A 115,343-nucleotide genomic window follows, 5' to 3' on the forward strand; every position below is an offset into this window, starting at 1 on the left:
GCGGTGATCCGCTTCGACGGACCGGACGGGCCCGACTCCCCGCCCCCGCCCTGGGCCACCCTCGACCTGCTCACCGACGCGATCCACGCCGCCGCGGCCCGCGTCGCGGTCGACGTCCCGCCCGCTGGGGATGAGCCGGCGCGCACCCTGCGGTGGGGCACACAGCTCGACGTCCAGCCGATCGGCGCGTTTGGCAACGGCGAGGACCTCACGGAACAGGCCGTGGCCTCCTACGTCGCCAAGTACGCGACCAAGGCCGCCGAAATCTCCGGGGCTGCCGACGCTCCCGTCCACTGCCGCAAATGCCGGGGTAGTGGTCGCTCGGCGGTGTACGACCGCGGCGGTTCAGCGCTCAGTGACTGTGCTGGCTGCCATGGCACCGGCCTGGGTGAAGACCTCGCCCGACTGGAGGTCTCCGACCATGCCCGGCGCCTGATGGCAGCGTGCTTCGCCCTCCAGCCGCTCTACCCGGAACGCAACCTGGCGCGCTGGGCTCACATGCTCGGCTTCCGCGGCCACTTCTCGACCAAGTCCCGCCGCTACTCGACCACCCTCGGCGCCCTCCGGCAGGTCCGTGCCGACTACCGCGCTGCCCAGCAACGCGCCGCGCTCGGCCTGCCCGACCCCGACGACCACCCGGAGGCAACCACTCTCGTGCTCGCCCACTGGACCTACGCCGGCCACGGCTACACCCCCGGCGAATCCTGGTTCGCAGCCAACATCCGCCGGGACATCCAACAGAACCGCGAGACCGCACGCGAGGAACTACCCGCCCTGCTCGATCTGGAAGGAGCCGCCACATGACCACCGCAGCGCCGGAACTGCTCAAGGTGCCGGAGGTCATGGCACAGCTCAAGGTCGGTCGCTCCAAGGTCTACGACCTGATCCGTACGCATCGCCTGGTCTCGATCAAGATTGACGGATGCCGCCGGATCCCGGCTGACGCCGTGCGGGACTTCATCAACGGTCGTCTCGGAGAGGCTGCCTGATGGCCAAGAGGCGCCCCAATGGCGGGGGCACGATCTCAAAGCGGGCTGACGGCCGCTACATGGGCCGCGCGTACGTCACCGACACGGACGGCAACCGCGTCCGCAAGACCGTCTACGGCGCCACGTGGGACGAGGCCAACGAGAAGCTCGGCAAGCTCCAGGACCAGGAGCGCCACGGCGTCCCCGTACCTTCGCGTACCTGGTCGCTCGGTGAGTGGTTGGCCTACTGGCTGGAGCACATCGTTGAGCCGGACTCCGAGCACAACACGTACGTCAAGTACGAGTCCAAGGTCAGGCTGTATCTGGTGCCGCATCTCGGCAAGAAGCCACTGATCAAGCTGACTCCTGCTCAGGTACGCGCCTTCATGGCCACGCTGAAGCGGGAGAAGGTACCGGCGCCCACGCGCTTCGAGGTGCTCCGTGTGCTCCGGAATGCCCTCAATCGGGCCATCCGCGAGGAGCTGCTGACGCGCAACGTCGCGCTCCTGGTCGACATGCCCAAGGTCAGCAAGGACAAGGGACGGGCCTGGAGCGCTCGTGAGGCGATTGCCTTCCTGCGATCCACCCGCGCTCACCGCTTCTACGCGGCCTGCGTCCTGGTCCTCGTCCTCGGGCTCCGTAGAAGTGAGGTACTGGGCCTGCGCTGGCAGGACATCGACTTTGAGGGTCGGCAGTTCACACCGACCAAACAGGTGCAGCGCGAGAAGGGGAAGGGCTTGATCCTCAAGGATCTCAAGACGGAGTCCTCAACGGCCGTGCTGCCTCTTCCGGAGTTCTGCGCCCGTGCCCTGGAAGAGCGCCGGACACTGCAAGATCTAGAGCGGCAGATCGTCGGTGACGCCTGGCAGCAGGAGCCGGACCATGACGTGATCTTCTCGTCGGAACGCGGCGGGCTGACGGACCCGGTGGGCTTCTCCCGAGCCTTCAACGCCCTCGTGAAGCGGGCCGGCGTGCGTCGGATCACGGTCCGGCTCGCTCGGCACACCTGCGGGACCCTGCTCGCCTTCCTGAAGGTGCATCCCAAGGTCGCGCAGACGATCCTTCGGCACAGCCAGATCAGCATGACCATGGACGTCTACACGCACGTGGTCGGCTCCGACCAACGGGAAGCAACCGCGATGCTCGCCGAGCTGCTGGAAGATCCGCTCATCGGCTGATCGCTGCCGTTGGTGTCAACCGGTGGTGTCAAAAGGCCCCCAGCCTGATCGACTGGGGGCCTTCTCGCATGTGGGGCTAACAGGATTTGAACCTGTGGCCTCATCCTTATCAGGGATGCGCTCTAACCAACTGAGCTATAGCCCCGCCGCGCTCTGCGGTGTATGTCCCGCGCGCTGACCTCTGAAGATTAGCGCACGACGGGGCCAGTCCCAAAATCGGTATCCGGGGCCCGCCCCGGCCTGCCCGGACCGTCCGAGAACGCACGCGCCGATCACACGGGAAAGCACCCACCACGTGCGCGAGAGCGCACCCCGACCGGGATGCGCTCTCGCCGTGGAGCAGTGGAGCAGTGGAGCCGTGGAGCCGTGGAGCCGTGAAGCCGTGAAGCCGTGAGGCCCTGATGGAGCCGTGGTGACAACGTTTACTCGTCCTCGGCGAGCGTGAGCTCGATACCGCCGACGAAGCCCGCGGAGAGGTTGTAGATGAACGCCCCCAGGGTGGCGAGCGCGGTGGCGAGCACGACGTCGATGACGGCGATGATCGACGTGAAGATGAGGACGCGCGGCAGCGACAGGAACGACTGCAGGTCGAAACCGTTGGACTCGTTCGAGCCGGTCGCCTCGGAGATCGTGCCGCCCACGGTGGAGAAGACGCCCATGGCGTCCATGACCATCCACAGCACCGCGGCCGCGACGATCGTGCAGATCCCGAGCGCGATGGAGAGCAGGAAGCTGACCTTCATCACCGACCACGGGTCGGCCTTGGCCACGCGCAGCCGGGCCTTGCGCGTACGGGGCGTGGTGCGCGCCCCGGTGCGCGGCCTGCGGACGGCGCCGGCGGCGGGCGCCGTGTGCGCCGCGTACGCCTGCGGCGGGTGGTACGGCTGGGCGGCCTGCTGCGGCTGCCGCTCGCCCGGGAGGGGCGAACCCGGCGCCGGCGGCACCGCCGTGCCAGAAGATGCCGCCGGGCCCGGAGGCACCGGCGAGCCTGGGGCCGCACCGGCCGCGTACTGCGGCGTCTGTGGGCCTCGGGTGTCCGTCACAGTTCCCCCCTGGGATCCATGAGAGTCATGGGAGTCAGTCGCCTCCGTGGCGGAGCCACGGCCGCCGTCCGTTTCCGTATCGGTCGAACCGGCGCCCGTGGCTCCGCTCACGATGACTCACTCCTCGCGCTACTCGTCCGAGGACGGCTCGCCCTCGTCCGTGCCGGCGACCGTCTCGACCTCGTCCGAGTCGTCGACCACCCCGTCGACTTCCTCGGCCTCGCGACCGGCCTCGGCGTTACGTGCGATACCGACGACGGCATCGCGCTTGCCCAGGTTGATCAGTTGAACGCCCATGGTGTCACGGCCCGTCTCCCTGACCTCGTTGACTCGCGTGCGAATCACACCGCCGGACAGTGTGATGGCGAGGATCTCGTCCGTCTCCTCGACCACCAGCGCGCCGACGAGCGAACCGCGGTCCTCGACGATCTTGGCGGCCTTGATACCGAGGCCACCGCGACCCTGGACGCGGTATTCGTCGACAGCGGTCCGCTTCGCGTACCCACCGTCTGTGGCAGTGAACACGAACGTACCGGGTCGAACAACATTCATCGAGAGCAACTGGTCGCCCTCGCGGAAGCTCATCCCCTTGACGCCCGAGGTGGCACGGCCCATGGGGCGCAGCGCGTCGTCCGTCGCGGTGAACCTGATCGATTGGGCCTTCTTGCTGATCAGAAGCAGATCGTCGTCTGCCGAAACCAGCTCGGCTCCGATCAGTTCGTCGTCGGAACCGTCCTCCGTCTCGCGGAGATTGATCGCGATGACGCCGCCGGAACGCGGTGAATCGTAATCCTTCAGGGATGTCTTCTTCACCAGCCCGCCCTTGGTGGCGAGGACCAGGTAAGGCACCGCTTCGTAGTCGCGGATCGCGAGGATCTCGGCGATCGCCTCGTCCGGCTGGAAGGCCAGCAGGTTCGCGACGTGCTGGCCGCGCGCCTCCCGCCCGGCGTCGGGAAGCTCGTACGCCTTCGCCCGGTAGACGCGGCCCTTGTTCGTGAAGAACAGCAGCCAGTGGTGCGTCGTCGACACGAAGAAGTGGTCGACGATGTCGTCTTCCTTGAGCTTCGTCCCGCGTACGCCCTTGCCGCCGCGCTTCTGCGAGCGGTAGTCCTCGGCCTTGGTGCGCTTGATGTAGCCACCGCGCGTGATGGTGACGACGATGTCCTCCTCGGCGATCAGGTCCTCCATGGACATGTCGCCGTCGAAGGGCACCAGCTTGGAGCGGCGGTCGTCACCGAACTTGTCGACGATCGCGGTGAGTTCCTCGCTGATGATGGCGCGCTGCCGCTCGGGCGAGGCCAGGATCGCGTTGTACTCGCGGATCTTCGCCTGCAGCTCGTCGTGCTCGGCGACGATCTTCTGGCGCTCCAGGGCGGCGAGCCGGCGCAGCTGCATCTCGAGGATGGCGTTGGCCTGGATCTCGTCGATCTCCAGGAGGCCCATCAGGCCCTCGCGCGCGATCTCGACGGTGTCGCTGCGCCGGATCAGCGCGATGACCTCGTCGATGGCGTCCAGGGCCTTCAGGAGGCCGCGCAGGATGTGCGCGCGCTCCTCGGCCTTGCGCAGCCGGAACCGCGTACGCCGGACGATGACCTCGATCTGGTGCGTCACCCAGTGCCGGATGAACGCGTCGAGCGACAGGGTGCGCGGCACTCCGTCCACCAGCGCCAGCATGTTGGCGCCGAAGTTCGTCTGCAGGTCGGTGTGCTTGTACAGGTTGTTCAGGACGACCTTGGCGACCGCGTCCCGCTTCAGGACGATGACCAGGCGCTGGCCCGTACGCGACGAGGTCTCGTCCCGGACGTCGGCGATGCCGCCGATCTTGCCGTCCTTCACCAGGTCGGCGATCTTCTGGGCCAGGTTGTCGGGGTTGACCTGGTAGGGGAGCTCGGTGACCACCAGGCACTGGCGGTTCTGGATCTCCTCGACCTCGACGACCGCGCGCATCGTGATGGAGCCACGGCCCGTGCGGTACGCCTCCTCGATGCCCTTGCGGCCCACCACGAGGGCGCCGGAGGGGAAGTCGGGGCCCTTGATGCGCTCGATCAGCGCGTCCAGCAGGTCCTCGTGCGAGGCCTCGGGGTTCTCCAGGTACCACTGGGCGCCGGAGGCGACCTCGCGCAGGTTGTGCGGCGGGATGTTGGTGGCCATACCGACCGCGATGCCCGCCGAGCCGTTGATCAGCAGGTTCGGGAAGCGGGCGGGGAGGACGGTCGGCTCCTGGGAGCGGCCGTCGTAGTTGTCCGTGAAGTCGACGGTGTCCTCGTCGATGTCGCGGACCATCTCCATGGACAGCGGCATCATCTTGCACTCGGTGTACCGCATGGCGGCGGCCGGGTCGTTGCCCGGGGAACCGAAGTTGCCGTTCGAGTCCACCAGCGGCATCCGCATCGACCACGGCTGCGCGAGGCGGACCAGCGCGTCGTAGATCGAGGAGTCGCCGTGCGGGTGGTAGTTGCCCATGACGTCGCCGACGACGCGGGCGCACTTGTAGAAGCCCTTCTCGGGCCGGTAGCCGCCGTCGTACATGGCGTACAGGACGCGGCGGTGGACGGGCTTGAGACCGTCCCGTACGTCGGGCAGCGCACGCGACACGATGACGGACATCGCGTAGTCCAGGTACGAGCGCTGCATCTCGGTTTCGAGCCCGACGGGCTCGACCCGCAGCGTGGTCTCGCCCTCTTCCAGGGGAATGCCCCCGGGGATGCCCGGACCGGTGGGGGAAATGGGTGTCTCGTCGGTCATTGCTGGTGCAGATCCTTTCTGACGCGGTCAGCTGAGACCGACTCAGATGTCGAGGAAGCGGACGTCCTTGGCGTTGCGCTGGATGAACGCGCGGCGTGCTTCGACGTCCTCGCCCATCAGGACCGAGAAGAGGTCGTCGGCCTGGGCGGCGTCGTCGAGGGTGACCTGACCGAGGACGCGGTGCTCCTGGTCCATGGTCGTGATGCGCAGTTCCTCGGCGTTCATCTCACCGAGACCCTTGAAGCGCTGGATCGAGTCCTCCCTGACGCGCTTGCCGGCCTGCCGGCCGAGCTCGATCAGGGCGTCGCGCTCGCGGTCCGAGTACGCGTACTCGAAGTCGTCGCGACCCCACTTGATCTTGTAGAGCGGCGGACGGGACAGGAAGACGTGCCCGGCCTCGACCAGCGGCCGCATGAAGCGGAACAGGAACGTCAGCAGCAGGGTGTTGATGTGCTGGCCGTCGACGTCGGCGTCCGCCATCAGGATGATCTTGTGATAGCGGAGCTTCGCGATGTCGAAGTCCTCGTGGACCCCGGTGCCGAAGGCCGAGATCAGCGCCTGGATCTCCTGGTTCTGCAGGATCTTGTCGATCCGCGCCTTCTCGACGTTGAGGATCTTGCCTCGGATCGGGAGGATCGCCTGGTACTGGGGGTTGCGGCCGGACTTGGCCGAACCGCCGGCGGAGTCACCCTCGACGATGAAGATCTCGCACTTGGTGGGGTCGTTCGACTGGCAGTCGCTCAGCTTGCCCGGCAGCGAAGCCGTCTCCAGGAGCCCCTTGCGGCGCGTGAGGTCGCGGGCCTTGCGGGCCGCCACGCGCGCGGTGGCCGCCTGGATGGACTTGCGGATGATGTCCGCGGCCTCGTTCGGGTTGCGGTCCAGCCAGTCGCTGATGTGCTCGTGCACGACCTTCTGTACGAAGGTCTTCGCCTCGGTGTTGCCCAGCTTGGTCTTCGTCTGGCCTTCGAACTGCGGCTCGCCCAGCTTGATCGAGATGATCGCCGTCAGACCCTCGCGGATGTCGTCGCCCGTGAGGTTGTCGTCCTTCTCGCGCAGCAGCTTCTTGTCGCGCGCGTACCGGTTGATGAGACCGGTGAGCGCCGCACGGAAGCCCTCCTCGTGCGTACCGCCCTCGTGGGTGTGGATGGTGTTGGCGAAGGAGTACACGCCCTCGCTGTAGCCGCCGTTCCACTGCATCGCGACTTCGAGGGAGAGCATGCGCTCCTTGTCCTCGGCCTCGATGTCGATCACCGTGGGGTGGATGACCTCGCCCTTGCGGGAGTTGAGGTACGTCACGAAGTCGACGATGCCGCCCTCGTAGTGGTACGTGACGGACTTGACCTCCACGGGCTCGTCCGCACCGGCCTCGTCGGCGCCCACCGTGGCCTTCGCCGAGTCGCGCTCATCAGTGAGTTTGATGGTCAAACCCTTGTTGAGGAACGCCATCTCCTGGAAGCGCCGCGAGAGCGTCTCGAAGGAGTAGTCCGTGGTCTCGAAGATGTCCCCGTCGGCCCAGAAGGTGACCGACGTGCCGGTCTCCTCCGTGGCCTCGTGCTCGGCCAGCGGGGCCGTCGGGACGCCCAGCTTGTAGTCCTGCGTCCAGCGGCGTCCTTCGGTCCTGATCTCGACGGCCACCTTGGTGGACAGCGCGTTCACGACGGAGACGCCCACACCGTGCAGACCACCGGAGACCGCGTAACCGCCGCCGCCGAACTTGCCGCCCGCGTGCAGCACGGTCAGGACGACCTCGACGGCGGGCTTGCCCTCGGAGGGGACGATGCCCACCGGGATGCCGCGGCCGTTGTCGACGACGCGGACGCCGCCGTCGGGGAGGATCGTGACGTCGATCGTGTCCGCGTGGCCGGCCAGCGCCTCGTCGACGGAGTTGTCGACCACCTCGTACACGAGGTGGTGCAGTCCGCGCTCGCCGGTGGACCCGATGTACATACCGGGTCGCTTGCGGACGGCGTCCAGACCTTCGAGGACGGTGATGGCGCTGGCGTCGTACGAGGCCGTGACCTCGCCGTTCGAGGAATGGGACCCGCTTTTCGCGGCCGCGTCGGTGGACGGGATGTTCTCGTTGGGGTTGCCGGAATCGGCCACGAAGCGCCCTTTCTGGCACAGCACAAGCCAAGCTCCGGGGCCCCTCGGGGGAGGGTGTCCGGAGCGGCTGCGGCGTGTTACGTCGGTAAGCCTTTGTCAGCGTTGCTCGGTGTGTCCCACAAGTGGGGCGGGATTAGCTTCCAGTCTACCGGTAGCGCCGACAGTGATGGGGGTTTGCCGGTACCTGAGTCCGCATGTGCCGCCCTGAACCGGTCTCCACCGACTCCCCATATGCGGACCCGGGCTCAAAGAGGCGCAGAGCGGCACTCAGCGCTTCCGGGTGTCAACCCCGCGCTACGGACGGCATACCGCCCGGTCTGGCTCACCCGTAGGTGTCACCGGGACCCGTGCTGCCGGGGGCGCGCAAGGGGCCGTAGCGGTGGGCGGGACCCCCGGGGCCCAGCACCTTGATCAGCCTCACCGTGCCGTGCCCGAGGTCCTCGTTCAGGCGTGCGACCAGCTGCGGAGCGAGCAGCCGCAGGTTGGTCGCCCAGGCCGTCGAGTCGCACCGGACGATCAGGACCCGCTCGTCCTCGTCGTACTTCTCCGGTACGCAGTGCTTGGCCACGTCGTCCCCGACGATCTGCGGCCAGCGGCTCATGACCCCGCCGACGGCGGCCGGGGCCTCCCAGCCGCGCTCGGTGATGAGCCGGTTGATGGCGGACCCGAGCGCCATCGGATCGCGGCCGTCGGCGTGCGCGCCGGAGCGAAAGCCTCCACGGCGCGCCTGCTTCTTGTCCCGCACCGCGTCCCCACGCGCGCGTGCCTGCTCCTTCGCCGCGCGCAGGGCCACGCGCGCGAGGTCGACACCGGACGGTTCGGGGGCCTCCTTGGGCCTGTCCCCGGGCCCAGGTGTGTTCTCGCTCATACGCGCTCCACCGCGCCCTCGGACACGGCGTACCGCGTCCCCGTCAGTACTCCCGGCACGTCGTCGTCGACCGCTGCCGTCACCAGGACCTGCTCGCCGGGGGCGACCAGTTCGGCGAGGCGTTCGCGGCGACGGGTGTCCAGCTCGGCGAACACGTCGTCGAGGACCAGCACCGGTTCGTTGCCCTCGGCCCGCAGCAGGTCGTACGAGGCGAGGCGCAGCGACAGCGCGTACGACCAGGACTCGCCGTGTGACGCGTATCCCTTCGCGGGCAGCTGGCCAAGTTTGAGCAGTAGTTCGTCCCGGTGGGGGCCCACGAGGGTGACCCCCCGTTCGATCTCCTGCTTGCGGCTCTCCACCAGGGCCGTCGTCAGCTGTTCGTACAGCTCCTCGCGCGCGTGCCCGGTGATCCCGGGCGAGGAGGGCTTGTACTCCAGGGCCACCGGGCCACCGCCGGGCGCGAGCTGGTCGTACGCCTTGTCGGTGAGCGGCTGGAGCGTGGCGATCAGATCGAGCCGCTGGGCGAGCAGCTCGGCGCCCACGCGCGCGAGGTGCTCGTCCCACACGTCGAGTGTGGAGAGGTCCATCGTGCGGCCGCCGTGGCGGCGGGCCAGCGCGGCCGACTTCAGGAGGGTGTTGCGCTGCTTCAGGACCCGGTCGTAGTCCGAGCGCACGCCCGCCATCCGCGGAGAGCGCGCGGTGATCAGCTCGTCGAGGAACCGCCGGCGCTCACCGGGGTCGCCCTTGATCAGGGCCAGGTCCTCGGGCGCGAACAGCACGGTCCGTACGATGCCCAGCACGTCACGGGGTCTGACCTGCGAGGATCTGTTGATGCGGGCGCGGTTCGCCCTGCCGGGGTTCAGTTCTAGTTCCACGAGCTGCTGGCGGTCGCCCTGGCGGACGTTGGCCCGGATGATCGCCCGTTCGGCGCCCATCCGCACGAGAGGCGCGTCGGACGAGACCCGGTGGCTGCCGAGGGTGGCGAGGTAGCCGACCGCCTCGACGAGGTTGGTCTTGCCCTGTCCGTTGGGCCCCACGAACGCGGTGACGCCCGGGTCGAGCGGAACCTCGACCCGGGCGTACGAACGGAAGTCGGCCAGCGACAGATGCGTGACGTGCATGGTCGTTCGCCGACCTCCCCCAGAGCTGTGGATCCGCGGAGCGGACCTGTGGACTGCTTCTTCTCCCGAACCGGGTCCGGAATCCTCCGGACCGCTCCGGGTTACTTCTTCTCTACGGCGTGGCCGCCGAACTGGTTGCGCAGTGCCGCGATCATCTTCATCTGCGGCGAGTCGTCCTGCCGGGACGCGAACCGGGCGAACAGCGACGCGGTGATCGCGGGCAGCGGGACCGCGTTGTCGATGGCCGCCTCGACGGTCCAGCGGCCCTCGCCGGAGTCCTGCGCGAAGCCGCGCAGCCGCTCCAGGTGCTCGTCCTCGTCCAGCGCGTTGACCGCCAGGTCGAGCAGCCAGGACCGGATCACGGTGCCCTCCTGCCAGGAGCGGAAGACCTCGCGCACATCGGTGACGGAGTCGACCGCCTGAAGCAGCTCCCAGCCCTCGGCGTAGGCCTGCATCATGGCGTACTCGATGCCGTTGTGGACCATCTTGGAGAAGTGCCCGGCGCCGACCTTCCCGGCGTGCACGAACCCGGCGTCGCCCTCCGGCTTGAGGGCGTCGAAAATCGGCTGCACCTTGGCGATGTGCTCGGCGTCGCCGCCGACCATCAGCGCATAGCCGTTCTGCAGGCCCCACACGCCCCCTGAGACGCCGGCGTCGACGAAGCCGATGCCCTTGGCCGCCAGCTCCTCGGAGTGCTTCTCGTCGTCCGTCCAGCGCGAGTTGCCGCCGTCCACGACCACGTCACCGGGCTCCAGCAGCTCGCCGAGCTCATCCACGGTGGACTGCGTCGCGGCACCGGCCGGGACCATCACCCACACCACACGCGGCGCTTCGAGCTTGCCCACAAGCTCCTCAAGGCTGTGGACATCGGCGAGATCCGCGTTGCGGTCGTATCCGATGACGGTGTGGCCTGCGCGGCGAATGCGCTCGCGCATGTTGCCGCCCATCTTGCCGAGGCCGACGAGACCGAGCTCCATCAGGTTGTTCCTTCACTAGCGATGTGGCAGGAGGGCACTTTCGTACCTGCGCCCGAGCCTAAACCCGGACTCTCCTGCACATCTGTGGGCATAGCCGCTCAGACGTATGCCCTCACCTGCGGCTCTTCGTCAGCCGCTGAGCCGCACCGGCATGATCAGGTACTTGTAGGCCTCGTCCGCCTCGGCGTCCAGCGCGGGCCTGCCGCTGAGGAGCGCCGGCTTGGTGGACGTCGTGAAGGAGAGCTGCGCGACGGGTGAGTCGATGGCGCTCAGTCCGTCGAGCAGGAACGTCGGGTTGAAGGCGATCGAGACGTCGTCGCCCTCCAGCTGGGCGTCGACCCTCTCCACAGCCTGTGCGTCGTCGCTGGAGCCGGCCTCCAGGATGAGCACGCCCTGCTCGAAGCTCAGCCGCACCGGGGTGTTGCGCTCGGCGACCAGGGCCACACGCTTGACGGCCTCCACGAAGGGGGCGGTCTCGATGACGGCGATCGAGTTGAACTCCGTCGGGAACAGCGAGCGGTACTTCGGGAGGTCGCCCTCCAGCAGACGCGTGGTCGTACGCCGGCCCGCTCCCTCGAAGCCGATCAGGCCCTCACCGGCTCCGGAGCCGGACAGCGCCAGGATCACGCTGTCGCCGCTCGTGAGCGCCTTGGCGGTGTCCAGGAGCGTCTTGGCGGGCACCAGGGCGACCGCGGACGCCTCCGGGTTCTCCGGCTTCCACAGGAACTCACGGACCGCGAAGCGGTAGCGGTCGGTGGAGGCGAGGGTGACCGTGTCGCCCTCGATCTCGATGCGCACACCGGTGAGCACCGGCAGCGTGTCGTCGCGGCCCGCCGCGATGGCCACCTGGGCGGCGGCCGAGGCGAAGACCTCACCGGGGACGGTGCCGGTCGCGGACGGCATCTGCGGCAGCGCCGGGTACTCCTCCACAGGCAGTGTGTGGAGGGTGAAGCGGGAGGAGCCGCAGACCACCGTCGCCCGTACACCGTCTGTGGAAATCTCCACCGGCCGGTTGGGGAGGGCGCGGCAGATGTCGGCGAGCAGGCGGCCGGAGACGAGCACCGTGCCTTCCTCGTCGATCTCGGCGTCCACGGAGACGCGTGCCGAGACCTCGTAGTCGAAGCTGGAGAGGCTCAGCGCGCCCTCCTCGGCCTTGAGAAGGAGGCCGGCGAGCACAGGCGCCGGTGGACGGGCCGGGAGGCTGCGTGCCGCCCAGGCCACTGCCTCCGCGAGTACGTCGCGTTCCACCCGGATCTTCACCGTTGCCGCCTCCGTCTGTTGCCGGCGCTCTCGCCCTGCTTGGCCTTGGTCGTCTGACTCGGCGTCGCTCAGCCCACCGATGGGCCGGTCGCCGGGGACCAGTCTGACGCACCGCACTGACAGTCGGTGCCTCTCGGGGTCAAGTCGTTCCGAGCGGCGGTCGGGGCTCCGAGCGAGAGTTGTGCACAGCCCAGACTTCGAAACGGTTCTCTGACTCTCTCTAGTTGTCAGTAGTAGTAGGGGCTGTGGATACCGTGGATAACCCCGTTTCCGCAGGTCAGAACCGCTTTTTTGTCCACTGACCCTGTGGGTGGAGGCGGTGGATAACACGCCTCTTCTGTGGACGGCGAAAAGTTCTGCACACTCCGTGCACAGGCAGGGGGTACTTCTCCCCAGCGCCGTCCCCAGCTTTACCCACGTTCCCCACAGCCCAACCCGGCACCTTCGTGTGACGCCTTTCACTCGACCCGGTGAGAACGCGCGTCGTGTTGCCGAACAGTGGACAGCGATGTGGAGAAGCTGACGATCACTGGGGACAACTGCCCCTAGCCTGTGGGTCGCCGGTGGACAACCTCCCGCACAGCCTGTGGATCTTTTCTTTGTCCACAGCCTGTGGAGATCTTTTGTCCACGGATCCACAGGCGACTGAGCTGGGCTGATTCTCTTTCAGCAGCCGCCCCTGTGGACACGATCTGGACAACTTCGCAGTCCCCAGGGTGTGGACACAAGAAAGTCCCCGAATCTGTGGAGGGCGGCCGTAACCCGGCGCGTATTCGAACAGCTGATGGCTGTCGGGTAACGGCGGACGGGCTCCCGAAGGGCTCCGGAAGGGCTCCGGAAGGGCTCGGGCGGGGTCCTGGAGGGGGCCTGGAGGGGTCGGACGTAGCTCCTGAGGGGTCCGAGAGGCGTCCGGGAGGGGGGGCCGAGGGCCTGAAAGGGGTGCCGGAACGGCGAAGGCGCCCTCGGGAACGAGTCCCGGGGCGCCCTCAGCGACGTACCGCCGTGCGTGTCAGCCGTTCTTGATGCGGTTCGTGAGTTCGGTGACCTGGTTGTAGATCGAGCGGCGTTCCGCCATCAGCGCGCGGATCTTGCGGTCGGCGTGCATGACGGTCGTGTGGTCGCGGCCGCCGAACTGCGCGCCGATCTTCGGCAGGGAGAGGTCCGTGAGTTCGCGGCAGAGGTACATGGCGATCTGGCGGGCCGTCACCAGCACCCGGCTGCGGGAGGAACCGCACAGATCTTCCACCGTGAGGCCGAAGTAGTCGGCGGTGGCCGCCATGATGGCCGGCGCGGTGATTTCCGGGGACGAGTCCTCGCCGCCGGGGATCAGGTCCTTGAGGACGATCTCGGTGAGACCGAGGTCGACCGGCTGCCGGTTGAGCGACGCGAACGCCGTCACCCGGATCAGCGCGCCCTCCAGCTCGCGGATGTTGCGCGAGATGCGGGACGCGATGAACTCCAGCACCTCCGGCGGGGCGTTGAGCTGCTCCTGTACCGCCTTCTTACGGAGGATGGCGATACGGGTCTCCAGCTCGGGCGGCTGGACATCGGTGATCAGACCCCACTCGAAGCGGTTCCGCAGCCGGTCCTCCAGCGTCACCAGCTGCTTGGGCGGCCGGTCGCTGGAGAGCACGATCTGCTTGTTCGCGTTGTGGAGCGTGTTGAAGGTGTGGAAGAACTCCTCCTGCGTCGACTCCTTGTCCGCCAGGAACTGGATGTCGTCGACGAGCAGGATGTCCATCTCGCGGTACCGCTTGCGGAAGCTGTCGCCCTTGCCGTCGCGGATGGAGTTGATGAACTCGTTCGTGAACTCCTCGGAGCTGACGTACCGCACCCGCGTGCCCGGGTAGAGGCTGCGCGCGTAGTGCCCGATCGCGTGCAGCAGGTGCGTCTTGCCGAGGCCGGACTCCCCGTAGATGAAGAGCGGGTTGTACGCCTTGGCCGGCGCCTCGGCGACGGCGACCGCGGCCGCGTGCGCGAAACGGTTCGAGGCGCCGATCACGAAGGTGTCGAAGAGGTACTTCGGATTCAGGCGTGCGGTGGGCTCGCCGGGGCCCGTCGCGGGCGCCGGCTGCGCGGCCAGCGGGCCCGGCGCCCCGCTGGAGGCGGGCAGCGACGAGCCCACGGGGCCGCCGCGGTGGACATGGCCCATACCGGACGGGGACGGCGGCTCGGACCGGTCACGGCGGTCCTGACGCTCGTAGTCCGAGCGCGGCTGGTCGTAGTCGGGCCGCTGCTGCTCGTAGTCGGACCGCTGGTCGTACGGCGAGCGGCCCGGCTGCTGCCGGTAGTCCCGCGGCGGGGACGCGTAGGGGTCGCGGTCCGGGAAGCCGAGCCGCTGCTGCTGCCATCCGTAGTCGTCCTGCGGAGGCCGCGGCCAGGCGCCGGGTCCGGGGCGCTGGTAGTCGGGGTACGCGGGGCGCGCCGTCGGGAGCTGGTCCTCGTGGGAGGGCTGCTGCTGATCGGGGCGGCCCTGCTGGTGGTCGTCCATGCGGCCGTCCATGCGGTCGTCCGCGCGATGGCGGCCGTATCCGCGGTAGCCGTCGCGGTCCTGCGAGGGAGGGCGCTCGGGCTCCTCGTACCGCTGCTGCGACTGCTGGACGGGCGGCGACGACGGTGCGGGGGACTCCCCGACGGAGTCGTCGACGGTGATCGCGATACGGATCGGCCGACCGCACTCGCGGCTCAGCGTCTCGCTGACGATCGGCGCCAGGCGCCCTTCGAGGACGCCCTTCGCGAACTCGTTCGGGACGGCGAGCAGTGCGGTGTCCGCCACCAGCGCCAGCGGCTGACAGCGCTTGATCCAGTGCTCGTCCTTCGTCTCGACACCCTGGCCGCGGCCCTCCCCGAGAAGTTGCTCCAATACTCGTGGCCACACTGCGGCAAGATCGGCAGGTACGTCAGCCACAGGGCACGCTCTCTCACGGGTCCCACGAACGTGTGATTCCTGGGACGGGTTGGGTTGGAACTCGGTGAACGGGGTGGACGAAGCCGCTGGAGCGGCCGGAACGAATGAGATGGAGCGGAGAGAAGGGAACGAACCGGAGTCCGGCCACGGTAGTCAGGGCGACCCATGCGGTTCAAGTTGTTGTCCCCAGCCTGTGGACAGTGTCTCCCGGGCAGCGCCGGTTTGACCGGATGGCGTAGCCGCGCGTACCGTGACCAGGTCGAGTTGTCGATGGCTGCTGCCGCCTGCCTCCGATGGGCACAGATCGCGAAGAGTGATCGGGAAGCGGTGCACTCGGGCGTAATGCGAGCTACTCGTTGGCGCACGGTGACAGCCAGGACGGCACTCCGCCGCCACCGATTCTTTCTGGAGCCCCCGAGTGAGCAAGCGCACCTTCCAGCCGAACAACCGCCGTCGCGCCAAGACCCACGGCTTCCGCCTGCGGATGCGTACCCGTGCCGGCCGCGCGATTCTCGCGAACCGCCGTGGCAAGGGTCGCAGCAGCCTGTCCGCCTGATTACCTAAACAGGTCATGACGTGCTGCCTACCGAGCATCGGCTGAGGCGGCGCGAGGACTTCGCGACCGCGGTACGCCGAGGACGCCGGGCCGGACGCCCGCTCCTCGTCGTCCACCTTCGTAGCGGTGCAACAGACCCGCACGTGCCTGGGGAGAGCACTCCCCCGACGCGTGCGGGTTTCGTTGTCAGCAAAGCCGTGGGCGGAGCCGTCGTACGCAACAAGGTGAAGCGTCGGCTTCGCCATCTGATGCGTACGCGAGTGGCTCGGCTGACCCCCGGTAGCCTGGTAGTCGTACGAGCGCTGCCCGGTGCGGGCGACGCCGACCATGCCCAGCTGGCCCGAGACCTGGACGCCGCCCTGGAGCGGCTGATGGGAGGGGGCGCGCGATGAAGTACCCGCTGCTGGCTCTCATCAAGATGTACCAGTGGACCATCAGCCCGTTGCTCGGGCCGGTGTGCAAGTACTACCCGTCGTGTTCCCACTACGGGTACCAAGCCATCGACCGGCACGGTGCGATCAAGGGAACGGCACTCACCGCCTGGCGCATCCTGCGGTGCAATCCGTGGTCGCTGGGCGGTGTGGACCATGTCCCGCCGCGCAAGCGTCCGCGGTGGCACGAGATGCCGCGCAACGCCTGGCGTGCACGCAAGGGCGGGAACTCCGCCGCCGAACCGGCCACCGAGGGGCACGGTATGTCCAACCATCCCTCAAGCCCGGCCGCCGAGACCCCGTCCCATGCTCAAGGAGCCTGATTAGTGGACACGATTGCCAGTATTTTCAGCTTCATCACGACACCCGTTTCCTGGGTCATCGTCCAGTTCCACTCGGTGTACGGCGCCATCTTCGGCCCGGACACGGGCTGGGCCTGGGGCTTGTCCATCGTGTCCCTGGTGATCCTGATCCGTATCTGCCTGATCCCGCTCTTCGTGAAGCAGATCAAGGCGACGCGGGCGATGCAGACGCTGCAGCCCGAGATGAAGAAGATCCAGGAGCGCTACAAGAACGACAAGCAGCGCCAGTCCGAAGAGATGATGAAGCTGTACAAGGAGACGGGTACCAACCCGCTCTCCTCGTGCCTTCCCATCCTGGCGCAGTCGCCGTTCTTCTTCGCTCTCTACCACGTGCTGAACAGCATCGCGTCGAACGACACCATCGGCGTGATCAACAACCGGCTGCTGGAGAGCGCGCAGAAGGCCCACATCTTCGGCGCCCCGCTGGCCTCGAAGTTCACGGACAGCAGCGCCAAGGTCCAGGAACTGGGCTCCACGATCACCGACGTGCGCGTCGTCACGGCGATCATGATCGTCCTGATGTCGTTCTCGCAGTTCTACACGCAGCGTCAGCTGATGACGAAGAACGTCGACACCACGGTGAAGACGCCGTTCATGCAGCAGCAGAAGATGCTGATGTACGTCTTCCCGATCATGTTCGCCGTCTTCGGCATCAACTTCCCCGTCGGTGTCCTCGTCTACTGGCTGACCACCAACGTGTGGACCATGGGCCAGCAGATGTACGTCATCCGCAACAACCCGACGCCGGGTTCCAAGGCCCAGGCCTCGTACCTGGAGCGGCTGACCAAGCACATCACTCAGCACGGCAAGACCCGCGGACGCGGTCAGAAGGCCATCGTCAAGGCCATCGTCGCCAAGGGCCGTGACCGCAACGAGTTCGAGCGCAAGTTCATCAACGGTCTGAGCAAGGCGGGCCTGGCGGCCCAGGCCGACGGCAACGTGGTGAAGAGCGAGGCCTCGACCCTGGTCGAGACCGAGGACGGCACCCCGGCGACGAGCGCGGCTCCCAAGCGCCAGCAGCCCAAGCGGCAGAGCAAGTCCCAGCGGCAGGCGGGCACGGTCCAGGGTGGTGCCAAGGCCGCGGGCGAGTCCGAGCCGAAGACCTCCCTCAGCAAGTCCGACGAACCGCAGGACGCCAAGCCCGGCCCCAAGCCGGCAGGCGGCAAGCCCGCGTCCGGCGGCACCCGCAGCAAGGCCCAGTCCGGACAGCGCAAGGGTCCGCAGCGGCCCAAGTCCCCGTCCAAGAAGTAAGCAAGAAGGAGTCCATCCCGTGACGGAAGGCACCACCGCCGCTGCCCCTGAGGGTGGCGACACCCTGACCCGCCTGGAGCAGGAGGGCGAGATCGCGGCCGACTACCTCGAGGGTCTGCTGGACATCGCCGACCTCGACGGCGACATCGACATGGATGTCGAGGCCGACCGTGCGGCCGTCTCGATCATCAGCGATTCCAACAGCCGCGACCTGCAGAAGCTGGTCGGCCGTGACGGCGAGGTGCTGGAGGCACTCCAGGAGCTCACCCGCCTGGCCGTGCACCGGGAGACCGGAGACCGCAGCCGGCTGATGCTGGACATCGCGGGCTATCGCGCCAAGAAGCGTGAGGAGCTCTCCGAGCTGGGCGCGAAAACTGCGGCCGAGGTCAGGAGCTCCGGCGAGCCGGTGAAGATGAATCCGATGACGCCCTTCGAGCGCAAGGTGGTGCACGACGCCGTCAAGGCGGCCGGCCTGCGCAGCGAGTCCGAGGGCGAGGAGCCGCAGCGCTTCGTCGTCGTGCTCCCCGCCTGATCAAGCACGTCGTACTTCCGGCCCCGTCTGTGTCCGCAGGCGGGGCCGAATTTTGTCAGCCCGGTGTTTGTCGATAGTTCCTGATAGTCCTGGTAGTCAGCGCGCAGTGCGCTCAAGCGGTACGGAAGGACGGTTCCCCGTGACGGAGGCAGCGGAGCTCCCCCCTGCGCCCGAGCAGGCTCGGGCGGTATTCGGTGATCGCTTCGCGGACGCGGTTCGTTTCGCGGAGTTGCTGGCCGACGTGGGAGTTCAGCGCGGTCTGATCGGTCCTCGTGAAGTGCCTCGTCTGTGGGAGCGGCATCTGTTGAACTGCGCCGTGCTCTCGGAAGTGGTTCCGGAGGGCGTGACCGTGTGCGACGTCGGGTCCGGGGCCGGTCTGCCCGGCATCCCCCTGGCCCTTGTCCGCACGGACCTCAAGATCACGCTGCTTGAGCCGCTGCTGCGGCGCACGAACTTCCTCAACGAGGTCGTCGAGCTGCTCGGGCTCGACCATGTCACCGTCGTCCGTGGGCGCGCCGAGGAGGTCCTCGGCAAGCTGCCTCCGGTCCATGTGGTGACGGCCCGGGCCGTGGCTCCTCTGGACCGCCTCGCGGCCTGGGGAGTCCCGCTCCTGCGTCCGTACGGAGAGATGCTGCTCCTCAAGGGCGACACCGCGGAGGAAGAGGTCAAGAACGCGGGAGCCGCCCTGAGCAAGCTCGGAGCCGTTGACACTTCGGTGCTGCACGTGGGCGAGGGCGTGGTGGAACCCCTGGCCACGGTGGTGCGTGTGGAGGTCGGGGAGAGCCCCGGGGGTGTGCGGTTCGCGGCCAAACGAGCGAAGGCAGCGCGGACGGGGAGGACCAGGAGGCGCCGCTGACCACGGCCCGGCGGAGGCGCCGGAGGACGGGTGTACATCGCCGGATGGTGCGTGTACGTCGTCGGGGCGGAGCCATGGTGACTGATCCGTCCTGACGACGAGACGTACTCCACACAAGCTGCCGAACCTATGCATGCCGGAGTGTCGCGCGAGGGCGGCCCCGCGCGCTGTGCATCGTGTTTCACGTGAAACGTCGCTCATTGCTGCACGGCATCATCGGTCGCGGCCGCGCCGCAGCCGAACCCCGCGACCGTAACCCGCTGGGATCCCTGGGATCCTTTGGGAAAAGAGCCTCTCCTGGCCGAAGCACGCCCCCCGAAGAGGGCACGGAGTTGTCCACAGAGGTGGATTTCTCCACAGAAGCACGGGCCTCGCTGGTTCACGACCCCGATGGCATGGGAGGCTCTGTTCATTGCGAGCCTGAAGTCGAGGAGAGTGAATCCTTGCGGTCCGACGCCAACATCGCGGGACCGATGACCGATCCGGTCCCCGGTCCCCGAACCGAGTCGATCGGGGACGATGTTTCACGTGAAACACCGCCCCCGATGGACGACACTCCCATCGGTCGTGCTGCCCAACTTGCTGTGGAGGCTCTAGGTCGAGCCGGTGAGGGCCTGCCACGGCCCGAGCAGACCCGCGTCATGGTGGTCGCCAACCAGAAGGGCGGGGTCGGAAAGACCACGACCACGGTCAACCTTGCTGCCTCTCTCGCGCTGCACGGTGGCCGGGTCCTGGTGATCGACCTGGACCCCCAGGGCAATGCGTCCACCGCGCTGGGGATCGACCATCACGCCGAAGTTCCGTCCATCTATGACGTGCTGATCGACAGCAGGCCACTCTCCGAGGTTGTTCAGCCGGTTCCAGATGTCGAAGGCCTTTTCTGCGCGCCTGCCACCATCGATCTCGCCGGTGCGGAGATCGAGCTGGTGTCCCTGGTGGCACGTGAGAGTCGACTGGAACGGGCGATCCTGGCGTACGAGCAGCCGCTCGACTACATCCTGATTGACTGCCCGCCTTCCCTGGGACTGCTGACGGTCAACGCGCTCGTCGCGGGCGCCGAGGTCCTCATCCCGATCCAGTGCGAGTACTACGCACTGGAGGGTCTGGGCCAGCTGCTGCGCAACGTCGACCTGGTACGGGGGCACCTCAACCCCAACCTGCACGTGTCGACGATCCTGCTCACCATGTACGACGGCAGGACGCGCCTCGCATCCCAGGTCGCCGACGAGGTGCGCAGCCACTTCGGCGAAGAGGTACTGCGAACGAGCATCCCGCGCTCGGTCCGTATCTCCGAAGCCCCCAGCTATGGGCAGACGGTGCTGACCTACGACCCGGGATCGAGCGGCGCCCTTTCCTATCTTGAGGCGGCGCGTGAGATCGCACTGCGCGGAGCCGGCGTGGCCTACGACGCGCAGCATGCCCACATGGGCGCACACAGTGAACAGAGCATGGTGGAGGGGATCCAGTGAGCGAGCGACGGAGGGGGTTGGGCCGTGGTCTCGGCGCACTGATCCCGGCTGCCCCGACAGGGGAGAAGGCAGTACCACCGGCGATGGGCGGAGCATCCACATCGCCGGGAGCCGTACCGGTGCTGACCGCCGAGCGCGGGGTGGCGGCGGCCAAGGTCGCCTCGCTCCCGCCGGCCCAGGTTTCGCATGAGCCGGAAGAGCCGTCGGTGAGCGTCTTCGGGGAGGCTCCGGCGGCACCTGTGGGTGCGTACTTCGCCGAGCTGCCCCTCGACTCCATCACGCCGAACCCGCGTCAGCCCCGAGACGTGTTCGACGACGACGCGCTCGCTGAACTCGTCACCTCCATCAAGGAGGTCGGGCTTCTCCAGCCGGTCGTCGTACGGCAGGCGGGACCGGCGCGCTATGAGCTCATCATGGGCGAGCGGCGCTGGAGGGCCTGCCGTGAGGCGGGGCTGGAGGCCATCCCGGCGATCGTGCGAGCCACGGACGACGAGAAGCTTCTCCTGGACGCTCTGCTGGAGAACCTCCACCGGGCGCAGCTGAATCCGCTGGAAGAGGCTGCCGCCTACGACCAGTTGCTCCAGGACTTCAACTGCACGCACGACCAGCTGGCCGACCGCATCGGGCGGTCACGTCCTCAGGTCTCCAACACGCTGCGTCTGCTGAAGCTCTCGCCGTCGGTTCAGCGTCGTGTGGCCGCCGGAGTTCTTTCCGCCGGACACGCGCGGGCTCTGCTCTCCGTCGCGGACTCGGAGGAGCAGGACCGTCTGGCCCATCGCATCGTGGCCGAAGGGCTCTCGGTACGGGCCGTGGAAGAGATCGTCACCCTCATGGGTTCGCGGCCGCAGTCGACGCCTCGCGCCAAGGGACCGAGGGCCGGTTCTCTGCTCTCTCCGGCGCTCAACGATCTCGCGGGTCGTCTCTCAGATCGCTTCGAGACCCGGGTGAAGGTCGACCTCGGTCAGAAGAAGGGCAAGATCACCGTCGAGTTCGCCTCGGTGGAGGACCTGGAGCGGATCCTCGGCTCGCTCGCTCCGGGTGAGGGACCGGTTCTGCAGAAGAGTCTCGTGGACGACGACTCCGAGGACCCGGAGTCCTGAGTCTCGATGGCCGGTCGGTTGCGACCGGCCCGGCAGTGGAGCGGGCTGTGTCCGGTGTGTACCGGAACACGGCCCGCTCTTTGCTTTCTGTCGGTATCGATGGAATCGCATCGTGGATACGATGCATTCGGGTATGGCGCATTCACCTGGCAGTACCTTCTGTGGGGAGGCGGAGGCCATGCGAACGGTGAGCCGCACAGGACTGGTGAGCGCGGGCCTGGGGCTGGGCGCGGTCGGCGGGTTCGTCGGCAGCCTGCTCAGGGAACGGAGCGCTCTGACAGCCGCTCGCGATGCCGCGGGCGAGGGAAGCGAGGAACTGCCTTCATGGGGCGCCGGCTCGTACCGCTCACGCTGGACAACCTTCAGGACCTTCCCAAGCGCTGTCGCGCGTGTGTCTTCTGGGAGTTGGACCCAGTCAGCGGCCAGGCCGCGGTAAAGGCAGGCACTCCCGATCTGGAGAAGGAGGCGTGGATCTCCGCTGTTCTGCTGGAGTGGGGATCCTGCGGCCGGGTCGTCTACGTGGACGACGCACCGGTGGGCTTCGTGATGTACGCACCGCCCGCCTATGTGCCGCGCTCGACGGCATTTCCCACGAGCCCGGTCTCGCCCGACGCGATCCAGTTGATGACGGCCTTCATCCTGCCGGAGTTCCAGGGGCAGGGGCTCGGGCGTGTGATGGTCCAGACGGTTGCCAAGGATCTACTGCGGCGAGGCTTCAAAGCCATCGAGGCCTTTGGGGACGCCCGGTGGAAGGAGCCCGCCTGTGTCCTTCCTGCCGACCATTTGCTGGCCGTGGGCTTCAAGACCGTCCGACCGCACCCGACGTACCCGCGTCTGCGTCTGGAGCTGCGGACGACGCTCTCCTGGAAGGAAGACGTGGAGTTGGCGCTCGACCGGTTGCTGGGGGCCGTACAGAAGGAACCAGCCCTGCGCCCGCTGTAGAGCGGACCGCGTGCGGAGCGGACTGTGCTGAACAAACAGAGGGGCCGACCCGCTTGGGTCGGCCCCTCCATGTTTCACGTGAAACATCGTCGCCCGCGAGCGACGGCTTGCTGCATTACTCGGAGATGAAGTCCTCAAGGTCCCGCACGATCGCGGCCTTCGGCTTGGCACCCACGATGGTCTTGGCGACCTCGCCACCCTGGTAGACGTTCAGGGTCGGGATGGACATGACGCCGTACTTGGCGGCCGTACCCGGGTTCTCGTCGATGTTGAGCTTGACGATCTCGATCTTGTCGCCGTACTCGGCGGCGATCGCCTCGAGGGACGGCGCGATCTGGCGGCACGGACCGCACCAAGCGGCCCAGAAGTCCACCAGTACGGGCTTGTCGCTCTTCAGGACGTCCTGCTCGAAAGAGTCGTCTGTCACGTGCTTCAGGGTGCCGGCCACGGCGGGCTCCTTAACTGGTTGGTGCGGTGGGGCGGATGGGGGGTCAGACAGTGGTCTTCTCGGGCTCCGCAGGCTCGCCGTCCGCGAGAGCGGCGAGGAAGCGCTCGGCGTCGAGAGCCGCGGAGCAGCCGGTGCCGGCCGCGGTGATCGCCTGGCGGTAGGTGTGGTCGACGACGTCGCCGGCGGCGAAGACACCCGTCAGGTTCGTGCGCGTCGAGGGCGCCTCGACCTCCAGGTAACCCTCCCCGTCCAGGTCGAGCTGGCCCTTGAAGAGCTCCGTGCGCGGGTCATGGCCGATCGCGATGAACAGGCCGGTGACAGGCAGCTCGGAGATCTCGCCGGTCTTCAGGTTGCGCAGCTTCAGGCTGGCGAGCTTCTGGTCGCCCTGAATCTCCGCGACCTCGCTGTCCCAGACGAACTTGATCTTCGGGTCGGCGAAGGCGCGCTCCTGCATCGCCTTGGAAGCGCGCAGTGTCTCGCGCCGGTGGACGATGGTCACGGACTTGGCGAACCGGGAGAGGAAGGTCGCCTCCTCCATGGCGGTGTCGCCGCCGCCGATCACGGCGATGTCCTGGTCCTTGAAGAAGAAGCCGTCACAGGTCGCGCACCAGGAGACGCCGCGTCCGGAGAGGGCGTCCTCCTTCGGCAGGCCCAGCTTGCGGTGCTGCGAGCCGGTGGTGACGATGACAGCCCGCGCACGGTGGACGGTGCCCGCGGTGTCCGTGACGGTCTTGATCTCACCGCTGAGGTCGACCGAGACGATGTCGTCCGGGATCAGCTCGGCACCGAAGCGCTCAGCCTGCGCCCGCATGTTGTCCATGAGCTCGGGGCCCATGATTCCGTCCTGGAAGCCGGGGAAGTTCTCCACCTCGGTCGTGTTCATAAGGGCACCACCCGCGGTGACGGCGCCCTCGAAGACCAGCGGCTTGAGTGACGCGCGCGCGGTATAGAGCGCCGCCGTGTAGCCGGCGGGGCCGGAGCCGATGATGATCACGTTACGGACGTCGGTCACGGCTTGATTCCTCGTCTCTGGGGACTGCTACGTACGACCGGGGGAGCTTCTCTCGGAACTCTCACCCCACCCAACGGATCCTAAGGGGCGTGCATTCCCACTGTGTCCGGGCACACGAAGACGAGTCGCCGCAGGGGGAGGCCATGGCCGGAGCGAAGTGGGCCGAGGGCGGTCCGTGGGGCAGCCGAGCAGGCTCAGCCGCGCGGGTAGGTGTGCTCCAGCAGGACCTTGCCGGCAGAGGCCGACGGCTTGTCGACACAGGCGGAGTCGACGACGTACGCGGTGACCTGACTCAGGTCGGTGGCGGCCGGGAGCACCACGAGATAGGCGTCCGCGTCCTTGTAGGAGCCTTGCTTGGAAGCGATGGGGATCGCATCGCGGCCGATCCCCTGCATGACGCAGCTGGGCACCGATTCCGTGGGAGTTTTCAAGATGCCCGGTCCATCGCTGGACGCGGTGCCCTGGGGGCGGGAGCTGCGAGGACCGCTGTCCTTCTCCTCCTCCGCCTTGGCGAGGAGGTCCGCGACCTGGCTCTCCAGCTTCTCCCCGGCGAAGGTGTTCGCGGAGTCGCTCTGCTGCGGGGAGGCCGACGTCGGGTCGTTGCTCGAGCTGTCGCCCCCCATCGACTGGATGAGCAGGCCTCCGAGGCCCAGCGCGGCGGCCGTGAACACAGCGCCCAGGACGACGGTGCCGCGACGCCCGCGGCGCGGGCGGTTCGTACGACCCGGTCCGGTGGCGGCACGCGGGCGTCCCGCGGGGCGACCCGTGACGGTCGATGTTTCACGTGAAACATGTCGGCCGTCGCTCTCGCTGTCGGCCGGTGGGTGGGACGCGTGCGCGGGCGACAGGGTCTCCGTACCCGAGGTGCCGGGCGCCGTGGCGTTCAGCAGGGCCTCGGCTGCGAGGGCGGCGTCGATACGTCCCGCGACATCGTCGGGCATGCGCAGTGGACCCGGCAGCGTACCGAGCAGTCCGCGGATCTCCTCCAGCGAGTCGTGCACGTCGGCGCAGAGCGGGCAGTCGTCCAGGTGGCGTCGTACGTCGGCGGAACGGGACGGGGGGAGCAGACCCTCGGTGAGGTCGGAGATCTCCGTGACGTCCGGGTGCCCGGCCGTGTCGGTCGTTGATGTCATGCTCGCCCACCTCCGCCCTTCACAGCCGCTGAATCGCTTGGTCCGTCGTGTGGTCCCGCTGCGGGTGGGACGGATGTCCCCTCCGTACGGTTCCTTCCCTCGCCCGACTTCTTGCTCGGTCTGTCGCTCCCGCTGTCCGTACGCAGGTGTTTGAGCAGGGGGAGGAGTCTGGCTCTGCCACGAGCACAGCGGCTCTTGACCGTGCCGGTCGGCACGTCCAGCAGACTGGCGGCCTCCGCCACGGGGTAGCCCTGCATGTCCACCAGGACGAGGGCGGCCCGCTGGTCGGCGGGCAAGGTGGACAGGGCGGCCAGCAGCTCACGGTGCAGATCGTTGCGCTCGGCCGGCGCGGAAGCCGACTCGTGCGGCTCCAGAAGCTGCTCCAGGCGTTCCGTGTCGTCCACGGGGGAGGTCTTCCTGGAGGCCGTCTTGCGGGCCCGGTCCAGACAGGCGTTCACCGTGATCCGGTGCAGCCACGTGGTGACGGCCGACTGGCCGCGGAAGGTGTGGGCGGCCCGGTAGGCGGAGACGAGAGCGTCCTGGACGGCGTCAGCGGCTTCCTCGCGGTCACCCAGTGTCCGCAGGGCCACGGCCCAGAGCCGGTCGCGGTGGCGCCGCACGAGCTCGCCGAAGGCATCGGGATCACCCTCGACATGACGGGCGAGGAGGTCCTGATCGCTTACTTCGCTGAAGGCGCCGTCCGCCATCGAACCCCCTCCCCCTCGGTTACTCCTCAGCCGGTGAACTTCACGTCGGTGATCGCCTGCTTGTAACCGGCGCCGCTGAACTGGTCGCCGGCCGCGTTCGGCACCGCGGTGATCCAGACCAGAACGTACCGGGTCTTCACAGCCTTCTTGGCCGACATCTTCAAGTCCGTCGTACTGGTCGTGCCGGACGCGATCCTCGTCATCGAACCCAGACTCTGCGAGGACGACAACGAGTTGGCCGCGTACAGCGTGGCCGTCGTGTGGTCACCCGGGTAGTACAGCCCTATCGAGGCCGACGACACGTACTTCTCGGATCCGAGGTCGTAGACGATTCCGACGCCCTGCTTGAAGGGCGCCAGCTTGGGGCCGCCCCGGTAGGAGTACGTCCTCCAGTACGTCGAACTGTCCTTGTCGTACGTCAGGCCCACGTCGTTCGCGTGCTGGGGCTTGCCGTCCGGGTAGTACTCCGCGGCGCTCTGGATCGTGAGCGGCCTGGCCGGCTTCGTCTTGTCGCTGCTCTTGTCGTTGTCGTCCGTGATCTGGGTGTCGCCCGTCTCGTCGGACTTCCCGTGATCCATGAGCGCGTCGGCGAGCTGCCAGCTGCCGAGTCCCAGCGCGGCGATCAGAAGCGCGGACACGGCCCACTTGAGGGCTTTGCCGGTGCGGGTCTGCAGCGGGGGAAGCGGCGCCGGCATCGCCTGGGTGGATCCCGGGTGCGGCGCGGAGCGGCCGTAGTTGCCCTGCTGGTACGTCGTGCGCTGATACTCGGGCGGCGCGTTGAACGCCGGCTCGGGCGGACGGATGCGGGGCATCTCGCCGATCGCCTTCACCAGCTCCTCCGGCGTGGTGCACGGAGGCTCCTGGCGGGACGCGGTGGCGCCGTCGTTGACGAGTGCGCGCATCGCCAGCTCGGACAGCCCGCGGTGCACGCCTGCCCGTACCTGGTCGGGCGGGATGAGACCGACGCCCTTGGGCAGCCCGGAGAGACCGTACGCGTCGTCCTCGTACGGCCAGCGCTGGGTGAGCGCGGCGTACAGCAGGGCGCCGATCGCCTCGGTGTCCGTGCGCTGCGGGGTGTCGGAAGTGATGCCGCGCAGCGCGGCGTTCACAGCGAGGCCCCGGATGCGCCACTGACCGGACGAGGTGCGCAGCACGGCACCCGGGGTCAGCTTCAGATGGGCCAGCCCCTCGCGATGCGCGGCGGCCATCGCCTGGGAGACCTGACTGACCATCTGGTACGCCTCGTGCACCTCCAGCGTTCCGGCGGCCAGGAGCGTCGTCAGCTCCGTGGCGTCGGGCAGCCATTCGTGCACCACATAGACGAGGTCGTTCTCCTCGACCGCGTCCAGGACCTGGACGAACCGGGGATCGCCCAGCAGGGCGGACGAACGGGCCGCCGCGAGGACGGAACGCGCTCGTGGGTGGTCGGCGGGCAGCAGATGCACACCGACGGCACGGCGCAGTTTCTCGTCCACCGCACGCCAACTGCTGAACCCGTCCAGACGGGTGACGCACTCCTCCAGGCGATAACGTCTGGCGAGTTTGTGACCACTGTGCAACTCGGGCGGTGAAGTCCTGCCGGGGCTCTCGTTCCCCCCGCTCCCCTGCGCCTCTTTGCTCTGCGAGCTGTCCGTGTCCCGCTCCCGGTTCTGGGCCACCCCGTCGGCCGTGGACTGGTCCGCCTTCGCGGTCAGCGGCTCATCGCCGCTGCTGTCCGCCACGTCGACGGCAGCCGTGCTCCGTTCCGCCACCGTCGCTCCTGCCTCCCCATTCGTTGCGCGCTGTCCGACGCCAAAGCCAATTGTGCCCACAGTCCGTCCCTCTGCACGACACGCGGTCGCGGACGATGGTTGTGCGCCTACCCCGCTCTCAGCGCCCAAGGCGCCCGCGGACCATGCCCACCATTCCGTTCAGTTCCTCGATGCGCATCCGTCGCGCCGCGACGAAGAAGACACCGAGCAGTACGACACCACCGCCGAGCAGGGCGACGAGCGAGCCGCCGACGCCCTGTCCCAGCGACTTGCTGATTCCGTAGCAGGCCGCGCCACTGAGCAGCGCCGCCGGTACCGCGGCGATCGCGAGCCGCGCGTAGGTACGCAGGACGCGACCGCCGTCCAGGTCGCCGCCCAGCCGCTTGCTCAGCCGCCGCCACGCGACCCCGACGCCGATCGCGTAGGCGAGCCCGTACGAGGCGGCCATGCCCGCGACCGCCCAGCGCGAGGGAAGCAGAAGGAAACAGAGCGCGGAGGCACTGGCGTTGACGACGGCCACGATGACCGTGTTGTAGAAGGGGGTGCGGGTGTCCTCGTACGCGTAGAAGGCGCGCAGTACGACGTACTGGACGGAGTACGGGATCAGACCGAGGCCGAAGGCCATCAGCATGTACCCCATGTTCGTCGCGGCGCTGGTCCCGGACGCGCCGAACATCAGGGTGCACATCGGGATGCCGAGTGCGACGAAGCCGAAGGAGATCGGCACGATCGCCACGGCTGTCGTGCGCAGCCCCTGGGAGATGTCGTCGCGGACGGCTCCGGTGTCGCCCTCGTGGGCCGAGCGGGCGAGCCGCGGCAGCAGGGCGGCCATCAGGGAGACGGTGATGATGGCCTGCGGAAGGCCCCAGATGAGCTGGGCGTTGGCGTAGGCGGCGAAGCCGGTGCCCTTGCTCCCGGAGTCGTTGCCCGCCGCAGCGGTGGACAGCTGGGTGACGACGATCGCGCCGGCCTGGTTGGCGAGGACGAAGAGCACGGTCCACTTGGCGAGCATCGCGGCCTTGCCGAGTCCGTGGCCCTTCCAGTCGAAGCGCAGCCGCAGCCGGAAGCCGGTCTCACGGAGATACGGGATCATCGCGAGGGCCTGGACGACGAGACCGAGCAGGACACCGATGCCGAGCAGCCTCTCGCCTTCCGGCGGGATGGTCGAGGCCTCCATGTGCGAGCTGCCCGAGGTGCCGTACACCCAGATGAACAGTCCGAGCGTCACGATGATGACGATGTTGTTCAGGACCGGGGTCCACATCATCGCGCCGAACTTCCCGCGCGCGTTGAGGATCTGACCCATCACCACGTGGATGCCCATGAAGAAGATTGTGGGCAGGAAGTAGCGGGCGAACGTGACGGCGACGTCGTTGGCGGCCGGATCGCCCGCGACCCGCGTCGACAGTGCGCGGACCAGGAGGGGCGCGGCGAGTACCGCCAGTGCGGTGAGCAGGCCGAGCACCACGATGACGAGGGTCAGCAGACGGTTGGCGTATGCCTCACCACCGTCCTCGTCGTCCTTCATGGCACGGACCAGTTGCGGTACGAAGACGGAGTTGAGGCCGCCGCCGACGGTCAGGATGTAGATCATCGTCGGCAGCTGGTAGGCGACCTGGAAGGTGTCACCGAGGAGGCCGACACCCAGCGCCGCGACGATCAGCGCGGAGCGGATGAAGCCGGTGAGACGGGACACCATGGTTCCGGCCGCCATCACGGCGCTCGACTTCAGCAGACCCGACGCACGGCCCCCGGACTTCTTGGCGGGGGCGGCCGTGGGCGCGGAGGGCGCCGCGGCGGCCGGAGCCTGTTCCCTTGCCGGCGGGGGCACGCTGGGCGGCCCGGCGGGGGGCTGGACACCGCCCTGCTGCTGGTCCCGGAAGAGATGGGCGAACGCGTCCGGCTCGTGGCGCTCCTCGCCGGCCTGGGTCACCAGGTCGTCGACGCCCACGAACTGCGTCGTCCGGGGATCGTCGCCGTACGGCAGGTACTGGGTGGGGCCCTCCGGCTCGGGCGCCGGGGTCTGGGCCCACACGCGGGGGTCGGGTGCGTACGGGGACTGGGGCGGCTGGGCGTAGAGCGGAGTCTGGGGCGGGTACGTGCCGGGCGGCGGCGGAGGATGCGCGGCGCGGTCGTAGAGGGCCTCGGTGACGGGGTCCTGGGCGGACAGGTCCTGGGCCCGGTAGGGGTCCTGGGCATAGGCGTCCTGGAAGTACACCTCGGCCGCGGGCTGCGGAGGCACCTCGCCAGGATCCGGCGGGCCCTGCGGCGGGCCGTCGGGGTGGCCGGAGCCTCCCGCGCCCTGACCGCGGTCACCGTCGTACGGCGCGTTCATGGTTACCCCACCTCATCGTCCCCGGGCCCACCGGCCACGACATCGCTCAACGGTCCACTCTCTCACCCGTGCCGGACGGGTCGGTGATTTCCGGTGCGGTGTCCGGTGAAGGGTCACTCGGGTGCTCCGGGTCGGGGGTGCTCGACTCGGTCGTGGACGCCCGGTCGGGGCCGTCCTGCGTCTCGTCGGCGCTCTCCACGTCGGCGGTGGCGGGAGTGTGCTCCGCCGAGTCGTCCGTGGGGACGGCGTCCGCTTCCTGCGCGGCCTGGCGGGCGGCCTCCCGCTTGCGCTGCGTGTACATCCGGAACCCGGCGAGCACGAGCAGCAGCACGCCGCCGGCGATGACCAGCATGACCGTGGCCGTGATCTCGGTGACCTTCACGTCGAAGGCGACCGCGGGTCCGTACGCCTGGCCGTCCTCGGTGTACAGCTGGGCGATCACCCCGGCCCGGCCGTTCGCGTGGGCGTTGGTGGTGAACTTCACCGACTGGCTGTGTCCGCCGGAGACCGCGACCGGCTGCTCCTGGAAGTCACCGTCGCCGATGCTGAGGCGGCTCGGCTGCGTGGAGGTGAGACGCAGCACCAGGTGGTCGACACCCTGGACGAGGTTGTTCTGCACGGTGACCGGGATCGTGGCGCTGCGGCCCGAGAGCTTGGCCTCGGACTTGTCGATCAGCCCGACGCCCTCGGTGAGGTCGATGAGGTAGTGCAGCACACCGTCGCGGTACGCCGTCGCCTCGCCGGCACGGCCGCGCCAGGAGGTGGACATCGACCGGTCCATGGCCCGCCCGAAGGGGGTGACCACGCGGGACTTGTCGGAGAGGATCACCTGGAAGCTGTCGAGCTTCTTCTGTGTCTCCTCGATCCGCTCGAAGGCGTCCTGCGACAGCTCCTGCTTCTTCAGCGAGGAGGGGTACACGGACTTCGACGGCACCCGCGTGGTGGCGCCCGCGTCCGGCTTGGCCTTGGTGGCCGCGGACAGCTCGGCGGACTCCGACCAGTTCCCGTCCTGGAGCGCCGTCAGGGCCTGCGCCATCGTCTGGGCCTGGCTGGCGGTCGGCATGCGCTGCGGGGCGACCACGACGCTGCGCTGCTTGTCCGGCGCCTGGCGGGTGAGCATCAGGCTCTGCGCGAGGAACCGCTGCACGGCGAGCGTGGAGTTGCCGGCCACCGTCATGTCGCCCTGGAAGGCCGTCGACAGACGGGCGTCCGCGACGACCGCCGTGGTGCCGCCGCCGATCGGCCGGGCCGCAGAGGGCGTGTACGGCAGGGCGCCGGTCTCCTGGAGGCTGTCGCTGCGGGAGAGCACCGTGTCCGCGCCCGCCGAGGTGGCGACCTTGACGATCGACGGGTCGATCGCTCCGCTCACGGGCCAGGCGTACCTCGTGCTGGGGGTCACATGGAGCACCGATTCCACGGTGATCGCGGCCGCGGTGGTGGCGTCCTTGAGATGGCTCAGGGATCCGGTCACCCTGATGCCGTTGTGCGCCAGGGACGCCAGGTCCGGGTCGGCGAAGGGCAAAGCGACGATCTCTTCGCCCTCGACCGCCTTCTCCAGCTTGCCGAGCCACTGCTTGGCCACCGCCTGGTGCGTGCCGGCCGTGGTCGTCGTGCTGGAGCCGTCCACCTGGACCCGGTAGCCGCGGGTCATGGCGTCGACGGAGGCGAGCAGGTCCGGGTCGATGACCCAGGTGATGTCGAGGTCCTTGCCGAGGCTGAGGAGCTGTTCCAGACGGCCACCGGGGGAGATCTCGGCGGCCAGGGCGTCGTCGTCCGCGAAGACGGGGGTCTGCTGCTCGTTCGAACCCGTCTCGGCCGTCATGTGGGAGGTCGAGATCAGCGGCCACAGGTAGGTGGTTTTCGTCTTCGTGTCCGCGGCTTCCGGCTGCCACGGGAGGAAGGTCCGCTCGATACCGAGGATCTGGTCGTACGGCGCGGCGGTGGTCCGGCCGGTGAGCGTGACACCGAGCTGGTAGACGCCGTCGGAGCCGAGGTCCAGCTTGTCGACGGGGACGGAGATGCTGAACGTCTGCGGGACGCCCGGAGCCAGCCTCGCGAACTTGGCCACGTACTTGCCGCCGACCTCCGAGCCCGCGTAGGGGTTGCTCTTCGCGGCGTCGTCGATGGCCGAGCGGCCGTTCAGCGTCGGGCCCACCCGCAGTCCGACGTGCGCGGCGGTGACCGCCTGCTTGCCGTTGTTGACGATCCTGCCGGAGACGGTGAGCGTGTCCCCGTCGGAGGGGACGCTCGGGCTGAGCGCGTCCAGCGAGACGCCGACCGTACGGGAGCCGGTGGCCTCGGCGGCGGCACTGGGTTCAGCGGCATACGAGGCCGAGGAAATGGGCAGCTGTAGGACGCCGGCCAGCAGAGGCGCCCCGGCGAGCAGTGCTCCCGTGCGCCGAAGCCACCGGCGGGCAGGTGAGGGACTGGTCCCCTGAAAGTCTGCCGCCTCGGCCACGCGCTCGCCCGTCCCTCGTCGTCGTCAGTGGTCGTCGGAATGTGCGTCCACGCATGGTAACGATGCGCGCCGAGGGTAAGTGCCGCGGTCCGCTCCACAAGATCGGAAGAAGGGGCCCGGCTGTCCCTCTATGTGGCCGTATCTAGGGCAGTGTCCCCACTCTGAAGAAAGGGGGAGACCTGTGCACTTTTAATGAAGGCGCCCTCGGGCATCGGGGCCACGTAACCTTTTCTGTTGTGTCGAACGCCAACGAAGACAGTCCCAGTGCACTGAGTCAGGTGCAGAGCCGCGCGGTGAGCGAGCTGCTGCGGGTGTCCCCCGTCGCCGATGAGCTGGCCCGCCGTTTTCAGGAGGCCGGGTTCTCTCTTGCCCTCGTCGGCGGCTCGGTCCGGGACGCCCTGCTCGGCAGACTGGGCAACGACCTGGACTTCACGACCGATGCCCGCCCCGAGGACGTACTGAAGATCATGCGGCCCTGGGCCGACTCCCTGTGGGACGTCGGCATCGCCTTCGGCACGGTGGGGGCGCAGAAGGACGCGCGCGTCGGTGAGGTCGTACAGAGCTTCGAGATCGAGGTGACGACGTACCGCTCCGAGGCGTACGACCGGTCTTCGCGCAAGCCCGAGGTGTCCTACGGGGACTCCATCGAGCAGGATCTGGTGCGCCGTGACTTCACGGTGAACGCGATGGCGGTGGCGCTTCCGGAGAAGAAGTTCATCGACCCGCACGGCGGGCTCGACGATCTCGCCGCGCGGGTCCTGCGGACTCCGGGGACCCCCGAGTCGTCCTTCTCGGACGACCCGCTGCGGATGATGCGGGCGGCGCGCTTCGCGGCGCAGCTCGACTTCGAGGTGGCGCCCGAGGTCGTGGCGGCGATGAAGGCCATGGCGGACCGCATCGAGATCGTCTCGGCCGAGCGCGTGCGGGAGGAGCTGAACAAGCTGGTCCTCTCCGCGCACCCGCGCAAGGGCCTGACGCTGCTCGTCGACACAGGTCTCGCCGACCGCGTGCTGCCCGAGCTGCCGGCGTTGCGTCTGGAGCGGGACGAGCACCACCGGCACAAGGACGTCTACGACCACTCGCTGATCGTCCTGGAGCAGGCGATGGCACTGGAGGAGGACGGCCCGGACCTCACGCTGCGCCTGGCCGCGCTGCTGCACGACATCGGCAAGCCGCGGACGCGTCGCTTCGAGGAGGACGGGCGGGTCTCCTTCCACCACCACGAGGTGGTGGGGGCCAAGATGACCAAGAAGCGCATGACCGCGCTCAAGTACTCCAACGAGCTGGTGAAGGATGTCTCGCGCCTGGTCGAGCTGCACCTGCGCTTCCACGGCTATGGCACCGGAGAGTGGACCGACTCCGCTGTCCGCCGCTATGTCCGTGACGCGGGGCCGCTCCTCGACCGTCTCCACAAGCTGACCCGCTCCGACTGCACGACACGGAACAAGCGCAAGGCCACCGCCCTCTCCCGCGCCTACGACGGTCTGGAGGAGCGCGTCGCCCAGCTCCAGGAGCAGGAGGAGCTGGACGCGATCCGTCCCGACCTCGACGGTAACCAGATCATGAAGGTCCTGGACATCGGACCGGGCCCGGCCATCGGTCAGGCCTACAAGTTCCTGTTGGAACTGCGTCTGGAGAACGGACCGATGGAGTACGACGCCGCGGTGTCGGCGCTCAAGGAGTGGTGGGCGGAGCAGAACTGAGAGAACGCGCGAGCGTGATCGGCCGGGGTCATGTTTCACGTGAAACATGACCCCGGCCGACAGAAGCCGGATACACCGAGGGCCGTTGTTTCACGTGAAACAACGGCCCTCGGTGTATCAGCGGACTCTTACTTCTTCGCGGAGTACTCCGACAGGCAGAGGGTGAAGTCGCTGCTGCCACCGGTCTCGGTGTACTCGGCGTACTTGGTGCGGTCGCAGCCCGAGTCGTCGCTCTTCTTCTGCTCGACCTTGTACGCGGCCTTGGAGTTGCCGCAGTCCACGACCTCAAGCTCCGGGTCGGTGGTGCTGTTCGGGTTGCCGATGCTCATGCAGTCGCCGACCTTGGCGCTCGACGCATCGTCACGGCTCGCCAGCCAGCCACCGACGGCGACTATGAGGACCACGACGGGGACAGCGAAACGCAGGTACTTCTTGAAGTTGCGCTTCGGCGGCTCGGGCGCGACAGGGGCGTAGGGAGCGTTCGGCTGCTGCGGGTAGCCCTGCGGGGGCTGCTGCCCGTAGGGATTGCCCTGGGGCGGCTGCTGCCCATAGGGGTTTCCCTCGGCCGGCTGGCCCTGAGCGAACGGATTCTGGCCCTGCGGCGGCGGCGTGGTCACTTGGGGGTCCCCCTCGAACGTGGAGCGCGTGGCGCGAAATAAGACGCACGTAAGCTACCGGGCCCCACTGACAACTCCGTAGCCCGGAGTGTCTCTGTTTCCTTGATGTGACACTTACTGGCGCTCAAAGCGGGCCATACCCGTAGCAACTGCTCCGTAGATAACGGCCACCGTGACCACAAGCGGCACGGATCGGCCGTCGGGGGGCAGCATCAGGGCGGCCACTCCCGCGGCGCCGACGAAGGCGACGTTGAACAGGACGTCGTAGACCGCGAAGATCCGGCCACGGAAGCCGTCCTCGACGGACGACTGAACGACGGTGTCGGTGGCGATCTTCGCGCCCTGGGTGGTCAGGCCCAGGACGAAGGCCGCGATGAGGAGTGGGACTTCGGCGAACGTGAGGCCGAGGGCCGGTTCCAGGACCGCGGCGGAAGCCGCGCAGGCGATGATCCAGCCGCCCGGTCCGAGCCGGCTCGCGCCCGCCGGAGTCAGTACGGCCGCGGCGAAGAAGCCCGCTCCGGAGACCCCTACGGCCAGGCCGAGCAGGGCGAGCCCGTCGTCGTCGGGGCCGGACGACCAGGCGTACCGGCAGAGCATCAGCACCATGACCGTCAGCGCGCCGTAGCAGAACCGCATCAGGGTCATCGCGGCCAGCGCCCAGGCGGCCTCGCGGCGCGCGGGCTCGGCCAGATGACGTACGCCAGCCGCCAGGCCGCGCGCCGTGCCGAGCACGGCCGTCCTCAGCCGTGGCCGCACCCGCTGCCGTTCGGGTCCCAGCAGATCGGGGGCCAGTCGCAGCGAGGCGAGCGCGGAGCACACGTACAGGGCCGCCCCCACGAGGACGACCACCGCGTCGGAGTCGGAGCCGACGAGGCGTACGACGAAGGCGAGGCCGCCGCCGAGGGTGGCGGCGAGTGTGCCGGCCGTGGGCGACAGCGAGTTGGCCATCACCAGGCGCTCGGAGTCGACCACGCGGGGCAGGGCGGCGGACAGACCCGCGAGCACGAACCGGTTGACGGCGGTCACGCACAGGGCGGAGGCGTAGAAGAGCCAGTCCGGTACATCGCTGAGCATGAGAACGGCCGTCAGGGCCGCCAGGAGCGCCCGCAGCAGGTTCCCGTACAGAAAGACCTGGCGGCGTCTCCAGCGGTCCAGGAGGACGCCTGCGAAGGGGCCGACGAGGGAGTACGGGAGGAGCAGGACCGCCATCGCGGAGGCGATCGCGGCGGCCGAGGTCTGCTTCTCCGGTGAGAAGACGACGTACGTGGCGAGCGCGACCTGGTAGACACCGTCGGCGCCCTGCGACAGCAGCCGGACGGCGAGCAGGCGCCGGAAGTTCCTGAAGCGCAGGAGTACGCGCAGGTCACTCACGACAGCCATGGGTTACAGCCTCGCACAGGCCGAGGGTCCCCGGAGCGACGCCCCGGGGACCCTCAACAGCCGTGCGCGGAAAGAGCCTTTAGCGCTCGACCTCGCCCTTGATGAACTTCTCGACGTTCGCGTAGGCCTCGTCGTCGAAGTACTGGACCGGCGGGGACTTCATGAAGTAGCTCGACGCGGAGAGGATCGGGCCGCCGATGCCGCGGTCCTTGGCGATCTTCGCCGCGCGCAGGGCGTCGATGATGACACCCGCGGAGTTCGGGGAGTCCCAGACCTCCAGCTTGTACTCCAGGTTCAGCGGGACGTCGCCGAAGGCGCGGCCCTCGAGGCGGACGTACGCCCACTTGCGGTCGTCGAGCCAGGCCACGTAGTCCGAGGGACCGATGTGGACGTTCTTCGCGCCCATGTCACGGTCGGGGATCTGCGAGGTGACGGCCTGCGTCTTGGAGATCTTCTTGGACTCCAGGCGGTCGCGCTCCAGCATGTTCTTGAAGTCCATGTTGCCGCCGACGTTGAGCTGCATGGTGCGCTCGAGACGGACACCGCGGTCCTCGAACAGCTTCGCCATCACGCGGTGCGTGATGGTGGCGCCGACCTGCGACTTGATGTCGTCGCCGACGATCGGGACGCCCGCCTCGGTGAACTTGTCCGCCCACTCCTTGGTGCCGGCGATGAAGACCGGCAGAGCGTTGACGAACGCGACCTTGGCGTCGATGGCGCACTGGGCGTAGAACTTCGCCGCGTCCTCGGAACCGACGGGCAGGTAGCAGATGAGTACGTCCACCTGCTTGTCCTTGAGGACCTGGACGACGTCGACCGGGGCCTCGGTCGACTCCTCGATGGTCTCGCGGTAGTACTTGCCGAGCCCGTCATGGGTGTGGCCGCGCTGGACCGTGATGCCCTTGTTCGGGACGTCGCAGATCTTGATGGTGTTGTTCTCGCTGGCGCCGATGGCGTCCGAGAGGTCGAGGCCGACCTTCTTCGCGTCGACGTCGAAGGCGGCGACGAACTCGACGTCACCCACGTGGTATTCGCCGAACTGGACGTGCATCAGGCCCGGCACCTTGGACGCCGGGTCGGCGTCCTTGTAGTACTCGACGCCCTGAACCAGCGAGGCGGCGCAGTTGCCCACGCCGACGATGGCTACGCGAACCGAACCCATTCCGGTTGCTCCCTGTGTGTACTCGGTGAAGCCCTGAGAGGGCTTCACGTGGCAGTGTCATCGGACGGATCCGGCCCGGGGGTACCCCCGGGCCGGGGCAGGCCGCCCGACTCCCCAGATGTGTTGTCCTGCTGAGCGGAGCCGTCAGGTCCGGGACGCCGATGGTCCCGTCCCGCCCGCTCGCTCTCGATGAGCTCGTTCAGCCAGCGCACTTCGCGCTCCACGGACTCCATTCCGTGGCGCTGGAGCTCAAGCGTGTAGTCGTCGAGTCGTTCCCGGGTGCGCGCCAGCGAGGCGCTCATCTTCTCCAGGCGCTCCTCGAGACGGCTGCGGCGGCCTTCGAGGACCCGCATCCGTACATCCCGTGACGTCTGGCCGAAGAAGGCGAAACGAGCGGCGAAATGTTCGTCCTCGTACGCGTCGGGACCCGTCTGCGAGAGGAGGTCCTCGAAGTGTTCCTTACCTTCCGCCGTCAACCGATAGACGATCTTGGCGCGACGTCCTGCGAGCGGTGCCGCGAGGGCGTCCTCGGAGGTATTACCCGGCTCCTCGATCAACCAGCCGTTGGCGACCAGCGTCTTGAGGCAGGGGTAGAGCGTCCCGTAGCTGAACGCACGGAACACACCCAGTGACGTGTTGAGACGTTTGCGCAGCTCATAACCGTGCATCGGGGACTCGCGGAGAAGGCCGAGGACGGCGAACTCAAGGATCCCGGAACGCCGGCTCATCGTCGCCTCCTCTCTGCCGCGGTCCTGCCGTGACGGTCTTTATGCCGCGCTGATGTATCGACTCGATACATCGACACGATAGATCGGTCCTCTGCCTGCGACAAGAGGGGGCACGGTGAACGGCGTCACATCACCGATTCGTAGGAAGCAAGTTGCCTGATTTGGGGTGAACTTCGGTGCTAGGCAGGTTTTGACGGTGCGTAGTCTGTCCGCCATGCAAACCACCGGGAACCGAGTGACGCCTGGGGACGTCCTTGTCCTCGGTGCGGTACGGATGAATGTAAAAACGACCGCATCCGTACTTCGGGGGGACCGGAAACCAGCCGCCGTTTCCAGGTGCGCTCAGGTGCGCCTGCCCGAGGAGTAATCGTTCGATGAGCGAGCACCGTCGCAAATCGCCGCAGCCGCAGGGTGGCGGACGTGCCGCGGCCCGACGCGGCCAGACCGGCTCGTCCTCCGGCCGCCGTGCGGCACCGCGAGGCGCAACCGAGTCTCCTTCCGACTCATACGACTCGGGGGGTGAGGAACGCCCGTTCGGCAGTCGCGCCGAGGCCCGGCGGGCGTCACAGAGAAACAGCAGCGGCGCCGGTCGGCGCAGAGCGGCCGACGGCGCGGGGCAGGGAGGCCAGGGCGGGGGCGGCCGACGAGGCGGCTCCGGCGGGCCCACCGGTCCCGGCCGGGGGCGCGGGCGCGGGTCCGTACCGCCGAAGAAGCGGATCATCGACTACCCGCGCGCGGGCAAGTACGGGGCAGCGCGTTGGGTGCCGTCCTGGAAGCTGGTGACGGGACTGTTCATCGGCTTCTTCGGCAGCATGATGGCGGTCGCGGGAGTCGCGTACGCGCTGGTGGGGCTGCCGGACGTCGCCAAGACGGCGGAGGCGCAGAACAACGTCTACTACTGGGCCGACGGCACGCAGATGGTCGCCACCGGTGGTGAGACGAACCGGCAGATCATCGACTACTCCCGGATCCCCAAGGAGATGCGCTACGCCGTCATCTCGGCCGAGAACAAGACGTTCGAGAACGACCGCGGCGTCGACCCCATGGGTATCGGGCGGGCCCTGTTCAACATGGCCAAGGGCGGTCAGACCCAGGGCGGCTCCACGATCACCCAGCAGTACGTGAAGAACGCCATGCTGGAGGACCAGTCGCAGACGATCTCCCGTAAGTTCAAGGAGCTCTTCGTCTCGATCAAGGTCGGCGCCAATGTCGAAAAAGAAGACATCATGGCCGGCTATCTGAACTCGGCCTACTACGGCCGCGGTGCCTACGGAGTCCAGGCCGCCGCGCGTACGTACTTCGACAAGGACGCCGAGGACCTCAACCCGAGCCAGTGCGCCTTCCTGGCGGCGGTGCTCAAGGGCGCCACGTACTACGACCCGGCGGGCGCCGAGTCGATCGACCCGTCCGCCACCCCCGCGGCCAACCGTGAGCGCGCGGAGACCCGCTGGCGCTGGATCCTCGGCGAGATGGTCAAGGACGGGCATCTGGAGGAGTCGGTACGCGCCAAGTACCCCGACTTCCCCACGCTGCAGAGTCCGCGGTCGAACGCCCAGCTGGGCGGCCAGGTCGGTTACCTGGTCGACCTCGCCAAGGCGTACATCGTCAACAACAGCGAGAAGACCGGGATCACCGAGAAGCAGCTGCGTGACGGCGGCTACGAGATCCACACGACCTTCGACAAGAAGAAGGTCAGTCAGCTCGAAACCGCGGTGAAGAAGGTCCAGAAGGAGAACATCGACGAGAAGGCGCGCCCTAAGACGGACAAGCACGTCCAGTTCGGCGGGGCTTCCGTGGACCCGGAGACCGGCGCCATCAAGGCCATCTACGGCGGTGTGGACGCGACCAAGCACTTCACCAACAACGCCGACCAGACGGGCGCCCAGGTCGGTTCGACCTTCAAGCCCTTCGTCCTCGCGGCAGCCATGAAGTGGGGCGTCCGCGATCCCGACCTGGAGCCGACCCAGGCCCAGGACGAGCGCATCCAGGTCTCTCCCAAGAGCCTGTACAGCGGCAAGAACAAGCTGAAGATCGAGGACTACGACGGGACGGTCTGGAAGGACAAGGACGAGAAGGAATGGCTGCAGCGGAACGACGGCGACGAGTCGTACAACCCGCCCACCTTCCAGATCGACCTGCGTGAGGCGATGCGTGTCTCCTCGAACTCCGCCTACGTCCAGCTGGGCATGAACGTCGGCCTGGACAAGGTGCGGGAGTCCGCTGTGGACGCCGGCATCAAGGAGAGCAGCCTGGCCAGCGCCAGCTTCCCGTCCTTCTCCATCGGCACCTCCGACCCGAGCGCGATCCGGATGGCCGGCGCGTACGCCACCTTCGCGGCGAGCGGCAAGCAGAACGAGCCGTACTCGGTCGACGAGATCACCGACAAGGACGGCACGGTCTTCACGCACGACAACGCGGCCAAGACGAAGCAGGCCTACACCGCGAAGGTCGCCGACAACGTCACCGACGTCCTCAAGACCGTCGTCGACAAGGGCACCGGTACCGCGGCGAAGCTGACCAACCGGCCGGTGGCGGGCAAGACCGGTACGACCGACGGCAACAAGTCCGCCTGGTTCGTCGGCTACACCCCGCAGCTCTCGACCGCGATCTCCATGTACCGCCTGGACGACGACGAGTCCAACAAGAAGCGTGAGTTCCTGGAGATGTACGGAACGGGTGGCCAGGACGAGATCCACGGTGCCTCGTTCCCGGCCGAGATCTGGCACGACTACATGGAGCAGGCGCTCAAGGGCACGAAGGTCGAGCAGTTCCCGACGCCCGAGCCCATCGGTGAGGTCGTCAACGACGTCGTGGTCCCGACCCCGACCCCGACGCCCACCGAGACGGAGGAAGAGGAGGAGAGCGAATCTCCGACTCCCACACCGTCGGAGACCGAGACGTCTCCCAGCCCCACCCCGAGTGACTCCTGCGGTGCCTTCGGCTTCGGCTGCGAGGACGACGGTGGCGCCAGCACCGGCGAGACCGACGCAGGCGGTACGGATGGTGGCGCGAGCCCCTCGACCTCGGAGTCCGAGGAGGAGGAAGACGGCGGGAACAGCAGAGGCAACGGCAACGGGGGCCTGTTCCAGGGGTCCTCGGGCTAGCCGGTAAAGGTTCCATCGACGCGACGTGGTCGCCGGCTCCGGTCGGCGGCCACGTCGCGTTTGGGGAGGTCCGGAGCCCCGGCGAGCGCCTGCCGGGTCCGAACCCGCCCACCCTCGGCGTATTCACGGACACGTACGGCAGGATGTGCGGCATGCCCAGTGCAGAAACGACGCGCGCGAGCGTGCACGAGCCAGATCTGGTGGCGCCGACCAAGGAGGACCCGGTCGCGGCGACCGGCAGTGAACTGTTCGGCGGTCCCCTCGGGCGGCGTGCGCTGACGGGGACGTCCTGGTGGACTCCCGTACGGGTCGTCGCACTCGTCGCGATCGGCATGTTCGCCCTCGGCATGGTGCAGAAACTGCCCTGCTACGACGGTGCCTGGTTCTTCGGGGCCAGCTCCCAGTACACGCACGCCTGTTATTCGGACATTCCGCACCTCTACCAGGGGCGTGGCTTCGCCGACGGGCTCGTGCCGTACTTCGACAAGCTCGAAGGCGACATGGAGTACCTCGAATACCCGGTCCTCACCGGCGTGTTCATGGAGGTCGCCTCCTGGCTCACGCCGGGCAGCGGCAGCATCCAGGACCAGGAGCAGGTCTACTGGATGGTCAACGCCGGGATGCTGATGGCCTGCACGGCCGTCATCGCCGTCTGTGTGACCCGCACCCACCGGCGGCGGCCCTGGGACGGCCTGCTGGTCGCTCTGGCGCCCGCCTTCGCGCTGACCGCCACCATCAACTGGGACCTCCTGGCGGTCGCTCTGACGGCCGCGGCGATGCTGATGTGGTCCCGGAGCCGTCCGCTCGCCTTCGGGGTCCTCCTGGGGCTCGCCACGGCCGCCAAGCTGTATCCCGTGCTGCTGCTGGGACCTCTGTTCGTGCTGTGTTGGCGGGCGGGCAGATGGCGTGCGTTCGGTACCGCCCTGATCGGCGCCGCGGGCGCCTGGCTGGTCGTGAACCTTCCGGTCATGCTCCTGGCACCCGAGGGCTGGTCGAAGTTCTACACGTTCAGCCAGGAACGCGGAGTCGACTTCGGCTCCTTCTGGCTGATCCTCTCCCAGCGCAGTGACACGCCGCTCGACACCGACGCCGTCAACACGTGGGCTTCGGTACTGATGCTGCTGTCCAGCGCGGGCATCGCTGCGCTGACGCTGACCGCTCCGCGCCGGCCCCGCTTCGCCCAGCTGGCGTTCCTGATCGTCGCGGCCTTCATCCTCACCAACAAGGTCTATTCGCCGCAGTACGTACTGTGGCTGGTCCCCCTCGCGGTGCTGGCCCGCCCGAAGTGGCGGGACTTCCTGATCTGGCAGGCGTGCGAGGTCGCGTACTTCCTCGGGATCTGGATGTACCTCGCCTACACGACCAGCGGCGACGCCCACAAGGGACTGCCCCAGGAGGGCTACCAGCTCGCCATCGCCGTCCACCTCCTGGGGACGCTCTACCTCTGTGCCGTGATCATGCGCGACATCCTCATGCCGGAGAGGGACGTGGTGCGCCGCTCCGGAGACGACGATCCGTCGGGCGGTGTGCTGGACGGCGCCCAGGACGCCTTCGTCCTCGGCCCCGCGGCCCGTCCGCCCCGGCACGCGGCGCACTTCGAAGGCCCCTACGTGGAGTGGGGCGGCGGCGAGGACAAGGGCGGGAGAGAGCCGCGTTCGCTCTGAGCGAACAGAGACGGGGCCGGACACACGAAAGGCCGTACACGGACTCCGTGTACGGCCTTTCGCCTGCATGCGGGGCCCGGCGCGGGGCGCCGAGCGGTCAGCGCTCGACGACGCGGTCGAACTGCGTGGTGGTGTGCCGCAGATGGGCCACCAGTTCCTCGCCGACCTTCGGCTCGGGAGCGTCCGAGGGCACGAAGAGGATCGAGACCTGCATGTGCGGGGGCTCCGCGAACCAACGCTGCTTGCCGCCCCAGACGAACGGCGAGAGGTTGCGGTTGACCGTGGCGAGGCCGGCCCGGGCGACGCCCTTGGCGCGCGGCATGACGCCGTGCAGGGCCTTGGGGGCCTCCAGACCCACCCCGTGCGACGTACCGCCCGCCACGACGACCAGCCAGCCGTCCGAGGCGACCTTCTGCTGCCGGTAGCCGAAACGGTCGCCCTTGGCGACGGGCGAGACGTCCAGGACGGCTCCGCGGTACTCGGTCGCGTCGTGGTCCCCCAGCCACAGCCGCGTGCCGATACGGGCCCGGAAGCGGGTCTGCGGGAACTGCTGCTGCAGCCGGGCGAGCTCGTCGGCCTTGAGATGGCTGACGAACATCGTGTGCAGTGGCAGCCGTGCCGCACGCAGCCGGTCCATCCAGCCGATGACCTCCTCGACGGCGTCCGAGCCGTCGGTACGGTCCAGGGGCAGGTGGATGGCGAAGCCCTCCAGGCGCACGTTCTCTATGGCGGCGTGCAGCTGGGGCAGGTCACGCTCGCTCACCCCGTGCCGCTTCATGGAGGACATGACCTCGATGACGACACGGGCGCCCACGAGGCCGTAGACCCCGTCGACCGACGAGACGGACCGGATGACACGGTCGGGCAGCGGAACGGGCTCCTCGCCCCGCCTGAACGGCGTCAGCACCAGAAGGTCGCCGCCGAACCAGTCCTTGATCCGCGCCGCCTCGTAGGTCGTGCCGACGGCCAGGACGTCCGAGCCCAGGCGGGTGGCCTCGTCGGCGAGCCGCTCGTGGCCGAAGCCGTAGCCGTTGCCCTTGCAGACGGGGACGAGTCCCGGGAACTGCTCGGACACGTGCTTGTGGTGCGCCCGCCAGCGTGCGGTGTCGACGTAGAGCGTGAGCGCCATGGCCGGACCTGGAACCTTTCTCGTGGCAGCGGTGTATCAGATGTGTGAAGACGAATTCTGGTGCGTCAGCGGCGCGACATGTAGATGTCGAGCGCCTTGTGGAGCAGTTTGTTGAGCGGGAAGTCCCACTCCCCGAGGTATTCGGCGGCCTGTCCGCCAGTACCCACTTTGAACTGGATGAGGCCGAAGAGGTGGTCGGTCTCGTCCAGCGAGTCGGAGATGCCGCGCAGGTCGTAGACGGTGGCGCCGAGCGCGTAGGCGTCGCGCAGCATCCGCCACTGCATCGCGTTCGAGGGCCGGACCTCCCGACCGATGTTGTCGGAGGCGCCGTAGGAGTACCAGACGTGCCCGCCGACGACCAGCATCGTCGCGGCGGAGAGGTTCACACCCTCGTGCCGGGCGAAGTACAGCCGCATGCGGTTGGGGTCCTCGGTGTTGAGAGCCGTCCACATGCGCTGGAAGTACGAGAGCGGCCGGGGCCGGAAGTGATCGCGCAGAGCCGTGATCTCGTAGAGGCGCTGCCACTCCTCCAGATCCTGGTAACCGCCCTGGACGACCTCGACGCCGGCCTTCTCAGCCTTCTTGATGTTGCGCCGCCACAGCTGGTTGAAGCCCTTGTGGACGTCCTCCAGCGACCGGTTGGCCAGGGGCACCTGGTAGACGTAGCGGGGCTGTACGTCGCCGAAGCCCGCCCCGCCGTCCTCGCCCTGCTGCCAGCCCATGCGCCGGAGCTTGTCGGCGACCTCGAAGGCGCGCGGTTCGATGAAGTCGGCCTCGATGTCGCGCAGCCGCTTCACGTCCGGGTCCTGGATGCCCCTCTTGATCGAGGTGGCCTCCCAGCGCCGGATGATCACCGGGGGGCCCATCTTCACGGAGAAGGCGCCCTGCTGCTTGAGGTGCGCGAGCATCGGATCCAGCCACTCGGTCAGATTCGGCGCGAACCAGTTGATGACCGGGCCCTCGGGCAGATAGGCGAGATAGCGCTTGATCTTGGGCAGCTGGCGGTACAGCACCAGGCCCGCACCGACGATCTCGCCGGACCTGTCGTCGAACCATCCGAGGCTCTCGGAGCGCCACTCCGCCTTGACATCTGCCCAGGCGGGGACCTGCATGTGGCTGGCCGCGGGCAGGCTCTGGATGTACGCCAGATGCTGCTCGCGGCTGATGGTCCTCAGGGTCAGGCTCATTGTGGGGCGCTCCTCGGCTGGTGTGTCCCCATGGGTACAGGGGCTCCGGCTCTCGCGCCGAAGCCTACTGCGCCCTGCGAGCGCCCCGTCTGGCTGTATGCGTCCCGGGCCCCGACCGATGTGCGGCCGGGTGCTCCGGGACGCGGTCGGCCGCCGTCAGCCGATGACGCCGCCGAACAGGCCGCCGTGCGCCATGCCGAGGAGGAAGCCCACAGCAGAGGCGCCCAGGCCCAGGATCAACCCGAACCGTTCCCGGGTCGTCTCCGACACGAACTGTCCGTACGCGCCGGTGATGATGCCGATCAGCCCCGCCCACGAACTGAGCAGGTGAAGGCTGTGGAACATCGCGGAGACGAAGGCCGTCACTCCGAGGACCAGCGTCACGGCGAGCAGCGTGTCCTGGAGCGGATGGGGCTTGTGGTCGGTGGCGAAGAGGGAACCGGCGGTGTTGGGTCGCAATGTCTGTGCCATCTGGCACCTCCTGCGGAAGGTGGCGCATCGTAGCGCCGTACACACCCGATGGGTACAGACTGCGGGTCACCCGGCCTCGATTTCAACCGGAAGCCGGTGAGCGGGTAGTCTGTAGCGTCTGCACCGGTGTCTGCCCAGGCCACGGCACGGTCCCTCGCTCAGTTCGCTGAACGGCGGTCCGATTGTCAGTGGCTGCCGATACCGTTGCGAACGCATCACAACCCTCCTGCCACGGAACGACCGTGGCCGCTGAGTCCAAAGGAGGTGGGTTACACATGCGTCACTACGAAGTCATGGTCATCCTCGACCCCGATCTCGAAGAGCGTGCTGTCTCGCCGCTGATCGAGAACTTCCTCTCCGTCGTCCGTGAGGCGAACGGAAAGGTCGAGAAGGTCGACACGTGGGGCCGTCGTCGTCTCGCGTACGAGATCAAGAAGAAGCCCGAGGGCATCTACTCGGTCATCGACCTGCAGGCCGAGCCTGCGGTCGTCAAGGAGCTCGACCGCCAGATGAACCTGAACGAGTCGGTCCTCCGGACCAAGGTCCTCCGTCCCGAGACCCACTGAACCTCCCAGTTCATTGGTGCTTGAGATCCGAGTAGCAGCACACCCGCAGCAAAACCGCCGAGAGGTTCCTCCATGGCAGGCGAGACCGTCATCACCGTCGTCGGAAACCTGACCGATGATCCCGAGCTGCGCTTCACTCCGTCCGGCGCGGCCGTCGCGAACTTCACGATCGCGTCGACGCCTCGAACGTTCGACCGCCAGACCAACGAGTGGAAGGACGGCGACGCGCTGTTCCTCCGTGCGTCGATCTGGCGTCAGGCCGCGGAGCACGTCGCCGAGTCGCTGACGCGGGGTATGCGTGTCGTCGCTCAGGGACGACTGCGGCAGCGTTCGTACGAGACCCAGCAGGGCGAGAAGCGGACCGTCGTGGAGCTTGAGGTCGACGAGATCGGCCCCTCGCTGCGCTATGCCACTGCCAAGGTCGCCAAGGCCCCCGGTGGTGGCGGTCGTGGCGGAGGCCAGGGTGGCGGCGGCGGCTTCGGGGGCGGCCAGCAGGGTGGCGGCGGCTGGAGTGGAAACTCCGGCGGCGGTCAGCCGCAGGGCGGCGGCGGTGCTCCCGCCGACGACCCGTGGGCGACCGGCGCTCCTGCCGGCGGCAACCAGGCCGGTGGCGGTGGCGGCGGCGGTGGCTGGGGTGGAAACTCCGGCGGCTCCGGCGGTTCCGGTGGCGGCTACTCGGACGAGCCCCCCTTCTAGGCCCAGGGCCGAAGAGGGTGGGTCGTACCCACACTTCTTGATCAAACAGGAGAGACACACATGGCGAAGCCGCCTGTGCGCAAGCCTAAGAAGAAGGTCTGCGCATTCTGCAAGGACAAGGTCACGTACGTGGACTACAAGGACACGAACATGCTGCGGAAGTTCATTTCCGACCGCGGCAAGATCCGTGCCCGCCGCGTGACCGGCAACTGCACGCAGCACCAGCGTGACGTCGCCACGGCCGTGAAGAACAGCCGTGAGATGGCGCTGCTGCCCTACACCTCCACCGCGCGATAAGGGAAGGGTGACCGAGATATGAAGATCATCCTCACCCACGAGGTCTCCGGCCTCGGTGCCGCGGGCGACGTCGTCGACGTCAAGGACGGCTACGCTCGCAACTACCTGATCCCGCGGAGCTTCGCTATCCGCTGGACCAAGGGTGGCGAGAAGGACGTCGAGCAGATCCGCCGCGCTCGCAAGATCCACGAGATCGCGACGATCGAGCAGGCCAACGAGATCAAGGCGCGCCTTGAGGGCGTCAAGGTCCGCCTGGCCGTCCGCTCCGGCGACGCCGGCCGTCTCTTCGGTTCCGTCACTCCGGCCGACGTCGCTTCGGCGATCAAGGCTTCCGGTGGCCCCGAGGTCGACAAGCGACGCATCGAGCTGGGCTCGCCGATCAAGACGCTGGGCGCTCACGAGACGTCCGTGCGTCTGCACCCCGAGGTGGCCGCCAAGGTCAACATCGAGGTTGTCGCAGCCTGATCGCTGCACTCAGCAGAGCTGAGAGAAGGGCCGCACCCCGCGTGGGTGCGGCCCTTCTTGCTGTCGTCTTTGCTGCTGCGGGCTGACCGGTGCCCTTGTTTCACGTGAAACGGGAGCGCCCTCGTCCCAACGGGAGCGTCCTCGTTTCACGTGAAACAGGAGCGGTTCCGGTTCCGTTTCACGTGAAACAGTCAGCGTGTGGCGCCCGTGACGATCCAGCGGCCCGAGCGGGTGCGCAGCCACAGCGTCAGCATGCGGACGGTCATCATGAGGGTCATCGCGGCCCAGACAGCGGTGAGGCCGCCACCGAGGGTGGGAATGAGCAGTGCCACCGGAGCGAAGACCGCCAGGACGACCACCATGGCCCGCGCGAGGTACGGGCCGTCTCCCGCACCCATCAGCACGCCGTCCAGGACGAAGACGATGCCGCAGATCGGCTGGGAGAGCGCCACCATGAGCAGCGCGGGCAGAGCGACGTCATGGACGGCCGAGTCGCTGGTGAACAGGGGGAGGAACAGGGGGCGGCAGGCGATCACCAGGCCGCCGAGTACGACTCCTACGGCGATGCCCCACTCCACCATGCGTCGGCAGGCTTCACGGGCTCCTTGCGCGTCGCCCGCACCGAGGTAGCGTCCGATGATCGCTTGCCCGGCGATGGCGATGGCGTCGAGCGCGAAGGCGAGCAGGCTCCACAGGGACAGGATGATCTGGTGGGCCGCGATGTCGGCGTCTCCGAGGCGTGCGGCAACGGCGGTGGCGATCATCAGAACCGCACGCAGGGAGAGGGTGCGGACGAGCAGCGGCGCACCGGCCTGGGCGCAGGCGCGTATCCCGGCGGCGTCGGGTCGCAGGGAGGCGCCGTGCTTGCGCGCACCGCGGACCACTACGAAGAGGTAGGCGGCGGCCATCCCGAACTGGGCGATGACGGTGCCCCAGGCGGAGCCCGCGATGCCGAGGTCGGCGCCGTAGACAAGACCCGCGTTCAGGGCCGCGTTGGCGATGAAGCCGGCGATGGCGACATAGAGCGGTGTCCTGGTGTTCTGCAGACCGCGCAGCACTCCGGTGGCGGCGAGGACGACGAGCATCGCGGGGATGCCGAGCGACGAGATACGCAGATACGTGATGGCGTAGGGCGCGGCGGTGTCCGAGGTTCCGAAGAGTTCCACCAGCGCGGGCGCGGCGGGCAGGAAGACGGCGATGACAGCGGCGCCGAGCAGCAGTGCGAGCCAGATACCGTCCATCCCCTGGCGGATGGCGGCCGGAAGGTCGCCCGCCCCGACCCGTCGGGCGACAGCGGCCGTGGTGGCGTACGCGAGGAAGACGAAGATGCTCACGGCCGTGGTGAGAAGAGCGGAGGCGACTCCGAGGCCGGCGAGTTGGGCGGTGCCGAGATGGCCGACGATGGCGGTGTCGGCCATGAGGAAAAGAGGCTCGGCGATGAGCGCGCCGAAAGCCGGAACGGCCAGCGCGACGATCTCCCGGTCGTGCCGTCGCCGAGTGGCCCTGGGGGCTGCTGGAGCCTGTGTCATGCACATCAATCTAATCTTCCACAGGTAAGAGATGCAACTATCCAGCGACCCTTACTGGCAAACTCGTGCGACGTACCACCGCGCGCCATTCGCATCGATCTTGGCCCTAGTCGGAAAGTTTTTCTTCTGCACAGCCGGTGGATGGGATAGATGCAGGTCAGAGCGGGTGTGGAAAACGGGCTGAGTGCTTGTTCACAGGCCTGTCCACCGGGTCGTGCACAGGTTTTGCGGAGTTCTCCACAGCATCGGGGCCGTCGTCCACATGGCCTGTGGATAACCAGATTGGCTGACGGTGCCGACGGGCCTAACGTGGTGCGGCACCCTCTCCCTCCTCCGTCCTCGGAAACCTCGCAAAACCGACGCGTCAGAACCGGAGTTGGGCGTCTCATTTGTCAGTGTCGTGCCGTAGGAATAAAGGGCACGGCGAGGTCCGCTCGGCGGACGGGAGGAGGTGGCCCGGTGAGTATTTCCGAGCCCTTGGACGACCCGTGGGCCGACAGCGGTCCCAGTGACCGTCTGCCCGCCTCCCGACAGCGCCGCGACAGTGGCGGCCGTGGCAGGGAGGACCAGCACGACCGCGGTTCGGACAGCGGTGGCTGGGACGGCGGGGGGTCGTCCTTCGAGCGCGTGCCCCCACAGGACGTGGACGCGGAGCAGTCCGTCCTCGGCGGCATGCTGCTCTCGAAGGACGCCATCGCCGACGTGGTCGAGGTGCTCAAGGGCCACGACTTCTACCGGCCCGCGCACGAGACCGTCTACGGCGCGATCCTCGACCTCTATGCCAAGGGCGAGCCGGCCGACCCGATCACGGTCGCGGCCGAACTCACCAAGCGCGGCGAGATCACCAAGGTCGGCGGCGCGTCGTATCTGCACACCCTGGTCCAGACGGTCCCGACGGCGGCCAACGCCGAGTACTACGCGGAGATCGTCCACGAGCGCGCGGTCCTGCGCCGCCTGGTCGAGGCCGGTACGCGCATCACGCAGATGGGTTACGCGGCCGACGGCGACGTGGACGAGATCGTCAACAGTGCCCAGGCCGAGATCTACGCGGTCACCGAGCAGCGCACGACCGAGGACTACCTCCCGCTCGGCGACATCATGGAGGGCGCGCTCGACGAGATCGAGGCGATCGGTTCGCGGTCGGGGGAGATGACCGGTGTGCCGACCGGCTTCACCGACCTCGACCAGCTCACGAACGGTCTGCACCCCGGCCAGATGATCATCATCGCGGCCCGTCCCGCGATGGGTAAGTCGACACTGGCGCTGGACTTCGCCAGAGCCTGCTCGATCAAGCACAACATGCCGAGCGTGATCTTCTCGCTCGAAATGGGCCGCAACGAGATCGCGATGCGCCTGCTGTCCGCGGAGGCGCGGGTCGCCCTGCACCACATGCGTTCCGGCACGATGACCGACGAGGACTGGACCCGGCTCGCCCGCCGGATGCCGGACGTCTCGGCCGCTCCCCTCTACATCGACGACTCCCCGAACCTGTCGATGATGGAGATCCGGGCCAAGTGCCGCCGCCTCAAACAGCGTGCCGACCTGAAGCTCGTGATCATCGACTATCTGCAGCTGATGCAGTCGGGCGGCAAGGGTCGCTCCGAGAGCCGGCAGCAGGAAGTCTCGGACATGTCGCGAAACCTGAAGCTGCTGGCCAAGGAGCTGGAGCTGCCCGTCATCGCGCTGTCCCAGCTGAACCGTGGTCCCGAGCAGCGCACGGACAAGAAGCCCATGGTCTCCGACCTCCGTGAATCCGGCTCCATCGAGCAGGACGCGGACATGGTGATCCTGCTGCACCGCGAGGACGCCTACGAGAAGGAGTCACCGCGCGCGGGCGAGGCGGACATCATCGTGGGCAAGCACCGTAACGGCCCGACGGCCACCATCACGGTCGCCTTCCAGGGCCACTACTCCCGCTTCGTGGACATGGCGCAGACCTGATTTCCGCCCACCGGCCGGAGCTGCGGAGATCAGAGCTGCGGAGACCGGGACGGCGGAGACCGGGACGGCGGAGATCGGGACGGCGGAGACAAATGCGCTCGACGCCGGACGTCGGGGCAGGTGGACTGGGGCCATGACGACGACACCCGCGGAAGAACTGCTTCCCGCCACGCGCCGGGCCCTGCTGCACCGAATCGCCACCGCTCAGGCACAAGGACGTGCGCCGTCGTTGGTCGCGGCGGTGGTGCGGGGCGGGGAGACGGTGTGGCACGGATCCCGCACCTCGGTGGACGGTCACGGGCCCGACGAGAACGTGCAGTACCGCATCGGTTCCCTCACCAAGACCTTCACGGCCGTCCTGGTCCTGCGGCTACGGGACGAGGGACTGCTCGACCTGGGTGATCCGCTGGAGAAGCACCTTCCGGGCACCGGCGCGGGGGAGGCGACGATTGCCGAACTCCTCGCGCACACGGCCGGGTTGGCCGCCGAGTCGCCCGGGCCCTGGTGGGAGCGTACTCCCGGGTCGCTGCGTCCCGACCTCGCCGACGTCCTGGGCGAGCAGCCGCACCGGCATCCGGTCGGGCGGCGGTTCCACTACTCGAACCCCGGCTACACCTTGCTGGGCGCGTTGATCGAGGAACTGCGTGGCGCCCCGTGGGAGGAGGTCCTGCGGAGCGAGGTGCTCGAACCGCTGGGACTACACCGGACGAGCGGGCAGCCTCAAGCACCTCATGCGGGCGGCTGGGCGGTGCACCCCTGGGCGGACGTCCTGCTGCCTGAGCAGGTCGAGGACCTTGGACTGATGGCGCCGGCCGGTCAGCTCTGGTCGACCAGCGGCGATCTGGCACGCTTCGCCGTCTTCCTCGCGCGGGGCGACGACCGGGTGCTGAGCGCGGAGTCCGTACGGGAGATGCGTACGCCCGCCGCGCCCGCCGAACCGGAGGAGGTGGCGGCCGGTTCCGCGTACGGGCTCGGTATGCAGGTTCAGCATCACAACGGCCGGACTCTGGTGGGCCACAGTGGTTCCCTCCCGGGCTTTGTCGCCGGGCTCATGATCAGCGTCGAGGACGACCTTGCCGCCGTCGTCCTCGCGAACTGCACCTCGGGTCCGCCGGTGGCGACGGTCGCCGCCGATCTCGTGCGTATCGTCGCGGAGGCCGAGCCCCGGATTCCCGAGCCGTGGCGGCCGCTGACCGAAGTCGACCTTTCCGTACTGGAGTTGGCCGGGCCTTGGTACTGGGGGACACACGCTTTCGCGCTGCGGCTCACGTCCGACGGGGGCGTGACGCTCGGCCCCCTGGCGGGCCATGGCCGGCGCTCGCGTTTCCGGGCCGAGGGCGACGGGACCTGGACCGGGCTCGACGGCTATTACGCCGGTGAGCTTCTACGGGCCGTTGAGGGGCCTGACGGGGCGGTGAGCCACCTGGACCTCGGCTCGTTCGTGTTCACGCGTCAGCCGTACGGTGAGGGCGCTCCGGTCCCGGGTGGAGTGGACCCCGAGGGGTGGCGCGGGATCAAGTAGCCGCCTTCCCGGCTGTGTCGCACGGATGGGCATGTGGAGGGGCGTCCTGTTTCACGTGAAACAGGACGCCCCTCCACATGACGTGCGATGTCGTGATGCACGCTCCCTGACCTGACCTGACCTGACCGGGCCTCACCGGAACGAGCTTCACCGGAACGGGCTTCAGAGCTGCAGCTTGAACCCGACGTGCGACGCCGTGAAGCCGAGGCGCTCGTAGAAGCGGTGGGCATCGGTCCGGGTGGCGTCCGACGTCAGCTGTACCAACTGGCAGCCCTCGCTTCGGGAGCGGTCCACGGCCCACTCGATGAAGCGGGTGCCCAGACCGCTGCCCCGCTCGTCGGCATGGACGCGTACGGCTTCGATGATCGAGCGGGTCGCTCCCTTACGGGACAGCCCCGGAACGATCGTCAGCTGCAGCGTGCCCACGACCCGTCCCTCCCGTACGGCGACGACCACGTGCTGGTTCGGATCCTTGCTGAGGCGTTCCAGTGCGGTCAGGTACGGGGTCAGGTCGTCCGGTGACTCACGCCGCGAGCCCAGCGGGTCGTCGGCGAGCATCGCGACGATCGCGGGGATGTCGTCGGCCACCGCGGGCCGTATCTCAAGATCTCCCATGACGGCAGCCTATGCAGACCGCGACCGGGGCGGCCGCGTCCCCGGGCGGGTCTGTCCCGGCGGCCCCGGCTACGCGGGCGCGGGCAGGTTCGCCGACTCCACGACACGGACCAGCGGGGCCAGCTCGGGGCTCCGGGCCGCCTCGTCCAGCGCCTCACGCAGGGCCGCGTCGTTGGTGGGCCGGGCCTCTTCCAGAAGCTTGAGCCCCGCCTCGCTGACGTTCGTGTAGATGCCGCGGCGGTCGGTGGGGCACAGGTAGCGCGAGAGCAGGCCTCGGTCCTCCAGCCGGGTCACCAGTCGTGTGGTGGCGCTCTGGCTGAGGACGACCGCGTCGGCGACCTGCTTCATCTGCAGATGGCCGCCATCGCCGTCGTGCTGGCGGCTGAGGACGTCGAGGAGCGAGTACTCGCGCACGCTCAGGCCGTGCCGGCTCTGCAGGGCCCTCTCGATGTGCGCCTCGATCCTCCCGTGCAGCAGAGAGAGGGCGCACCAGCCCTGGGCGAGCGCGGTGAGCGCGGGGTCCGTCGCTGTCATGGCATTTCCTCCGTCCCGGAGTGGCTGACACCCAGGATAGGGCACGGCCGCAATATCCTGCGTTTGCACTTAACCCGCGTCTGCAACTATTGTGAACGCACGTAAAGCGCTCCTGCAATCTTCTGGGAAGGTCGTCCCCATGCCTCTCGCGCTTCTGGCCCTCGCGATCGGGGCCTTCGGAATCGGAACCACCGAGTTCGTGATCATGGGCTTGCTGCCCGAGGTCGCCGGCGACTTCGGTGTCTCCATCCCCACCGCGGGTTTCCTCGTGACCGGCTACGCGCTCGGAGTCATGTTCGGCGCGCCCCTCATGACCGTGCTCGGCACCAAGGTGTCCCGCAAGCGGATGCTGATGCTGCTGATGGGACTCTTCATCATCGGCAACCTGATCTCCGCGGTCGCCCCCACCTTCACCGTCATGCTGATCGGACGCGTGATCGCCTCGCTCGCGCACGGTGCCTTCTTCGGCATCGGCTCGGTCGTCGCCGCCGACCTGGTCGCACCGGACAAGAAGGCCGGCGCCATCGCGATGATGTTCACCGGACTGACCGTCGCCAACGTCGTCGGCGTACCGTTGGGGACCCTCATCGGGCAGTCCGCCGGCTGGCGCGTGACCTTCACGGTCGTCGCCGCGCTGGGCGTCCTCGGCCTGGCCGGCATCTTCAAGCTGGTGCCCGACATGCCCAAGCCGGAAGGCGTGCGCCTGCGTCATGAGCTGGCCGCCTTCAAGAACGTCCAGGTCCTGCTCGCCATGGCGATGACCGTGCTCGGCTTCGGCGGAGTCTTCGCGGCGATCACCTACATCGCGCCGATGATGACGAACGTCACCGGTTACGCCGACGGCTCCGTCACCTGGCTGCTCGTCCTCTTCGGCCTGGGCATGGTCGGCGGCAACCTCGTCGGCGGCAGGTTCGCCGACCGCGCCCTGATGCCCATGCTGTACGTGTCACTGGGCGCCCTCGCGGTCGTACTGGCCCTGTTCACCCTCACCGCGCACAACAAGATCGCGGCGGCCGTGACCATCACGCTGATCGGAGCCCTCGGGTTCGCCACCGTTCCGCCGCTGCAGAAGCGGGTGCTCGACCAGGCGCACGGCGCCCCGACCCTCGCCTCCGCCGTGAACATCGGTGCCTTCAACCTCGGCAACGCCCTCTCGGCCTGGCTCGGCGGCGTCGTGATCGCGGCCGGCATGGGCTACACCGCCCCCAACTGGGTCGGCGCCGTCCTGGCCGCCGCAGCCCTGCTGCTCGCCGTCCTCTCGGCCGCACTGGAGCGCCGCGCCCACCCCGCCGATTCGGCGGACCCGTCCGTCGTGAAGGCGGAACAGGCGCACTCCGTGCAGCCGCAGGCCGTCGTCCACAACTGAGCGTCGGCGGCAACTGAGCGTCGGCCGCGATCCCCCACACCGCACCCTCTCGCAAGGAGAAACCCTCATGAGCACCACCACCGTCACCCCGCTGACCATCCAGGACGCCGAGGCGCTCGTCACGGCCGCCCGTCACGCCGCGGAAGCCGCGGACGTCAAGGTCAGCGTCACGGTCCTCGACGCGGGCGGCCACCTGCTCGCCTTCCGGCGGGACGACCGAGCGGTCCTGATCTCGGGCGAGACCAGCACCCGTAAGGCCTACACGGCACTGCAGCTCGGCACTCCCACCGCGGATCTCGTCGAGGCCGTCCAGCCCGGTGGGCTCTTCCACACCCTGCCGACCGCGCTCGACCGTCCGCTCCTGTTCATCGCCGGCGGTGTCCCGGTCCACCGCGACGGCCGTCTGATCGGCGCGATCGGAGTCGGCGGCGGCGCACCGGAGCAGGACCACGGGTTCGCCACCACCGCGGTGCAGACCCTCGCCTAGCTTGCCCAGAAGGGCCGGCGCCCGGAGCGCCCGTACCAGCGAACCGCCCGCTCGTCCCCGAGCGGGCGGTTCGCTCGGTTCAGCCCGCGGCCACCGTGAGCGGAGCGAACCGCCGCGTCCAGTCGCCGGGCAACTCGCCGATGCCGTACGTCATGACCGCGTTGAAACTCAGGGAGGCGAGCCCGCGCTCCTTGACCCACGCCAGCAACTCCTCATGCCGTACATCGATGTCCGTGCGCAGGGGACGGTCGGTACGCGAGGCCAGCGAGGCGATGAGCGCCTTCGCGGTCTCGGTGTCCCGGGCGATCAGCGGACCCACGACGTGGCTGTCCATGTTGGGCCAGGCGGCGGCGTATCCGATGATCCGGCCGTCCTCCTCGGCGACACGCAGTTGGTCGGAGAAGGCGGGCAGCCGCGTAATCATGTGCGTCCGGTCCGCGCCGAAGACCTCCTCGTCGAGGCGGAGGATCGTGACGAGATCCTCGGCCGTGGCAGCGCGCGTGGCCACCTCGGGCTCCGGGCCCAGAGGGCTGAAGCGGCCACGGACCATCTCGGCGCGCCCGATGGCCTTGAAGCCCAGTTCCTCGTAGAGAGGGCGCCCGTACGGGGTGGCGTGCAGGGTCACCGGGGTGGCCCCCAGTTCGGCCACGACCTGGCGCATCAGACGACGCCCGATGCCCTGGCGGGCGTACCGCTCGGCGACCAGCACCATGCCGATGGCTGTCAGATCCGGCTGTTCCCGGGGCCCGTAGGCGGTCACGACGCAGGCGGCGACCAGGCCTCCGCCGGGGTCGTCGATGCCATAGCCCGTCCCGGCCGTGAGCAGCAGACCCCATTTGTGTTCCTCGCGGGGCCAGTCCCGGTTCTCGGAGAGGTCGGCGCAGGCGGAGAGATCGCGAGGCGTCAGACGGCGGATGGGCAGAGCGGCGGGGGAAGGAGTCGACACGCAGGTCAGGCTGTCCGACGGGCGGGTTCCCCGTCCACCGGTTTGCGGGCGGCCGTACGGATCCTTTGCCCGCGCCGGGTCAGCCCCCAGGGCTTGAGGACCGAGATCACCGTCATGAAGAGATACGCGGACAGCGAGACGACCGGTCCGAACAGGACGTCACCGGGGTCGGGCAGCGGTCCGCCGTCCGACACGGCGGCGACCGCGGTGTTCACCCCGGGGCGCAGGGCGAAAACGGTGGCCGTGGTGGTGGCCAGAGTCAGCCAGAACTTGGTGTAGACCCACCGGTGCCTCGCCAGCCCCCACTGCGTGCCCAGGGACAACAGCAAGCCGGTGAGAAGCGTAAAGAACGCCAGGGGGAGCAGAAGCCAGTCGGCGAAGGTCTTCATGGCGCGGACAGAGGCTTCCACGGTCGCCGCGGATCCGGTGGTGGTCGCGGTGATTCCCAGGGCGAGCAGCCCGAGCGTGAGCCCGAGCCAGCACGCGGACGCGGCTACATGGACGACGAGGGTGGCCCGGCGCACGGGGCGGCTTAGTTTCACGTGAAACACCGTGCCTGGCGCGTGCGGCCGAGGCGTCTGACAGCGGGAGTAACCCCGCGTACTAGCCTCGGCGTACATCCTGTGAATTGGCCTGCGCCGCCCGGTAATTGAAAGAATTGGTGAGACGTCCACCACGCAATTCCTGACGTAAGGAAGCGGGGACTTGTGCGTCGGACCGCGGCCGGTATGGTCGACTCCGGTTCGTGTCCGACGAGGTGTCCGCACATCTCGTCGGGGCGATCGCAGGGCAATGCAGCCTAACGGGACAGAAAGATCGAAGAACCGCATTTCCGGTTACCAACCGGGCTGGTGTTACTGAGTGGGATGCTGACTTGGCTGTAGTGCGGCCAATGTCACATTCTCGGCTCACTTGTCTCCAGTGTGCGATGACGCGGTCCAATATGGGCGCACTGGCCATCAGGACGGAATGGGGCGAAGTAAGCAGTCTGCGGGGGGAAAGCAGGCATCTTCCGATGGAGGAGGTGCGCAGACCGACCGAAAGATGTTCGAGGCGAGGCACAGCATGGACGCTCCGACCACCACGTCGGCCGACAACGGCACTTCAGGGGGTGGCGGCGGAGGCGGCTGGTTCACACCGCACACGCCACCGGAGCCGCCCGCGGGCGGCGAACAGGGGGCGACCGAGGGGCGGCGCCTGGCCGCGTTGCGGCCCGTCAACAGGTCCGCGGCGGGAGGGGCCGGCCCGGCACAGCGGCGAATACCCCCGTCCGCCCCGCCTGCTCCGTCCGCTCCGTCCGCCAGGCCCGGATCGGACACCGATCGAGCAGACGTCGAACCAGCAGCGGACGTCGAACCAGCAGCTCCCCCCACAGCAACCGCCCCCACGGCGGTCTCGGCCCCCGCGCCGGACTCCGCCCCCGCGCCGGACTCCGTGCCCGCGCCTGTGCCGCCCCCCGCTCCCGCGAGGCCCGCCTCCCCCGACGCCGTCCTCATCCGCCGCACGATGGCCGAGGTGGCACCCGTCGCCGACAAGGTCACCTCGTACTTCTACGCGCTGCTCTTCGTCCGCCATCCAGACCTGCGCCCCCTGTTCCCGGCCGCGATGGACACGCAGCGGGACCGGCTGCTCAAGGCGCTGCTGACGGCGGCCGAACACATCGACAACACCGAGATCCTGGTCTCGTACCTGCAGAACCTCGGCCGCGGCCACCGCAAGTACGGCACGCGCCCCGAGCACTACCCCGCCGTCGGGGAGTGCCTCCTCGGCGCGCTCAGCCGATTCGCCGAGGCGGCCTGGGACAGCGAGACCGAGGCGGCCTGGGTCAGGGCGTACACGAAGATCTCCCAGGTCATGATCGACGCCGCGGCGGTGGACGAACTGCGCGCGCCGGCCTGGTGGTACGCCGAGGTGATCTCGCACGATCTGAGGACCCCGGACGTCGCCGTCGTCACGGTCCGCCCCGATCAGCCGTACCCCTTCCTCGCCGGCCAGTACGCGAGCCTGGAGACCCCGTGGTGGCCCCGCGTCTGGCGGCACTACTCGTTCGCCTCCGCGCCCCGCTCGGACGGACTGCTGTCGTTCCACGTGAAGGCGGTTCCGGCGGGCTGGGTCTCCAGCGCGCTGGTGCACCGGGCCCGCCCCGGCGACATCCTCAGGCTCGGCCCGCCCGCGGGCTCGATGACCGTCGACCACACCACCGACAGCGGGCTGCTCTGCCTGGGCGGCGGCACCGGTATCGCGCCGATCAAGGCACTCGTCGAGGACGTCGCCGAACACGGGCAGAGGCGGCCGGTCGAGGTCTTCTACGGGGCCCGCACCGGTCACGACCTGTACGACATCGACACCATGCTCCGGCTGCAGCAGAGCCACTCATGGCTCGCGGTGCGTCCCATCGTCGACCAGCAGGCACATCTGCAACTGCCCGACGCGGTCCGCGAATACGGTCCGTGGGACGAGTACGACGCCTACCTCTCCGGGCCGCCCGGCATGATCCGCAACGGTGTGGACGCGCTCCGGGACATCGGTATCCCGTCGGAACGGATCCGGCACGACGCGGTGGAAGACCTCGTCGCGGCACGGGACTGACTCCGGCCCGAACCGGGATGACGAACCCGAACCACGAACCCGAACCAGGAACGGCGAACGAAAAGCGGCGGGCAGGTCAGCCGAGGTCGGGTGCCTGCATCGCCCGTACGCCCTCGATGTTCCCGTCGAGATAGTGCCGCAGCGACAGCGGTACGAGATGGACGGAGGCGATGCCCACGCGGGTGAAAGGGATCCGGACGATCTCGTAGTCGCCGCAGGGCTCCTCGATCTCGGGACCGTGGCGGAGCGAGGGATCCATGGATTCCAGATGGCAGACGAAGAAGTGCTGCACCTTCACGCCGGTCGAGCTGCTGTCCTCGCCGATGTGCTCGACGGTGTCGACGAAGCACGGTACGACATCGGTGATCTTGGCGCCGAGTTCCTCGTGCACTTCACGGTGGAGGGCGTCGACGACGGTCGTGTCCTCAGGCTCGACCCCGCCACCGGGCGTCAGCCAGTAGGGATCGACGCCGGGCTTGGTCCGCTTGATCAAGATCAAGTCGTCGCCGTCCAGCAGGACGGCCCGGGCGGTGCGCTTGACCACGGGTCGGTCGGTCATGGGAGGAATGTGGCCCGGTTGGTTCCACGTGAAACATCGCCGTCCGGACCAGGCGAAGCATCTGCGTCACGACCAGCCGGTAGCGGCGCGCATCAACCACTCGTGGGCGCGCGCGATATGCGGCATGGCCAGTGTGCCGGTCCGTACCACCAGGAAGTATGTACGAAGGGGTGGTACCGGCGGCTCGCTCAGCGCCACCACGTCGCCCCGCTCCAGGGCCGGTCCGCACAGATAGCGCGGCAGGACCGCTAGTCCCGCGCCGGTGGTGGCGCAGGCGAGCACCGCCCGCAGATCGGGAACGATGACCGTGCCCGATGCGGCGGGCAGGGAGTCGAAGACGGAAGCCCAGTAGCGGGCGATGAACGGCAGCGACTCGTGCACCTCGACCACGGGCAGGTTCTCCAGCGCGGGCGCGCCTTGGCGCCGTATCTTGTCGGAGCCGATCCGGGCGATCCAGCGCGGGGCGGCGACCAGCACGTGCTCCTCGTCGCAGAGCGGAGTCGCGGTGAGTAGAGGGCCCCGCGGGCGTGCCGTGCTGATGGCCAGATCATGATGTCCGGCAGCGAGTCCCTCCAGTGTCTCCTCCGCATTGCCGAAGGAGGCCCGCAGCGCGAAGCCGTGGCCGTCTTCGCCGATCAGCTCGGTGAGTGCGGGCAGCGCGCGCTCGGCGGTGAACTCCGGTGGCCCGGCGAGGTGGAGGGTGCGCAGGGAGGAGTCCGCGTCGAGGCCGGTCTCGGTGATCTCCACGAGGGCGTCGAGATGCGGAGCGGCCTTGTGGGCGAGCTCGTCCCCGATGGTGGTGGGGGTCACCCCGCGGGCCTGGCGCAGGAACAGAGGGCGCCCCAGCTGCCGTTCGAGCGTGCGGATCTGTGAGGTGACGGCCGGCTGGGAGAGGCCGAGCAGGGCGGCGGCGCGGGTGAAGGAGCCGGCCCGGTGCACGGTCACAAAGGTCCGCAGCAGGGCCAGATCCATGGCTTCCCTTCAACTTCCAGCTTGCCGGAAGCCCCCAACTATAAATAAGTCGATAGCTCCCTGTCGCTACCGTGATTGGACACTGACACAGAGTCAACTAGCCTTGTTCGCGCGGTTCTTAGCGCAGAGAACCGGGGCGGTCCGAGCCACGAGGGGGGAGGCTCGGGCCGTCCGTTGTGCGTAGCGCGGCTACTGGCCGGTCACTCGGAAAGTGCTCACTTCGCGGACTCGTCGAGCGCTCGCCGGACGTCGGCCACCAGGTCCTCCGGATCCTCGGCGCCGACCGAGAGACGGATGAAGCCCTCCGGGACCGCGTCGCCGCCCCAGCGCCCGCGCCGCTCGGCGGTCGACCGCACCCCGCCGAAGCTCGTCGCGTCGTCCACGAGCCGCAGTGCGTCGAGAAAACGGTCGGCACGCGCGCGCGTGGGCAGGGTGAACGACACCACGCATCCGAAGCGCCTCATCTGCTGCGAGGCGATCTTGTGCGAAGGGTCGCCGGGCAGTCCGGGATAACGGACGCCGAGCTCCTCGGGCCAGTCCCGCAGTGTCTCGGCGATCACCTGGGCGCTCGCGTCCTGCCGGTCCACGCGCATCTGCAGCGTGGCGAGCGAGCGGTGCGCGAGCCATGCCTCCATGGGCCCCGGGATCGCCCCGACGATCTTGCGCCAGCGCCGTACGGAGGCCATCGCCGACGCGTCGCCACCCGTGACGTAGCCGAGGAGGATGTCTCCGTGACCGGTGAGCTGCTTGGTGCCGCTGGCCACGGAGAAGTCCGCGCCCAGCTCCAGCGGCCGCTGCCCGAGCGGCGTCGCCAGGGTGTTGTCGACCGCGACGAGGGCGCCGCGCGCGTGGGCCGCCTCGGCGAGCCGTCGTACGTCGCACACGTCGAGCCCCGGGTTCGACGGGGTCTCGATCCACAGCAGCTTCGCCCCGTCGAGGACGTCGAGCTGGGCGTCGCCGCCGGTCGGGGCCGTGCGCACCTCGATGCCGTACGCCTCCAGCTGTCCGCGGACGAGCGGCAGGACCTGGTAGCCGTCGTCGGGCAGCACGACCGCGTCGCCGGCGCTCAGCTGGGAGAACAGGACGGCCGAGATGGCGGCCATGCCGGAGGCGAAGACGAGCGTCTCGACGCCGTCCCGGCCCGGAGCCTCCAGCTCGCCGATCGCGCGCTCCAGGTGGGTCCAGGTCGGGTTCTCGTCGCGTCCGTAGGTGTAAGGGCCGGTGGGATCGCCCGGCAGATGGAAGTGGGCGGCGAAGACCGGGCCGGGGAGGGTCGGCTCGTGCTTGACCGGCTCGGGCAGCCCCGCCCGTACGGCACGTGTGCCGTCACCCGCTCCCTCGAAAGAATGTGTCATGCCGCCAGTCCTTCCACTTGCTCGCGTACAGCGGCGAGCAGTCCTGGGCTCGCCGCCTCCACCATCTCAAGACACTCCTCGAAACCGTCCATCCCCCCGTAATAGGGATCCGGTACGTCGAGATCGGCGCCGGCCGCGAGGTCGTACGAGCGCAGCAGCCGGACCTTCTCGGCGTCGGCGGGGGTCGGCGCGAGGCGGCGCAGGGCCTTGAGGTGCCCGGCGTCGAGGGCTATCACCAGGTCGAGCCGGGAGAACCAGTCGGGCCGGAACCGGCGGGCCGCATGGCCGCTGCCGTAGCCGTTCGCCTCCAGCACGGAGACGGTGCGCGGGTCGGCGCCGTCACCCTCGTGCCAGCCGTCGGTACCCGCGCTGTCCACCTCGACCAGACCGTCGAGCCCCGCCTCGGCCACCCGCGCGCGGAAGACGGACTCGGCCATCGGGGAACGGCATATGTTGCCGGTGCATACGAAGCACACGCGATAGGGCATCGGGGTCGCTCAGTCCTCGTCGGGAAGGACGACGTTCAGAGCCCAGGAGACGATCGAGATGATCAGGCCGCCCAGGACTGCGGTCCAGAATCCCTCGACGTGGAAGCTCAGGTCGAGCTTGTCCGCCAGCCACGAGGTCAGCAGCAGCATCAGGGCGTTGACCACCAGCGTGATCAGTCCGAGCGTGAGGATGAACAGCGGGAAGGTGAGGACCTTCACGATCGGCTTGACCAGGAAGTTCACCAGTCCGAAGACCAGCGCGACGAGCAACAGCGTGCCGATCTCCTTGCCGGTGCTGTCACCGGACAGGGTGATCTTGTCGAGCAGCCACACCGCCACGGCGAGAGCGCCCGCGTTGGCGATCGTCTTGACTACGAAATTCTTCATGTGTCTGATCGTGACAGAAGAGATCGGATACGAGCAGCGGGGCAGGGGCGGACAAGGGCGATGAAGGCATTCCGGCTGGACGAACTGGAGGCGGAGCGCGCCGCCAACGACGGCGCGTACCTCCAGTTCCTGCGCGAGAAGAACATGTCGGTCGGCCTGTACGCGCTGGACGCGGGCGCACAGGACCCCCAGCAGCCCCACGGCCAGGACGAGGTGTACCTCGTCGTCAGCGGCCGTGCCGCGATCACGGTGGGCATGGAGACGACCCAGGTGGCGCGCGGCAGCGTCGTGTACGTACCCGCGGGGGTGGCGCACAAGTTCCACCACATCAGCGAGGATCTGCGGGTCGTCGTGGTCTTCTCTCCGCCGGAGAGCTGACGTCCGCCTCAGGGTTCCCTAGGGGAACGGTCAGGGGAGGACAAGGGGCGCGAGGCCCCCGTCGGCACCCCTGCCGCCCCTAGCATCGAGGCAGGACATTCGTGGCCCGCCGGCACGGCGGGAACGATCAGGGCAGCACTCGGAAACGGGCAGAGAGACAAGGAACAAGGGCGATGCGAGAGATCTTCGCGGGGATGCCGTGGTGGGTTAAGTGGGTCGCGGTGCCGGTCATCGCTCTGGTCGTGTTCGGCGGCCTGATAGCGAGTGTCGTCGGATTCGTGATCGGCCTGCTCTTCAAGCTGCTGCTCTTCGTGGCACTGGTCGGCGGACTGATCTACGTCGTACGGAAGTTCATGTCGGGCTCCTCGTCGAGGAGCGACTGGTAGAGATCGGCACGGGGGACAGGTGATCCGCCGGACCCCGCCGTCCGGCCATCCCTCACCGCTGAGGGGGAACCGTCGGTTCCCTCGGCTGGGGGAAGTTTTCGAGGCATGTCGTCAGCGATCGGTGGCAGACGGTTAAAGTCCGGAACTCGCCGCGGGGTCGATCCTCGGGAGCGGCGTTCCAGAACCTCCCGCGTCACCCTCGCGCGGGCGGCCCCCTCGCGTTTCGGGAGTGACCTTTGGCCACGGTGGACACCGCACCCGCAGGATCGAAGGTTCCGGCCTCCGAGCCGCACCCCACGACCCTCATCGGTTCGGTGCAGCGTGCGATGCGTCTTCTGGAGTCCGTCGCGCGGCACGAGCACGGGGCGCCCGCGAAGCAGCTGGCCCGCGAGGCCGGACTCGCTCTCCCCACGGCGTACCACCTGCTGCGCACCCTGGTGCACGACGGGTATCTGCGCCGCGAGAAGGGGCTGTTCTTCCTCGGCGAGGCGGCCGAGCGGCTGAGCCGCAGCGGGGCCCAGCAGAAACGTCGCAGCACGATCGCCGACGCTCTGGGAAGCTGGCGCGATTCGATCGGTGCTCCCGTCTACTACGCGGTCTACCGCGGCGGGGAGATCGAGGTCCAGTGCGTCGCCGACACCCCGGGCAATCCCGCGGTCGAGGAGTGGGCGGACTTCCGGGAGACGGGGCACGCACACGCGATCGGCCAGTGTCTGCTGTCCCAACTCGACGCGGAGGGGCGCAGGGACCACCTCGACCGCTACCCCGTCCGATCCGTCACGCCGTACACGGTGCGTGACGATCAGACCTTGATTCGCCGTCTCGAATCGGCCGGACGTATGCAACCGGTGATCGAACGTCAGGAGTACGCGCTGGGCACGGTCTGCGCCGCGATCCCTCTCACTTTGGGCAGCACGGCCGCCACGGTGGCCATCTCCATGCCGTCCCACCAGGCCGATCGCCTGCTGCCGGCGGCGCGGCGACTGCAGCGCGAGATCGATCTGCTGCTGGGGACACTCTCCGTCTCTATCAGCATCTGAAAACTCACTCCTTGTGATCTGGTGTACACGTTCAGCAAGATGCCAGAAGTGTTAGGTGGACGATTCCCGGCCATGGACGGCAAACGACGGGGTAGGCGATGCGCGAGTCGGTAGTACAGGCAGAGGTCATGATGAGCTTCGTCGTCTCGGAGGAGCTCTCCTTCCGCATCCCGGTGGAGCTGCGTTACGAGACCTGTGATCCCTATGCCGTGCGTCTGACCTTCCACCTGCCCGGCGACGCTCCGGTGACCTGGGCCTTCGGCCGGGAGTTGCTGATCGACGGTGTGGGCCGACCGTGCGGGGACGGAGACGTGCACATCACTCCCTCGGACTCCGAGGGTTTCGGCGATGTGCTGATCCGGCTCCAGGTGGGTGTCGACCAGGCCCTGTTCCGCTGCGGTACGGCGCCGCTGCTGGCGTTCCTCGACCGTACGGACCGGCTGGTCCCGCTGGGCCAGGAGCGCTCCCTCGCCGACTTCGACACGCACCTGGATGAAGCGCTGGACCGCATCCTGGCGGAGGAGCAGAGCGCGGGGTGACGCGGCGGCGGCCGGAGTGAGGTGACGTTTTCCCGGCTACCGCCGCCCGCGGTGGGGTTTCAGTGCTTGCGGCGGCGGCCGCTCCCGCCGCGCAGGGGTGCCTTCCCGCCCGGCTGGGGCTGGGGCGGTTGGTGGGGCTGAGATTGCTGGGCCGGGGCGGCGTCACCCGGGCGGTCGGCCGAGACCACCAGGGCCGCGAGAGCCGTGGTGACCGGCACGGAGGCGACCAGTCCGATCGAGCCGACGAGGGTGCGGACGATCTCCGCGGCCACCAGTTCGCTGTTGGCCACCGTCCCCACGCTGCTCTGTGCGATGGAGAAGAGCAGCAGCAGAGGCAGCGCCGCGCCCGCGTAGGCGAGGACGAGCGTGTTGACGACGGACGCGATGTGGTCGCGGCCGATGCGGATGCCCGCGCGGTACAGGCCCCGCCAGCCCATCGTCGGGTTGGCCTCATGCAGTTCCCAGACCGCCGACGTCTGCGTCACCGTGACGTCGTCGAGCACGCCGAGCGAACCGATGATGATGCCCGCGAGCAGCAGACCGCTCATGTCGATGGACGGGTAGAGACCGTGGATCAGGCCGGTGTTGTCGTCGGTGTTGCCGGTCAGCGCGGCCCAGTCGATGAACAGTGAGCCGAGCAGCCCGATCAGCACCAGGGACAGCAGCGTGCCCAGTACGGCGACCGACGTCCGGGCCGAGAGCCCGTGGCACATGTAGAGCGCGATCAGCATGATGGCGCTGGCCCCGACCACCGCCACGACCAGTGGATTCGAACCCTGCAAAATCGCGGGCAGGATGAAGAACGTCAGGATCAGGAAGCTGACGGCCAGCGCGATCAGCGCCATGACGCCGCGCATCCGGCCCACCACGACCACCGCGACGGCGAAGATGCCGGCGAGCAGCGTCATGGGGAGCTTGCGGTTCACATCGGTGACCGAGTACTGGAGCTCCTTGGGGGCGTCGGGCGCGTACGCCACGATCACCTCCTGGCCCTGCTCCAACTGGCGTGAGGAGTCCGGCTGGACGATCTCCGTGAAGGTACGGCCCTTGTCCTTGCCGGAGTCGACCCGGATCGTGGCCTTCTTGCAGGTGCCCGAGGCCTGCTGCTGCGCCGACGAGCCCTCGGCCGTCGAGGTGTCGCCGGTCGGAGTCCCGCCCGAGGCGTTCACGGACTTGCAGTCGACCTTGTCGACCTTGGTCACGGTGGCCTGCTGGGTCTGCCGGTCGAAACCGACACCCGTGCGTTCGTGTCCGGGGGCGCCGCCCGGCCAGAGCACCGCGAGACCGACAACGACCGCCGCGGCGAAAGGAATCAGCACTGCCGCGATGATCTTGCGCAGATGCATGGAGACAGGTGCCGCGGGGCCGTGCGAGTGGCCGTGCCCGCCGCCGTGACCGTGGCCGTCGTGGCCGTGTCCGTGGGGCGGTTCGGACGGCGGGAGTGGAGGCTGCTGCGTCGTGGTCACCGACCGATCATCGCAAGAACGAGAGGGGCCCACTGTTCACCGCGCCCATTGTGACGCTAGCGTGGAAGCACCTTTGCACACGCGGGAGCTCGGAGCACCGGGCTGAGAGGGCGCTGACCTCCGTATCCGCGATGTTTCACGTGGAACATCGCCGGACGGGAAACGCTGCGTCGACCGCCGAACCTGTTACCGGGTAATGCCGGCGTAGGGAGTAGGTCTCATGACCAACAAGGACGTACGCACGCCTGCCTCCAGCCAGACGCACGGGGCGCTCGCCCCGGCCGACGGCACCGAGGTGTCCGCAGCGGCCGAGGACGGCGGGGCAGCTGCTTCGCCCGAGAACCACAAAGTCGGGAAGCCCGAAATCGGGAAGCCTGACATCGGGAAGTCCGAAACCGGTGAGTCCGAAGCCGGGAAGTCCATCGGCTGGCACAAGGCGTATGTCGCGGGCTCGCGCCCCGATCTGCGGGTGCCGGTCCGTCAGGTGCATCTCACCAACGGTGAGTCGGTCACCCTGTACGACACCTCCGGCCCGTACACCGATCCGGCCGTCGACACCGACGTACGCAGGGGTCTTGCGCCCCTGCGCGACAACTGGATCATCGCCCGTGGCGACACCGAGGAGTACGCGGGCCGTCCCGTGAGCCCCGAGGACGACGGGATCAAGCACACCTCGCCGCGCGGCGGACTGCGCAACCTCGACGCGGTCTTCCCGGGGCGTCCGCGGCTGCCCCGCCGGAGCCGTGACGGGCAGGCGGTGACCCAACTCGCCTACGCGCGGCGGGGCGAGGTCACGCCGGAGATGGAGTACGTCGCGATCCGGGAGAACGTCGAACCCGAGGTCGTCCGTGCGGAGATCGCGGCGGGCCGGGCCGTGCTGCCGGCCAACGTCAACCACCCCGAGATCGAGCCGATGATCATCGGCAAGCGGTTCCTGGTGAAGGTCAACGCCAACATCGGCAACTCCGCGGTCACCTCCTCCATCGAGGAGGAGGTCGACAAGATGACCTGGGCGACGCGGTGGGGCGCCGACACGGTCATGGACCTCTCGACCGGCCGCAACATCCACACCACCCGTGAGTGGGTGCTGCGCAACTCCCCCGTCCCGATCGGCACGGTCCCCCTCTACCAGGCGCTGGAGAAGGTCGACGGGCGGGCCGAGGAGCTCACCTGGGAGATCTACAAGGACACGGTCATCGAGCAGGCCGAGCAGGGCGTGGACTACATGACCGTCCACGCGGGTGTGCGTCTGCCGTACGTCCCGCTGACCGCGAACCGCAAGACCGGCATCGTGTCGCGCGGCGGCTCGATCATGGCGGCATGGTGTCTGGCGCATCACAAGGAGTCGTTCCTGTACGAGCACTTCGAGGAGCTCTGCGAGATCCTCGCCTCCTACGACGTCACGTACTCGCTCGGCGACGGTCTGCGGCCCGGGTCGATCGCGGACGCCAACGACGCCGCGCAGTTCGCGGAGTTGCGGACCCTCGGAGAGCTCAACAAGGTCGCGAAGCGCTTCAACGTACAGACCATGATCGAGGGCCCGGGGCACGTCCCGATGCACAAGATCAAGGAGAACATCGACCTTCAGCAGGAGATCTGCGAGGAGGCCCCGTTCTATACGCTCGGTCCGCTGACGACCGACATCGCCCCGGCGTACGACCACATCACCTCCGGCATCGGTGCCGCGATGATCGCCTGGTGGGGCACGGCGATGCTCTGCTACGTCACGCCCAAGGAACACCTGGGCCTGCCCAACCGTGACGACGTCAAGACCGGCGTCATCACCTACAAGATCGCGGCCCATGCGGCGGACCTCGCCAAGGGGCATGCGGGCGCACAGGAGTGGGACGACGCGCTGTCGGACGCCCGCTTCGAGTTCCGCTGGGAGGACCAGTTCAACCTGGCCCTGGATCCGGACACCGCCCGGGAGTTCCACGACGAGACCCTCCCGGCCGAACCGGCCAAGACGGCGCACTTCTGCTCCATGTGCGGCCCGAAGTTCTGTTCGATGAAGATCAGCCACAGCATCAACGAGCAGTTCGGCGGTACGGCGGTCCCGGGGGCCTCCCCCGAGGAGGTCGCCGAGGGGATGCTCCAGAAGTCGAAGGAGTTCGCCGCCGCGGGCAACCGGGTCTATCTGCCCATGGCCGACTGACCCGAGCGTCCGTCAGCCCCGCACGCCCTAGGCCGACCTGACGGTCGTCCTCGGCCGACCCGACGGTCGCCCATCGCCGACCTGACGGTCGTGGTGTCGCGATGCCGAGGTCCTGGGCGATCTGTTCCAGGGCCTCGGCGACCCGGACTTGCCGGGGCGGGCGGTGTCGGCGGGTCCGGCCCTATTCCGGAGCGTGCTCCGGTCCCCCGAAGTCCGGGCTGCTGAAGTCCGGGCTCGAGTAGCTGGGGCGGGGGCCCGCTGCCGCACCCCCGTCGGGGCTGCTGAAGCCCGGGCGGTTGTAGCCGAGCTGCGGCATCCGGCTGACCGGTGCCGTCGGCTTCGTACGGCCGAGGGCCGCTGTGCCCGGGTCGGCGAGAGCCTCCCTGAAGAACGGCATGAGGCCGCGCTCCAGGAGGGCTTCGTGCCAGGCTTCCCTGGCCAGGGCGACCTCCTCGTTCCGCTCGCCGTGCACGCCGGCCTGGAGCGAACTGGCGCCGTTGCGCAGGGCGGCGAGCAGCAGGCCGACCGCGGCGACCAGGATCGAGACCGCCGTGATGGCGCCGAAGACCCAGCCGGTGGTGAGCAGGGTACGTGCGATGCCCGGCTCGGGGTCGAGCATCTTCAGGATGTAGCCGACGAGCAGGAAGATCGCCGCGGCGGTGCCGGCGAGGACCGGGGCGAGCACGGCGACGACCGCGGCGGCACCGGCCCCTGCGGTCTCGGCGACTTCCCCCATGGTGGTGGCGAGCCCCACCGCACTCGTGCCCGGCTCCGTGGAGCTGGTGGATCCTTCGCGGACGGGAGGGGTGGACGGCGCCGGCTGGCGCAGTTCCTCGCGGACCTTCACATAGTGCTGGTACTCGCTCGCCGCGGCCGCCGTGATGAGTGCGGTGGCGTTGAGTGCCATCGTGCGCAGTTGTTCGGGATTGAGCCGCTGGCCGACAGCGGCGAGTTCCGGGCGGTGTGGTGCGGAGCGCAGCGCCTCGTCGAGGATCCGCTCGTACTCCTGGCGGTCCTCGCTCAGCAGGTGCTGCGGAACGCTGTTCATGTGCATCCCCCGATGCTCCGTAGGGCTGGGTGACTCGGCATGCTGACGAGCCGTCGGGCAGAAACGGAGGGGAGCCTGCTACGGATAAGCCGATGGTAGAGCGACGACGGCACAGGGTGACAGGGGGTTTCCAGAATTTGCCCCCGGACCGCACGCGTCCTCCATCGGAGGACGTGTGCCCCGTGAACGCTCAGCTATCCAGGGGAAGCTGCTGGACCAGCAGTTTTCCGGCCATGGTCACGCCGCCGTCCATCGCGATCGCGAGCTTGTCGGCGTACACATGAGGTTCTTCGACCGCGAGGGGCGGCGAATTCTCCCCGTCCTCCGAGCCGACCTCGCCCCTGAGATACGGAATGGGGCTGTGACCATGGACGATGCGTGAACCGCCGTACGTCTCCAGCAGGGAACGGACCGCCTGCGCACCGCCGTCGTCGCGGAACGCGAAGCGCTTGGTGAACTTGCGGAAGAGGTCCCAGCACTCGTCCGCGTCATTGCGGGTGAGGGTTTCGCGGATGGTGTCGTTGACCGCTTCGATGGAGTCGCCGTAGTCGAGATAGGCGGTCGTGTCGGAGTGCACGAGCAGATGCCCGTCCGCCAGTTCCATCGCGTCCAGGCGGGCCATCCACTGCAGATGATGGTCCTGGAGCCGTTCCATGTCGGTCTTCTGGCCGCCGTTGAGCAGCCAGGCGGCCTGGAAGGTGGCGGTTCCCGCGCCGGAGTTGACGGGGGTGTCCCCGAAGCGCCGGGCGCCCAGCAGCAGCAGTTCGTGGTTGCCCATGAGGGCCTTGCAGTAGCCGCCGACCGCGGCGGCCTCCGCGGACAGTCGCATCACGAGGTCGATGACGCCGATGCCGTCAGGCCCGCGGTCGGTGAAGTCACCGAGGAACCACAGCCGGGAGGTCCCGGCCGCCCAGCGGCCTTCGAGGTCGATGAGCCCCTTCTCGTGCAGCGCGGTGACGAGTTCGTCGAGGTACCCGTGCACGTCACCGACGACGTACAGCGGACCCGGCCCCTCCTCGGGCTGCGGAATCTGCCCGGCCTCGGGGTCGACCGGCATCTGAACCGTGTCACCGCGGTTGATGACCGGCAGATCGCGCTCCGTCGGCGTGTAGCCCTCCGGCTCGGCGGCGGGGACGCCGGCCTCACCGTGCGGCGGCCCGCCCGCGTAGGAACCGGACCGGACGTAGGGCTCCGGGGGCCCGGTGTACGGGTCGGCGGCCTGGTCGTACGGCTCGGCGGAGCGGTCGTACGGCTCGGCCGGCCGGTCGTACTGCCCGGGCGGTGCCGGGTGCGGTCCGGGCGGCTGCGCGTACGGACCGGCTTCGTGGACGTACGCCGGTACGCGGAAGTCGCGCACCGTCGGCGTCCGCATCTCGGGTCCCTGACCGGCCCCCTGAGTCATCGACCCCTCCACCACCATCGCGCCGCATCTGCACCGCGTCGGACTGCCTGGTCGCAGCGGCCCGCGGTGTCGTCCGCCCATCATAGGAATGCGGATCGCGCCATGTGATGACCCAGGGGTGGTGAATCGGAGCAGAACCCCAGTTCACCGTGGTTTTCTCCCGAATTGAGAGGGGCTTTCCGCGTCGGAGGTCACCCCTCCTCCGGGGACCTCGGCGGGCTGACGGTCGTCCGTGGCGGCCGACGCTCGGAGGAGGTGCGCACGATCAGCTCCGTCGGTATCACCTGCTCGACCGGTTGGTCCGATTCGACCCCCTCGATGGCGTCGATGAGGAGCTGGACCACGGCCGTGCCGATTCGTCTCGGTTTGAGCGAGAGTGTCGTGACGGGCGGTTCAGTGCTGGCGTAGACGGTGGACTCGCTGCAGCACACGAGGAGCAGGTCGTCCGGTACGCGCAGACCGTAGCGCCTGGCCGCCGCGAGGAGGTCGGTGCCGTTGGGGTCGAACAGCCCGTAGACGGCGTCGGGCCGGTCGGGCCTGGCGAGCAGCCGGTCGGCCGCCACGGCCCCCGCGCACGGATCGTGCGCGGGATAGGCCTCGTAGACGGGATCCTGGCCCACGCGCTCGCACCAGCGCAGGTACGCCGTCGTGGAGAGGTGCGTGTACGTGTCCGTGGTCGTCCCGGTCAGCAGGCCGATCCTGCGGGCGCCGGCGGCGGCCAGGTGGTCGAGGATGCCCAGGACCGCGGCCTCGTGGTCGTTGTCCACCCAGGCGGTCACCGGCAGCGAGCCGGCCGGGCGGCCGTCCGAGACCACCGGTAACCCCTGGCGGACCAGTTCGCTGACGACCGGGTCCTGGTCGGAGGGGTCGATGACGACCGTTCCGTCCAGGGCCACGTTCGACCACACGTCGTGGCGCGAGGTCGCCGGGAGGATGACCAGGGCGTAGCCCCGGGCGAGCGCGGCCGAGGTGGCGGCTCTGGCCATCTCCGCGAAGTACGCGAACTCCGTGAAGGTGAAAGGTTCGTCCCCGTAGGTCGTCACGGTCAGGCCGATGAGGCCCGACTTGCCGGTACGGAGGGTTCGGGCCGCCGCGGAGGGGCGATACCCCAGCCGGTCGGCGACCTCGCGGACATGGCGTCTGGTGGCGTCCGGGAGCCGTCCCTTGCCGTTGAGGGCGTCGGAGACCGTCGTGATGGAGACTCCGGCGGCCGCGGCCACGTCTCTGATGCCCGCCCGGCCCGGCCGGTTTCCTCGACGGGAGGTATCCGACCGGCTCACCTGGTGCTTCCCTGCTGCTGTCATGGCGAGCCGATAGTAGGGCTCATGCGGTGGGGTAGTGCGGACGCATATGCACTCGTTGACAGGCACGTTTCTGCATGGTCATAAGCACTCAACTCCCTTGGAATGCAAGGGAGTTGACCGTTTCAATGGCAGTACGTCACTTGTCGACGCGCATGAGCCTGCCAAAGGGGCCATGTCTCGAAGAGGTCTCAACTCACCTTCACGAGGGATGCGCGCCACGGCGCGAGCCACCGGCGCGGGCTGTGACGGGCAGCGCGCCCCCTCTTTCGTACGCCTTCGGGCGGTGATGCCCGGGAGTGCGCCCGCGGATCTTCGGTGCCGGCCGGGAGGTCGGTCCCGGGCCGTACTCAGCGGCTGCGAATCCTCTTAAGGTGAGCAGTATTGGTAGCCGGTGGTGGTGATGAGCCGGAGACGGTCACAAGGAGGACTGCGGTGAGCGAGACGAGCCCGAAGCTGCGAGCCGAGCTGGAGGGTATCCCCACGTACAAGCCGGGGAAGCCCGCCGCGTCCACGGACGGTCCGGTGGCGTACAAGCTGTCCTCCAACGAGAACCCCTATCCGCCGCTGCCGGGTGTGCTGGAGAGCGTGAGCGCGGCGGTGGGGGCCTTCAACCGCTACCCCGACATGGCGTGCACGGGGCTGATGAGCGAGCTGGCGGACCGGTTCGGGGTGCCGCTCACGCATCTGGCCACCGGCACCGGCTCGGTCGGCGTCGCCCAGCAGCTGGTGCAGGCGACCTCCGGACCGGGCGACGAGGTGATCTACGCCTGGCGGTCCTTCGAGGCGTACCCGATCATCACCCGCGTCAGCGGGGCGACGCCGGTCCAGGTGCCGCTGACGCCGGGCGATGTCCACGACCTCGACGCGATGGCGGACGCGATCACCGACCGGACGCGGCTGATTTTCGTCTGCAACCCCAACAACCCGACGGGCACGGCGGTGCGGCGGGCCGAGCTGGAACGATTCCTCGACCGGGTGCCGGGCGATGTCCTGGTGGTTCTCGACGAGGCGTACCGGGAGTTCGTGCGCGATGCCGAGGTGCCGGACGGTGTCGAGCTGTACCGGGAGCGGCCGAACGTGTGCGTGCTGCGTACGTTCTCCAAGGCGTACGGTCTCGCCGGGCTGCGGGTCGGCTTCGCGATCGCTCATGAGCCGGTGGCGGCGGCACTGCGCAAGACGGCCGTGCCCTTCGGTGTGAGCCAGCTCGCTCAGGACGCGGCGGTCGCCTCGCTGCGCGCCGAGGACGAGCTCCTCGGGCGGGTCGGTTCGCTGGTGTCCGAGCGCGCGCGGGTGGTCGAGACGCTGCGCGGGCAGGGCTGGACGGTGCCGGACACCCAGGCGAACTTCGTGTGGCTGCGGCTCGGGGAGCGCACGGTCGACTTCGCCGCCGTGTGCGAGCAGGCCGGGGTCGTCGTGCGGCCGTTCGCGGGCGAGGGTGTCCGGGTGACGGTGGGCGAGACCGAGGCCAACGACATCTTCCTGAAGACGGCGGAGGGCTTCCGCAAGGAGTTCTGACCGATCCGTCGCCCAAGCGGTCGATCAAGGCCCCGGCACCCCGCACTTCGCGGGATGCCGGGGCCTTGTGGCGTTCGTCTCTTCCGTTGTCTGCGCACGCCCTCTGACCTGGCGTTTTGTGCCTGACACGGCGGCGCCCGCAGCTGGGTACCCCCACCTGTCACCGGTCGAACGGCCATGCGTCATAATTGCTTGTGAATGTGAACGCGTTCACAAGCGCGTCCCATTTGCTTCTGGATGTCTGGGGCAAGTGGGGCAAACTGCCGCGGTTACCACGGCGACGTAAGGAGTTGACGACGTGGAATTGGCATTGGCGCCGGAGACGATAGCGCGATGGCAGTTCGGCATCACCACCGTCTACCACTTCCTCTTCGTCCCGCTCACGATCTCGCTCGCCGCGCTCACCGCGGGCCTGCAGACCGCATGGGTGCGCACGGAGAAGGAGAAGTACCTCAGAGCCACCAAGTTCTGGGGCAAGCTCTTCCTGATCAACATCGCGATGGGTGTCGTCACGGGCATCGTGCAGGAGTTCCAGTTCGGCATGAACTGGTCCGACTACTCGCGCTTCGTCGGTGACGTCTTCGGTGCCCCGCTCGCCTTCGAGGCCCTGATCGCCTTCTTCTTCGAGTCCACGTTCATCGGGCTCTGGATCTTCGGCTGGGACAAGCTGCCGAAGAAGATCCACCTGGCCTGCATCTGGATGGTCTCGATCGGCACGCTGCTCTCCGCGTACTTCATCCTCGCGGCCAACTCCTGGATGCAGCACCCCGTCGGCTACCGCATCAACGAGCAGAAGGGGCGCGCCGAACTCACCGACTTCTGGCTGGTCCTGACCCAGAACACCGCGCTCAACCAGGTGTTCCACAGCTTCTCGGCGGCCTTCCTGACGGGTGGCGCCTTCATGGTGGGCATCGCGGCGTTCCACCTGATGCGCAAGAAGCACATCCCGGTGATGCGGACCTCGCTCCGGCTCGGACTGGTCACCATGGCGGTCGGCGGTCTTCTCACCGCGATCAGCGGGGACACCCTCGGCAAGGTCATGTACGAGCAGCAGCCGATGAAGATGGCCGCCGCGGAGGCCCTGTGGGACGGCGAGGAACCCGCGCCCTTCTCCGTGTTCGCCTACGGGGACGTCGACAAGGGGCACAACACGGTGGCCCTGGAGATACCCGGCCTCCTGTCCTTCCTCGCCCACAGCGACTTCGACTCGTACGTGCCCGGCATCAACGACACCAACAAGGCCGAGCAGGAGAAGTTCGGCCCCGGCGACTACAAGCCCATCGTGCCCGTCGCCTACTGGGGCTTCCGCTGGATGATCGGCTTCGGCATGGCGTCCTTCTCCCTGGGGCTGCTGGGACTGTGGCTGACCCGCAAGAGGTTCCTGCTGCCGGCCGTGCAGCGGACGGGGGAGGACGAGGTACCGCATCTGGTGCTGTTCAAGAAGCCGCTCGGCTCCCGGCTCACCCGGCTGTACTGGCTCCTGGCGGTCTGGACGATGGCCTTCCCGCTGATCGCCAACGGGTGGGGCTGGATCTTCACCGAGATGGGCCGGCAGCCCTGGGTCGTCTACGGCGTCATGCAGACCCGCGACGCGGTCTCCCCCGGTGTGTCCCAGACCGAGATGATCATCTCGCTGACCGTCCTCACGACGATCTACGCGATCCTCGCCGTCGTCGAGGTGAAGCTGCTCGCGAAGTACATCAAGGCCGGACCGCCCGAGCTCACCGAGGCCGACCTCAACCCGCCCACGAAGATCGGCGGCGACCCCCGGGACGCCGACAAGCCGATGGCCTTCTCCTACTAGGCCCAGGGAGCTGCTGAGTCATGGAACTTCACGACGTCTGGTTCGTCCTCATCGCCGTCCTGTGGACCGGCTACTTCTTCCTGGAGGGCTTCGACTTCGGGATCGGCGTCCTCACCAAGCTGCTCGCCCGCGACCGGACCGAGAAGCGGGTGCTGATCAACACCATCGGCCCGGTCTGGGACGGCAACGAGGTGTGGCTGCTCTCGGCGGGAGGCGCGACCTTCGCCGCCTTCCCCGAGTGGTACGCGACGCTCTTCTCCGGTTTCTATCTGCCCCTGCTGCTCATCCTCGTCTGCCTGATCCTGCGTGGAGTGGCCTTCGAGTACCGGGCCAAGCGGCCCGAGGAGCAGTGGCAGCGCAATTGGGAGAACGCGATCTTCTGGACCTCGCTGCTCCCGGCGTTCCTGTGGGGCGTCGCCTTCGGCAACATCGTCCGGGGCGTGAAGATCGACCGGAACTTCGAGTACGTGGGCAGCCTCGGGGACCTGCTCAACCCGTACGCGGTCCTCGGCGGGCTGGTCACACTGACGCTGTTCACCTTCCACGGGGCGGTGTTCGCGGCGCTCAAGACCCTCGGTGACATCCGGGAACGGGCGCGGAAGCTGGCTCTGCGGCTCGGAGTGGTGACGGCCGGGCTCGCGCTGGTCTTCCTGCTCTGGACCCAGGTCGAGAACGGCGACGGCAAGAGTCTGGTCGCGCTGGTCGTGGCGGTGGCCGCACTGGTCGCGGCGATCGCGGCGAATCAGGCGGGGCGTGAGGGCTGGGCCTTCGGACTGTCGGGCCTCACCATCATCGCCGCGGTCGCCATGCTCTTCCTGACGCTCTTCCCGAACGTCATGCCGTCCTCGCTGAACGACGAGTGGAGCCTCACGGTCACCAACGCCTCGTCGAGCCCGTACACGTTGAAGATCATGACCTGGTGTGCGGTGATCGCGACGCCGGTGGTGATGCTCTACCAGGGCTGGACGTACTGGGTGTTCCGCAAGCGGATCGGCACCCAGCACATTGCCGACGCCGTGCACTGAGGCTCATAAATCCGGGGGCATGTTTCACGTGAAACATGCGCCATGAGAAGAAGGTGTGTTTCACGTGAAACATGCCTGCTTGACCCAAGGGTGTGTTTCACGTGAAACCGATCGACCCGCGACTTCTTCGATACGCCCGCGCCACCCGCCTCTTCCTGATGGCGGTCGTGGGGCTGGGAGTTGTGGGAGCGGGGCTGGTCGTCGCGCAGGCCATGCTCATCGCCGAAGTGGTGGTCGGCGCCTTCCAGCACGGACTGTCGACGGGTGAACTCCGCACGCCACTGCTTCTGTTGGCAGCTGTCGCGGTCGGTCGCGCGCTCATCTCCTGGCTCACCGAACTCGCGGCGTACCGGGCAAGCGCGGCGGTCAAGTCGGAGCTGCGCGGGCGGTTGCTGGAGCGGGCCGGCGCGCTCGGTCCGGAGTGGCTGAGCGGACAGCGGACAGGGTCACTGATCGCGCTCGCCACGCGCGGGGTGGACGCCCTGGACGACTACTTCTCGCGCTATCTGCCACAGCTGGGGCTCGCGGTGGTCGTACCCGTGGCCGTCCTCGCCCGGATCGTCACCGAGGACTGGGTGTCGGCGGCGATCATCGTCGGCACGCTGCCGCTCATCCCGATCTTCATGATGCTCATCGGCTGGGTCACGCGGTCCCAGATGGACCGGCAGTGGCACCTGCTGTCCCGGCTCTCGGGGCACTTCCTGGATGTCGTCGCGGGGCTGCCCACGCTCAAGGTCTTCGGACGGGCCAAGGCGCAGGCCGAGTCCATCCGGCGGATCACCGGGGAGTACCGGCAGGCGACCATGCGGACCCTGCGGATCGCCTTCATCTCGTCCTTCGCGCTGGAACTGCTCGCCACGATCTCGGTCGCCCTGGTCGCGGTGACCATCGGAATGCGTCTCGTCCACGGTGAGATGGCGCTGTACGACGGACTGGTCGTGCTGATCCTCGCCCCCGAGGCCTATCTGCCGCTGCGCCAGGTCGGGGCGCAGTACCACGCGGCGGCGGAGGGGCTGTCCGCCGCGGAGGAGATCTTCGCGGTTCTTGAGACGCCTGTGCGGGAGCCCGGCACCGGTATCGCGCCCGCCTCCGAGGAGCTGCGCTTCGAGGGAGTGACGGTCCGCTACCCCGGGCGGTCGTCCGACGCGGTGTCGGACGTGTCCTTCGAGGTGGGCCCCGGAGAGACGGTGGCGCTCGTCGGCCCCAGCGGCGTAGGCAAGACGACTCTTCTCGACGTGCTGCTGGGCTTCGTCCGGCCCACGGAGGGGCGAGTGAGCATCGGGGGAGTCGATCTTGCTGAAGCCGATCTGAAGGAATGGCGTTCGCGCGTCGCCTGGGTGCCGCAGCGGCCCCATCTGTTCGCCGGGTCCGTCGCCGAGAACGTACGGCTGGCGCGGCCGGAGGCGGACGACTCCGCGGTGCGGGAGGCACTGGCCGACGCCGGGGCCCTGGAGTTCGTGGACGTGCTCCCCGACGGAATGCGCACGCTCCTCGGTGAGGAAGGTGCCGGACTCTCCGCCGGACAGCGTCAACGACTCGCCCTGGCACGGGCGTTCCTCGCGGACCGGCCGGTGCTGCTGCTGGACGAGCCGACCGCCTCGCTGGACGGGGCGACCGAGGCCGAGGTGGTGGAGGCGGTCCGGCGCCTCGCCGTCGGACGGACCGTCCTGCTGGTCGTCCACCGGCCGGCCCTGCTGGGCGTGGCCGACCGGGTGGTGCGGCTGGAGCCGACGGCTTCGGCGGACCGTGCCGTGTGGTCCGGCGAGACGCGGACGCGTCGCTCCGACGGGGTGGAGTCCGTGCCCGTGGCGGACGCGGAGAAGGTGGCCACTCTCCCGGAGAGGCGGCGCGACGTGCTCGCGCGCGTCCGTGCCATGGCCGGGCCGCGCAGGGGGCGGCTCGCGGCGGCCCTCCTGCTCGGAAGTCTCGCGCTCGGAAGTGCCGTCGGCCTCATGGCCACCTCGGGCTGGCTGATCTCCAGGGCGTCGCAGCAGCCGCCCGTGCTGTATCTGATGGTCGCCGTGACGGCCACGCGGGCCTTCGGGATCGGCCGGGCCGTCTTCCGGTACGCCGAGCGGCTGGTCTCGCACGAGGCGGTGCTGCGGATGCTCGCCGACACCAGGGTCGCCGTGTACCGGCGCCTCGAACGGCTGGCGCCCGCGGGGCTGCGGACCACCCGGCGCGGTGATCTGCTCTCGCGACTCGTCAGCGATGTCGACGCGCTGCAGGACTACTGGCTGCGCTGGCTGCTGCCCGCCGCCGCGGCGGCCGTCGTGTCCGCGGGTTCGGTCGGGTTCACGGCCTGGCTGCTGCCCGAGGCGGGGGCCGTTCTCGCCGTCGGGCTGCTGGCCGCGGGTGTGGGCGTTCCGCTGGTGACCGGCGCCGTCGCGCGCCGCGCCGAGCGCCGGCTGGCACCGGCACGGGGTGTGCTGGCGACCCGGGTGGCCGATCTCCTCACGGGAACGGCGGAGTTGACCGTCGCGGGCGCGCTGCCCGCCCGTACCGCCGAGGCGCGGCGGGCCGACGCCGAACTCACCCGCATCACCTCGCGGGCCGCCACCGCCACCGCGCTCGGCGACGGACTGACCGCGCTGGTCTCCGGCCTCACCGTCACGGCCGCCGCGCTCGTCGGCGCCCAGGCGGTCGCCGACGGACGCCTCAGCGGCGTGGCGACCGCCGTCGTCGTCCTCACACCGCTCGCCGCCTTCGAGGCCGTCCTGGGGCTGCCCCTCGCCGCCCAGTACCGGCAGCGGGTCCGCAAGAGCGCGGAGCGCGTGTACGAGGTCCTGGACGCGCCCGAGCCCGTACGGGAGCCGGAACGGCCGGTGGAGGCGCCCGCGTCGCCGTTCCCGGTCGTGGTGAAGGGCCTGGCCGCCCGCTATGCCGGCCAGGAGCGGGACGCGGTCGCCGGGGTGGACCTGGTGCTCGAACGCGGGCGCCGGACCGCCGTCGTCGGGCCGTCCGGATCCGGCAAGACGACGCTGGCCCAGGTGCTGCTGCGCTTCCTGGACCCCCGCGGGGGGACGTACACGCTGGGGGGCGTGGACGCGTACGGCATGGACGGCGACGACGTGCGGCGACTGGTCGGACTCTGCGCGCAGGACGCCCATCTGTTCGACAGTTCGGTGCGGGAGAATCTGCTGCTCGCACGGAAGGACGCGACGGAATCCGCGCTGCGGGACGTGCTGGGGCGGGTGCGGCTGCTCGACTGGGCCGACGGCCTGCCCGACGGGATCGACACGATGATCGGGGAGCACGGCGCGCGGCTGTCCGGGGGACAGCGGCAGCGGCTGGCGCTCGCCCGCGCGCTGCTCGCGGACTTCCCCGTGCTGGTGCTCGACGAGCCCGCGGAGCATCTCGACCTGGCCACCGCCGACGCCCTCACCGCCGATCTCCTGGCCGCGACCGAGGGGCGTACGACGTTGATGATCACGCACCGGCTGGCGGGGCTCGAAGCGGTGGACGAGGTGGTCGTCATGGCCGAGGGAAAGGTGGTGCAGCGGGGCGCGTTCGACGAGCTGGTGGGTGCGGAGGGGCCGTTGCGGGAGATGTCCGAGCGGGAGAGCCGGACGGAGACGGCACTCCTCGCACGGTGAGGCCGTCGAGCGGGACGACGGGACGACGGGACTACGAGGCGACGGGACGACGGGACGACGGGCCGGGGTTCGACTTTCCCTGACAAATGGGACTAACTAGGCTCGGTGCATGTCAGTCGAGCCGGGCCCCGGCGGCACCCCGAACCCAGACGACGTACCGCGGCTGCTGGAAGCGATGCGGGCGGTCGGCAGCGGTCTGCGGCTGCGGTCCACGCTGGAGCGGATCTGCGAGACCGCGGCGGAGCTGGCGGACGCGCGGTACGCGGCGGTCGGTCTGGCGGCGGAGTGCGGGGACGGCCTCGCCGAGCACGCGGGCGAGGACACCGGCGGGCAGGCGGTCCGGTGGATCGGGCGGCTGCCGGACGGGTACGAGGAGGCCGGGGGGACCGCGGGGGCCGAGGGGATCCGTCCTCCGCCCGAGGCCGGCTTCCTGGCCGTCCCCATCCGCGTACAGGGCGAGAGCCTGGGCACCTTCTACCTCGCCGAGAAGCGCGACGGGGGCCCGTTCGGCGAGCACGACCTCGACATGGTGCGCGTACTGGCACGCGAGGCGGGCATCGCGGTGGGGAACGCGCGCCTGTACGGGGCCGCCAAGCGGCGTGAGCGCTGGATCGACGGATCCGTGGCCGTCACCACCGCGCTGCTCTCCGGAGGAGACGCCGACGAAGCGCTCCAAGTGGTCGCCGAACAGGCCCGCCGGCTCTCCGACTCGATGGCCGGGCTCGTGCTGCTGCCCGCGGCGGCGGGCGGACTGGAGATCGTCGCTGTCGCGTCCGAGCACCCGTCGAGGGCACTGGGCCTCGTCGTGCCGCCCGAGAACGCGGTCGCGGGCCAGCTCCTCGCGGGGAAGGCCGTGTTCGTCGAGGACGCGGCCTCGGATCCGCGGATGCTCGCCGACCTCTCCCGAGGCTACGGGCCGACGATGCTCCTGCCGCTCCAGAGCGGCGGCCGGGTCCTGGGGACCCTCGTCATGGCCCGCGCGGCGGACGCCCGCCCGTTCTCGGATGCCGAGCGCACCCTGGCGACGCAGTTCGCCTCCCAGGCCGCGCTCGCGCTGATGATGGCCGAGGCACAGCGGGACCGCGAACAGCTCGCGGTCTACGAGGACCGTGACCGGATCGCCCGCGACCTGCACGATCTCGTCATCCAGCGGCTGTTCGCCACCGGGATGCTGCTGGAGAGCGCCCAGCGGCGGTCCGTGCTGCCCGAGGTGCGGCAGGGCGTCGGCAAGGCGGTCGACGAACTCGACGTCACCATCCAGGAGATCCGTACGGCCATCTTCGCGCTCCAGCAGGGGCCCGCGGAGTTGCCGACCCGGCTGCGGACGCGCGTCCTGCGGGAGATCAACATGGCCGCCGTACCGCTCGGCTTCAAGCCGTCACACCGCTTTGTCGGACCCGTGGACACGGTGGTCGGCGAACTCACGGCCAAGAACCTCATCGCGGCCCTCCGCGAAGCCCTGTCCAACGCCTTCCGGCACGCGGGAGCGTCCCGGATCGACGTCACCGTGGACGCGACGGTACGGCTACCGGACGAGGAGACCGGCGTACGTCTCACGGTCACGGACGACGGCGTCGGGATCCCCGAAGGGGGCCGGCGCAGCGGGCTGAAGAATCTGAAGCGGCGCGCGGAGTCGCTGGGCGGGGACAGCTGGTACGGACCGGGGTCCGGGAAGGACGGCGGCGGCACGTCGGTGGTCTGGGAGGCGCCGCACTGAATCCGGGGCGAGGCGGGGCAGGACGAGGTGAGGCAGGGCAAGACAGGGCGGGGCTGGGGCGGCGGCAGGGGCGTGCGGCGGGACTCGCCGAAGTGGCTTCGCCAAGCCCCCTGTTCGGCCCAGCGCAGTGGTCCATCCGTGCCGACCGCTCCCCCAGGTGTACGACGTGAACAGGACCGGAGCCGTCCCCGCGCGACACGATCCATGTCATGCGCTCACGTCGACGTCGCCGCCCCCTGCTCGTCACGGCGCTGTCGTGCGCGCTGGCCGTCCTGGCGGCGGGGCCCACGGCGGCCACCGGCACCGGGGACGCCGACCGTTCCGGCGGGCTCGGCGCCGAGGTCGTGCGGCTGTACGAGGAGGCGTCACTGGCGACGCAGCGGTACGAGGCAGGGCGCCGCGAGGCCGAGGAACAGCGGAGCAGGGCCCAGCGGCTGGAGCGGCTCCTCGACCGGGAGCGGCGGGACATCGCCGTGCTGCGGGGGGACCTCGGCCGTATCGCACGTGCCCAGTACCGCAGCGGCGGTGGGCTCCCGCACACCGCGCAGATGCTGCTCGCGGACAGTCCCGAGGAGCTGATGCGCGGTCAGCGTGCCCTCTGGCGGGCGGACCTGACGGTCGACAACGCCGTCACCAGGAACCGCCGGGCCGAGAGCAGGCTCGCCGCCGACGAGTCGAAGGCGGAGGCCGCCTGGCAGGCGCTGGAGCGGCGCAACGACGAACTCGCCGGGATCAAGCGCGGCATCGAGCGGAAGCTGGAGGAGGCCCAGGGCACGCTCCAGGGGCAGGCGGACGCCTCGGCCGCCGCCGGTGCGTGCCGGGGTCCGGTCCGGCTCGACCAGCCGGAGACGACCTTCACCCAGCCGTGGATCCCCCCGGTGGAGACGTACGGACTCTCCGCGGGGTTCGGCAGCGGCGGTGAACGCTGGGCGAACCGGCACACCGGGCAGGACTTCGCGGTGGACATCGGTACGCCGGTGCGTGCGGTGGGCCGGGGGCGGGTGGTCAAGGTGTCGTGCGGTGGCCCGTACGGCATCGAGGTCGTGGTGCGGCATGCGAGCGGCTACTACACGCAGTACGCCCATCTGGCGGCCGTCACCGTGGAACAGGGGGAGCGGGTGTCCACCGGGCAGTGGGTCGGCCAGTCGGGCACGACCGGCAACTCGACGGGTCCGCATCTGCACTTCGAGGTACGCCTGACCCCGCAGGCCGGCTCGGGAGTCGACCCGCGCGAGTGGCTCGCCGAGCGGGGAGTCGAGCTGTAGCTCCGGGGGCGGGCAGGCGGCCACCGGAGGTCTCCTCCCACCGGTGTTCCGCTCCTGCCGCTCCTCGCGGTGCTCCCTGTGCTCTGTGCTCCCAGGGTTCCGCTTCTACCGGTGTTCCGCGAGTATCCGCTCGATCACGACAGCCACGCCGTCCTCGGTGTTGGCGGCCGTCCGTCCGGACGCCGCGGCGATCACGTCGGGGTGCGCGTTGCCCATCGCGTACGACGTGCCCGCCCAGGTGAGCATCTCCACGTCGTTCGGCATGTCACCGAAGGCGACGACCTCTTCGTGCGAGATGCCGCGCTCGGCGCAGCACAGCGCGAGGGTGCTGGCCTTCGAGACGCCGGGGCCGCTGATCTCCAGCAGCGCGCTGGGGCTGGACCGGGTCACGTTGGCCCGGTCGCCGATGGCCAGCCGGGCGGTCATGAGGAAGTCGTCCGGGGCGATCTCGTGGTGGTAGGCGAGGATCTTGAGCACCGGCTCATCGGCGCCCGGGGCGTCCGGCGCCAGAAGCTTCTCGGCGGGCGCGACGGTGTCGGGCGCCTCCAGGTGCAGCTTCGGGTACGCGGGCTCCTGGTAGAAGCCGTAGGTCTGCTCGATGGCGAAGAGGGTGCCGGGAGCGGCGTCGCGCAGCAGCCGTACGGCGTCGAGCGCGTTCTCCCGTGCCAGTTCCCGCACCTTGACGAAGCGGTGGGCGCCGGGGCCGCCGTGCAGGTCCACCACCGCGGCACCGTTTCCGCAGATGGCGAGGCCGTGACCGTGGACGTGGTCGCTCACGACGTCCATCCAGCGGGCCGGGCGCCCGGTCACGAAGAAGACCTCGATGCCGGCCGCCTCGGCGGCGGCCAGGGCGGCCACCGTGCGGGGTGAGACGGACTTGTCGTCGTGCAGCAGGGTGCCGTCGAGGTCGGTGGCGATCAGGCGGGTCGGGAGGGGGGAGGCCGGGATCCCGGGCCGTCGGGTCGCTGAGGTCACTCCGTCATTCTCCCGCATATGCGCGCACGGGCGTGCGGCGGTCCGCACATGTGAGTGACGTAACCCGTGACCTGCCCTTTTCCGGACCACGAGCCGCTTGGCCGGAGGCCGCCCCGCACGGGGTGCGGGGGAAGGGCGCGAGCGACGAACGACGACCCGCGGTCGCAGACCGGGCCCTGCCCCTGCCCTACTGGGCGTCGGCCGCCAACTGAGTGTCGGCCTTCGACCGGGCGTCAGCCCAGCTGCGCGACCGCTTCCAGTGCGATCTGCTCGAAGACCTTCTCGTCCGCCGCGAAATCGGAGTCCGGGATGGGCCAGTGGATCACGATGTCCGTGAAGCCCAGCTCCCCGTGGCGGCCCGCGAAGTCGACGAACGCGTCGAGGGACTCCAGCGGACGCCCGCGGTCCGGGGTGAAGCCGGTGAGCAGGACCTTGTCGAGCTCGCGCACATCACGGCCGGCCTTCTCGCACGCGGCGGCCAGCTTCTCCACCTGGCCGCGCAGGGCGCCCACCGACTCCTCGGGCGTGCCCGACTCGAAGAGCTTCGGGTCCCCGGTGGTCACCCACGCCTGTCCGTGCGCGGCGGCGAGCCGCAGTCCGCGCGGCCCGGTGGCGGCCACCGCGAAGGGCAGCCGGGGGCGCTGCACACAGCCGGGGATGTTGTAGGCCTCACGCGCCGAGTAGAACGTGCCGTCGTACGACACGGTGTCCTCCGTGAGCAGCCGGTCGAGCAGCGGTACGAACTCGCCGAAGCGGTCGGCCCGCTCACGCGGCGTCCACGGCTCCTCGCCGGTACGCAGCAGTGTCGTGGCGTCGAACCCGGAGCCGCCCGCGCCGATGCCCAGCGTGATCCGGCCACCGGAGATGTCGTCGAGGGAGATCAGTTCCTTGGCGAGGGCCACCGGGTGCCGGAAGTTCGGGGAGGTGACCAGCGTGCCGAGGCGCAGCCGGTCGGTGGCGCCCGCGGCGGCGGTCAGCGTCGGCACGGCGCCGTACCAGGGGCCTTCGCGGAACGTCCGCCACGCCAGGTGGTCGTAGGTGAAAGCGGTGTGGAACCCGAGCTGCTCGGCGCGCTGCCAGGCGGAACGTCCTCCCTCGTGCCAGCGGAGGTACGGCAGGATCACGGTGCTCAGGCGCAGACTCATGCCGCAGAGCCTAAGCGCAGCCGTACGGCACACCGAAGCGGCCGACCGGCGGGGGCGGCCACGGCCGGACCGCGCGCGCCACGCCGGTCATCGGTTCTTCAGTGCGTGGCCGGAAACCGCAGGTAGCGCGGGGGCACGGCGGCCGTGAGCCAGACGCCGTTGGCGCTGACCGTGAAGACATGGCCGTCGCGGCTCATGGCGCCGGCGTCCACGGAGAGCACGACGGGGCGGCCGCGGCGGGCTCCGACGCGGGTCGCCGTCTCGCGGTCGGCCGAGAGGTGCACGTCGTGCCGGTTCATGGGCCGCAGACCCTCGGCGCGGATCGCGTCCAGGCTGCGGGCGACGGTGCCGTGGTAGAGGTACGCGGGCGGGGTCGCCGACGGCAGTCCCAGGTCGACCTCCACGGAGTGGCCCTGGCTGGCCCGGATCCGGGTGCCCACGATCGCGAAGCGCCGTTTGTCGTTGTGGACCACCACGTGGTCCAGCTCGCCGCGGGTGAACGGGAAGCCGTGCGCCGCCGCCGCGGCCATCAGCGTGTCGATCTCGATCCAGCCGCCGTCGTCGAGCGTGAGCCCGATCCTCTCGGGCTGGTGCCGCAGATGCTTCGAGAGGTACTTCGACACCTTTACGGTGCGCCTCTCGTCCGGAGACTTCTCGTCTCCATCTCTCTCGTCTCTCTCGTCATGTCGCTCGTCATGCCTCGCGTTCATTCCGCCAGGGTGCCTGGAGAGACGCTGATCACGCATTTGATTTTGGCCCGGAGGTTTGATCCACAGCCAAATGCGTTTTCCACAGGCGTAGTTGGCGAATCTGTGGACAACTCCCCGACAGTTTAGGACGGTTCGTCAACTTCGTTCGTTTGAGGACCGTGTGCGGCAAGTGCGTCCAAGGCACGTGCCCTGACCTCACGTTCAGCCGCCAGGGCGATGAACTCGGCCGCGTTCTCAGCGCCGACAAGCCCTTCCACAGCGGTCATTGTCGCGGCCGGAACCGCCACCGTACGCGTCTCTTCCGTGTTCGCCAGGGGTTTGTCCACACCGAGATGCCGGCGCAGCTCGCGATGGGCGAACAACTGCATGGCCCGCGCCAGTTCGGCGTCCACCGTCTGACGTGCGAGCGGCCGCAGCCGGCGTACGAGCGCGGCCGCTTCCGTGGCGTCGGCGTCGTTCGGCGGGTGATCGCCGAGATAGCGGGCGAAGACGTGCTCGGCCGTGAACTCCAGGAACCGGGAGGCGATGTGCTCCACCTGGCCCCTCAACTCCCGCAGATGGCCGGAGATCGCGGACAGCGGCACGCCTGCCTCGTACAACTCGACGGCCACCGCCAGCTCTTGGGGGCTCGGTACGAGGAACGTGTCCTCCTGTCCCGGAATTTGTCCCGGAATTCTTTCGAGCACACCCAGCTCGATCGCCTCGGCCACCGCCGCGTCGTCCGGGTGACCGCCGAACCGTTCGTCGAGCTCGGCCCGCGAGATACGGACCGCCTCCTCGTCCGTCCACGGCCCGTCGACCTCGGCGACCAGACCGAGTACGCCACCGAGACCGCGCCCCGCGTCCCAGGCTTCCAGGAGCTCCTTGATGGAGGCCAGGGTGTAGCCGCGGTCCAGCAGGTCCGCGATCTGCCGGAGCCGGGCCAGATGGGTGTCCGCGTAGAGGTTGGCGCGCCCGCGCCGCTCCGGGCGGGGGAGCAGCCCGCGGTCCTGATAGGCGCGGATCGTCCGGACCGTGGCGCCACTGCGGTGCGCCAGGTCCTCGATCCGGTACGCGGCACCCGCCGGCTCGTCGATCACAGTTACAGCCCTTTCGGTTCCCCGCCCTCCCGAGCGCCCGTCGTTACGCGATCGCCGCCCTGCCGATCGCCCCCGCCGCCGCCCGGGCGGCGGGCGACAGCGCCAGATACTCGATCGCGCGGCGCATCGAACCCTCCTGCGAAGGATGGTACGAGCGCCGCAGATAACGCGGTACGGCCGAGCCGAGCTCCTTCCACGTGGGCAGCAGCCCCTTGCGCACCGCCCGGTTGTGCGCCCCGAGCGAATAGCGCGGGCGGCCCGCCAACTGCGGGTCGTTGCGGATCAGATAGGCCGCGCCCCACGCCCACATGTACAGCATCACCGGAGCTGTGACCGCCATGCCCGCCACCCGGCGCGCATACCGGGGCAGGCCCTCGCCGCCGCAGTGCTGGTACATGTCGAAGGCGACCGCGCGGTGCTCGACCTCCTCCGCGCCGTGCCAGCGCAGCAGATCGAGCATGACCTCGTCGGACCCCGCGTCGTCCAGCCCTTCGGCGGCCAGCACCCAGTCGCCGAGCACCGCGGTGAACTGCTCTATGGCCGCGATCACCGAGAGCCGCAGGCGCAGCCACTCCCGGGCCGGTATCAGGCCCAGCGGCGGGGTCTCGCCGAGGATCCCGCGGAAGAGGAACTCGACATGCTTCGTGTACGCGTCCGTGTCCAGCCGCTGCGCCGCCAGATGGTCCAGCACGTACGAGTGCTGCACGCTGTGCGTCGCCTCCTGGCCCATGAACCCCTTGACGTCCTTGAGCAGTTCGGGGTCGGTGACCAGCGGCAGGCCTTCCTTGAAGACCTTGACGAACCACCGCTCCCCGGCGGGCAGCAGCAGATGCAGCACATTGATGACGTGGGTGGCGGTCGGTTCGTCCGGTATCCAGTGGAGCGGGGTCCGCTCCCAGTCGAAGGAGACCCGGCGGGGCGTGATGGCGTGGTGCTCTGTCACAGCGGTGGCTCCATCCGTGCGATCGCGCGCAGTGCTCCGGGAGTGAAACGGGACATGAGGCGGCCGCCACGAGCCTCCGCCGTCACCGGCACCACGGCCTGGTTGCGGACGACGGCTCGCACGATGGCCTCGGCGACCTTCTCCGGTGGGTAGTTGCGCAGCCCGTACAGCCGCGCGGATCTCTTCTGGCGCCGTTTCTCCTCGTCGGCGTCGACTCCGGTGAAGCGCGCGGTCGAGGTGATGGCGGTGTTGACGAATCCGGGGCAGATCGCCGAGACGCCGATGCCCTGGCCCGCCAGCTCGGCGCGCAGACACTCGCTGAGCATCAGCACCGCCGCCTTGGAGGTGCTGTAGGCGGGCAGCGCCTTCGACGGCAGATACGCGGCCGCCGACGCGGTGTTGACGATGTGGCCGCCCTGTCCGCGCTCCGCCATCTGTTTCCCGAAGAGCCGGCAGCCGTGGATCACTCCCCACAGATTGACGTCGAGGACCTTTCGCCAGTCCTCCACGGTGGTGTCGAAGAAGGAGCCGGCCAGTCCGATCCCGGCGTTGTTCACCAGGACGTCGACGACCCCGTACTCGGCGGCGACCTTCGCGGCGAGCTGCTCCATGGCCTGCTCGTCCGAGACGTCGACCGTCTCGGCCCAGGCCTCCGGGGCGCCGACGAGCCGGGACAGCTCCGCGGTGCGCGCCGCGCTCTGCGCGTCCCGGTCGACGGCCACCACGCGCGCGCCGGCCTCGGCGAACGCGAAGGCGGTGGCCCGTCCGATGCCGCTGCCCGCCCCGGTGACCAGCACGAGCTGCCCGCCGAAGCGTTCTGCGTGCGGGCCGCTCACCGCGGGCGCAGGCCGGCCGCCCTCGGTAGCGGTCACGAACTCGGTGATCCAGGCGGCCACTTGGTCGGGCCGGGTGCGCGGGATCCAGTGCTTGGCCGGGAGGGTGCGGCGCACCAGTCGCGGTGCCCAGTGCTCCAGTTCGTCGTAGAGCCGCTCCGAGAGGTAGGCGTCTCCCAGGGGCGTGATGAGCTGCACGGGCGCGTGCGCGTACGCGTCACTGCGGGGTCTGCCCAGGCGGGGACGGATGTTGTCGCGGTACAGCCATGCGCCGTGAGCCGCGTCCCTGGGCAGCGACGAGGTCGGATAGTCGCCCGCGGGGACCTTCTCCAGGCGTCGCAGGATCTTCGGCCACTGCCTGCCGAGGGGGCCGCGCCAGGCCAGTTCGGGCAGGACGGGCGTGTGCAGCAGATACACGTACCAGGACTTGGCGCCCTGGCCGAGCAGCTGCCCGACCTTGCGGGGGGTGGGGCGCGACATGCGCCTCTTGATCCAGTGACCGAAGTGGTCGAGGGAAGGACCGGACATCGACGTGAAGGACGCGATCCGCCCCTTCGTGCGCTCGACCGTGGTGAACTCCCAGGCCTGCACCGAACCCCAGTCGTGGCCCACCAGATGCACCGGCCGGTCCGGACTGACCGCGTCCGCGACCGCCAGGAAGTCGTCCGTCAGTTTCTCCAGGGTGAACCCGCCGCGCAGAGGACTGGGCGCGGTGGACCTGCCGTGGCCACGCACGTCGTACAGCACGACATGGAAGCGTTCGGTCAGGCGCCCGGCGACCTCGGACCACACCTCCTTGGAGTCCGGATACCCGTGCACGAGCACCACCGTGGGCTGCGTCGCGGGATCGCCCCACTCGGCGACACACAGCTCGACTCCGCCCGTACGCACCCAGCGCTCACGCGCACCCGCGAGGAGCGCTCGTCCTTCGCCATGGGCCACGTGCCCTTCACCGAGGGGCACGTGCCCTTCGCCACGGCTCACAGGTTCTTCGCCACGGCTCACTTGTCCTCCGCCCAGCGCCGCACGTGCGGCAGATCGTCGTCGAGCCAGAACGCGCTCTGTTCGGGGTCCCGGGAGTCGGTGACCACGAGAATCTCCTCGAACTTCGCGCCCGTACCCCGGAATCCGAGGTGCGGTTCGACCGCCCACAGGCCCGGATGCGGCGGGTGGTCGGAGAAGCGGTACGGCGACCACAGGGGCGACCAGCCGTCGCGGTGGCCGTGCAGCGCGTCGCTCGCCAGACCCTTGAGCGACTGCGTGCCGAAGCCGAACAGACGCGGTGACCAGCGCCGTTCCCGGACGCGGTCCACCTTGTGGGCGATCACGCCGAAGGGGTACGCCCGGTGACGGTTCGCGTAGCCCTGGCGGACCATGAGCCGGTCCACGTCCTCGTAGATCTCCCGCAGCGGGCGCCGCTCACGCACCTCACGCAGCAGCAGCTCGCGGTGCGCCTCCAGATCGGCGAGCAGCCGCTCCTGCACCGGATTCGGGCCCAGCGAGCCGGAGTAGCCGATGTCCGCGGTGCAGCCGTCGAGCACCGGGGCCATGTCGAGGATGAACGGCATCCCCGGCTCCAGGCGCTTGTTCGTGGGGAAGAACTGCAGCGGGATCCGGAAGCCCGTGAACGCCGTGCGGTCCCCGAACCAGGCGAAGGGCAGATGGAACCAGTCCCGGACCCCGCGCTCACGCAGCCACTCGCGCTGCATCCGCGCCGCCCCGCGCTCGGTCACACCCGGCCTCAACTGTGCGGCGACCGCTTCCGCGCACTCGTACGCGAGGCGCTGCACCCGCCTGAATCCGCCGAGCTCCGCGGCGAGCGGGCCTGATGGGGCCCGTGCCGGGGCCACTGCTGAGGTCATGCCACCGTCCGTTCCAAGCCGATTGCCGTACGCGCCCGTAACTTGACACTGATGAATGTGACCATTGTTGGCGGCTGCGTCAAGGGGTGGGTGCGCGGCCTGTGGAAAACCACGTGGTTGTGGACAACCCGGCCGACCCGGGCAGCCCGACCGACCCGACCGACCCGGCCGACTCGGGTGCCCTGGCCAACCCACGCCGACCGGGGCAACCCACGCCGACCCGGGCACAACGGCAGCCGCCGGTTGTTCGACCTGAGGGGGGACCCCTACGGGCCCGTACGACTGGAGAGTGACAGCGATACAGCTCCCAGGTCTGACGACTGATGTGGCCTGCGCCACTACCTTCGAACTGTGACTGTGATCGCGACCGAAAGCCTGAGCAAGCGGTTCCCCAGGGTGACCGCTCTTGACCGGCTCTCCGTGGACGTCGGACCCGGTGTGACCGGACTCGTCGGAGCCAACGGAGCCGGCAAGTCCACACTGATCAAGATCCTGCTGGGTCTGTCCCCCGCCACCGAGGGCCGCGCCGCGGTGCTCGGACTCGATGTCGCCACCAAGGGCGGCGACATCCGGGAGCGCGTCGGATACATGCCCGAGCACGACTGCCTGCCGCCCGACGTCTCGGCCACCGAGTTCGTCGTCCACATGGCGCGCATGTCCGGCCTGCCCCCGGCGGCGGCCCGCGAGCGCACCGCGGACACGCTGCGCCACGTCGGTCTCTACGAGGAGCGATACCGCCCCATCGGCGGCTATTCGACGGGCATGAAGCAGCGCGTGAAGCTCGCGCAGGCGCTGGTCCACGACCCGCAGCTGGTCTTCCTCGACGAGCCGACGAACGGCCTCGACCCGGTCGGCCGCGACGAGATGCTCGGCCTCATCCGCCGCATCCACACCGACTTCGGCATCTCCGTCCTGGTCACCTCGCATCTGCTCGGCGAGCTGGAGCGCACCTGCGACCACGTCGTCGTCATCGACGGCGGCAAGCTCCTGCGGTCCAGCTCCACCACGGACTTCACGCAGCGCACCGCGATCCTCGCGGTCGAGGTCACCGACACGGACGAGCACCCGGACGGCACCGGTGCACTGCGCGAGGTCCTCCACGCGCGCGGGGTCGACACCCACGACGGCAGCGGACTGCCCGGCGCGGGCCACATCCTCCTGCTCACCGCGCAGGGCGAGGAGACGTACGACCTCGTACGGGACGTCGTCGCCGACCTGGGCCTCGGCCTGGTGCGCATGGAGCAGCGCAGGCACCACATCGCGGAGGTCTTCAAGGACAGCGACGAGCAGGCGGCCAGGGACGCCGAAGCGCAGGCGGCCCTGAAGGACGGCGACGAACAGCGGAAGGAGGCGGTCGGCCATGGCGGTTGAGCAGCCCCAGGCACAGGCTCCGGCCCCGGCTCGCGCGGGCGAGCAGACACAGATCCACAACATCGGCTACCGCAACTACGACGGCCCGCGCCTGGGCCGCGCGTACGCCCGCCGCTCCCTCTACTCGATGTCCCTGCGCGGCTCGTACGGCCTGGGCCGCTCGGTGAAGTCCAAAGTGCTGCCGATGCTGCTCTTCGTGGTGATGTGCGTCCCCGCGCTGATCATGGTCGCGGTCGCCGTCGCCACCAAGGCGAAGGACCTGCCCGTCGACTACACGCGCTACGCGGTCATCATGCAGGCCGTCATCGGTCTCTACGTGGCCTCCCAGGGACCGCAGTCCGTCTCCCGCGACCTGCGCTTCAAGACCGTCCCGCTGTACTTCTCGCGCCCCATCGAGACCGCCGACTACGTACGCGCCAAGTACGCGGCGCTGGCCTCGGCGCTGTTCATGCTCACGGCCGCACCACTGCTCGTGCTCTACGTGGGAGCGCTGCTCGCCAAGCTCGACTTCTGGGACCAGACCAAGGGATTCGGACAAGGGCTTGTCTCCGTGGCACTGCTTTCCCTGCTCTTCGCCGGCATCGGCCTGGTCATCTCGGCGGTCACCCCGCGCCGCGGCTTCGGTATCGCGGCCGTCATCGCCGTGCTGACCATCTCCTACGGAGCGGTGTCCACCGTCCAGGCCATCGCCTACGACCAGTCCAGCACCGACGCGATCGCCTGGCTCGGGCTCTTCTCGCCCATCACGCTGATCGACGGCGTGCAGACCGCCTTCCTCGGCGCCACCTCCGCCTTCCCCGGCGGCGAGGGCCCGTCGAGCGCCCAGGGCGTCGTCTATCTGGTCGTCGTCCTGGGACTGATCGCCGGCTGCTACGGCCTTCTGATGCGCCGCTACCGAAAGGTCGGACTGTGACCGCCCGCCCGTCGTCCGCCACCACCCTTCCAAGGAACGGGCCGCGCCCATGAGCACCCTCACCATCGATCACGTCTCACGCTGGTTCGGCAACGTGGTGGCCGTCAACGACATCACCATGACCATCGGCCCGGGCGTCACCGGCCTGCTCGGCCCGAACGGCGCCGGAAAGTCCACCCTCATCAACATGATGGGCGGCTTCCTGGCCCCCTCCACCGGCTCCGTCACCCTCGACGGCCGGCCGACCTGGCGCAACGAGGAGATCTACAAGCAGATCGGCATCGTCCCCGAGCGCGAGGCGATGTACGACTTCCTCACGGGCCGCGAGTTCGTCGTCGCCAACGCCGAGCTGCACGGCCTCGGCGACAAGGCCGCGCACCGGGCCCTGGCCACGGTCGAGATGGAGTACGCGCAGGACCGGAAGATCTCGACGTACTCCAAGGGCATGCGCCAGCGCGTGAAGATGGCCTCCGCGCTCGTCCACAACCCCTCGCTGCTGCTGCTCGACGAGCCCTTCAACGGCATGGACCCGCGCCAGCGCATGCAGCTGATGGACCTGCTGCGGCGCATGGGCGACGAGGGCCGCACGGTCCTCTTCTCGTCGCACATCCTGGAGGAGGTCGAGCAGCTCGCCTCGCACATCGAGGTGATCGTCGCCGGACGGCACGCGGCCAGCGGTGACTTCCGCCGCATCCGCCGCCTGATGACCGACCGCCCGCACCGCTATCTGGTCCGCTCCAGCGACGACCGCGCGCTCGCGGCAGCGCTCATCGCCGACCCGTCGACGTCCGGCATCGAGGTGGACCTCCAGGAGGGCGCGCTGCGCATCCAGGCCGTCGACTTCCCGCGCTTCACGGCACTGCTGCCGCGCGTGGCCCGCGACCACGGCATCCGACTGCTCACGGTCTCGCCCTCCGACGAGTCCCTTGAGTCCGTCTTCTCGTATCTCGTCGCGGCGTAGGAGGCCGAAAGATGTACGACCCCACAGTCGCCCGGCTCACCTACCGCGGCCTTCTCGGCCGCCGCCGGGCCCTCATCCTGGGCGCCCTGCCCGTCCTGCTGATCGTCATCTCCGTGGCCGTACGCGGCTTCACGGGCGCCGACGACCAGGTGGCCGCGGACGTCCTCGGCGGCTTCGCGCTCGCCACGATGGTGCCCATCATCGGCGTCATCGCGGGCACCGGCGCGATCGGCCCGGAGATCGACGACGGCTCGGTCGTCTACCTGCTCGCCAAGCCGGTCAAGCGCCCCACGATCATCTTCACCAAGCTGATCGTCGCCGTCGCCGTCACCATGGTCTTCTCGGCGGTCCCGACACTCCTCGCCGGGCTGATCCTCAACGGCAACGGCCAGCAGGTCGCCGTCGCCTACACCGTGGCGGCGCTGGTCGCCTCGATCGCGTACGCCGCGCTCTTCCTGCTGCTCGGCACCATCACGCGGCACGCGGTGGTCTTCGGACTCGTCTACGCCCTCGTGTGGGAGGCGCTCTTCGGGACGCTGGTCTCCGGGGCGAAGACGCTCAGCGTCCAGCAGTGGTCGCTCGCGGTGGCCCAGAAGGTGTCCGGCGGGGATCTCGTCACCTCGGACGTGAGTCTCACCACCGGCACGGTGCTGCTGGTCGCGGTGACCGTCGCCGCGACCTGGTTCGCGGGACAGAAACTGCGGACGCTGACGCTGGCCGGCGAGGAGTAGCGCCGCCGGGCCCCGGAAGGTGGGGCTTCGGACGGTCGATGCGGCTCCACGCGTGCGTGGAGCCGCAGTTGTCCTTGATCCTCAGGGATCTTGAAGGACCTTGAAGTGGGTTTTACGCGGCTGACGGCACACTGGCCCGAGGGGATGCGACGAGGAGGACGGGGATGACAGCGCAGGCACCACGCGGTGACGGACAGGCCCCCGGCGAAGGCCAGGGGGAGACCGCCGGCGAGGTCTGGGACGAACTCGTCCTGGACGAGGACTTCATACGCTCCGCCGATACGGAAGAGCCGTCCGCGCGCGCCCGTATGCTCGCGGCCCGCTGGCGCGAGGGCGGCCCCGATCCGCAGCCCTGGCGCTCCGACGAGCCGCCCGCGGGATGGTTCTTCAGCAAGGCACGGCGGCGCTGGTGGCGGCGGGGCTGACCACCCCGGGCGGTCGGCGCGGGGCGCCCCGCCGGCCGGTTTATTCGATGGCGTCCGACGCGGCCCGGGGGCACAGTGGTGATGTCCAGGTCGCCGGATTCCTCCGGCGCCGCAGTCCGGGTGAGGAGCGCGGCGACGCCCGTCAGTGGCAGTGCGCCGAGTTCCCGACAGGGCAGCGTGCGGGCTCCGGAGTAGTCAGCTCCGTCGAGTCCGCCCCGTAAGGGAGCTGCCCGGGGCGGCCGCTTCGAGCGCGTACCTCCGCGCGGGCCGCCCTCCCCGGGCGGGGTTGCGAGGTGCCGTGGAGCGGCTAACCCAGCAGCCTCTCCAGCACCACCGCGATGCCGTCCTCGTCGTTCGACAGGGTCATCTCGTCGGCCACGGCCTTGAGTTCGGTGTGGGCGTTGGCCATCGCCACTCCGTGCGCCGACCACGCGAACATCGGTATGTCGTTCGGCATGTCGCCGAAGGCGATCGTGTCGGCGGCCTTCACGCCCAGGCGGCGGGCCGCCAGCGACAGCCCCGTGGCCTTGGACAGGCCCAGGGGCAGTATCTCCACGATGCCCTCGCCCGCCATCACGATGTTCACCAGGGAGCCTGCCGCCGCCCGCGCCGCGGACGTCAGCTCGTCGTCGGTGAGACGGGGATGCTGGATGTACATCTTGGTCAGGGGCGCGGCCCACAGCTCGGCCACGTCGGTGAACGGGACGGACTGCAGCAGCCCCTGCACCCGGTAACCGGGGCCGACCAGGACGTCGCCGTCGAGGCCGTCCCGGCTCGCGGCGAGGGCCAGCGGGCCGACCTCCGCCTCGATCTTGGCGAGCGCGAGCCCGGCCAGCTGCCGGTCGAGGGTCACCGAGGTGAGCAGACGGTGCGCCCCGGCGTCGTACAGCTGCGCGCCCTGGCCGCACACCGCGAGGCCCTCGTACCCGAGGTCGTCGAGGATGTGCCGGGTCCAGGGGACCGCCCGGCCGGTGACGACGAGGTGCGCGGCACCCGCCACGGTGGCCGCGGCGAGTGCCTCGCGTGTGCGCTCGGAGACCGTGTCGTCGGAGCGCAGCAACGTTCCGTCGAGATCGGTCGCGACAAGCTTGTAGGGGAACGCCCCGGATCCCCCGGCCGACCCGGGTCCCCCGGATGTCTCGGGAGCCCCGGTGGACGCGGTGGTGCCGGTGGACTCGGTGGTGCCGGTGGACTTGATGGTGCCGGTCACTTGGAGATCGGCTCCAGCAGCTCACGGCCGCCCAGGTACGGACGCAGCACCTCGGGCACCCGTACGGAGCCGTCGGCCAGCTGGTGGTTCTCCAGGATCGCCACGATCGTGCGCGGAACGGCGCACAGTGTGCCGTTCAGTGTCGCGAGCGGCTGTACCTTCTTGCCGTCCCGCATGCGCACCGACAGCCGGCGGGCCTGGAAGCCGTCGCAGTTCGAGGCCGAGGTCAGCTCGCGGTACTTGCCCTGGGTGGGGATCCACGCCTCGCAGTCGAACTTGCGCGAGGCGGACGAACCCAGGTCGCCCGAGGCCACGTCGATGACCTGGAAGGGCAGCCCGAGGCCGGTCAGCCACTGCTTCTCCCAGTCGAGGAGCCGCTGGTGCTCGTTCTCGGCGTCCGCCGGATCGACGTACGAGAACATCTCGACCTTGTCGAACTGGTGCACGCGGAAGATGCCCCGGGTGTCCTTGCCGTACGTGCCGGCCTCGCGGCGGAAGCACGGCGAGAAGCCCGCGTAGCGCAGCGGCAGCTTGTCCGCGTCGAGGATCTCGTCCATGTGGTACGCCGCGAGCGGGACCTCGGAGGTGCCGACCAGGTAGAAGTCGTCCTTCTCCAGGTGGTACACGTTCTCCGCGGCCTGGCCGAGGAAGCCGGTGCCCTCCATGGCGCGCGGACGGACCAGCGCCGGGGTCAGCATCGGGATGAACCCGGCCTCCGTGGCCTGTGCGATCGCCGCGTTGACGAGCGCGAGCTCCAGGAGCGCGCCGACACCCGTCAGGTAGTAGAAGCGCGAGCCGGACACCTTGGCGCCGCGCTCGACGTCGATGGCGCCCAGCGCCTCGCCGAGTTCCAGGTGGTCCTTGGGCTCGAAGCCCTCGGCGCCGAAGTCACGGATGGTGCCGTGCGTCTCCAGGACGACGAAGTCCTCCTCGCCGCCGACCGGGACGTCGGGGTGCACGAGGTTGCCGAGCTGCTGCAGGAGCCGCTTGGTCTCCTCGTCCGCCTCGTGCTGCTCGGCGTCGGCCGCCTTGACGTCGGAGGCGAGCCGGCCGGCCTTCTGGAGCAGCTCGGCCTTCTCGTCGCCCGAGGCCTTGGGGATCAGCTTGCCGAGCGCCTTCTGCTCGGAGCGCAGCTCGTCGAAGCGGACGCCGGACGACCTGCGCCGCTCGTCGGCGGAGAGCAGGGAGTCGACGAGCGCGACATCCTCTCCACGGGCGCGCTGGGAGGCGCGAACACGGTCGGGGTCCTCACGAAGCAGGCGAAGGTCAATCACCCCACAAGGTTACCGGTGCGGGGTTCCGGGAGACGACCCGGTATTCCGATCTGTCGCTTCTGTCATGGTTTGCGGGAATTGTCGATCGGTTGGAATTGTGTTGATCCGCGTCAATCGAAAAGGGCCCGGCTCCCTGGAACGGGGCAGGGCGGCTGCGGCGGGTTGACTCGATTCCCTTGTGGGACAAGGGACTTGGCGCGGGGGTTGTCCACAGGAATCCACACCCGGGAAAAGTTATCCACAGGCTGTGCGAAAGATCTGTGGACATCGGAAGTGATCGTTCCGAAAGCCGCATCCGGGACGGGGAATTCCCGAGTCAAACCCTCTCTACACCCACGTTCGGGTGGAAATGGTTCCCTCTAAGGGATTGGTCAGGGAAAACAGGTGGACGAAGGGTGACCTGCGGGGCTGTGGACGCAGTTGTGGGCTGTAGGCCGATTTGTCGACTGTATCGTGCTTCGTTGTCGACTTGTCCCCAGGTCGAGAAGCAAGCCTGTGGATAACTTCTGTGGATGAAGAAAATCTGCAGGTAGGACCGAAGGGAAGGGCCCGCTGGGGGCCCTCCGGCAGGTCCGGCTAGAAACGGCCGTCCTGGCAGCGCGCCAGCCAGTCCGAGGCCGCCGCGAACTCGCCGTCCGACGTACCGGCCCGCGGTGCGCGCATGTCCTTCGGATCGACGTCGGCCTGCGGATAGGACCCGAGGAAACGCACCTTCGGACAGACCCTCTTGAGCCCCATCAGCGCCTCGGCCACCCGCCGGTCCGCGATGTGTCCCTCCGCGTCGATGGCGAAGCAGTAGTTGCCGATGCCCTCACCGGTCGGCCGCGACTGCAGCAGCATCAGGTTGACCCCGCGGACGGCGAACTCCTGGAGCAGTTCGAGCAGGGCACCCGGATGGTCGTCGCGCTGCCAGATCACCACGGACGTCTTGTCCGCGCCGGTCGGCGCCGCGGGCCGGGCGGGCCTGCCCACCAGGACGAACCGGGTCTGCGCGTTCTCCGCGTCGTGGATCTCGGTCTCCAGGGCCTCCAGGCCGTACCGCGCCGCCGCGAACTCACCCGCGAAGGCCGCGTCGTAACGCCCCTCCTGCACCAGGCGGGCGCCGTCCGCGTTGGAGGCCGCCGACTCCCAGATGACGTCCGGGAGGTTGTCCCGCATCCAGTTGCGCACCTGCGGCTGGGCGGCCGGGTGCGCGCTGACCGTCTTGATGTCGGACAGCTTCGTGCCGGGGCGCACCAGCAGCGCGAAGGTGATCGACAGGAGCACCTCGCGGTAGATCATCAGCGGCTCGCCGACGGCCAGCTGGTCGATCGTCGTGGTGATGCCGCCCTCCACCGAGTTCTCGATCGGCACGAACGCGGCTTCGACCTCACCTGCCCGGACGGCGTCGAGCGCCGCCGGAACGGACACCATCGGGACGAGCTGCCGGGTGGCCGACTCCGGAAGAGTCCGCAGGGCCACTTCGGTGAAGGTGCCCTCGGGGCCGAGATATGCGTAGCTGGCTGGCATGGCCTCACCCTAATGGGCTCTGCGGAACCGGGCTCACCCTTCCGAAACGGGGCTCACGCTTCTGCGACCGCGCCCCACTGGGCGAATCTCAGCCCTCCAGCAACTTCTGTCCCACGTACTCCCCCTCCGCAGCGCCGCCCGGCACCGCGAACAGCCCGCTCGACTCGTGCCGGATGAACGTGGACAGCGCGTCCCCGCGGTCGAGCTTGCGCTGCACCGGTACGAAGCCGCGCAACGGGTCGGCCTGCCAGCAGACGAAGAGCAGCCCCGCGTCCGGCACACCGTCCGCGTCGATGCCGTCGTGGAAGGAGAAGGGCCGGCGGAGCATCGCCGCGCCGCCGTTCTCGTCGGGCCGGGTGATCCGGGCGTGCGCGTTGATGGGGACCACCAGCTTGCCGTCGCCGCCGGTCTTCTCCAGATCCATCGCGGTCGTCTCGGTGCCACCGGACAGCGGCGCACCGTCGGACTTCCGGCGCCCGATCACGTCCTCCTGGTCCTTGACCGAAAGCTTCTCCCAGTCGTCGAGAAGCATCCGGATACGGCGTACGACGGCGTACGAGCCGCCCGCCATCCATGCCGGGTCGCTCGCGTCGGGCACGAAGATCCGCCGGTCGAAGTCGGACTCCGAGGGCTTGGGATTACGGGTGCCGTCGATCTGCCCCATCAGATTGCGGGCCGTCAACGGGCGGGTGGTGGCGCCGGGTGAGCGGTTGAAGCCGTTCATCTGCCAGCGGACCCTGGCCGCCCGGCCCGCGTCCCGCTGGATCGCGCGCAGGGCGTGGAAGGCGACGAGGGAGTCGTTCGCGCCGATCTGGACCCACAGGTCGCCGTTGCTGCGGGCCTTGTCGAGATGGTCCGACGAGAAGTCGGGCAGCGGGTCGAGGGCGATCGGGCGCAGCTTCTCCAGCCCCGTACGGGCGAAGAAGCTGTGGCCGAAGCCGAAGGTGACGGTGAGGGACGAGGGCCCGGCGTCACGCGCCACGTCCGTGTCGTCGTTCGCGGACGCCTCGCCCGCCATCAGCCGCTCGGCGGTCGTCGACCAGCGCCGCAGCAGGGCGGCCGCCTCCTTGCGGCCCGCGCCCGCCGTCAGGTCGAAGGCGACGAGATGACCCTTGGCCTGCAGGGCGGTCGTGATGCCCGGCTGATGTTTCCCGTGAAACATCACCTCGTCCGCGCCCACCGAGTTGAGGAGCGCGGTCCGGTCGGCGGCGGGCGCGGCGGCGTAACCGGCGGCTCCGCCCGCCGCGCCGAGCGCGAGGCCCGTGGCACCGGCGGTGCCGAGCAGGCGCCGCCGCGAGACGACGCGTGAGGTCTTTCGTGAATCCGGGGTCTCCCGTGGAGCCGGGGTCTCCCGTGAATCCGGGGTCTCCTGTGGAGGGGAGGCCTCCCGTGGAGGGGAGGGCTTCGGAGTGGACTGTTCAGCCATGGTGTCGTTCAGCCGATCTGCGCGTTCTTGTCCACGGTCACCTGGTCGATGTCGGACGTCCGCACGGTCACCTCGATCTGCCAGCTGCCCGCCATGGGGATCTGCACCCCGCTCGCCGTCCAGTGTCCGGTGGCGATGCGGTCGGGGACCACGGGCAGCGGTCCGATGTCCTTCGCCTTGAGGGTGAAGGCGATCTTGACCTCGGGAATGTCGAAGGCCTTGCCGTTCGGCCGCTCCACGTAGACGTGCATGTCGTTGCCGCCGACGCGGGCCGGGTCCAGCTCGACGCGGGCTATCCCCTTGCCGTCCTCGCCGCCCGTGTCGAACGGGATGTCCAGCGAGAGCGCCTCACCGGTCTGCTCCGCGGACGCGGCGGCGGTGGCGGCCTTCGCCTCCTCCTCCGTACGCCCCGGTTCGGTGGACGTCAGCACGGTGGTGACGGCCAGCAGGACGACCGCGACACCCGCCTCGGCGAGCACCGAGCGGCGCAGCCCCGAGCGGAGCGGGTCGGCGTCGCGCAGGCGCTTGTCGCGCGCGGTGGCCACCGCGGCGCGCTGCCGGGCCAGCTGGGCGGCCCGCTTGCCACCACCGCTACTGCTGCCGCCGCCACTGCTGCTGCCTTCGCCGCCCGCGGGGGCCGTCTCCTTCTCGGCGGGGCTTTCCTCGGACCTGGTGGATGCCTTCGACGCCGTGGAGCCCTTGCCGCCCTTGGAGTTCTTGGACCCCTTGGCGGCCACGGCCCCCTTGGACCCGGCCGATCCGGCCGATCCGTTCGACTTCTTCGATGCCACGGCCCCGACCGAGGCCTTCACCGGCTCCTTGCCCTTGCCCTTGGCCGGCGTCTGCGCCAGCCGGGCGGTCCAGCGTCTTGAGATCCACGCGATGCCGACGAGGACGACCACCAGGCCGACCTTGATCATCAGCAGCTGCCCGTACCAGGTCCCGGTGAGCGCGGACCACGAGCCGACCTGCCGCCACGACTGGTAGATCCCGGTCACGACCAGCACGGCCACGCTGCCGAACGCGACCTGGGAGAACCGCTGTACGGCGGACCGTTCGATCGACGGCGCGCGGTAGAGCACCACCAGCAAGGTCGACAGCCCGCCGAGCCAGACCGCGACGGCGAGCAGATGCAGTACGTCGGCGGGCATCGCGATCCCCGCCTGGAGACCGGTCGAGGCGTGCTCGGCCATCGCCCACGTCGCGGCGAGACCGGCCGCCACGACGAACCCGCCGATGGCGAGCCCGAAGGTCAGGTCGCCCTTCTCCTCCTCGTCCTCGCGCTTCTCGTACGCCCCGAAGAGCACGGCGATGAACAGCGCGGCCGCGGCGAGCAGCAGCAGCCTCGACACCAGGGCCGCGCCCGTCTTGGTCTGCAGCACCTGGCTGAGCAGGTTCAGGTCGAAGATGTCCCCGAACTTCCCCGAGCCGGTGTACGACCCGCGCAGCATCAGCATGGCGAGCGTGGCCCCGGTCAGCGCGAGCCACCCGGTGACCACGAGCCGCTGCACCGCCCGCACCCCGGTGCCGCGCTGCCAGCAGGCCAGTACGAAGGCCGAGCCGCCGACGAGCAGAATAAATCCCGCGTACGACACATAGCGGGCGAAGCCGTAGAGGCCGCCCACGATCCCGCCGCCGGCCTCCTGGTCGGACACGGCGACCGTGGTCGTGGAGGGCGCCCCGATGGAGAAGGTGAAGGCGCCTGAGACGGGGTGGCTGTCCGCCGACACCACCTGGTAGGTCACGGTGAACGTGCCGTCGGGCAGGCCGGAGTGCAGCTTCACGGCGTACGTGTTGCCGCCCTGCCCGGACGGCTTGCCGGTGTCGACGCGCTTGCCCTTGGGGTCGAGCACGCGCACCGAGCTGTCGGAGATCGCGACCTGCTCGGAGAAGGTGAGCGACACCTGGGCGGGGGCCTCGGCGACCACCGCTCCCTGCTGGGGGTCGCTCCCGGTCAGCGCGGCGTGCGCGGACACGGGCACGGCCCCGGCGAGGAGCGCGCCGGTGACGGCGAGGAGCAGCAGCAACAGCGTCCGCACACGGGGAGCGATGGTCTGACTCAACGGTGGTCCCTCCCTCAGTGATGCGATGTTGTGGACAGAGCGGACAGAGCTGGCATGGGCGAAGTGGCCGGGAACGCAGCCGCCCGTGCAGCCGAGTGTGAAGACGACCGGGAGGACGACTGTGAAGACGACTGGGAGGCCGACTTCGTCGCCGTCGACGGCTGGTACGTGGCGGACTTCACCGGCATCTCGACCTTGATCGGATCGGACTTGGTGAAGCGCAGTTCCAGGGACACCGTGTCGCCCTCCTTCGGCTTGCGCTTCAGCTTCTCGAACATGAGGTGGTCGCCACCGCTTTCGAGGACGAGCTTGCCGTGGGCGGGGATGTCGAGGTCCTTCACCTGCTCCATCGACTGCCCGACCGTGGTGTGGATGGTGACCTCGCCGGCCACGTCGCTGGTGACGGAGGCCAGATGGTCGCCCGCGCCGCCGTCGTTGGCGATGACCAGGAAACCGGCCGCCATGGAGTCCGACACGGGCTGCGGCATGTAGGCGGACCCCACCGAGAGGCCGCCACCGGAGCCGCCCGAGCCGCCGGAGTCCGAGTCCCCGCAGCCCGTCAGGATCAGTGCGGCGGCAGCCACCAGGGCAGCCGCGGACGCCGTACGACGGGTCACGGCTTCGCGCCCTTGATCAGCGCGGGGAGGTCCTTGGTGTAGTCGTCGACGGTGGCGTCCTCGCCGTACAGCACGTAACCGCCGTCGGTCTTCGGGGAGAAGGCGATGACCTGCGTGCCGTGCATGGAGGTGACCTTGCCGTCCTTGCCCTTCGTCGGCGCCTCGATGGAGATGCCCAGCGTCCGGGCGCCCGCCTGGATCGTGTCGAAGGAGCCGGTCAGGCCGACGACGTCCGAGTCGATGCCCTTGAGCCACTTGCCGAGCGCGGCGGGGGTGTCGCGCTCCGGGTCGGTGGTGACGAAGACGATGCGGAGCGAGTCCTTCTCGGCCTGGGACAGCTTCTTGTCCTGGGCGAGCTGCTTCTTGGCGACGGCGATGTTGTTCATCGTCAGCGGGCAGACGTCGGGGCAGTTGGTGTAGCCGAAGTAGATCAGCGTCGGCTTGCCCGCGGTCGCCTCGCGGAGGTCGTACTTCTTGCCGTGCGTGTCGGTGAGGACCAGGTCCGGTTTCTCGAACGGCTTGTCGAGGACGGTGGCGGCCTTGTCCGCGCCGGTCTCGGTGGACACCTCGGCGACGGCGTTGTCACTGCCGCTGTCTCCACTGCCGCAGGCGGAAAGGGTCAGAGCGGCCGCGGCGAACAGTGCGGCCACGGCGTACGTCTTCTTGCGCATAGTGCATTCTCCTGGGGCGCCGCACCGATGTGCTGGGTACGGGCCCGGGCCCCGGCCGGATACGGACCGGCCGGGGATCGCGGTGAGCGTCCGACGTCGGATCGGTCGGACCGGACCTGCGCGGCGGTCGTACCGGACCGGTGCGGGCCGGTCCGGACCTACGCGCAGGTCGTGGTGGACTTATGCGTTGGTACGCCGACGACCGGCGAGCACGCCGAACGCCACGCCCGCCACGCCGACGACGATGCCCACGACGCCCAGCACACGGGCCGTGGTGTCGCTGCTGTCGTCGGAGGCGGCCTCGGTGGTCGAGGCGGCGGCCTTCGCGTCGTCGGCCTCCTCGCCCTTCTCGGCGTCGGCGTCGTCGTCGGAGGCGGCGGACCCGTGGTGGTCGTCGGTCGCGGCGGACAGCGCGAGTACCGGAGCGGGCGTCTCGGGCTCCTCCTCGCCCTTCTCCTGGGTCTCGATCCAGCGCACGACCTCGTCGTTGGAGTACGTCTGGATCGCCTTGAACACCAGCTCGTCGGTGTCCTCGGGCAGCGCGCCGATGGAGAGCGGGAACTTCTGGAAGAAGCCGGGCTGGATGCCCTTTCCGTCCGCGGTCCAGGTGACCTTGGTGACGGCCTCGTTGATCTTGTCGCCGTGCACTTCGAGCGGCTTGTCGAGCTTGGACTTGGTGACCTTGACGTTCCAGCCGTCGACGGGCTGCGGCATGACCGAGGCGAGCGGGTGGTCGGCCGGGAAGTTGATCTCCAGCTTGGTGGTCGAGGCCTTGTCGCGCTCGTTCGGCACCTTGAAGTTGACCGTCGCGTAACCGCCCTTGGCGGCCGTGCCCTCGGGCTGCACGCTGACGTGCGCGAACGCGGGGCCGGACAGGACGAGGACGGCGGAGGCGGCGACGACACCGGTCGTGGCGATACGAGAAGCCTTCATGGCAGGAAACACTTCGCTTTCAGCACTGGTTCGGTGAGGAACCGTTCGGTGAGGAACTGGGGATTGCGCGCGTGAAAGAGCGGGCACGCGCGCGTGCCGCACGACGGCACCCCCGGAGTGGTACGTCCGAAGCGGTGCGTCGTGTCAGGCGGCGAGGGCGAATGCCTCGCCGGCCGGCGGACCGCGCCGGCTGACCGAGTGCTGAAGAGCGGTCGTGCGCGGGACCGGTGGCTCGTACGGCCAGCCGTGCGGTGCGCCGGACACCTCCGGGACCGCGCCGGGCAGGCCCGACAGCAGGGCCCTTACGAGCGCCAGGGCTCCGCGCAGGGAGACCAGCGGCCCTTCCGCCATTCCGTGCGCCGAGAGCCGCAGGAGGCGCCGCAGGGCGATGTCCCCGCGGCGCAGCAGCCATCCGGCGGCGACGGCGGCGAGAACGTGGCCGAGGAGCATCGGCAGGGACGGCAGCACCGACGCCGGCGATCCGACGGCGGCCGACATGGCGCCCGCCTGCTCGTGCAGGGCGTGTGAGGTGCCCGCGCCCGTACCCGCGCCGCCGATACCGCCTGCGCTGCCGGTGCCTGTACCAGTGCCCGTGCCCGTGCCGAGTTGTGCGTCGGCGAGGATCCGCTGGGCCTGGGCGGGGCTGAGTGTCGCGACGGACGCGCCGCACACCAGCCGTGCGGCCCGGGCCACCAGCGAGGCGTCCACGCCGGTGGACGCGGTCGACGCGGTGGAAGCGGTGACCGCCGTGCCGTGCTGTCCGAGTCCGAAGAGGGTGTGCAGCACCGTCTGGCCGGTCGCGAGGAGAACGGTGATGCCCGGCAGCGAGCGCTCACGCCCGGCGAGCGGTGCCGCGACGGCGAAGACGGCGAGAAAACCCACCCCGAGCGACCACAGCGGAACCGTCGCGCAGGAGGCGATGGAGTGGCCGGCCGCGGCCAGCACGACACAGACCGCGGTGAACACCGCGGCCCTCAGGACCCGGAGATCACCTCCGGTGCGCGCGCGCTGGTAGGAGGCAGTCATGGCGGGCTCATCATCGCACTGGCCTTACCCGCCCCATACGGCAGGTCCACAAGATGACGTGCGGACCGGAAGACGAGGTTCTGGTGCGATTCGCCCACACTTGCGTCGACTGTGGGCCGGCTCTGGGTCGCCTCTGGCTCGACTGTGGATCGGGCTGTGGGCCGGCTGCAGGGGCGACCGTTTGGTCGGCCGTGTGGTCGATTCTGTGTCGGATACATACCGGCCATACACCGGCAGATGGCGTCGGCACATCCCCCGTATGGGCGTTGTCACGCCGCCGGCACGCTTAGTTCCGGGTTCCGGCGGCAATACGTAACGGTATGTCGAGCCGCGGCCAGGAGGCTGGAGCATGAGCATCTGGTGGTCCCTCCATCTCCGGCGTGAGGCGGCGAGTGTTCCGCTCGCCCGGCGCCTGCTGATCGGCACGATGGAGTCTGCGGGGGTGGATCCTGACATCTCCTACGACATCTCCGTCGCGCTGAGCGAGGCCTGCGCCAACGCCGTCGAGCACGGGGGCGATACGGACCGGGGGAAGCCCACCGAGGCCTACCGGGTCACGGCCTACCTGGACGGCGAGAAATGCCGTATCGAGGTGACCGACTCCGGCCCGGGGTTCCCTTCGGGACGTGGTCGTGCGCCCCTGCGGCCCTCCCACAGCGACGCGGAGCACGGGCGGGGCCTGTGTCTGATCCAGGAGCTCGCCGACCACGTCCACATCGGCAGTTCCGTCAGGGGCGGGGCCGTGGTCAGCTTCGACAAGATCCTCAAGTGGCGCGAGGGCACGCCGCTGCTGGCCACCTGAAGGGCCCTCCACCGCCCCTCCCAGAAGGGGTGGTTTCCCTCCGAGGAGGGGTGGTTTCCCGCCGATCTCAGCTTCCCCAGCATTCTCAGGGCGCTCACAGCTTTCCCCCATGTCCCTGACGGGTGGCCTCCCTACCTTTTCTGTCATGACGGGAACACACAAAGGCACGAGCATCACGCGGCGCCGGGCCATCGCGGTCACCGGCGGTACGGCCGCGGCCGGCGGTCTCGCGATCGCCGGATACCAGTACGCCTCCGCCGACGAGGCGACCGCCACGGCCACGGGGACCGCCACCGAGACCGCTTCCGCGAGCGCGTCGGCCACGTCGGGCAGCGGTACCTGCGTTCTCATGTCCAGCGTCACCGAGGGCCCGTACTACCTGGACGGCGCCCTCGTGAGGAAGGACATCACCGAGGGCAAGGACGGCATCCCGCTGACGCTGCGGATCACCGTGCAGGACACCACGGAGTCCTGCGCCCCGGTCGCCGGCGCGGCCGTGGAGATCTGGCACTGCGACGCCTGGGGCTACTACTCGGGCTACACGACGGCCAACCCCGGCGGCTCCGCGCCCGCCGAGAGCGAGGACGGCTCGACCGCCGACGACAAGACCTATCTGCGGGGCTACCAGGTCGCCAACGCCAACGGGGTCGTCACGTTCGAGACGATCGTCCCCGGCTGGTACACGCCGCGCACCTGCCACATCCACGTGAAGGTGCACACCGGCGGCGAGAAGGAGGACGGCACCTACGAGGGCGGCAAGGTCAACTACACCGGCCAGCTCTTCTTCGCCGACGACATCGCCGAGCAGATCTTCGAACTGGAGCCCTACTCCCGGCACTCGGGCACCTGGACCAAGCTCGACGACGACATGGTCTACGACGGCGGGGGCGCCTCCAGCGGCCTGCTCACCCTCGAACCCGTGCACAAGAAGGACCCCTCCAAGGGCTACAAGGGCTCCATCACGCTCGGGGTCGACCCGGACACCGAGAACACCGGCGCGGGCAGCGGTGGCGGTGGCGGTGGCACGCCCCCGAGCGGCGCTCCCAGCGGGGCGGCCCCCAGCGACGCCCCTAGCGCCTCCTCCTCCGCCTCTTCCTCGTAGGGGGCCACGGCGATGAGCAGCCGCGAGGACGAGACGCTGGCGCGGGCCGCCGTGACCGCGCTCACCGGGCAGCTGGCGCTGGCACCCAAGCCGGGACTGCCCGACCCGCGTGATCTCGGTGCCCGTGTGACCGGAGAGGACCACTGCTCGCTGCGCTGGACGGCCAAGGCGCTGGAGCCGGGCCTCGCGGCGATGGCCGCCGCCGCCCGCCGCACCGGTTCGGCGACCCCCGAACTCCGGGCGGAACTCGGCGCGATCGGGCGGTCCACCGAGCACTCGGTGGCCCTGGCGGGCGGCGGGCACCGCGGTGCGCTGTGGGTGCTCGGCCTGCTGGTCGCCGCCGCGGCCCTGGAACCCCGGGCCGGCGGACGCGACCTGACCGCGGCCGCCAAGCGGATCGCGGCCCACTCCGACCGGCGGGCGCCACGACGGCCCTCCCGCGGCTCGTCGGTCTCCGCGAAGTACGGCGCGGCCGGCGCCCGGGGTGAGGCGAGAGCCGGCTTCCCCCATGTGCGCCGGGCGTTGGACACGCTGGCCGCGGCGCGCACCGCGGGCGTCCCCGAGCCGTACGCGCGGCTCGACGCCCTGCTGACCGTCATGTCGACGCTCCAGGACACCGAGTTGCTGTACACGGCAGGCCCGCACGGTCTGCGGCACGTGCAGGCGGGCGCGCGGGGGGTCATCGAGGCGGGCAGCACATCCACCGAGTCGGGCCGCGCGGCCCTGGCGGCCTTCGACGCGGACCTCCACGCGCGCGCGTGGAGCCCCCGCGGAAGCAGCGGGCTGCTCGCGGGGGCCCTGTTCGCGGACTCGCTTCCGGTATGGGTCAGTCCACCACCGGTACTGGCAGCCTGACCGTCGATCCGGGGGGCGGGCCGGGCCGCCGACCGGTGGGGTGGCCGGGCCGCAGATCGAAACGTGGCGCACGCGTACGTGCCGATGCCTCCGGAGCGGCCCCGTCCACGGAGGGCAGCGGGGCGACCTGGGTGCCGGCGCCCTGCCGCGCGGTGAGACAGCCCTCGGCGACGAGCTGGTCGTACGCCGCCTTCGCCGTGCCGCGCGAGATCCCGAGCTCGACGGCGAGCCGCCGGGTCGCGGGCAGCCGTGCGCCGGGAGCCAGCCGTCCGTCCCGGACGGCGTCGCGCAACGCCCGTTCGAGCCCGGCGCGACGCCCGTCGGAGACATCGGTCCCAAGACGCAGATCGACCCCGACACCGTCCCAGAACGACTCCACCGACCAGCTCTCCTTCTGCCGGGGGCGCGGGGTTCTATTGGGGGCGCGGGGAACGGCGCAGTCTTTATGTCTTTGGGGGCGCGGGGAACGGCGCAGTCTTTCGCCGTTGGGGGCGCGGGGAACTGCGTGTCACGTCCCGGCGCGCCCGCGGACAAGAACGGCCGGCCACCCCGTCGGTGCCCGACCGTCCACGTCACTTCATGTCACCGTCTGCCGACCGACCGACCGACCGACCGACCGACCGACCGACCGACCGACCGCAGGTCAGGCCGTGAGCGCGGCCATCCACGCCTCGACCTCGTCGGACCTGCGGGGCAACCCCGCGGACAGGTTCCGGTTGCCGTCCTCCGTGACGAGGATGTCGTCCTCGATCCGGACGCCGATGCCCCGGTACTCCTCCGGCACGGTCAGATCGTCCGCCTGGAAGTACAGCCCCGGCTCGACGGTGAGGCACATCCCCGGCTCCAGCGTCGCGTCCACGTACGTCTCGGTCCGCGCGACGGCGCAGTCGTGGACGTCCATGCCGAGCATGTGACCGGTGCCGTGCAGCGTCCAGCGGCGCTGCAGCCCCAGCTCCAGGACCCGCTCGACCGGGCCCTCGACGAGCCCCCACTCGACGAGCCTCTCGGCCAGTACGCGCTGGGCGGCGTCGTGGAAGTCCCGGTACTTGGCACCCGGCCGCACCGCCGCGATACCGGCCTCCTGGGCCTCGTACACGGCGTCGTAGATCTTCTTCTGGATCTCCGAGTACGTGCCGTTGACCGGCAGTGTGCGCGTGACGTCGGCCGTGTAGAGGGTGTGCGTCTCCACGCCCGCGTCCAGCAGGAGCAGGTCCCCGGAGCGGACCGGGCCGTCGTTGCGCACCCAGTGCAGCGTGCAGGCGTGCGGTCCGGCGGCGCAGATGGAGCCGTAACCGATGTCGTTGCCCTCGACCCGCGCGCGCAGGAAGAACGTGCCCTCGATGTAGCGCTCGCTGGTCGCCTCGGCCCGGTCCAGGACCCGTACGACGTCCTCGAAGCCGCGTACGGTCGAGTCGACCGCCTTCTGCAGCTCGCCGGCCTCGAACTCGTCCTTGACGAGCCGGGCCTCGGAGAGGAACACCTTCAGTTCGGCGTCGCGCTCGGCGGTGACCTTGTCGGTGAGCGCCGCCTCGATCCCGGCGTCGTAACCGCGTACGACCCGCACCGGGCCGCTCGCCTCGCGCAGCTTGTCGGGGAGTTCGCGGACGTCAGAGGCGGGGATGCCGTAGAGCTGTTCGGCCTCGCTGAGGGAGTGGCGGCGGCCGACCCACAGCTCGCCCTGGCCGGAGAGCCAGAACTCGCCGTTCTCGCGGTCGGAGCGCGGCAGCAGGTAGATCGTGGCCTTGTGGCCGTCCGCGGCCGGCTCCAGCACGAGGACGCCGTCCTCGGTGAGGTTGCCGGTCAGGTACGCGTACTCGACCGAGGCACGGAAGGGATACTCCGTGTCGTTCGAGCGGGTCTTCAGGTTCCCCGCGGGGACGACCAGGCGCTCGCCGGGGAAGCGCGCGGAGAGCGCGGCGCGGCGGGCCGCCGTGTGCGCGGCCTGAGCGATGGGCTCCAGACCGTGCAGCTCCGTGTCGGCCCAGCCGGACTTCATGCTCTCGGCCAGCTCGTCGGACACGCCCGGATACAGGCCGTTCTTGCGCTGCTTGATGGGCTCTTCTTCATCCGCCTGGTCGGCGGCATCTTCAAGCACGGCTTCCGGGGTCTCCGGAATGAGCGCCTCCGACACGATCTGCCTCCTCGATACGACTCTGGACGCTGTCCATCGTACGGTCGTACGGAAGGACGCCCAGAGCCGGAAGACCCGATGACGCACGGCTCACACACGCGTCACATACGGGTCACGCCGACTTCCCCGAGGAGGGCCCTGCGGGCCTACCGAAGACGGGCCTGCGGCCGGACCGAAGAGGGCACCTCCTTAAGGAAGAGGTGCTTGCGGCCTCCCCGAAGAGCGGCCTGCGGTCTGCCCGGAGCGATGCGTGCGGCTCATGCGAACCGAGCCCCGTCGGATACGCGGCTCACTCGAACCGAGTCCCGCCGCACACGCGGCTCGCTCGAAGCGTGCCGGGCCGTACACGCGGCTCACTCGAAGCGTGCCGCGAGAAGCACCACGTCCTCGTTGCTGTCGGCGTCGTCGAGGCCGTCCGGCAGCATCGTCCGCAGGACGTGGTCGGCGACGGCCCCGGGGTCGGCCCGCAGCGCTCGGGGCACGCTCGTGGCCGCCGCGTGCAGCCGTGAGAAGGCCCGGTCCATGGGGTCGCCGGTCCGGTGCAGCAGCCCGTCCGTGTAGAGCAGAACCGTCTCTCCCGCCTCCGCACGGAACTCCACGCTGGGCGCCTCCCAGCAGGCGAGCATGCCCAGGGGCGCCGAGAGCGACGTCTCCACGTACTCGGTGCGCCGCTCGCCGATCACCAGCGGCGGGCTGTGTCCGGCCCCGGCCAGCGTGATCTTGCGCAGCGCCGGCTCGCAGTACGCGAACAGGGCGGTCGCGGAACGGGCCGGTTCGGTGAGCCGCAGCAGCAGTTCGAGGTCGGACAGGACGGCGACCGGGTCCTCGCCCTCCATCACCGCGTACGCCCGCAGGGAGGCCCGCAGCCGGCCCATCGCCGCGACGGCACTGGGACCGGACCCGGTGACGGACCCCACCGCGAGGCCGAGCGCGGCGTCGGGCAGCGGCAGCGCGTCGTACCAGTCGCCGCCGCCGCGCGGTCCCGTGCGGTGCCGGGCGGCGAGCTGGACCCCGGAGACTCGGGGCAGCCTGGAGGGGAGCAGTTCCTCCGAGATGGTCGTGATGCACGCGCGCGTGCGCTCCAGCTCCACCAAGCGGGCCAGGTGCTCGGCCGCGTACGCCGTGTAGAGGCCGACCAGGTGGCGCTGCCGCTCGACCGGCTCGGCCGGTTCGTCGTAGAGCCACACCGCGGCGCCCAGCCGGCCCGCCGCGTCGGTGGACAGCGGCAGCGCGTAGCTCGCGGCATAGCCGAGCCGCGCGGCCACCTCGCGGTGCCGCGGGTCGAGCCCGTCCTCGGAGAGCAGATCGGGCTGGGCGATCTCGCCCTCGCCGCCGGGAAGCCCGTCGAGGATCTTCCCGTACGACATGGCGCTGCGCGGGACGGTCTCGATGTGTCCGAGATCCGCCCGGGCCAGGCCCAGGCCGATCGTGGTGTCCGGGCCGAGCCCGTCGCCCGGTTCCAGCACCACGAGACCGCGCCGGGCGCCCACGAGGGCGGCTCCGGCGCGCAGCAGTTCCTGGAGGGCGTCCGCCAGTGCGGCGGTCCGTGCCAGTCGCTCGGTCAGCTCGTGCAGAGTGGTGAGATCGGACACCCAGCCTGCGAGTCTGTCCTGGAGGACGGCCCCCGGGGCGTGTGGGGAAGTGGCCGGTGGGGAACCCGGGGTGGCACGGGTCGGCGCGACAGTGTGTGTGGGTGAGGGAACCGTTGAATCGATTCCGGCCACTTTCGGAAGGTGAGGGGCGTTCATGGTGTCCGGCTTTCCGACCGGTGCGTATTGCTCAATAGCATCGCAAACCCCCATGTCATTCTGCGCCGCTGGCAGTGTCTCCACATGTACACGCACTCGTAAGGGGATGTCCAGCATTGTCCTGCTGGGATTCCTGGTGTCCGTGGGACTGCTACGGAAAGGTAAAGTTGGCTTAAAGTTGACTCTAGTCGCGGTGTATTGCGGTCGACTGGCCTAGCTCGACAGAGCGTCACAGCGGTCGTGATGGGTACGTACTCGGTGAAGGCCAGGTGTGGTGGGGATCCTCACGGAACCCTCCCGGAACCTGGCACCGGACCCGGGCGTCTTAACCACCGACGACCGTGCCCCATCCTCCCGTGGCGGAGGCGGCGAGATATACGCGGGACAGCAAACGCCAGGCGCCGCCACCCCACGCCATGCCCGTGCTTTAGCCAGACGCAGTATGGACGCGGACGCAACCAACGCTCGGCCCATAGGGGTTCCCCTTGTCTCTGACGAGGGTGTGATGCGCCAGTAGGTACGCACAGTGAAGTGATCGACACATGGTGTGATGTGGTTCCTCGGCGTTCAACGGAAAGGAACGAGCGCACATGCGCGAGATCCTCGGAAGGCGACGCAGGCTCCTGTCCAGGCGAAATGACGGGAGGCCTGAGATGCTCAGCGCGGCCCTGACCTTCGCGACCCAATGGCAGTGGCCCGTACTCCCGGGTGTGGCCCCGGACCCGCAGGGGCGGGCCCGATGCGGGTGCCCGGACCCGGAGTGCACGGTGCCAGGTGCCCACCCCTTCGACCCCGGCCTGCTCGCGGCCACCACCGACGAACGCATGGCGCGCTGGTGGTGGACGAACCGGCCGACGGCCCCGATCATCCTCGCCACCGGAGGAAACGCTCCGTGCGCGGTGAGCCTGCCGGCTCCGGCCGCGGCGCGGGCGCTGGCCGCCCTCGACCTCAAGGAAATGCGCCTCGGCCCCGTGATCGCGTCCCCGACGCGCTGGGCGCTGCTCGTGAAGCCGTACTCCCTGGAGCAGCTGGGTGAGCTGCTCTACGCCAAGGACTTCGTGCCCGGCTCGCTGCGTTTCCACGGCGAGGGCGGTTATGTGGCCCTTCCGCCGTCCGAGACCGGGCAGGGCGGGATCCGCTGGGAGCGTGCTCCGCTGCCGGGCTCGGCCGCCCCCTGGGTGCCCGACGTCGAGGCCGTGGTGGACGCGGTGGTGGAGGCTCTCACTCGTACGGGTGTGAGCGCCCCCGAGTTGTAGGGGAATCGGGCGCGCGGCGAACCGCGCGCCCGCCCTCGCTCGTTATCGTCCCCTTCATGCTGCGTCACTCCGGGGGACGACCCCTGGACTCCCTGTACTCGCCGAACCCCGACCGCCGGGGCCCCCACGAAGTCCGCAAGGCCCGCAAAGCCCGCCTGGCGATGCCGGCGGGCATCGTCGTGCTCACGGTCACACTGCCGCTGGCGGCGGCCTCGGCGGGACCGGTGGGCCGCGAGGCTCCCGCGTCCTCCTCCGCATCCTCACTCTCGTCCGCACGTGCGTCCGCACACTCCCCGGCCGGCGCCGGTCGTGACGCCGGTGCGCGTGATGCCGGTGCGCGTGATGCCGACGCTCGCGGCGCCGATGGCGACCGTGCCGCCGGCCGTCGTGACGCCGACAGTCGTGATGCCGCTGGTTCTGGCTCCGGCGGCGGTCCCGGTTCTGCCGGTTCCGTTTCCGGTTCCGGTTCCGGCAGTCCCGGCTCCGGCGAGGCGGCCGTCTCCGGCCGTGCCGACGGTGGCGCGGCCGAGCGGCACCCCTCGGCTTCGGAGCGCTCCCTGACGCTCGGTGTGGGGCTCGCCACCGCCGCCCGCTGCGGACCCGAACTCACCTCCCCCGACGGCATCGAGGCGCAGACGTGCGTGCTGACGCAAGGGCGCGAGACCTGGGCGCGTACCTACTACCGCAACGCGACCGGCGATGCCCTCACGGCCGTACTGACTCTTCTGGCGCCCGGAGGACACACCGTACGGATGTACTGCGCGGTGGGCGCGGACGACGAGCCGGGGGTGTGCGAGACACCGCGGGAGCGGACGGTCGGCGACGCGTCGGTGTATTCGGCGATCGCTGAGTTCGCCGGGTCCGCGGAAGGTGCCGACGGGCCGCTGCTTCTGCGCTCGGGGAGCAACTCGCCTGTGCAGAACGCGCGTTGAGGACTTCGCCGACGGCGGTCCCGGGTCCGGACATGAAAAGACCCGGTTGCTGGCGACGGGGGATGCACCAGCAACCGGGCTATTGGAACGGTAACAAGAGATCGGCGGTTCGCAAATTCGATCTCGGCTATTCAGACACGGATTCGCTTGTCACGACCGGGAGTTGTGACAGGAGTCACCCGCTTTGCGCACCTGTCGCCCGGCTGGCCGACCGGTCAGCCGGGGCA

Annotated in this window: 99 protein-coding genes, 1 tRNA gene and 1 pseudogene (1 of these 101 only partly in view); 45 read left to right on the forward strand and 56 right to left on the reverse strand. The window is 69.3% G+C overall.

Features of this window, described 5'->3' with window-relative positions:
* The 3 genes in view from IE278_RS11520 to IE278_RS11530 are tightly spaced (each overlapping or abutting the next) and all read left to right on the forward strand, a layout consistent with a single transcriptional unit that may run on beyond the window.
* A protein-coding gene (locus IE278_RS11520; protein ID WP_281403147.1) for a replication initiator crosses the window boundary here: on the forward strand, positions 1-804 show its 3' portion. The gene continues 681 nt to the left of window position 1, outside the view; the window shows 804 of its 1,485 coding nt (coding positions 682-1,485); the start codon falls outside the window, past its left edge; it ends in the stop codon at positions 802-804.
* The gene (locus IE278_RS11525) at positions 801-989 is read left to right on the forward strand and encodes a helix-turn-helix domain-containing protein (RefSeq protein WP_189771361.1); all 189 of its coding nucleotides are present in this window, start codon (positions 801-803) and stop codon (positions 987-989) included. Before IE278_RS11520 ends, IE278_RS11525 begins: the two co-directional genes overlap by 4 nt.
* Positions 989-2,146, forward strand: coding sequence for a tyrosine-type recombinase/integrase (locus tag IE278_RS11530; protein WP_189771363.1), 1,158 nt, complete (start codon positions 989-991; stop codon positions 2,144-2,146). The genes IE278_RS11525 and IE278_RS11530 overlap by 1 nt, the downstream gene beginning before the upstream one ends.
* Before the next feature lie 71 nt (positions 2,147-2,217).
* Here the strand turns inward: IE278_RS11530 and IE278_RS11535 are convergent.
* The 9 genes from IE278_RS11535 to dnaA form a co-directional block, all read right to left on the reverse strand.
* A tRNA-Ile gene (locus tag IE278_RS11535) sits at positions 2,218-2,291 on the reverse strand.
* Between the two features lie 277 nt (positions 2,292-2,568).
* A complete protein-coding gene (locus tag IE278_RS11540) occupies positions 2,569-3,300 on the reverse strand; it encodes a DUF3566 domain-containing protein (protein ID WP_189771365.1) in 732 nt (243 codons plus the stop codon).
* Positions 3,301-3,318: 18 nt separating this feature from the next.
* Positions 3,319-5,934 carry a DNA gyrase subunit A gene (gene gyrA / locus IE278_RS11545; protein ID WP_189771366.1) on the reverse strand — a complete coding sequence of 872 codons (2,616 nt, stop codon included), beginning with the start codon at positions 5,932-5,934 and terminating at the stop codon, positions 3,319-3,321.
* 42 nt (positions 5,935-5,976) lie between these two features.
* On the reverse strand, positions 5,977-8,037 hold the full coding sequence (gene gyrB / locus IE278_RS11550; protein ID WP_189771368.1) for a DNA topoisomerase (ATP-hydrolyzing) subunit B: 2,061 nt from the start codon (positions 8,035-8,037) through the stop codon (positions 5,977-5,979).
* 322 nt (positions 8,038-8,359) lie between these two features.
* On the reverse strand, positions 8,360-8,905 hold the full coding sequence (locus IE278_RS11555; RefSeq protein ID WP_189771370.1) for a DciA family protein: 546 nt from the start codon (positions 8,903-8,905) through the stop codon (positions 8,360-8,362).
* Entirely contained in the window at positions 8,902-10,026 is a 1,125-nt protein-coding gene (recF, locus tag IE278_RS11560) for a DNA replication/repair protein RecF (protein ID WP_189771372.1), read from the reverse strand. Before recF ends, IE278_RS11555 begins: the two co-directional genes overlap by 4 nt.
* A gap of 101 nt (positions 10,027-10,127) precedes the next feature.
* Positions 10,128-11,003 carry a phosphogluconate dehydrogenase (NAD(+)-dependent, decarboxylating) gene (gnd, locus tag IE278_RS11565; RefSeq protein WP_189771374.1) on the reverse strand — a complete coding sequence of 292 codons (876 nt, stop codon included), beginning with the start codon at positions 11,001-11,003 and terminating at the stop codon, positions 10,128-10,130.
* A gap of 129 nt (positions 11,004-11,132) precedes the next feature.
* On the reverse strand, positions 11,133-12,263 hold the full coding sequence (dnaN, locus tag IE278_RS11570) for a DNA polymerase III subunit beta (RefSeq protein WP_107020400.1): 1,131 nt from the start codon (positions 12,261-12,263) through the stop codon (positions 11,133-11,135).
* Between the two features lie 1,009 nt (positions 12,264-13,272).
* Positions 13,273-15,171: a chromosomal replication initiator protein DnaA gene (dnaA, locus tag IE278_RS11575; protein ID WP_189771376.1), complete on the reverse strand. Its 1,899-nt coding sequence runs from the start codon at positions 15,169-15,171 to the stop codon at positions 13,273-13,275.
* Between the two features lie 418 nt (positions 15,172-15,589).
* On the opposite strand from dnaA, the gene rpmH reads away from it, so the two are divergent.
* The 9 genes from rpmH (at position 15,590) to IE278_RS11620 (ending at position 22,670) form a co-directional block, all read left to right on the forward strand.
* Positions 15,590-15,727 carry a 50S ribosomal protein L34 gene (gene rpmH, locus IE278_RS11580; RefSeq protein WP_003967884.1) on the forward strand — a complete coding sequence of 46 codons (138 nt, stop codon included), beginning with the start codon at positions 15,590-15,592 and terminating at the stop codon, positions 15,725-15,727.
* Between the two features lie 20 nt (positions 15,728-15,747).
* Positions 15,748-16,119 (forward strand): ribonuclease P protein component, encoded by a 372-nt coding sequence (rnpA, locus tag IE278_RS11585; protein ID WP_189771378.1) that lies wholly within the window; start codon positions 15,748-15,750, stop codon positions 16,117-16,119.
* Positions 16,116-16,481 (forward strand): membrane protein insertion efficiency factor YidD, encoded by a 366-nt coding sequence (gene yidD, locus IE278_RS11590; protein WP_107020403.1) that lies wholly within the window; start codon positions 16,116-16,118, stop codon positions 16,479-16,481. The genes rnpA and yidD overlap by 4 nt, the downstream gene beginning before the upstream one ends.
* 3 nt (positions 16,482-16,484) lie before the next feature.
* Positions 16,485-17,771: a membrane protein insertase YidC gene (gene yidC, locus IE278_RS11595; protein WP_189771380.1), complete on the forward strand. Its 1,287-nt coding sequence runs from the start codon at positions 16,485-16,487 to the stop codon at positions 17,769-17,771.
* Positions 17,772-17,790: 19 nt separating this feature from the next.
* The gene (locus IE278_RS11600; RefSeq protein ID WP_189771382.1) at positions 17,791-18,303 is read left to right on the forward strand and encodes a Jag family protein; all 513 of its coding nucleotides are present in this window, start codon (positions 17,791-17,793) and stop codon (positions 18,301-18,303) included.
* Positions 18,304-18,442: 139 nt separating this feature from the next.
* The gene (rsmG, locus tag IE278_RS11605; RefSeq protein WP_107020406.1) at positions 18,443-19,159 is read left to right on the forward strand and encodes a 16S rRNA (guanine(527)-N(7))-methyltransferase RsmG; all 717 of its coding nucleotides are present in this window, start codon (positions 18,443-18,445) and stop codon (positions 19,157-19,159) included.
* Positions 19,160-19,554: 395 nt separating this feature from the next.
* A complete protein-coding gene (locus IE278_RS11610; RefSeq protein ID WP_189771546.1) occupies positions 19,555-20,628 on the forward strand; it encodes an AAA family ATPase in 1,074 nt (357 codons plus the stop codon).
* The gene (locus tag IE278_RS11615; protein ID WP_189771384.1) at positions 20,625-21,728 is read left to right on the forward strand and encodes a ParB/RepB/Spo0J family partition protein; all 1,104 of its coding nucleotides are present in this window, start codon (positions 20,625-20,627) and stop codon (positions 21,726-21,728) included. The genes IE278_RS11610 and IE278_RS11615 overlap by 4 nt, the downstream gene beginning before the upstream one ends.
* A gap of 324 nt (positions 21,729-22,052) precedes the next feature.
* Entirely contained in the window at positions 22,053-22,670 is a 618-nt protein-coding gene (locus tag IE278_RS11620; protein WP_107020409.1) for a GNAT family N-acetyltransferase, read from the forward strand.
* Positions 22,671-22,785: 115 nt separating this feature from the next.
* On the opposite strand, the gene trxA is transcribed toward IE278_RS11620, so the two are convergent.
* From trxA to IE278_RS11655, 7 genes are all read right to left on the reverse strand, one after another.
* A complete protein-coding gene (trxA, locus tag IE278_RS11625) occupies positions 22,786-23,118 on the reverse strand; it encodes a thioredoxin (protein ID WP_055611482.1) in 333 nt (110 codons plus the stop codon).
* A gap of 43 nt (positions 23,119-23,161) precedes the next feature.
* Entirely contained in the window at positions 23,162-24,130 is a 969-nt protein-coding gene (gene trxB, locus IE278_RS11630) for a thioredoxin-disulfide reductase (RefSeq protein WP_189771386.1), read from the reverse strand.
* A gap of 194 nt (positions 24,131-24,324) precedes the next feature.
* Positions 24,325-25,263, reverse strand: coding sequence for an anti-sigma factor family protein (locus tag IE278_RS11635; RefSeq protein WP_189771388.1), 939 nt, complete (start codon positions 25,261-25,263; stop codon positions 24,325-24,327).
* Entirely contained in the window at positions 25,260-25,970 is a 711-nt protein-coding gene (gene sigM, locus IE278_RS11640) for an RNA polymerase sigma factor SigM (RefSeq protein ID WP_189771390.1), read from the reverse strand. The genes IE278_RS11635 and sigM overlap by 4 nt, the downstream gene beginning before the upstream one ends.
* Positions 25,971-25,996: 26 nt before the next feature.
* Positions 25,997-27,721 (reverse strand): protein kinase family protein, encoded by a 1,725-nt coding sequence (locus tag IE278_RS11645; protein ID WP_189771392.1) that lies wholly within the window; start codon positions 27,719-27,721, stop codon positions 25,997-25,999.
* A 118-nt stretch (positions 27,722-27,839) separates the two neighbouring features.
* On the reverse strand, positions 27,840-30,056 hold the full coding sequence (murJ, locus tag IE278_RS11650) for a murein biosynthesis integral membrane protein MurJ (RefSeq protein ID WP_189771393.1): 2,217 nt from the start codon (positions 30,054-30,056) through the stop codon (positions 27,840-27,842).
* A 46-nt stretch (positions 30,057-30,102) separates the two neighbouring features.
* Complete coding sequence (locus IE278_RS11655) at positions 30,103-32,514, reverse strand: DUF6049 family protein (RefSeq protein ID WP_189771395.1); 2,412 nt, start codon at positions 32,512-32,514, stop codon at positions 30,103-30,105.
* A gap of 236 nt (positions 32,515-32,750) precedes the next feature.
* Here IE278_RS11655 and IE278_RS11660 point away from each other — a divergent pair, with 236 nt between their 5' ends.
* Positions 32,751-34,217 carry a CCA tRNA nucleotidyltransferase gene (locus tag IE278_RS11660; RefSeq protein WP_189771398.1) on the forward strand — a complete coding sequence of 489 codons (1,467 nt, stop codon included), beginning with the start codon at positions 32,751-32,753 and terminating at the stop codon, positions 34,215-34,217.
* Positions 34,218-34,345: 128 nt separating this feature from the next.
* On the opposite strand, the gene IE278_RS11665 is transcribed toward IE278_RS11660, so the two are convergent.
* From IE278_RS11665 to IE278_RS11680, 4 genes are all read right to left on the reverse strand, one after another.
* Positions 34,346-34,834, reverse strand: coding sequence for an LppU/SCO3897 family protein (locus tag IE278_RS11665; RefSeq protein ID WP_189771400.1), 489 nt, complete (start codon positions 34,832-34,834; stop codon positions 34,346-34,348).
* A 114-nt stretch (positions 34,835-34,948) separates the two neighbouring features.
* Positions 34,949-36,214, reverse strand: a complete 1,266-nt coding sequence (locus IE278_RS11670) for an MFS transporter (protein WP_189771401.1) — start codon at positions 36,212-36,214, stop codon at positions 34,949-34,951.
* 79 nt (positions 36,215-36,293) lie between these two features.
* Entirely contained in the window at positions 36,294-37,376 is a 1,083-nt protein-coding gene (locus IE278_RS11675) for an inositol-3-phosphate synthase (RefSeq protein WP_189771402.1), read from the reverse strand.
* 44 nt (positions 37,377-37,420) lie between these two features.
* Positions 37,421-38,104 carry a PadR family transcriptional regulator gene (locus tag IE278_RS11680; protein WP_189771403.1) on the reverse strand — a complete coding sequence of 228 codons (684 nt, stop codon included), beginning with the start codon at positions 38,102-38,104 and terminating at the stop codon, positions 37,421-37,423.
* A 374-nt stretch (positions 38,105-38,478) separates the two neighbouring features.
* Between IE278_RS11680 and IE278_RS11685 the strand changes: the two genes are divergently transcribed.
* Together IE278_RS11685 and IE278_RS11690 are read left to right on the forward strand one after the other, a co-directional pair.
* The gene (locus IE278_RS11685; protein ID WP_189771404.1) at positions 38,479-41,208 is read left to right on the forward strand and encodes a transglycosylase domain-containing protein; all 2,730 of its coding nucleotides are present in this window, start codon (positions 38,479-38,481) and stop codon (positions 41,206-41,208) included.
* Between the two features lie 143 nt (positions 41,209-41,351).
* Complete coding sequence (locus IE278_RS11690) at positions 41,352-42,872, forward strand: glycosyltransferase family 87 protein (protein ID WP_189771405.1); 1,521 nt, start codon at positions 41,352-41,354, stop codon at positions 42,870-42,872.
* 97 nt (positions 42,873-42,969) lie between these two features.
* On the opposite strand, the gene IE278_RS11695 is transcribed toward IE278_RS11690, so the two are convergent.
* The 3 genes from IE278_RS11695 to IE278_RS11705 form a co-directional block, all read right to left on the reverse strand.
* Positions 42,970-44,001, reverse strand: coding sequence for an alanine racemase (locus IE278_RS11695; protein ID WP_189771406.1), 1,032 nt, complete (start codon positions 43,999-44,001; stop codon positions 42,970-42,972).
* 65 nt (positions 44,002-44,066) lie between these two features.
* On the reverse strand, positions 44,067-45,188 hold the full coding sequence (gene femX, locus IE278_RS11700; protein WP_189771408.1) for a peptidoglycan bridge formation glycyltransferase FemX: 1,122 nt from the start codon (positions 45,186-45,188) through the stop codon (positions 44,067-44,069).
* 156 nt (positions 45,189-45,344) lie between these two features.
* On the reverse strand, positions 45,345-45,659 hold the full coding sequence (locus IE278_RS11705; protein WP_189771410.1) for a hypothetical protein: 315 nt from the start codon (positions 45,657-45,659) through the stop codon (positions 45,345-45,347).
* Between the two features lie 275 nt (positions 45,660-45,934).
* Between IE278_RS11705 and rpsF the strand changes: the two genes are divergently transcribed.
* The 4 genes from rpsF to rplI all read left to right on the forward strand — a co-directional run bounded on the left by rpsF (position 45,935) and on the right by rplI (position 47,683).
* On the forward strand, positions 45,935-46,225 hold the full coding sequence (gene rpsF / locus IE278_RS11710) for a 30S ribosomal protein S6 (RefSeq protein ID WP_028804085.1): 291 nt from the start codon (positions 45,935-45,937) through the stop codon (positions 46,223-46,225).
* Positions 46,226-46,297: 72 nt separating this feature from the next.
* Positions 46,298-46,921, forward strand: coding sequence for a single-stranded DNA-binding protein (locus tag IE278_RS11715; RefSeq protein WP_189771412.1), 624 nt, complete (start codon positions 46,298-46,300; stop codon positions 46,919-46,921).
* Between the two features lie 60 nt (positions 46,922-46,981).
* Positions 46,982-47,218 (forward strand): 30S ribosomal protein S18, encoded by a 237-nt coding sequence (gene rpsR / locus IE278_RS11720; RefSeq protein ID WP_003949403.1) that lies wholly within the window; start codon positions 46,982-46,984, stop codon positions 47,216-47,218.
* Positions 47,219-47,236: 18 nt separating this feature from the next.
* Entirely contained in the window at positions 47,237-47,683 is a 447-nt protein-coding gene (gene rplI / locus IE278_RS11725) for a 50S ribosomal protein L9 (RefSeq protein WP_107020428.1), read from the forward strand.
* Between the two features lie 191 nt (positions 47,684-47,874).
* Here rplI and IE278_RS11730 read toward each other — a convergent pair whose 3' ends face one another.
* Positions 47,875-49,218: an MATE family efflux transporter gene (locus IE278_RS11730; protein ID WP_189771414.1), complete on the reverse strand. Its 1,344-nt coding sequence runs from the start codon at positions 49,216-49,218 to the stop codon at positions 47,875-47,877.
* Between the two features lie 453 nt (positions 49,219-49,671).
* Between IE278_RS11730 and dnaB the strand changes: the two genes are divergently transcribed.
* Together dnaB and IE278_RS11740 are read left to right on the forward strand one after the other, a co-directional pair.
* Positions 49,672-51,153, forward strand: coding sequence for a replicative DNA helicase (dnaB, locus tag IE278_RS11735; RefSeq protein WP_189771416.1), 1,482 nt, complete (start codon positions 49,672-49,674; stop codon positions 51,151-51,153).
* 133 nt (positions 51,154-51,286) lie between these two features.
* On the forward strand, positions 51,287-52,675 hold the full coding sequence (locus tag IE278_RS11740) for a serine hydrolase domain-containing protein (protein WP_189771418.1): 1,389 nt from the start codon (positions 51,287-51,289) through the stop codon (positions 52,673-52,675).
* 162 nt (positions 52,676-52,837) lie between these two features.
* Here the strand turns inward: IE278_RS11740 and IE278_RS11745 are convergent, their stop codons facing one another.
* Both IE278_RS11745 and IE278_RS11750 read right to left on the reverse strand, forming a co-directional pair.
* Complete coding sequence (locus tag IE278_RS11745) at positions 52,838-53,290, reverse strand: GNAT family N-acetyltransferase (RefSeq protein ID WP_189771420.1); 453 nt, start codon at positions 53,288-53,290, stop codon at positions 52,838-52,840.
* Between the two features lie 69 nt (positions 53,291-53,359).
* On the reverse strand, positions 53,360-53,824 hold the full coding sequence (locus tag IE278_RS11750; protein WP_189771422.1) for a MarR family winged helix-turn-helix transcriptional regulator: 465 nt from the start codon (positions 53,822-53,824) through the stop codon (positions 53,360-53,362).
* Between the two features lie 139 nt (positions 53,825-53,963).
* On the opposite strand from IE278_RS11750, the gene IE278_RS11755 reads away from it, so the two are divergent.
* Both IE278_RS11755 and IE278_RS11760 read left to right on the forward strand, forming a co-directional pair.
* Complete coding sequence (locus IE278_RS11755) at positions 53,964-55,190, forward strand: MFS transporter (protein WP_189771424.1); 1,227 nt, start codon at positions 53,964-53,966, stop codon at positions 55,188-55,190.
* Positions 55,191-55,257: 67 nt separating this feature from the next.
* Positions 55,258-55,677 (forward strand): GlcG/HbpS family heme-binding protein, encoded by a 420-nt coding sequence (locus tag IE278_RS11760; RefSeq protein ID WP_189771425.1) that lies wholly within the window; start codon positions 55,258-55,260, stop codon positions 55,675-55,677.
* Between the two features lie 79 nt (positions 55,678-55,756).
* On the opposite strand, the gene IE278_RS11765 is transcribed toward IE278_RS11760, so the two are convergent.
* Both IE278_RS11765 and IE278_RS11770 read right to left on the reverse strand, forming a co-directional pair.
* A complete protein-coding gene (locus tag IE278_RS11765; protein WP_189771426.1) occupies positions 55,757-56,623 on the reverse strand; it encodes a GNAT family N-acetyltransferase in 867 nt (288 codons plus the stop codon).
* A 5-nt stretch (positions 56,624-56,628) separates the two neighbouring features.
* On the reverse strand, positions 56,629-57,165 hold the full coding sequence (locus tag IE278_RS11770; protein ID WP_189771427.1) for a DUF2269 family protein: 537 nt from the start codon (positions 57,163-57,165) through the stop codon (positions 56,629-56,631).
* A 502-nt stretch (positions 57,166-57,667) separates the two neighbouring features.
* On the opposite strand from IE278_RS11770, the gene IE278_RS11775 reads away from it, so the two are divergent.
* On the forward strand, positions 57,668-59,212 hold the full coding sequence (locus IE278_RS11775; protein WP_189771428.1) for a globin domain-containing protein: 1,545 nt from the start codon (positions 57,668-57,670) through the stop codon (positions 59,210-59,212).
* Positions 59,213-59,288: 76 nt separating this feature from the next.
* Here the strand turns inward: IE278_RS11775 and IE278_RS11780 are convergent, their stop codons facing one another.
* From IE278_RS11780 to IE278_RS11800, 5 genes are all read right to left on the reverse strand, one after another.
* The gene (locus IE278_RS11780) at positions 59,289-59,771 is read right to left on the reverse strand and encodes an NUDIX domain-containing protein (protein WP_189771429.1); all 483 of its coding nucleotides are present in this window, start codon (positions 59,769-59,771) and stop codon (positions 59,289-59,291) included.
* Between the two features lie 66 nt (positions 59,772-59,837).
* Positions 59,838-60,743: a LysR family transcriptional regulator gene (locus IE278_RS11785; RefSeq protein WP_189771430.1), complete on the reverse strand. Its 906-nt coding sequence runs from the start codon at positions 60,741-60,743 to the stop codon at positions 59,838-59,840.
* A gap of 215 nt (positions 60,744-60,958) precedes the next feature.
* Positions 60,959-62,098, reverse strand: a complete 1,140-nt coding sequence (locus tag IE278_RS11790; protein WP_189771432.1) for a cystathionine gamma-lyase — start codon at positions 62,096-62,098, stop codon at positions 60,959-60,961.
* Entirely contained in the window at positions 62,095-62,586 is a 492-nt protein-coding gene (locus IE278_RS11795) for a low molecular weight protein-tyrosine-phosphatase (RefSeq protein WP_189771433.1), read from the reverse strand. Before IE278_RS11795 ends, IE278_RS11790 begins: the two co-directional genes overlap by 4 nt.
* Positions 62,587-62,595: 9 nt before the next feature.
* On the reverse strand, positions 62,596-62,973 hold the full coding sequence (locus IE278_RS11800; protein ID WP_189771434.1) for a phage holin family protein: 378 nt from the start codon (positions 62,971-62,973) through the stop codon (positions 62,596-62,598).
* A gap of 60 nt (positions 62,974-63,033) precedes the next feature.
* Between IE278_RS11800 and IE278_RS11805 the strand changes: the two genes are divergently transcribed.
* From IE278_RS11805 to IE278_RS11820, 4 genes are all read left to right on the forward strand, one after another.
* Complete coding sequence (locus IE278_RS11805; protein ID WP_189771435.1) at positions 63,034-63,351, forward strand: cupin domain-containing protein; 318 nt, start codon at positions 63,034-63,036, stop codon at positions 63,349-63,351.
* A 173-nt stretch (positions 63,352-63,524) separates the two neighbouring features.
* Positions 63,525-63,737 (forward strand): DUF5326 family protein, encoded by a 213-nt coding sequence (locus tag IE278_RS11810; RefSeq protein WP_189771436.1) that lies wholly within the window; start codon positions 63,525-63,527, stop codon positions 63,735-63,737.
* A 314-nt stretch (positions 63,738-64,051) separates the two neighbouring features.
* On the forward strand, positions 64,052-64,777 hold the full coding sequence (locus IE278_RS11815) for an IclR family transcriptional regulator (protein WP_373311978.1): 726 nt from the start codon (positions 64,052-64,054) through the stop codon (positions 64,775-64,777).
* Between the two features lie 98 nt (positions 64,778-64,875).
* Positions 64,876-65,316, forward strand: a complete 441-nt coding sequence (locus tag IE278_RS11820) for an SsgA family sporulation/cell division regulator (RefSeq protein ID WP_189771437.1) — start codon at positions 64,876-64,878, stop codon at positions 65,314-65,316.
* Positions 65,317-65,375: 59 nt separating this feature from the next.
* Here the strand turns inward: IE278_RS11820 and IE278_RS11825 are convergent, their stop codons facing one another.
* A complete protein-coding gene (locus IE278_RS11825; protein WP_189771438.1) occupies positions 65,376-66,782 on the reverse strand; it encodes a YibE/F family protein in 1,407 nt (468 codons plus the stop codon).
* A 220-nt stretch (positions 66,783-67,002) separates the two neighbouring features.
* Between IE278_RS11825 and thiC the strand changes: the two genes are divergently transcribed.
* Complete coding sequence (gene thiC, locus IE278_RS11830) at positions 67,003-68,937, forward strand: phosphomethylpyrimidine synthase ThiC (protein ID WP_246570257.1); 1,935 nt, start codon at positions 67,003-67,005, stop codon at positions 68,935-68,937.
* A gap of 181 nt (positions 68,938-69,118) precedes the next feature.
* Here the strand turns inward: thiC and IE278_RS11835 are convergent, their stop codons facing one another.
* The 3 genes from IE278_RS11835 to IE278_RS11845 form a co-directional block, all read right to left on the reverse strand.
* Positions 69,119-69,991, reverse strand: a complete 873-nt coding sequence (locus IE278_RS11835) for a hypothetical protein (protein WP_189771440.1) — start codon at positions 69,989-69,991, stop codon at positions 69,119-69,121.
* Positions 69,992-70,175: 184 nt separating this feature from the next.
* Positions 70,176-71,402 carry a metallophosphoesterase gene (locus IE278_RS11840; RefSeq protein WP_246570267.1) on the reverse strand — a complete coding sequence of 409 codons (1,227 nt, stop codon included), beginning with the start codon at positions 71,400-71,402 and terminating at the stop codon, positions 70,176-70,178.
* Positions 71,403-71,578: 176 nt separating this feature from the next.
* Positions 71,579-72,691 (reverse strand): LacI family DNA-binding transcriptional regulator, encoded by a 1,113-nt coding sequence (locus tag IE278_RS11845; RefSeq protein ID WP_189771444.1) that lies wholly within the window; start codon positions 72,689-72,691, stop codon positions 71,579-71,581.
* A 432-nt stretch (positions 72,692-73,123) separates the two neighbouring features.
* Here IE278_RS11845 and hisC point away from each other — a divergent pair, with 432 nt between their 5' ends.
* From hisC to IE278_RS11875, 6 genes are all read left to right on the forward strand, one after another.
* Positions 73,124-74,206, forward strand: coding sequence for a histidinol-phosphate transaminase (gene hisC, locus IE278_RS11850; protein ID WP_189771445.1), 1,083 nt, complete (start codon positions 73,124-73,126; stop codon positions 74,204-74,206).
* A gap of 298 nt (positions 74,207-74,504) precedes the next feature.
* Entirely contained in the window at positions 74,505-76,010 is a 1,506-nt protein-coding gene (locus tag IE278_RS11855) for a cytochrome ubiquinol oxidase subunit I (RefSeq protein ID WP_189771446.1), read from the forward strand.
* A 20-nt stretch (positions 76,011-76,030) separates the two neighbouring features.
* Positions 76,031-77,035: a cytochrome d ubiquinol oxidase subunit II gene (gene cydB, locus IE278_RS11860; RefSeq protein WP_189771447.1), complete on the forward strand. Its 1,005-nt coding sequence runs from the start codon at positions 76,031-76,033 to the stop codon at positions 77,033-77,035.
* A gap of 101 nt (positions 77,036-77,136) precedes the next feature.
* Positions 77,137-80,631 carry a thiol reductant ABC exporter subunit CydD gene (gene cydD / locus IE278_RS11865; protein WP_189771448.1) on the forward strand — a complete coding sequence of 1,165 codons (3,495 nt, stop codon included), beginning with the start codon at positions 77,137-77,139 and terminating at the stop codon, positions 80,629-80,631.
* 109 nt (positions 80,632-80,740) lie between these two features.
* Complete coding sequence (locus IE278_RS11870) at positions 80,741-82,348, forward strand: sensor histidine kinase (RefSeq protein WP_189771449.1); 1,608 nt, start codon at positions 80,741-80,743, stop codon at positions 82,346-82,348.
* 209 nt (positions 82,349-82,557) lie between these two features.
* A complete protein-coding gene (locus IE278_RS11875; RefSeq protein ID WP_189771450.1) occupies positions 82,558-83,613 on the forward strand; it encodes a peptidoglycan DD-metalloendopeptidase family protein in 1,056 nt (351 codons plus the stop codon).
* Positions 83,614-83,718: 105 nt separating this feature from the next.
* Here IE278_RS11875 and IE278_RS11880 read toward each other — a convergent pair whose 3' ends face one another.
* The 7 genes from IE278_RS11880 to IE278_RS11910 all read right to left on the reverse strand — a co-directional run bounded on the left by IE278_RS11880 (position 83,719) and on the right by IE278_RS11910 (position 91,160).
* Positions 83,719-84,606: a Cof-type HAD-IIB family hydrolase gene (locus tag IE278_RS11880; protein ID WP_189771452.1), complete on the reverse strand. Its 888-nt coding sequence runs from the start codon at positions 84,604-84,606 to the stop codon at positions 83,719-83,721.
* A 215-nt stretch (positions 84,607-84,821) separates the two neighbouring features.
* A complete protein-coding gene (locus IE278_RS11885) occupies positions 84,822-85,733 on the reverse strand; it encodes an LLM class flavin-dependent oxidoreductase (RefSeq protein ID WP_189771454.1) in 912 nt (303 codons plus the stop codon).
* Between the two features lie 98 nt (positions 85,734-85,831).
* Entirely contained in the window at positions 85,832-86,443 is a 612-nt protein-coding gene (locus IE278_RS11890) for an RNA 2'-phosphotransferase (RefSeq protein ID WP_246570258.1), read from the reverse strand.
* A gap of 122 nt (positions 86,444-86,565) precedes the next feature.
* Positions 86,566-87,522 (reverse strand): MerR family transcriptional regulator, encoded by a 957-nt coding sequence (locus IE278_RS11895; RefSeq protein ID WP_189771458.1) that lies wholly within the window; start codon positions 87,520-87,522, stop codon positions 86,566-86,568.
* A 43-nt stretch (positions 87,523-87,565) separates the two neighbouring features.
* A complete protein-coding gene (locus IE278_RS11900) occupies positions 87,566-88,465 on the reverse strand; it encodes a metal-dependent hydrolase (RefSeq protein WP_189771460.1) in 900 nt (299 codons plus the stop codon).
* On the reverse strand, positions 88,462-90,240 hold the full coding sequence (locus tag IE278_RS11905; RefSeq protein WP_189771462.1) for an SDR family oxidoreductase: 1,779 nt from the start codon (positions 90,238-90,240) through the stop codon (positions 88,462-88,464). The genes IE278_RS11900 and IE278_RS11905 overlap by 4 nt, the downstream gene beginning before the upstream one ends.
* Positions 90,241-90,299: 59 nt before the next feature.
* Positions 90,300-91,160 carry a M24 family metallopeptidase gene (locus tag IE278_RS11910; protein WP_189771464.1) on the reverse strand — a complete coding sequence of 287 codons (861 nt, stop codon included), beginning with the start codon at positions 91,158-91,160 and terminating at the stop codon, positions 90,300-90,302.
* Between the two features lie 357 nt (positions 91,161-91,517).
* On the opposite strand from IE278_RS11910, the gene IE278_RS11915 reads away from it, so the two are divergent.
* The 5 genes from IE278_RS11915 (at position 91,518) to IE278_RS11935 (ending at position 95,561) form a co-directional block, all read left to right on the forward strand.
* The gene (locus tag IE278_RS11915; protein WP_189771552.1) at positions 91,518-92,531 is read left to right on the forward strand and encodes an ABC transporter ATP-binding protein; all 1,014 of its coding nucleotides are present in this window, start codon (positions 91,518-91,520) and stop codon (positions 92,529-92,531) included.
* On the forward strand, positions 92,521-93,444 hold the full coding sequence (locus tag IE278_RS11920; protein ID WP_189771466.1) for an ABC transporter permease subunit: 924 nt from the start codon (positions 92,521-92,523) through the stop codon (positions 93,442-93,444). Before IE278_RS11915 ends, IE278_RS11920 begins: the two co-directional genes overlap by 11 nt.
* A gap of 49 nt (positions 93,445-93,493) precedes the next feature.
* Entirely contained in the window at positions 93,494-94,405 is a 912-nt protein-coding gene (locus IE278_RS11925) for an ABC transporter ATP-binding protein (protein ID WP_189771468.1), read from the forward strand.
* A gap of 11 nt (positions 94,406-94,416) precedes the next feature.
* The gene (locus IE278_RS11930; protein WP_189771470.1) at positions 94,417-95,136 is read left to right on the forward strand and encodes an ABC transporter permease; all 720 of its coding nucleotides are present in this window, start codon (positions 94,417-94,419) and stop codon (positions 95,134-95,136) included.
* Positions 95,137-95,300: 164 nt separating this feature from the next.
* Positions 95,301-95,561 carry an SGM_3592 family protein gene (locus tag IE278_RS11935; protein WP_189771471.1) on the forward strand — a complete coding sequence of 87 codons (261 nt, stop codon included), beginning with the start codon at positions 95,301-95,303 and terminating at the stop codon, positions 95,559-95,561.
* Between the two features lie 307 nt (positions 95,562-95,868).
* Here the strand turns inward: IE278_RS11935 and IE278_RS11940 are convergent, their stop codons facing one another.
* The 9 genes from IE278_RS11940 to IE278_RS11980 all read right to left on the reverse strand — a co-directional run bounded on the left by IE278_RS11940 (position 95,869) and on the right by IE278_RS11980 (position 106,290).
* Entirely contained in the window at positions 95,869-96,771 is a 903-nt protein-coding gene (locus tag IE278_RS11940; protein WP_281403156.1) for an HAD family hydrolase, read from the reverse strand.
* Complete coding sequence (serS, locus tag IE278_RS11945; RefSeq protein ID WP_189771472.1) at positions 96,768-98,045, reverse strand: serine--tRNA ligase; 1,278 nt, start codon at positions 98,043-98,045, stop codon at positions 96,768-96,770. The genes IE278_RS11940 and serS overlap by 4 nt, the downstream gene beginning before the upstream one ends.
* Before the next feature lie 576 nt (positions 98,046-98,621).
* Positions 98,622-99,554, reverse strand: a complete 933-nt coding sequence (gene pheA, locus IE278_RS11950) for a prephenate dehydratase (protein ID WP_189771473.1) — start codon at positions 99,552-99,554, stop codon at positions 98,622-98,624.
* Between the two features lie 88 nt (positions 99,555-99,642).
* On the reverse strand, positions 99,643-100,980 hold the full coding sequence (gene efeB / locus IE278_RS11955; protein ID WP_189771474.1) for an iron uptake transporter deferrochelatase/peroxidase subunit: 1,338 nt from the start codon (positions 100,978-100,980) through the stop codon (positions 99,643-99,645).
* A gap of 8 nt (positions 100,981-100,988) precedes the next feature.
* Positions 100,989-103,043 carry a copper resistance CopC/CopD family protein gene (locus IE278_RS11960; RefSeq protein ID WP_189771475.1) on the reverse strand — a complete coding sequence of 685 codons (2,055 nt, stop codon included), beginning with the start codon at positions 103,041-103,043 and terminating at the stop codon, positions 100,989-100,991.
* A gap of 14 nt (positions 103,044-103,057) precedes the next feature.
* On the reverse strand, positions 103,058-103,660 hold the full coding sequence (locus tag IE278_RS11965) for a copper chaperone PCu(A)C (RefSeq protein WP_189771476.1): 603 nt from the start codon (positions 103,658-103,660) through the stop codon (positions 103,058-103,060).
* On the reverse strand, positions 103,657-104,331 hold the full coding sequence (locus IE278_RS11970; protein WP_189771477.1) for an SCO family protein: 675 nt from the start codon (positions 104,329-104,331) through the stop codon (positions 103,657-103,659). Before IE278_RS11970 ends, IE278_RS11965 begins: the two co-directional genes overlap by 4 nt.
* Positions 104,332-104,511: 180 nt before the next feature.
* Entirely contained in the window at positions 104,512-105,264 is a 753-nt protein-coding gene (locus IE278_RS11975; protein WP_189771478.1) for a YcnI family copper-binding membrane protein, read from the reverse strand.
* A 144-nt stretch (positions 105,265-105,408) separates the two neighbouring features.
* Entirely contained in the window at positions 105,409-106,290 is an 882-nt protein-coding gene (locus tag IE278_RS11980) for a hypothetical protein (RefSeq protein WP_189771479.1), read from the reverse strand.
* 349 nt (positions 106,291-106,639) lie between these two features.
* On the opposite strand from IE278_RS11980, the gene IE278_RS11985 reads away from it, so the two are divergent.
* The 3 genes from IE278_RS11985 (at position 106,640) to IE278_RS11995 (ending at position 109,049) form a co-directional block, all read left to right on the forward strand.
* Positions 106,640-107,092: an ATP-binding protein gene (locus IE278_RS11985; RefSeq protein WP_107020479.1), complete on the forward strand. Its 453-nt coding sequence runs from the start codon at positions 106,640-106,642 to the stop codon at positions 107,090-107,092.
* A 145-nt stretch (positions 107,093-107,237) separates the two neighbouring features.
* Complete coding sequence (locus IE278_RS11990) at positions 107,238-108,194, forward strand: intradiol ring-cleavage dioxygenase (protein WP_246570259.1); 957 nt, start codon at positions 107,238-107,240, stop codon at positions 108,192-108,194.
* Positions 108,195-108,206: 12 nt separating this feature from the next.
* Complete coding sequence (locus tag IE278_RS11995) at positions 108,207-109,049, forward strand: triphosphoribosyl-dephospho-CoA synthase (RefSeq protein ID WP_189771483.1); 843 nt, start codon at positions 108,207-108,209, stop codon at positions 109,047-109,049.
* A 37-nt stretch (positions 109,050-109,086) separates the two neighbouring features.
* Here the strand turns inward: IE278_RS11995 and IE278_RS12000 are convergent.
* The 3 genes and pseudogenes from IE278_RS12000 to IE278_RS12010 form a co-directional block, all read right to left on the reverse strand.
* A pseudogene (locus tag IE278_RS12000) lies at positions 109,087-109,428 on the reverse strand (GntR family transcriptional regulator); the annotation flags it as partial.
* A gap of 264 nt (positions 109,429-109,692) precedes the next feature.
* Positions 109,693-111,180: an aminopeptidase P family protein gene (locus IE278_RS12005; RefSeq protein WP_189771485.1), complete on the reverse strand. Its 1,488-nt coding sequence runs from the start codon at positions 111,178-111,180 to the stop codon at positions 109,693-109,695.
* 353 nt (positions 111,181-111,533) lie between these two features.
* Positions 111,534-113,045 carry a PP2C family protein-serine/threonine phosphatase gene (locus tag IE278_RS12010; RefSeq protein ID WP_189771487.1) on the reverse strand — a complete coding sequence of 504 codons (1,512 nt, stop codon included), beginning with the start codon at positions 113,043-113,045 and terminating at the stop codon, positions 111,534-111,536.
* A 473-nt stretch (positions 113,046-113,518) separates the two neighbouring features.
* Between IE278_RS12010 and IE278_RS12015 the strand changes: the two genes are divergently transcribed.
* Together IE278_RS12015 and IE278_RS12020 are read left to right on the forward strand one after the other, a co-directional pair.
* On the forward strand, positions 113,519-114,184 hold the full coding sequence (locus IE278_RS12015) for a bifunctional DNA primase/polymerase (RefSeq protein ID WP_189771489.1): 666 nt from the start codon (positions 113,519-113,521) through the stop codon (positions 114,182-114,184).
* Positions 114,185-114,240: 56 nt separating this feature from the next.
* Positions 114,241-115,116 carry a hypothetical protein gene (locus IE278_RS12020; protein WP_373311975.1) on the forward strand — a complete coding sequence of 292 codons (876 nt, stop codon included), beginning with the start codon at positions 114,241-114,243 and terminating at the stop codon, positions 115,114-115,116.
* Positions 115,117-115,343: the final 227 nt, after the last annotated feature.

Source organism: Streptomyces tauricus (genome assembly GCF_014650955.1).
Classification (GTDB): Bacteria; Actinomycetota; Actinomycetes; order Streptomycetales; family Streptomycetaceae; genus Streptomyces; species Streptomyces tauricus.

What these genes read in the sequence shown, in the direction of transcription:
- IE278_RS11525 (WP_189771361.1), top strand. Translation starts at nt 801, where the DNA reads ATGACCACCGCAGCGCCGGAACTGCTCAAGGTGCCGGAGGTCATGGCA.
- IE278_RS11530 (WP_189771363.1), top strand. Translation starts at nt 989, where the DNA reads ATGGCCAAGAGGCGCCCCAATGGCGGGGGCACGATCTCAAAGCGGGCT.
- gyrA (WP_189771366.1), bottom strand. Translation starts at nt 5,934, where the DNA reads ATGACCGACGAGACACCCATTTCCCCCACCGGTCCGGGCATCCCCGGG.
- IE278_RS11555 (WP_189771370.1), bottom strand. Translation starts at nt 8,905, where the DNA reads ATGAGCGAGAACACACCTGGGCCCGGGGACAGGCCCAAGGAGGCCCCC.
- recF (WP_189771372.1), bottom strand. Translation starts at nt 10,026, where the DNA reads ATGCACGTCACGCATCTGTCGCTGGCCGACTTCCGTTCGTACGCCCGG.
- gnd (WP_189771374.1), bottom strand. Translation starts at nt 11,003, where the DNA reads ATGGAGCTCGGTCTCGTCGGCCTCGGCAAGATGGGCGGCAACATGCGC.
- yidD (WP_107020403.1), top strand. Translation starts at nt 16,116, where the DNA reads ATGAAGTACCCGCTGCTGGCTCTCATCAAGATGTACCAGTGGACCATC.
- IE278_RS11610 (WP_189771546.1), top strand. Translation starts at nt 19,555, where the DNA reads ATGGGAGGCTCTGTTCATTGCGAGCCTGAAGTCGAGGAGAGTGAATCC.
- IE278_RS11620 (WP_107020409.1), top strand. Translation starts at nt 22,053, where the DNA reads ATGGGGCGCCGGCTCGTACCGCTCACGCTGGACAACCTTCAGGACCTT.
- IE278_RS11635 (WP_189771388.1), bottom strand. Translation starts at nt 25,263, where the DNA reads ATGACATCAACGACCGACACGGCCGGGCACCCGGACGTCACGGAGATC.
- sigM (WP_189771390.1), bottom strand. Translation starts at nt 25,970, where the DNA reads ATGGCGGACGGCGCCTTCAGCGAAGTAAGCGATCAGGACCTCCTCGCC.
- murJ (WP_189771393.1), bottom strand. Translation starts at nt 30,056, where the DNA reads ATGAACGCGCCGTACGACGGTGACCGCGGTCAGGGCGCGGGAGGCTCC.
- IE278_RS11670 (WP_189771401.1), bottom strand. Translation starts at nt 36,214, where the DNA reads ATGGCTGTCGTGAGTGACCTGCGCGTACTCCTGCGCTTCAGGAACTTC.
- IE278_RS11675 (WP_189771402.1), bottom strand. Translation starts at nt 37,376, where the DNA reads ATGGGTTCGGTTCGCGTAGCCATCGTCGGCGTGGGCAACTGCGCCGCC.
- IE278_RS11680 (WP_189771403.1), bottom strand. Translation starts at nt 38,104, where the DNA reads ATGAGCCGGCGTTCCGGGATCCTTGAGTTCGCCGTCCTCGGCCTTCTC.
- IE278_RS11685 (WP_189771404.1), top strand. Translation starts at nt 38,479, where the DNA reads ATGAGCGAGCACCGTCGCAAATCGCCGCAGCCGCAGGGTGGCGGACGT.
- IE278_RS11690 (WP_189771405.1), top strand. Translation starts at nt 41,352, where the DNA reads ATGTGCGGCATGCCCAGTGCAGAAACGACGCGCGCGAGCGTGCACGAG.
- IE278_RS11695 (WP_189771406.1), bottom strand. Translation starts at nt 44,001, where the DNA reads ATGGCGCTCACGCTCTACGTCGACACCGCACGCTGGCGGGCGCACCAC.
- femX (WP_189771408.1), bottom strand. Translation starts at nt 45,188, where the DNA reads ATGAGCCTGACCCTGAGGACCATCAGCCGCGAGCAGCATCTGGCGTAC.
- IE278_RS11705 (WP_189771410.1), bottom strand. Translation starts at nt 45,659, where the DNA reads ATGGCACAGACATTGCGACCCAACACCGCCGGTTCCCTCTTCGCCACC.
- rpsF (WP_028804085.1), top strand. Translation starts at nt 45,935, where the DNA reads ATGCGTCACTACGAAGTCATGGTCATCCTCGACCCCGATCTCGAAGAG.
- IE278_RS11715 (WP_189771412.1), top strand. Translation starts at nt 46,298, where the DNA reads ATGGCAGGCGAGACCGTCATCACCGTCGTCGGAAACCTGACCGATGAT.
- rpsR (WP_003949403.1), top strand. Translation starts at nt 46,982, where the DNA reads ATGGCGAAGCCGCCTGTGCGCAAGCCTAAGAAGAAGGTCTGCGCATTC.
- rplI (WP_107020428.1), top strand. Translation starts at nt 47,237, where the DNA reads ATGAAGATCATCCTCACCCACGAGGTCTCCGGCCTCGGTGCCGCGGGC.
- IE278_RS11730 (WP_189771414.1), bottom strand. Translation starts at nt 49,218, where the DNA reads ATGTGCATGACACAGGCTCCAGCAGCCCCCAGGGCCACTCGGCGACGG.
- IE278_RS11740 (WP_189771418.1), top strand. Translation starts at nt 51,287, where the DNA reads ATGACGACGACACCCGCGGAAGAACTGCTTCCCGCCACGCGCCGGGCC.
- IE278_RS11745 (WP_189771420.1), bottom strand. Translation starts at nt 53,290, where the DNA reads ATGGGAGATCTTGAGATACGGCCCGCGGTGGCCGACGACATCCCCGCG.
- IE278_RS11750 (WP_189771422.1), bottom strand. Translation starts at nt 53,824, where the DNA reads ATGACAGCGACGGACCCCGCGCTCACCGCGCTCGCCCAGGGCTGGTGC.
- IE278_RS11755 (WP_189771424.1), top strand. Translation starts at nt 53,964, where the DNA reads ATGCCTCTCGCGCTTCTGGCCCTCGCGATCGGGGCCTTCGGAATCGGA.
- IE278_RS11760 (WP_189771425.1), top strand. Translation starts at nt 55,258, where the DNA reads ATGAGCACCACCACCGTCACCCCGCTGACCATCCAGGACGCCGAGGCG.
- IE278_RS11775 (WP_189771428.1), top strand. Translation starts at nt 57,668, where the DNA reads ATGTTCGAGGCGAGGCACAGCATGGACGCTCCGACCACCACGTCGGCC.
- IE278_RS11780 (WP_189771429.1), bottom strand. Translation starts at nt 59,771, where the DNA reads ATGACCGACCGACCCGTGGTCAAGCGCACCGCCCGGGCCGTCCTGCTG.
- IE278_RS11785 (WP_189771430.1), bottom strand. Translation starts at nt 60,743, where the DNA reads ATGGATCTGGCCCTGCTGCGGACCTTTGTGACCGTGCACCGGGCCGGC.
- IE278_RS11790 (WP_189771432.1), bottom strand. Translation starts at nt 62,098, where the DNA reads ATGACACATTCTTTCGAGGGAGCGGGTGACGGCACACGTGCCGTACGG.
- IE278_RS11795 (WP_189771433.1), bottom strand. Translation starts at nt 62,586, where the DNA reads ATGCCCTATCGCGTGTGCTTCGTATGCACCGGCAACATATGCCGTTCC.
- IE278_RS11800 (WP_189771434.1), bottom strand. Translation starts at nt 62,973, where the DNA reads ATGAAGAATTTCGTAGTCAAGACGATCGCCAACGCGGGCGCTCTCGCC.
- IE278_RS11805 (WP_189771435.1), top strand. Translation starts at nt 63,034, where the DNA reads ATGAAGGCATTCCGGCTGGACGAACTGGAGGCGGAGCGCGCCGCCAAC.
- IE278_RS11810 (WP_189771436.1), top strand. Translation starts at nt 63,525, where the DNA reads ATGCGAGAGATCTTCGCGGGGATGCCGTGGTGGGTTAAGTGGGTCGCG.
- IE278_RS11820 (WP_189771437.1), top strand. Translation starts at nt 64,876, where the DNA reads ATGCGCGAGTCGGTAGTACAGGCAGAGGTCATGATGAGCTTCGTCGTC.
- thiC (WP_246570257.1), top strand. Translation starts at nt 67,003, where the DNA reads ATGACCAACAAGGACGTACGCACGCCTGCCTCCAGCCAGACGCACGGG.
- IE278_RS11835 (WP_189771440.1), bottom strand. Translation starts at nt 69,991, where the DNA reads ATGCACATGAACAGCGTTCCGCAGCACCTGCTGAGCGAGGACCGCCAG.
- IE278_RS11845 (WP_189771444.1), bottom strand. Translation starts at nt 72,691, where the DNA reads ATGACAGCAGCAGGGAAGCACCAGGTGAGCCGGTCGGATACCTCCCGT.
- cydB (WP_189771447.1), top strand. Translation starts at nt 76,031, where the DNA reads ATGGAACTTCACGACGTCTGGTTCGTCCTCATCGCCGTCCTGTGGACC.
- IE278_RS11870 (WP_189771449.1), top strand. Translation starts at nt 80,741, where the DNA reads ATGTCAGTCGAGCCGGGCCCCGGCGGCACCCCGAACCCAGACGACGTA.
- IE278_RS11875 (WP_189771450.1), top strand. Translation starts at nt 82,558, where the DNA reads ATGCGCTCACGTCGACGTCGCCGCCCCCTGCTCGTCACGGCGCTGTCG.
- IE278_RS11880 (WP_189771452.1), bottom strand. Translation starts at nt 84,606, where the DNA reads ATGCGGGAGAATGACGGAGTGACCTCAGCGACCCGACGGCCCGGGATC.
- IE278_RS11885 (WP_189771454.1), bottom strand. Translation starts at nt 85,733, where the DNA reads ATGAGTCTGCGCCTGAGCACCGTGATCCTGCCGTACCTCCGCTGGCAC.
- IE278_RS11890 (WP_246570258.1), bottom strand. Translation starts at nt 86,443, where the DNA reads ATGAACGCGAGGCATGACGAGCGACATGACGAGAGAGACGAGAGAGAT.
- IE278_RS11910 (WP_189771464.1), bottom strand. Translation starts at nt 91,160, where the DNA reads ATGACCTCAGCAGTGGCCCCGGCACGGGCCCCATCAGGCCCGCTCGCC.
- IE278_RS11920 (WP_189771466.1), top strand. Translation starts at nt 92,521, where the DNA reads ATGGCGGTTGAGCAGCCCCAGGCACAGGCTCCGGCCCCGGCTCGCGCG.
- IE278_RS11925 (WP_189771468.1), top strand. Translation starts at nt 93,494, where the DNA reads ATGAGCACCCTCACCATCGATCACGTCTCACGCTGGTTCGGCAACGTG.
- IE278_RS11930 (WP_189771470.1), top strand. Translation starts at nt 94,417, where the DNA reads ATGTACGACCCCACAGTCGCCCGGCTCACCTACCGCGGCCTTCTCGGC.
- IE278_RS11935 (WP_189771471.1), top strand. Translation starts at nt 95,301, where the DNA reads ATGACAGCGCAGGCACCACGCGGTGACGGACAGGCCCCCGGCGAAGGC.
- pheA (WP_189771473.1), bottom strand. Translation starts at nt 99,554, where the DNA reads ATGCCAGCCAGCTACGCATATCTCGGCCCCGAGGGCACCTTCACCGAA.
- efeB (WP_189771474.1), bottom strand. Translation starts at nt 100,980, where the DNA reads ATGGCTGAACAGTCCACTCCGAAGCCCTCCCCTCCACGGGAGGCCTCC.
- IE278_RS11970 (WP_189771477.1), bottom strand. Translation starts at nt 104,331, where the DNA reads ATGCGCAAGAAGACGTACGCCGTGGCCGCACTGTTCGCCGCGGCCGCT.
- IE278_RS11975 (WP_189771478.1), bottom strand. Translation starts at nt 105,264, where the DNA reads ATGAAGGCTTCTCGTATCGCCACGACCGGTGTCGTCGCCGCCTCCGCC.
- IE278_RS11980 (WP_189771479.1), bottom strand. Translation starts at nt 106,290, where the DNA reads ATGACTGCCTCCTACCAGCGCGCGCGCACCGGAGGTGATCTCCGGGTC.
- IE278_RS11985 (WP_107020479.1), top strand. Translation starts at nt 106,640, where the DNA reads ATGAGCATCTGGTGGTCCCTCCATCTCCGGCGTGAGGCGGCGAGTGTT.
- IE278_RS11990 (WP_246570259.1), top strand. Translation starts at nt 107,238, where the DNA reads ATGACGGGAACACACAAAGGCACGAGCATCACGCGGCGCCGGGCCATC.
- IE278_RS11995 (WP_189771483.1), top strand. Translation starts at nt 108,207, where the DNA reads ATGAGCAGCCGCGAGGACGAGACGCTGGCGCGGGCCGCCGTGACCGCG.
- IE278_RS12010 (WP_189771487.1), bottom strand. Translation starts at nt 113,045, where the DNA reads ATGCTGGACATCCCCTTACGAGTGCGTGTACATGTGGAGACACTGCCA.
- IE278_RS12015 (WP_189771489.1), top strand. Translation starts at nt 113,519, where the DNA reads ATGCGCGAGATCCTCGGAAGGCGACGCAGGCTCCTGTCCAGGCGAAAT.
- IE278_RS12020 (WP_373311975.1), top strand. Translation starts at nt 114,241, where the DNA reads ATGCTGCGTCACTCCGGGGGACGACCCCTGGACTCCCTGTACTCGCCG.